108 protein-coding genes, 1 tRNA gene and 2 pseudogenes (1 of these 111 running past the window's edge) are annotated in these 114,166 nt (G+C 65.2%); 48 read left to right on the top strand and 63 right to left on the bottom strand.

From position 1 onward, the window contains the following. Positions 1-64: 64 nt before the first annotated feature. Entirely contained in the window at positions 65-1,174 is a 1,110-nt protein-coding gene (locus BMX07_RS06245; RefSeq protein ID WP_139210831.1) for a hypothetical protein, read from the top strand. 3 nt (positions 1,175-1,177) lie between these two features. Here the strand turns inward: BMX07_RS06245 and BMX07_RS06250 are convergent, their stop codons facing one another. The 33 genes and pseudogenes from BMX07_RS06250 to BMX07_RS06415 form a co-directional block, all read right to left on the bottom strand. Further along, positions 1,178-4,930: a glycine-rich protein gene (locus BMX07_RS06250; RefSeq protein WP_090615453.1), complete on the bottom strand. Its 3,753-nt coding sequence runs from the start codon at positions 4,928-4,930 to the stop codon at positions 1,178-1,180. Between the two features lie 130 nt (positions 4,931-5,060). Then, the gene (locus BMX07_RS06255) at positions 5,061-6,221 is read right to left on the bottom strand and encodes a hypothetical protein (RefSeq protein ID WP_090615455.1); all 1,161 of its coding nucleotides are present in this window, start codon (positions 6,219-6,221) and stop codon (positions 5,061-5,063) included. Positions 6,222-6,224: 3 nt separating this feature from the next. Then, complete coding sequence (locus tag BMX07_RS06260; protein WP_090615458.1) at positions 6,225-6,881, bottom strand: hypothetical protein; 657 nt, start codon at positions 6,879-6,881, stop codon at positions 6,225-6,227. A 258-nt stretch (positions 6,882-7,139) separates the two neighbouring features. Beyond that, positions 7,140-8,375: a hypothetical protein gene (locus BMX07_RS06265; RefSeq protein ID WP_090615460.1), complete on the bottom strand. Its 1,236-nt coding sequence runs from the start codon at positions 8,373-8,375 to the stop codon at positions 7,140-7,142. Positions 8,376-8,451: 76 nt separating this feature from the next. Then, positions 8,452-8,997 carry a hypothetical protein gene (locus BMX07_RS06270; protein WP_090615462.1) on the bottom strand — a complete coding sequence of 182 codons (546 nt, stop codon included), beginning with the start codon at positions 8,995-8,997 and terminating at the stop codon, positions 8,452-8,454. A gap of 7 nt (positions 8,998-9,004) precedes the next feature. Then, the gene (locus BMX07_RS06275; protein WP_090615464.1) at positions 9,005-9,910 is read right to left on the bottom strand and encodes a phage tail tube protein; all 906 of its coding nucleotides are present in this window, start codon (positions 9,908-9,910) and stop codon (positions 9,005-9,007) included. After that, a complete protein-coding gene (locus tag BMX07_RS06280) occupies positions 9,907-10,266 on the bottom strand; it encodes a hypothetical protein (RefSeq protein ID WP_090615467.1) in 360 nt (119 codons plus the stop codon). The genes BMX07_RS06275 and BMX07_RS06280 overlap by 4 nt, the downstream gene beginning before the upstream one ends. Beyond that, positions 10,263-10,784: a hypothetical protein gene (locus tag BMX07_RS06285; RefSeq protein ID WP_090615470.1), complete on the bottom strand. Its 522-nt coding sequence runs from the start codon at positions 10,782-10,784 to the stop codon at positions 10,263-10,265. Before BMX07_RS06285 ends, BMX07_RS06280 begins: the two co-directional genes overlap by 4 nt. Next, on the bottom strand, positions 10,785-11,204 hold the full coding sequence (locus BMX07_RS06290; RefSeq protein ID WP_090615473.1) for a hypothetical protein: 420 nt from the start codon (positions 11,202-11,204) through the stop codon (positions 10,785-10,787). Then, positions 11,204-11,389, bottom strand: a complete 186-nt coding sequence (locus BMX07_RS06295) for a hypothetical protein (protein ID WP_090615475.1) — start codon at positions 11,387-11,389, stop codon at positions 11,204-11,206. The genes BMX07_RS06290 and BMX07_RS06295 overlap by 1 nt, the downstream gene beginning before the upstream one ends. Beyond that, positions 11,389-12,135, bottom strand: a complete 747-nt coding sequence (locus BMX07_RS06300) for a hypothetical protein (protein ID WP_090615478.1) — start codon at positions 12,133-12,135, stop codon at positions 11,389-11,391. The genes BMX07_RS06295 and BMX07_RS06300 overlap by 1 nt, the downstream gene beginning before the upstream one ends. A gap of 3 nt (positions 12,136-12,138) precedes the next feature. Next, a complete protein-coding gene (locus tag BMX07_RS06305; protein ID WP_090615481.1) occupies positions 12,139-12,351 on the bottom strand; it encodes a hypothetical protein in 213 nt (70 codons plus the stop codon). A 99-nt stretch (positions 12,352-12,450) separates the two neighbouring features. Next, positions 12,451-12,849, bottom strand: coding sequence for a hypothetical protein (locus tag BMX07_RS24275; RefSeq protein WP_090615484.1), 399 nt, complete (start codon positions 12,847-12,849; stop codon positions 12,451-12,453). A gap of 11 nt (positions 12,850-12,860) precedes the next feature. Beyond that, the gene (locus BMX07_RS06315; RefSeq protein ID WP_090615488.1) at positions 12,861-13,046 is read right to left on the bottom strand and encodes a hypothetical protein; all 186 of its coding nucleotides are present in this window, start codon (positions 13,044-13,046) and stop codon (positions 12,861-12,863) included. Between the two features lie 12 nt (positions 13,047-13,058). Then, complete coding sequence (locus tag BMX07_RS06320; RefSeq protein WP_090615490.1) at positions 13,059-14,006, bottom strand: phage major capsid protein; 948 nt, start codon at positions 14,004-14,006, stop codon at positions 13,059-13,061. Positions 14,007-14,012: 6 nt separating this feature from the next. Beyond that, positions 14,013-15,431, bottom strand: a complete 1,419-nt coding sequence (locus BMX07_RS06325) for an XkdF-like putative serine protease domain-containing protein (RefSeq protein ID WP_090615492.1) — start codon at positions 15,429-15,431, stop codon at positions 14,013-14,015. Positions 15,432-15,629: 198 nt separating this feature from the next. After that, positions 15,630-17,549, bottom strand: a complete 1,920-nt coding sequence (locus tag BMX07_RS06330) for a phage portal protein (protein WP_090615494.1) — start codon at positions 17,547-17,549, stop codon at positions 15,630-15,632. A 16-nt stretch (positions 17,550-17,565) separates the two neighbouring features. Beyond that, positions 17,566-19,200, bottom strand: a complete 1,635-nt coding sequence (locus tag BMX07_RS06335; RefSeq protein ID WP_090615498.1) for a phage terminase large subunit family protein — start codon at positions 19,198-19,200, stop codon at positions 17,566-17,568. After that, entirely contained in the window at positions 19,193-19,750 is a 558-nt protein-coding gene (locus BMX07_RS06340; RefSeq protein ID WP_090615501.1) for a helix-hairpin-helix domain-containing protein, read from the bottom strand. The genes BMX07_RS06335 and BMX07_RS06340 overlap by 8 nt, the downstream gene beginning before the upstream one ends. Before the next feature lie 3 nt (positions 19,751-19,753). Continuing rightward, on the bottom strand, positions 19,754-20,026 hold the full coding sequence (locus BMX07_RS06345; RefSeq protein ID WP_090615505.1) for a hypothetical protein: 273 nt from the start codon (positions 20,024-20,026) through the stop codon (positions 19,754-19,756). Positions 20,027-20,034: 8 nt separating this feature from the next. Then, on the bottom strand, positions 20,035-20,634 hold the full coding sequence (locus BMX07_RS06350) for a hypothetical protein (RefSeq protein WP_090615508.1): 600 nt from the start codon (positions 20,632-20,634) through the stop codon (positions 20,035-20,037). 547 nt (positions 20,635-21,181) lie between these two features. Further along, positions 21,182-21,718: a hypothetical protein gene (locus BMX07_RS06360; protein ID WP_090615515.1), complete on the bottom strand. Its 537-nt coding sequence runs from the start codon at positions 21,716-21,718 to the stop codon at positions 21,182-21,184. 431 nt (positions 21,719-22,149) lie between these two features. After that, positions 22,150-22,467: pseudogene (locus BMX07_RS06365) on the bottom strand (hypothetical protein); the annotation flags it as partial. Between the two features lie 589 nt (positions 22,468-23,056). Continuing rightward, positions 23,057-23,269 carry a hypothetical protein gene (locus tag BMX07_RS06375; protein WP_245742064.1) on the bottom strand — a complete coding sequence of 71 codons (213 nt, stop codon included), beginning with the start codon at positions 23,267-23,269 and terminating at the stop codon, positions 23,057-23,059. Between the two features lie 14 nt (positions 23,270-23,283). Continuing rightward, on the bottom strand, positions 23,284-23,679 hold the full coding sequence (locus tag BMX07_RS06380) for a hypothetical protein (RefSeq protein ID WP_090615526.1): 396 nt from the start codon (positions 23,677-23,679) through the stop codon (positions 23,284-23,286). After that, positions 23,680-25,782, bottom strand: a complete 2,103-nt coding sequence (locus tag BMX07_RS06385; protein ID WP_090615528.1) for a minichromosome maintenance protein MCM — start codon at positions 25,780-25,782, stop codon at positions 23,680-23,682. It abuts the gene before it with no gap. A gap of 256 nt (positions 25,783-26,038) precedes the next feature. Further along, positions 26,039-26,635 carry a hypothetical protein gene (locus tag BMX07_RS06390; protein ID WP_090615531.1) on the bottom strand — a complete coding sequence of 199 codons (597 nt, stop codon included), beginning with the start codon at positions 26,633-26,635 and terminating at the stop codon, positions 26,039-26,041. Next, positions 26,632-26,976 carry a hypothetical protein gene (locus tag BMX07_RS06395; RefSeq protein WP_090615534.1) on the bottom strand — a complete coding sequence of 115 codons (345 nt, stop codon included), beginning with the start codon at positions 26,974-26,976 and terminating at the stop codon, positions 26,632-26,634. Before BMX07_RS06395 ends, BMX07_RS06390 begins: the two co-directional genes overlap by 4 nt. Beyond that, positions 26,969-27,121 carry a hypothetical protein gene (locus BMX07_RS24280; protein WP_175480068.1) on the bottom strand — a complete coding sequence of 51 codons (153 nt, stop codon included), beginning with the start codon at positions 27,119-27,121 and terminating at the stop codon, positions 26,969-26,971. Before BMX07_RS24280 ends, BMX07_RS06395 begins: the two co-directional genes overlap by 8 nt. Positions 27,122-27,235: 114 nt before the next feature. Then, positions 27,236-28,111, bottom strand: a pseudogene (locus tag BMX07_RS06400) (tripartite tricarboxylate transporter permease); the annotation flags it as partial. A 165-nt stretch (positions 28,112-28,276) separates the two neighbouring features. After that, the gene (gene rpl12p / locus BMX07_RS06405; RefSeq protein ID WP_090615536.1) at positions 28,277-28,621 is read right to left on the bottom strand and encodes a 50S ribosomal protein P1; all 345 of its coding nucleotides are present in this window, start codon (positions 28,619-28,621) and stop codon (positions 28,277-28,279) included. A gap of 27 nt (positions 28,622-28,648) precedes the next feature. After that, positions 28,649-29,686, bottom strand: a complete 1,038-nt coding sequence (locus BMX07_RS06410; protein ID WP_090615539.1) for a 50S ribosomal protein L10 — start codon at positions 29,684-29,686, stop codon at positions 28,649-28,651. A gap of 1 nt (position 29,687) precedes the next feature. Then, positions 29,688-30,320 carry a 50S ribosomal protein L1 gene (locus BMX07_RS06415; RefSeq protein ID WP_090615542.1) on the bottom strand — a complete coding sequence of 211 codons (633 nt, stop codon included), beginning with the start codon at positions 30,318-30,320 and terminating at the stop codon, positions 29,688-29,690. Positions 30,321-30,674: 354 nt separating this feature from the next. Here BMX07_RS06415 and BMX07_RS06420 point away from each other — a divergent pair, with 354 nt between their 5' ends. Beyond that, entirely contained in the window at positions 30,675-31,259 is a 585-nt protein-coding gene (locus BMX07_RS06420; protein ID WP_090615546.1) for a hypothetical protein, read from the top strand. Positions 31,260-31,613: 354 nt separating this feature from the next. On the opposite strand, the gene BMX07_RS06425 is transcribed toward BMX07_RS06420, so the two are convergent. The 4 genes from BMX07_RS06425 to BMX07_RS06440 all read right to left on the bottom strand — a co-directional run bounded on the left by BMX07_RS06425 (position 31,614) and on the right by BMX07_RS06440 (position 34,399). Next, positions 31,614-32,093 (bottom strand): 50S ribosomal protein L11, encoded by a 480-nt coding sequence (locus BMX07_RS06425; RefSeq protein WP_090615549.1) that lies wholly within the window; start codon positions 32,091-32,093, stop codon positions 31,614-31,616. A 98-nt stretch (positions 32,094-32,191) separates the two neighbouring features. After that, positions 32,192-32,494 (bottom strand): divalent-cation tolerance protein CutA, encoded by a 303-nt coding sequence (gene cutA / locus BMX07_RS06430; RefSeq protein WP_090615553.1) that lies wholly within the window; start codon positions 32,492-32,494, stop codon positions 32,192-32,194. A 99-nt stretch (positions 32,495-32,593) separates the two neighbouring features. Beyond that, positions 32,594-32,785 (bottom strand): HEWD family protein, encoded by a 192-nt coding sequence (locus tag BMX07_RS06435; RefSeq protein ID WP_090615556.1) that lies wholly within the window; start codon positions 32,783-32,785, stop codon positions 32,594-32,596. A gap of 105 nt (positions 32,786-32,890) precedes the next feature. Next, positions 32,891-34,399: a phosphoenolpyruvate carboxykinase (ATP) gene (locus tag BMX07_RS06440; RefSeq protein WP_090615559.1), complete on the bottom strand. Its 1,509-nt coding sequence runs from the start codon at positions 34,397-34,399 to the stop codon at positions 32,891-32,893. Positions 34,400-34,844: 445 nt separating this feature from the next. Between BMX07_RS06440 and BMX07_RS06445 the strand changes: the two genes are divergently transcribed. After that, on the top strand, positions 34,845-38,267 hold the full coding sequence (locus BMX07_RS06445; protein WP_090615561.1) for a disk-shape morphogenesis protein volactin: 3,423 nt from the start codon (positions 34,845-34,847) through the stop codon (positions 38,265-38,267). 83 nt (positions 38,268-38,350) lie between these two features. Here BMX07_RS06445 and BMX07_RS23660 read toward each other — a convergent pair whose 3' ends face one another. Beyond that, positions 38,351-38,482, bottom strand: a complete 132-nt coding sequence (locus BMX07_RS23660; protein ID WP_139210833.1) for a rubrerythrin-like domain-containing protein — start codon at positions 38,480-38,482, stop codon at positions 38,351-38,353. 173 nt (positions 38,483-38,655) lie between these two features. Here BMX07_RS23660 and BMX07_RS06450 point away from each other — a divergent pair, with 173 nt between their 5' ends. Continuing rightward, positions 38,656-38,838, top strand: a complete 183-nt coding sequence (locus tag BMX07_RS06450; protein ID WP_090615564.1) for a DUF7501 family protein — start codon at positions 38,656-38,658, stop codon at positions 38,836-38,838. Between the two features lie 63 nt (positions 38,839-38,901). On the opposite strand, the gene BMX07_RS06455 is transcribed toward BMX07_RS06450, so the two are convergent. Both BMX07_RS06455 and BMX07_RS06460 read right to left on the bottom strand, forming a co-directional pair. Next, positions 38,902-39,372 (bottom strand): DUF7992 family protein, encoded by a 471-nt coding sequence (locus BMX07_RS06455; RefSeq protein WP_090615567.1) that lies wholly within the window; start codon positions 39,370-39,372, stop codon positions 38,902-38,904. Positions 39,373-39,432: 60 nt separating this feature from the next. Further along, on the bottom strand, positions 39,433-39,882 hold the full coding sequence (locus tag BMX07_RS06460; protein ID WP_090615570.1) for a DUF7992 family protein: 450 nt from the start codon (positions 39,880-39,882) through the stop codon (positions 39,433-39,435). 149 nt (positions 39,883-40,031) lie between these two features. Between BMX07_RS06460 and BMX07_RS06465 the strand changes: the two genes are divergently transcribed. From BMX07_RS06465 to BMX07_RS06480, 4 genes are all read left to right on the top strand, one after another. Continuing rightward, the gene (locus BMX07_RS06465; RefSeq protein WP_090615572.1) at positions 40,032-40,436 is read left to right on the top strand and encodes an SHOCT domain-containing protein; all 405 of its coding nucleotides are present in this window, start codon (positions 40,032-40,034) and stop codon (positions 40,434-40,436) included. Positions 40,437-40,536: 100 nt separating this feature from the next. Then, entirely contained in the window at positions 40,537-41,316 is a 780-nt protein-coding gene (locus tag BMX07_RS06470; protein ID WP_090615575.1) for an HAD-IIA family hydrolase, read from the top strand. A gap of 90 nt (positions 41,317-41,406) precedes the next feature. Further along, positions 41,407-41,643, top strand: coding sequence for a hypothetical protein (locus BMX07_RS06475; RefSeq protein WP_090615578.1), 237 nt, complete (start codon positions 41,407-41,409; stop codon positions 41,641-41,643). A 165-nt stretch (positions 41,644-41,808) separates the two neighbouring features. After that, positions 41,809-42,861 carry a S66 family peptidase gene (locus BMX07_RS06480; RefSeq protein ID WP_090615580.1) on the top strand — a complete coding sequence of 351 codons (1,053 nt, stop codon included), beginning with the start codon at positions 41,809-41,811 and terminating at the stop codon, positions 42,859-42,861. Positions 42,862-42,886: 25 nt separating this feature from the next. Here BMX07_RS06480 and BMX07_RS06485 read toward each other — a convergent pair whose 3' ends face one another. Further along, entirely contained in the window at positions 42,887-43,333 is a 447-nt protein-coding gene (locus tag BMX07_RS06485) for an acyl-CoA thioesterase (RefSeq protein ID WP_090615583.1), read from the bottom strand. 167 nt (positions 43,334-43,500) lie between these two features. On the opposite strand from BMX07_RS06485, the gene BMX07_RS06490 reads away from it, so the two are divergent. The 3 genes from BMX07_RS06490 to purM all read left to right on the top strand — a co-directional run bounded on the left by BMX07_RS06490 (position 43,501) and on the right by purM (position 47,018). Further along, a complete protein-coding gene (locus tag BMX07_RS06490) occupies positions 43,501-45,270 on the top strand; it encodes a TraB/GumN family protein (protein WP_090615586.1) in 1,770 nt (589 codons plus the stop codon). After that, positions 45,270-45,902: a zinc metalloprotease gene (locus tag BMX07_RS06495; protein WP_090615588.1), complete on the top strand. Its 633-nt coding sequence runs from the start codon at positions 45,270-45,272 to the stop codon at positions 45,900-45,902. Before BMX07_RS06490 ends, BMX07_RS06495 begins: the two co-directional genes overlap by 1 nt. A gap of 123 nt (positions 45,903-46,025) precedes the next feature. Beyond that, a complete protein-coding gene (gene purM / locus BMX07_RS06500) occupies positions 46,026-47,018 on the top strand; it encodes a phosphoribosylformylglycinamidine cyclo-ligase (RefSeq protein ID WP_090615591.1) in 993 nt (330 codons plus the stop codon). Between the two features lie 94 nt (positions 47,019-47,112). On the opposite strand, the gene BMX07_RS06505 is transcribed toward purM, so the two are convergent. Beyond that, positions 47,113-47,652: a macro domain-containing protein gene (locus BMX07_RS06505; RefSeq protein ID WP_090615594.1), complete on the bottom strand. Its 540-nt coding sequence runs from the start codon at positions 47,650-47,652 to the stop codon at positions 47,113-47,115. 67 nt (positions 47,653-47,719) lie between these two features. Next, positions 47,720-48,043 (bottom strand): hypothetical protein, encoded by a 324-nt coding sequence (locus BMX07_RS06510; RefSeq protein WP_090615598.1) that lies wholly within the window; start codon positions 48,041-48,043, stop codon positions 47,720-47,722. A gap of 256 nt (positions 48,044-48,299) precedes the next feature. Between BMX07_RS06510 and BMX07_RS24285 the strand changes: the two genes are divergently transcribed. Continuing rightward, on the top strand, positions 48,300-48,467 hold the full coding sequence (locus BMX07_RS24285) for a hypothetical protein (RefSeq protein ID WP_175480069.1): 168 nt from the start codon (positions 48,300-48,302) through the stop codon (positions 48,465-48,467). Positions 48,468-48,600: 133 nt separating this feature from the next. Here the strand turns inward: BMX07_RS24285 and dpsA are convergent, their stop codons facing one another. Next, positions 48,601-49,146 carry a DNA starvation/stationary phase protection protein DpsA gene (dpsA, locus tag BMX07_RS06515; RefSeq protein WP_090615601.1) on the bottom strand — a complete coding sequence of 182 codons (546 nt, stop codon included), beginning with the start codon at positions 49,144-49,146 and terminating at the stop codon, positions 48,601-48,603. A 206-nt stretch (positions 49,147-49,352) separates the two neighbouring features. Between dpsA and BMX07_RS06520 the strand changes: the two genes are divergently transcribed. From BMX07_RS06520 to BMX07_RS06575, 12 genes are all read left to right on the top strand, one after another. Then, the gene (locus BMX07_RS06520; RefSeq protein ID WP_090615603.1) at positions 49,353-50,822 is read left to right on the top strand and encodes an aldehyde dehydrogenase family protein; all 1,470 of its coding nucleotides are present in this window, start codon (positions 49,353-49,355) and stop codon (positions 50,820-50,822) included. A gap of 208 nt (positions 50,823-51,030) precedes the next feature. Beyond that, the gene (locus BMX07_RS06525) at positions 51,031-51,987 is read left to right on the top strand and encodes a carbohydrate kinase family protein (RefSeq protein ID WP_090615607.1); all 957 of its coding nucleotides are present in this window, start codon (positions 51,031-51,033) and stop codon (positions 51,985-51,987) included. 103 nt (positions 51,988-52,090) lie between these two features. After that, positions 52,091-53,260: a YhjD/YihY/BrkB family envelope integrity protein gene (locus BMX07_RS06530; protein ID WP_090615609.1), complete on the top strand. Its 1,170-nt coding sequence runs from the start codon at positions 52,091-52,093 to the stop codon at positions 53,258-53,260. Positions 53,261-53,356: 96 nt separating this feature from the next. Continuing rightward, positions 53,357-53,779, top strand: coding sequence for a DUF7988 family protein (locus BMX07_RS06535; RefSeq protein ID WP_090615613.1), 423 nt, complete (start codon positions 53,357-53,359; stop codon positions 53,777-53,779). Between the two features lie 181 nt (positions 53,780-53,960). After that, positions 53,961-54,986: a metal ABC transporter substrate-binding protein gene (locus tag BMX07_RS06540; RefSeq protein ID WP_090615616.1), complete on the top strand. Its 1,026-nt coding sequence runs from the start codon at positions 53,961-53,963 to the stop codon at positions 54,984-54,986. Continuing rightward, positions 54,983-55,720 carry a metal ABC transporter ATP-binding protein gene (locus BMX07_RS06545; protein ID WP_090615620.1) on the top strand — a complete coding sequence of 246 codons (738 nt, stop codon included), beginning with the start codon at positions 54,983-54,985 and terminating at the stop codon, positions 55,718-55,720. Before BMX07_RS06540 ends, BMX07_RS06545 begins: the two co-directional genes overlap by 4 nt. Further along, the gene (locus tag BMX07_RS06550; RefSeq protein WP_090615623.1) at positions 55,720-56,739 is read left to right on the top strand and encodes a metal ABC transporter permease; all 1,020 of its coding nucleotides are present in this window, start codon (positions 55,720-55,722) and stop codon (positions 56,737-56,739) included. Before BMX07_RS06545 ends, BMX07_RS06550 begins: the two co-directional genes overlap by 1 nt. Positions 56,740-56,796: 57 nt before the next feature. After that, positions 56,797-57,192, top strand: a complete 396-nt coding sequence (locus BMX07_RS06555) for a hypothetical protein (protein WP_175480070.1) — start codon at positions 56,797-56,799, stop codon at positions 57,190-57,192. 74 nt (positions 57,193-57,266) lie between these two features. Beyond that, positions 57,267-59,378, top strand: a complete 2,112-nt coding sequence (locus BMX07_RS06560; protein WP_090615626.1) for an acetate--CoA ligase family protein — start codon at positions 57,267-57,269, stop codon at positions 59,376-59,378. Beyond that, on the top strand, positions 59,375-60,526 hold the full coding sequence (locus BMX07_RS06565; protein WP_090615629.1) for a phosphotransacetylase family protein: 1,152 nt from the start codon (positions 59,375-59,377) through the stop codon (positions 60,524-60,526). Before BMX07_RS06560 ends, BMX07_RS06565 begins: the two co-directional genes overlap by 4 nt. Positions 60,527-60,604: 78 nt before the next feature. Beyond that, positions 60,605-61,375, top strand: coding sequence for an enoyl-CoA hydratase/isomerase family protein (locus tag BMX07_RS06570; RefSeq protein WP_090615633.1), 771 nt, complete (start codon positions 60,605-60,607; stop codon positions 61,373-61,375). Positions 61,376-61,600: 225 nt separating this feature from the next. Next, entirely contained in the window at positions 61,601-61,894 is a 294-nt protein-coding gene (locus BMX07_RS06575; RefSeq protein WP_090615635.1) for a PRC-barrel domain-containing protein, read from the top strand. Between the two features lie 17 nt (positions 61,895-61,911). Here BMX07_RS06575 and BMX07_RS06580 read toward each other — a convergent pair whose 3' ends face one another. Further along, complete coding sequence (locus tag BMX07_RS06580; protein WP_090615638.1) at positions 61,912-63,363, bottom strand: DHH family phosphoesterase; 1,452 nt, start codon at positions 63,361-63,363, stop codon at positions 61,912-61,914. A 165-nt stretch (positions 63,364-63,528) separates the two neighbouring features. Here BMX07_RS06580 and BMX07_RS06585 point away from each other — a divergent pair. Continuing rightward, positions 63,529-63,602 (top strand) — tRNA-Lys (locus tag BMX07_RS06585). A gap of 70 nt (positions 63,603-63,672) precedes the next feature. Here BMX07_RS06585 and BMX07_RS06590 read toward each other — a convergent pair. Next, positions 63,673-66,177 (bottom strand): pentapeptide repeat-containing protein, encoded by a 2,505-nt coding sequence (locus BMX07_RS06590; protein ID WP_090615641.1) that lies wholly within the window; start codon positions 66,175-66,177, stop codon positions 63,673-63,675. 389 nt (positions 66,178-66,566) lie between these two features. On the opposite strand from BMX07_RS06590, the gene BMX07_RS06595 reads away from it, so the two are divergent. Beyond that, positions 66,567-67,241, top strand: coding sequence for an MBL fold metallo-hydrolase (locus tag BMX07_RS06595; RefSeq protein ID WP_090615644.1), 675 nt, complete (start codon positions 66,567-66,569; stop codon positions 67,239-67,241). A 28-nt stretch (positions 67,242-67,269) separates the two neighbouring features. Here the strand turns inward: BMX07_RS06595 and BMX07_RS06600 are convergent, their stop codons facing one another. Next, the gene (locus BMX07_RS06600; protein WP_090615646.1) at positions 67,270-67,746 is read right to left on the bottom strand and encodes an SRPBCC family protein; all 477 of its coding nucleotides are present in this window, start codon (positions 67,744-67,746) and stop codon (positions 67,270-67,272) included. 199 nt (positions 67,747-67,945) lie between these two features. On the opposite strand from BMX07_RS06600, the gene BMX07_RS06605 reads away from it, so the two are divergent. The 10 genes from BMX07_RS06605 to BMX07_RS06650 all read left to right on the top strand — a co-directional run bounded on the left by BMX07_RS06605 (position 67,946) and on the right by BMX07_RS06650 (position 79,934). Next, positions 67,946-69,247, top strand: a complete 1,302-nt coding sequence (locus BMX07_RS06605) for a P-loop NTPase (RefSeq protein WP_090615649.1) — start codon at positions 67,946-67,948, stop codon at positions 69,245-69,247. A 273-nt stretch (positions 69,248-69,520) separates the two neighbouring features. Further along, complete coding sequence (locus BMX07_RS06610; RefSeq protein ID WP_090615652.1) at positions 69,521-73,084, top strand: molybdopterin-dependent oxidoreductase; 3,564 nt, start codon at positions 69,521-69,523, stop codon at positions 73,082-73,084. Positions 73,085-73,095: 11 nt separating this feature from the next. Beyond that, a complete protein-coding gene (locus BMX07_RS06615) occupies positions 73,096-74,289 on the top strand; it encodes a 4Fe-4S dicluster domain-containing protein (RefSeq protein ID WP_090615654.1) in 1,194 nt (397 codons plus the stop codon). A 16-nt stretch (positions 74,290-74,305) separates the two neighbouring features. Further along, positions 74,306-75,121 (top strand): TorD/DmsD family molecular chaperone, encoded by an 816-nt coding sequence (locus tag BMX07_RS06620; RefSeq protein ID WP_090615657.1) that lies wholly within the window; start codon positions 74,306-74,308, stop codon positions 75,119-75,121. A 45-nt stretch (positions 75,122-75,166) separates the two neighbouring features. After that, positions 75,167-75,706: a molybdopterin-guanine dinucleotide biosynthesis protein B gene (mobB, locus tag BMX07_RS06625; RefSeq protein WP_090615661.1), complete on the top strand. Its 540-nt coding sequence runs from the start codon at positions 75,167-75,169 to the stop codon at positions 75,704-75,706. 142 nt (positions 75,707-75,848) lie between these two features. After that, on the top strand, positions 75,849-76,802 hold the full coding sequence (locus BMX07_RS06630) for an extracellular solute-binding protein (protein WP_090615665.1): 954 nt from the start codon (positions 75,849-75,851) through the stop codon (positions 76,800-76,802). Next, a complete protein-coding gene (locus BMX07_RS06635) occupies positions 76,799-77,656 on the top strand; it encodes an ABC transporter permease (RefSeq protein WP_090615667.1) in 858 nt (285 codons plus the stop codon). Before BMX07_RS06630 ends, BMX07_RS06635 begins: the two co-directional genes overlap by 4 nt. A gap of 132 nt (positions 77,657-77,788) precedes the next feature. Then, positions 77,789-78,457, top strand: a complete 669-nt coding sequence (locus BMX07_RS06640; RefSeq protein ID WP_090615670.1) for a helix-turn-helix domain-containing protein — start codon at positions 77,789-77,791, stop codon at positions 78,455-78,457. 149 nt (positions 78,458-78,606) lie between these two features. Continuing rightward, the gene (locus BMX07_RS06645) at positions 78,607-79,371 is read left to right on the top strand and encodes an enoyl-CoA hydratase/isomerase family protein (RefSeq protein ID WP_090615674.1); all 765 of its coding nucleotides are present in this window, start codon (positions 78,607-78,609) and stop codon (positions 79,369-79,371) included. Positions 79,372-79,475: 104 nt separating this feature from the next. Continuing rightward, a complete protein-coding gene (locus tag BMX07_RS06650) occupies positions 79,476-79,934 on the top strand; it encodes a hypothetical protein (protein ID WP_090615678.1) in 459 nt (152 codons plus the stop codon). Positions 79,935-80,098: 164 nt separating this feature from the next. Here the strand turns inward: BMX07_RS06650 and BMX07_RS06655 are convergent, their stop codons facing one another. From BMX07_RS06655 to pyrB, 4 genes are all read right to left on the bottom strand, one after another. Continuing rightward, the gene (locus tag BMX07_RS06655; protein WP_090615680.1) at positions 80,099-81,355 is read right to left on the bottom strand and encodes a hypothetical protein; all 1,257 of its coding nucleotides are present in this window, start codon (positions 81,353-81,355) and stop codon (positions 80,099-80,101) included. Positions 81,356-81,621: 266 nt separating this feature from the next. Next, the gene (locus BMX07_RS06660) at positions 81,622-82,467 is read right to left on the bottom strand and encodes a hypothetical protein (RefSeq protein ID WP_090615683.1); all 846 of its coding nucleotides are present in this window, start codon (positions 82,465-82,467) and stop codon (positions 81,622-81,624) included. Between the two features lie 242 nt (positions 82,468-82,709). Further along, positions 82,710-83,198, bottom strand: coding sequence for an aspartate carbamoyltransferase regulatory subunit (gene pyrI, locus BMX07_RS06665; protein ID WP_090615686.1), 489 nt, complete (start codon positions 83,196-83,198; stop codon positions 82,710-82,712). Continuing rightward, positions 83,191-84,135, bottom strand: a complete 945-nt coding sequence (gene pyrB / locus BMX07_RS06670; protein WP_090615688.1) for an aspartate carbamoyltransferase — start codon at positions 84,133-84,135, stop codon at positions 83,191-83,193. The genes pyrI and pyrB overlap by 8 nt, the downstream gene beginning before the upstream one ends. Before the next feature lie 164 nt (positions 84,136-84,299). Between pyrB and BMX07_RS06675 the strand changes: the two genes are divergently transcribed. Beyond that, on the top strand, positions 84,300-84,926 hold the full coding sequence (locus BMX07_RS06675; protein WP_090615691.1) for an RAD55 family ATPase: 627 nt from the start codon (positions 84,300-84,302) through the stop codon (positions 84,924-84,926). 321 nt (positions 84,927-85,247) lie between these two features. Here BMX07_RS06675 and BMX07_RS06680 read toward each other — a convergent pair whose 3' ends face one another. Then, positions 85,248-86,216 carry an FKBP-type peptidyl-prolyl cis-trans isomerase gene (locus BMX07_RS06680; RefSeq protein WP_090615694.1) on the bottom strand — a complete coding sequence of 323 codons (969 nt, stop codon included), beginning with the start codon at positions 86,214-86,216 and terminating at the stop codon, positions 85,248-85,250. Positions 86,217-86,304: 88 nt separating this feature from the next. Between BMX07_RS06680 and cyaB the strand changes: the two genes are divergently transcribed. From cyaB to BMX07_RS06705, 5 genes are all read left to right on the top strand, one after another. Beyond that, positions 86,305-86,847: a class IV adenylate cyclase gene (cyaB, locus tag BMX07_RS06685; RefSeq protein ID WP_090615696.1), complete on the top strand. Its 543-nt coding sequence runs from the start codon at positions 86,305-86,307 to the stop codon at positions 86,845-86,847. A gap of 105 nt (positions 86,848-86,952) precedes the next feature. Next, on the top strand, positions 86,953-88,158 hold the full coding sequence (locus tag BMX07_RS06690; protein ID WP_090615699.1) for a methionine adenosyltransferase: 1,206 nt from the start codon (positions 86,953-86,955) through the stop codon (positions 88,156-88,158). Between the two features lie 236 nt (positions 88,159-88,394). Next, positions 88,395-89,654, top strand: a complete 1,260-nt coding sequence (locus BMX07_RS06695) for an MFS transporter (RefSeq protein WP_090617185.1) — start codon at positions 88,395-88,397, stop codon at positions 89,652-89,654. Between the two features lie 129 nt (positions 89,655-89,783). Further along, entirely contained in the window at positions 89,784-90,962 is a 1,179-nt protein-coding gene (locus BMX07_RS06700) for a tRNA sulfurtransferase (protein WP_090615703.1), read from the top strand. A gap of 145 nt (positions 90,963-91,107) precedes the next feature. Then, positions 91,108-91,728, top strand: coding sequence for a DUF5804 family protein (locus BMX07_RS06705; protein ID WP_090615706.1), 621 nt, complete (start codon positions 91,108-91,110; stop codon positions 91,726-91,728). A gap of 6 nt (positions 91,729-91,734) precedes the next feature. On the opposite strand, the gene BMX07_RS06710 is transcribed toward BMX07_RS06705, so the two are convergent. Further along, a complete protein-coding gene (locus BMX07_RS06710) occupies positions 91,735-92,457 on the bottom strand; it encodes a hypothetical protein (RefSeq protein WP_090615710.1) in 723 nt (240 codons plus the stop codon). Between the two features lie 84 nt (positions 92,458-92,541). Next, positions 92,542-93,525 carry a PLP-dependent cysteine synthase family protein gene (locus BMX07_RS06715; protein ID WP_090615713.1) on the bottom strand — a complete coding sequence of 328 codons (984 nt, stop codon included), beginning with the start codon at positions 93,523-93,525 and terminating at the stop codon, positions 92,542-92,544. 219 nt (positions 93,526-93,744) lie between these two features. Between BMX07_RS06715 and BMX07_RS06720 the strand changes: the two genes are divergently transcribed. Next, the gene (locus BMX07_RS06720) at positions 93,745-94,116 is read left to right on the top strand and encodes a TlpA family protein disulfide reductase (RefSeq protein WP_090615715.1); all 372 of its coding nucleotides are present in this window, start codon (positions 93,745-93,747) and stop codon (positions 94,114-94,116) included. Here BMX07_RS06720 and BMX07_RS06725 read toward each other — a convergent pair. The 4 genes from BMX07_RS06725 to BMX07_RS06740 all read right to left on the bottom strand — a co-directional run bounded on the left by BMX07_RS06725 (position 94,113) and on the right by BMX07_RS06740 (position 98,007). Continuing rightward, positions 94,113-96,353 (bottom strand): thioredoxin domain-containing protein, encoded by a 2,241-nt coding sequence (locus tag BMX07_RS06725; RefSeq protein WP_090615718.1) that lies wholly within the window; start codon positions 96,351-96,353, stop codon positions 94,113-94,115. The genes BMX07_RS06720 and BMX07_RS06725 overlap by 4 nt on opposite strands. A gap of 95 nt (positions 96,354-96,448) precedes the next feature. Next, a complete protein-coding gene (locus tag BMX07_RS06730; protein ID WP_090615720.1) occupies positions 96,449-97,129 on the bottom strand; it encodes a hypothetical protein in 681 nt (226 codons plus the stop codon). Positions 97,130-97,162: 33 nt separating this feature from the next. After that, a complete protein-coding gene (locus BMX07_RS06735) occupies positions 97,163-97,489 on the bottom strand; it encodes a hypothetical protein (RefSeq protein WP_090615724.1) in 327 nt (108 codons plus the stop codon). A gap of 2 nt (positions 97,490-97,491) precedes the next feature. Continuing rightward, positions 97,492-98,007, bottom strand: a complete 516-nt coding sequence (locus BMX07_RS06740; protein WP_245742065.1) for a calcium-binding protein — start codon at positions 98,005-98,007, stop codon at positions 97,492-97,494. 1,020 nt (positions 98,008-99,027) lie between these two features. On the opposite strand from BMX07_RS06740, the gene BMX07_RS06745 reads away from it, so the two are divergent. After that, complete coding sequence (locus BMX07_RS06745; protein WP_245742066.1) at positions 99,028-100,809, top strand: hypothetical protein; 1,782 nt, start codon at positions 99,028-99,030, stop codon at positions 100,807-100,809. 11 nt (positions 100,810-100,820) lie between these two features. Here the strand turns inward: BMX07_RS06745 and acnA are convergent, their stop codons facing one another. The 4 genes from acnA to BMX07_RS23665 all read right to left on the bottom strand — a co-directional run bounded on the left by acnA (position 100,821) and on the right by BMX07_RS23665 (position 105,872). Beyond that, a complete protein-coding gene (gene acnA / locus BMX07_RS06750; protein ID WP_090615733.1) occupies positions 100,821-103,553 on the bottom strand; it encodes an aconitate hydratase AcnA in 2,733 nt (910 codons plus the stop codon). 292 nt (positions 103,554-103,845) lie between these two features. Beyond that, a complete protein-coding gene (locus BMX07_RS06755; protein WP_090615736.1) occupies positions 103,846-104,418 on the bottom strand; it encodes a dihydrofolate reductase in 573 nt (190 codons plus the stop codon). Next, positions 104,415-105,431 (bottom strand): thymidylate synthase, encoded by a 1,017-nt coding sequence (gene thyA, locus BMX07_RS06760; protein ID WP_090615739.1) that lies wholly within the window; start codon positions 105,429-105,431, stop codon positions 104,415-104,417. Before thyA ends, BMX07_RS06755 begins: the two co-directional genes overlap by 4 nt. Positions 105,432-105,605: 174 nt before the next feature. Beyond that, entirely contained in the window at positions 105,606-105,872 is a 267-nt protein-coding gene (locus tag BMX07_RS23665) for a hypothetical protein (RefSeq protein WP_139210835.1), read from the bottom strand. 767 nt (positions 105,873-106,639) lie between these two features. Here BMX07_RS23665 and BMX07_RS06770 point away from each other — a divergent pair. The 3 genes from BMX07_RS06770 to BMX07_RS06780 are packed head-to-tail and all read left to right on the top strand — an operon-like array spanning position 106,640 to position 111,295. Beyond that, a complete protein-coding gene (locus BMX07_RS06770; protein ID WP_090615746.1) occupies positions 106,640-108,307 on the top strand; it encodes a ribonuclease H-like domain-containing protein in 1,668 nt (555 codons plus the stop codon). Positions 108,308-108,310: 3 nt separating this feature from the next. Continuing rightward, complete coding sequence (locus tag BMX07_RS06775) at positions 108,311-111,040, top strand: DEAD/DEAH box helicase (protein WP_090615748.1); 2,730 nt, start codon at positions 108,311-108,313, stop codon at positions 111,038-111,040. Positions 111,041-111,085: 45 nt separating this feature from the next. Then, positions 111,086-111,295, top strand: coding sequence for a hypothetical protein (locus BMX07_RS06780; protein ID WP_090615751.1), 210 nt, complete (start codon positions 111,086-111,088; stop codon positions 111,293-111,295). A gap of 259 nt (positions 111,296-111,554) precedes the next feature. On the opposite strand, the gene BMX07_RS06785 is transcribed toward BMX07_RS06780, so the two are convergent. Next, positions 111,555-112,979, bottom strand: a complete 1,425-nt coding sequence (locus BMX07_RS06785; RefSeq protein ID WP_090615754.1) for a DUF6498-containing protein — start codon at positions 112,977-112,979, stop codon at positions 111,555-111,557. A gap of 416 nt (positions 112,980-113,395) precedes the next feature. Here BMX07_RS06785 and purD point away from each other — a divergent pair, with 416 nt between their 5' ends. Next, positions 113,396-114,166, top strand: the 5' portion of a protein-coding gene (purD, locus tag BMX07_RS06790) for a phosphoribosylamine--glycine ligase (protein ID WP_090615757.1). The gene runs 555 nt beyond the window's last position; 771 of the gene's 1,326 nt are visible here — the first part of the coding sequence; its start codon is at positions 113,396-113,398; the stop codon falls past the right edge of the window.

Raw genomic sequence — 114,166 nt, forward strand, 5'->3', positions numbered from 1 at the left:
CGTGCTCGAGATTGAATTCTATTAATGGCCGAAATCTTATCAGTATAAGAGATGATTAGTGGCTATGAGACGTAGGGAGTTGCTCGCCACCGGTGCGGTCATCGCAATCGCCGGCTGCTCGAGCGAGGAGGCCAGTGACGACCCCGATCCCGAAGACGAAGACGAGACGAAAGACCTCGAGACGTCGAACGAATCCGAGAACGAATCGGACGGCCCCGAGCCCGACACCAGGAACGAGACCGATACCGACAACCCCGTCGACGAACAGACCGACGACGAAGAAAAAGAGCCGGAGGACGATCCTGGGCCCACTGACGAAGAACTCGCCCAGGAGCACATCGACGCCGCGCAGGATGCGTTCGCCTCGGCGATCGACCAGGTCAACGACCAGGGCGACGGCGGCCTCGAAGCCCTCGACACGACCTATCCGTCGCTGGGAACCTCCCAGGCAGAAGGGGCACTCGAGGACGCCCACGCCGAGCTCGAGGCCACGGTCGAGTATGATGTCTCAAAGGAGCAGGACACGGTGATCGCGGACCTGCAGATGGCGATCGACACGTTGGAGCTGGTCTTCGGCTACCAGCCTCGGGTCTACGATGCCTACAGCGCCGCCACGGACCTTCTCGACAACGTCGAAAACAGGAATCTCGATGCGGTAGAAGAGAACGCGCCGGGCGTCGCGAGCACCGCAACAGACCTGCGCGAGAATCTCAAATCGAATGCCAACGTCCGCCCAACGCCGACCGTCGACGCGATCGGCGGAAGCGCGCTCATCTCGGTGATCGAGACCTACGTCATGGACCTCTCGGCGATAGAGTCGATCGGCACCGGGGCCCAGCCGCTAGTCGAAGCGGAGCGAGACTTCTGGATCGCGCTGGAATTGTACGAAAATGGCGAGAACCGACGTGATGAGTTCCAATCCGCCGAAGAGAGTTACAACGCGGTCGTCTCGGCGCTCGAGCGGGTTGAGGACACCGCCCACCTTGCCGACCGGTCTGAGACGGTTGTTTCCTATTCCGCCTCCTTGGCTGAGGCAGCAGACGCCTTCGACGCTGCGACCGCAAGTCGCATGATCGGCGATACCGATGACGCGGCCGAGTACGAAAAAGAGGGGAACGACGCGATCGACGAGGCCGACAGTGCCGGACTTTACGATACCGACAGCCTGCGGTAGCTCTCACGACCGCCGGGCGACCGCCTCGATTCGCGAACGGATCTCATTGACGGCGTCGTCAACGGACTGGCCATCGCCCAACAGCGCTCGCCCCTGGCCGTCGCTAAAGTCGATCTCGCGCACCTCGAGCAGGTCACCGCCGGGGAGTTCGTCGAGTTTGATCGCCGAGACGAGCGACTGGTCGGGGTCGAGATCGGCGAACTGAACGTCGACCTCGGTCAACCCACCACCGGTCTCCTGGATGATCCGCAGGGCGGCCTGTTGGCAGCCTCGCCGCGACGTCAGTCCAGGGATCTCCTCGCGACGTTCGAGCGTCGCATCGCCGTCCCACTCGTCGGCCTCGTGACGGCCGCGGGGCTTGAAGTCGTAGTCGATCGCGTAGGTGTCGCCGTCGGCCATCGACCCCGTGTTGGTGATTTTGATCGATCCGTCTCGGTTGTCGATCTCGTAGTCTTGTCCGCGCTCGAAGCCCTCGCTCGTGGCCGGGTCGAAGACGTACTCAGTACCAGCGATGATATCGGTGTCGCCGAGGTCAACGAACGACGACGCGTCGGCCGTAAATCGCCTCCCAGAGACCGACTGTCGGCCACCGACGACTTCGCAAGCGAGAGTTTTGCTCTCGATCGTCCGGGTGTCCTCGTAGCTGCTCACATCGAGGTCGGTGGCCGCTTGCCGCTGGCCGGCACGGGTCCATTCGATCGAGTAGCCGCTGCCGTCGCGACGAACCTCCCAGATGGAGTTGCCCTGCTTGGCGATCTCGGAGAGAACGTTCCCGAGGTCGCCCTCGAACGTCTGATTGACAAGGATTGGCGTATCCTCGAGGTCTGCGCGGACTTCGACGCTGTCGACTGTCTGTGGATCGAAACCGAACCGTGGCGAGGCGTTGTTGCGCGACCCGGTGCCACCCAGAGTGAACCGTGCTCGAAGTGCCCCACCGTCCTCACTGAACGACTGATCGAGTGTCTCCGTGTTTGTGGCCTCGAGCCACGTCAGCCCCTGGTCGTTCGAGACCGCAACCGCCTGTGAACCGGAGGTGTCGTTGAGCGCCGAAGTCACGCTCGCGGCGACGACGCTGTAAGGCGTCTCGGCGTCGGTGGTCCGGACTTGCGCACCGTCCGGCGGGTACGTTGGCGGTCCGTCGAGGTGGCCGCCATCCTCGTGGACGGCGTCCCAGCCTTCGTCCGCCCAATCGCCGACCGGCGGATAGTATTTTGTATCGTACACGCAGATCGAGTCGATGACGTAGCCCGCACTGCCAGTAATATCGACTTTGAGCGTCTGCGTCTCGCCAGCGGATATCTGGCTGAGAGTGTGGTCGACAGTGATGAAACTATCACGCAGATCAATCCAAGCAAGCGAGGGGCCACTCGTCGAAAGGGTGGCCACCGTCTGCCCGTTAAACGACCACTCTGCATCAGTCGATCCAGGGATCTCGTGCCGCACGGCAAGGCCGATTCGATCGGCGGGGATTTCGTGGTTGAAGGAGAGTGGCCACTCTGCGAAATCCCCTGACGACGTCAGGTACAAGGCCTTACCATCGATATACGCAACGTCGTTGCGGAGCGTCCCAGAGTAGTCCGACGTGTTTTTTGTGCCGCGTGTGAAGTAAGACGTCTCGAGGACCACCAGCGTATCGTTGGTGACCTCGAAGGGATCGGTATCCCCGAAGACGGCCAGATCCTGCCACTCGGCCGTCGTGTCAGCCTCCAGGAGGAGTTCGTCAGCGATTGAGACGCCGTTCGATGGCGCGTCGACGTTCGCCGTGTAATCAGTGTGCTGCTGGATCAACTCCTCGGCGGCCAGGTGGGCAGCCTTCGACGAGTACTCCGCCTCGATCGCTCGCTGGAGTTGGAGCCCGCCGCGCCCCTCGAGGACCGTCTGACCTGCCTCGGTTGTCACTGTCTCGAGCTCGTCGATCGGCAAGCGGCGCCCGTTGTACCAGACCCGGAGTGGCTGGCCTTCGATGGCCTCCGAGCGCCACGTCTCGTCGCGTGGCACCGGGAGCCGGACGCGCGGGAGACCGTTGAGTTGGGGCTGCCACTGCGCGCCGTCGGCGACCGTCAGCTGACGAGTGGAGCCGGAGGGGTGCTCGACCTCGGCGAACCAGCCTCGAGGCGGCGCGGCGTGTTGGGCGAGGCCGGCGCTCGGCGAGGTCTCCGTTGCTGACCCGTCCGCGTGGACGTACTGCGTGACCGCGCGAACGGTCACCGTGTAGTCCCGGTCGGGATGTATCATCGGCAGGTCGGAGAACGACGACGTCGTCGAACTGACGGTCCCAAGAAGCTCGCCCTTGGGATCATCGTACTCGTAGTCTCCACGCTGCCACCAGACCTCCTGCGCCCCCTCGAAGTCCGACTCGACCGTCCACGAGACGCTGTCGATCGACGTCGCGGTCAGGTTGTCGAACGTGATCCCGGAGGCGGCAACCAGCTTCGTCACCTCCGAGGCCGTGTGCCACGAGCCAGTGACGTCGGTGGTCTCGGTCCGGATCCCGATGTCGTACTTCTCCCCGTCGAGAAGTCCAGCGATCACGTATTCGAGCGGGTCTATATTGTAGGCGATCGTCGCCTCGTCGGCGCCGTCGTAGCTGCTGGCGTCACTCTCCTTCCACCGGATGCGATACTGGCCGGTGTTGAGGCCGGCGTCGAAGTTCTGAGCCGTCAGTTCGTCCTGGACGCTGGCGTCGAGTTCGAACCCGGTGACATCCGGCAGGACTGTCGTCCCGGTGGCCTCGGCGGAGAGTGCCGTGTAGTCTGTGCCGTCGTAGGTGATGTAGGTCTCGACGGCGTAGTAGAACTGCGTGCCGTTATCGAGGACGGTGTCGGTGTGGCTCTGGATCGACGACCCGAGATCGACGATCTCGGTCGCGGTGCTGGGGTCGACGCCGCTCGAAGTGTCGCGATAGACGCGCTGGCCGTCCACGTCGGGGTCGTTGACGGTCCAGGATGTGTCGATCTTCGTCTCGCGCTCGGCGTTAACTGTGAGGTTCGTCGCCGCCACCGGGTCAAGGTCGAACGTGATCGTGACCGACCCGTCGTTTCCGTTGGCCCCCGCTCCAGTCCCGCCGGCCGCGCCGCCGCCGGTCGTCGTAGTGGCGTTTTGCAAGTCATCGATGTACGAAGACCCACCACCGCCAGCACCACCGCCAGCTGTCGTGCTGCCACCGCCGCCACCACCGTACCAACCGGCACCGCCACCGCCACCGGGGTAATCGCTGCCAGACGCGCCGTCTCCGCCGGTCCCGAACGACCCGTCACTCTCGTCACCGGTGCCGCCAGCCGTCTGTGTTCCTCCCTCGCCGTCGCTTGAGAGGGGCGTATCGCCATCCGCGCCTTCGAGACCGCCGCCGGCCCCACCAGACACCGGTTCGCCGTCATCGTCGTCTGTTGCACCACCTCCACCGGCTGCGACTGCCGCACGGTCGTCGAGAGTGGTCCCACCGATGCGGATGTCCGACGCGCCCCCACCGCCACCCGACGAGCGGGCGAAATTTGCCGCATGCCCGCTCCCACCGCCATTGAACCCGCCGCTCGAGTCGCCGATCGTGCCGCCACCACCGACATAAATCTGCAGCGTCTCGCCGGCGGCCTGGGGGAAATCGCCTTCGACGCGACCTCCATCACCGCCGTAGGGATCGCCGCCCTCTGCAGCAGCCCCGCCACCGCCCTCAAGGACGACGTGGATATTCTCGGCGGCTTCGGGGATGTCGATCGAGTACTGGCCGGCGGTGTCGTAGGTCTCTGTGATGGTAGCCATATCTGTGGTAGTGGCTTCTCGGAGTTCTGATGTACGGAAACAGGGATCTCTTTCAGCAGACTATACGCGAATTGACCAGAAACAAGGCCTGATCAGAAACCGCACCGGGTTCCACGCGTTCGTTGACGCACTATCTGCGGACATCGCTTCGCGACACCAGCGTCTTGCTGGCGTTCGCGTCGGCGATCGATGTCGATGCAACCGGACTGAGCCAATCCTCCAGCGACTGCGGTACGGGCCCCGTCTCGTTCTCTGGGACCGAGAACTGGATGTCGTTGTGCCCACGGTTGACGATCGCGTTCAGACTAAACAACTCGTCGTCGATGTCGAAGGTTAGCTGGGCGCGAGCGCGAACCATCGTGACATCCATCAGGTCGACATCGAACAGCGAGACCGTCGCCGGCTGGTCTGCCTCGAGGCCGACCGTCGTCCAGGAGTCGGTGCCCGAGTCCCACTCCTCGGCTTCGAGCGTCCCGTTGGGCTCGTCGAGACGGAGTCGGATGAGCGCGTTTGACATGACGATCTCTGTGCCGATATCGTGCTCCGTAGAATGGACGGTCTGCCACTGTCGGATCCCTTCGGTTGTGAACTTCGAGTCGTAGCCGCGAGTATCGTAGACACGGACACCACACGGGACTTCGTCGGGATAGTCGACTGCATAGATCAGCGTCGGTGGATTCTCGTCGTACGGTGGAGGATCGTACCACGATGCGTCGGTGAGATCATAGACGTCAACATCGGACGCCGCGCTCGAGCGTGTTTCGATCGGAGACGCAGGGGCTCGAGTCCCATCCCCACTGGCGTTGTACCACTGAACCTTGCTTGCGGCGCTCGGGACACCGACCAGCGCGTCTGTGTCGTTTCCGAATTCGTGATCAAGCTGGTACGGATTCGGTTCGAGGGCTCTGAAGAAGCTCCCCTTCTTTCCGACGGCCGTCAATGAGAGTGCGAACGCCCACACGCTGCGGTCGTTCGCGTGGAGTGGCTCAACGTCCGCGCTCGCGATTTCGTAGTAGCCGGCATTCGAGTAGCCACCGCCTCGCCGATACAGCGGCAGTGTCGGGAGACTCGAGTCGGCGAGCTCGTCCAACTCGGTCGCGAGCATCTCCGAGATCTCTGCACCCCAGCGGTACTGGCCTGAGAGTGAGAGGTCAGCTGCTTCCGAGGAGAGCGACTCGACGATCGCACCGTCTTCCTGGAGGATGCCTGCCTCAGCAAGTTGCTGGCCGAGCCGATCGCGCTCGCTGGTCTGTGCGGCCTCCGGGATCGGGCTGTTGTAGATGTACTTCATCGCTTAAAAGTCCTGCACGTATTCGGCGATCTCGTTGAGACCGTCCTCGAACGACCCTTCGATGTCGACGTCAGGGAAGACTGACGTCCACGTGAGCTCGACCGTCCCTTCGATCGTCGAGGGCTTGTCGGGATCCTTCGTGACGCTGCTCTCGTTGATTGCAACGGGCATCGCGTGGCCAAACGCGCCGGCGCTGCTCGAGAACGATCCGTCGGTCCACTCGCCGATGTGCAAGCGTGTCCCACCCGAGCTGTCGCTCTTACTCTGCGTGACGAACCATTCGAACACCTGTTTCATCGCGATTGGGTCGCAACCGGTCGCATCGGTCTTACTGACGTCGTCGGGGTCGTTCGAGTCGGTTGATCCGTCACCCCACCGATCGCCTTTACTGGCGGCGAATGATAGTGACTCGCGGTAGTGACCGGAGCCGCCGTCGACGTGGTACCCTTTCCGGTTCTCGAGGTCAGCATTCTGGACCTCGTCCTCAAGCAAATCCGTCCCAATATCGAACGCCTCGCGGATCATCTGCCCGCGGTTCGACATGAGGTACTGCTTTGCCACGTCGCCAGTATCAGTGAGATCCTCCTGGAGGTGGAACTCGCCGGTGGTGTCGCCGCCGTTGATTCCGATCTCGAGGATGGCCTTGTCTCTAAGTGGCATGAATTATGGAAAAACGTTGCCGCAGTGACCGTGCGGCGGCGGTCTTCGTCTCGCTATTCCGTACCGATCGGCTCACGATCTGGCCGGGAGCGTAACCCTAATCGCTTGAGTATTTCTGCCGATCCGAGTAGATAGAGAACTACCGTTCAGATGCCGAGGCAATAGACGAGGGCATCAATCGGACTGTCGTAAAGATACGCACCAGAGCTGATGGTGACGCGCGAACAGGACAAGCCATGTACATGCCAGTTCTGCTACTCATCTCCCTTGGATTTCTCGCTCCAAGCGATCAATGCGATCGTTTAGCTCGTCGCGTGCATCTTCAACCATATCCTCGGTCTCGCGAACTACTTCGTCAACGAAACGGTCCAGATCATCGACGTCGACGTTGATGTCGCCGAAATTCGCGTTTATCTCAGCTGGGCCTGATTCGCCAGACCCGCCGCCAGTAGTCGCGGCCGCGCGTGTATTGACAGTCGTCTCAGTTGTTTGCGTGCTGGGGGATTGCTTGGTGCCCGACGATGTATCACCAGAGGACTTCTTATCAGGGCTGTCCCAGGGATTCAACCGTTTTGCGAACCGTTGCGCACCGTCAGCAGTATCGCCGGCCCAGTCGTTTGCACCGTCGGCCGTACGTGCTGACCATCCCCGCATCCCCCCTCTACCACCGCGACCAGACGACGAGGAGCCACTCTTGGTTGATCTACCCGAACTGTCAGTGATCGTCGTCTCAGTCATTACTCCGACATCGACTTCGACGCTTACAGGATCGACTTCTTCTACCTGGAGGGGTGGAACGTCCTCAACTCCCAGCTGGAAGTCTTCGATCTCCTCTGCAGTGATCGGGATCGCCAGCTCTTCGATCGTTTCCGTCTTGACGTCGATCGCCATGTTCTCGAGTTCTTCGGTCTCAACGCCGACATCGACCGACTCGAGTTGCTCTGTTTCGACACCGACTTCCACTGTGTCGAGTTCTTCGGTCTCGATACCGACGTCAACGCTTTCGAGTTCCTCGCTATCGATAGCGATCTCGAAGTTCTCCGTTTCGACGCCAAGCCCATCGCCGAGCTTGTCACTGAGCTGATCGCCGACCGCAGTCCCAACGGCCGATCCGACTCCTGTCGCTAAGATCGACGAGAGACCACCACCGAGACCACCAGCCGCTCCACCGACACCGCCGAGCAGGCCGCCAGTCAGCTCACCAAGCAACCCGCCGTCATCGCCACCGACCTTGTCCTCGATCTCGTTCAGCAGTTCGACGCTACTCTCGAGGTAGTCGGTACGCTCGCGGGCCCAGCGATATTCGCGACGACGTCGACGACGCTCCCGGCCGCCACCACCGGCACCACCGCCGGCGGCCTGAGCCGACATCGAACCCCCGTCGGTCATCCCGATCTCGGTCGTCCCGATGTTCGACTCGATCTGCTGCCGAGCGTTCCGGAGCTCCGACTCCGGGATCTCGATCGAGAGTTGGGCTTCAGTATCGAAACTCATAGTCGGGATCGTGTGGCCGCGTAGACGTCAAGGAGCCGCAGGTAGTCGAGCGGTACCTTGAGGATGTCGTCGTAGCTCATGCCGTGGGCGAGTCCGACGACGATGTAGTAGTCGACTCGGGCCCGTCCGTCGAGGTCGCCGACGCGTCGCTCTCTGTCGAGGACGTCGAGGACCTGTTTCCCGAATCACCCGGCACGCCGAGGTTGTTGGCCTTGGCTTCCGCCCACTCGACGAACGCCGGGTGGGCGTCGGAGAGTTCCGAAAACGTCTCTTTAAGAGTATCGTCTTTGCTGCCGAACGGTGCATCGACGGTCGAGGCCGCGACGAACCAGAGTCGCATCTCGTCACGGCCGGCGTCGTCGGGGGCTTCGCGATGCATCATCGCGTTCTCGCCGGCGGTCATCGCCCCGAGTTCGAACTCGGTGTCACCACCCCAGCCCTCCTCATCGCGCTGCCAACGGAGGCCGCGCTTGAGGTAGTTGACGCGATCGCGACGTGCCTTGATCGCATTGTAGTCGTCCGTGCCCTGCTCGAGGTCCTCGAGGGCCTCTTCGAGCGTGTCGGTACGGTCAGTCAACTCCTCGATCGAATCGGCGATCACGTAGGTTTCAGTTGTAAGCATGGGGTGGTTAGGCGGGAGTCGTCGTCGCCGACACGTCCGCAACGTGGTAGTCGATCGGTTCGCTCAGGTCGCTGTCCGGTGCAACGAGGTCGGCCCACGAGTACGACGTCGGCTGGCAGTCCTCAAGCGTGTACTCGATCGTGTCACCGACACCGTTCTCGAGCGCGAAGCTCGCCGGCACCTTGCCGACTGGGCCGTCTCGAGAGTCGTCGACCGCGAGCGCGAGCTGGTCGCGCTCGGTGAACGTCGCGTCGGTCGAGAACGACGGCTCAATCGCGTCGACGACCGCGTCGAACGGGTGTCGATCCTGACCGCGACGGAACCGTGCCAGTCCAGACAGTGAGAGCGTCGTCGACTGCATGAGTGGCTGGTTGAGGCCATCGACCTCGAACGTCGCACCGTGCCAGGTGTAGACGTCCTCGTCAGACGGCTTCTGGATCGAACCTGGTTCGGCGATGTCGTTGGGCTCGTCGCCGTAGAGCAGCGTCAGTTCGATGGTGATGTCGCTACCCTGCTCGTAGCTGACTGTCGCGTCCTGGACAATCGCGCCAGTCGGCGTCCGGGACTCGGTCGTCCCGTCAGGCATGTCAATCGCAGCATACCACGTCGACGACGGCGCTCGCATCGGCGAGTTCGGCAGTGCCGTCCCGCCGTCGGCGAAAACGAGGTCGTGGAAGTTGTTATCCGTGAGGCTGAAAGACACCGACATCGCGCCCTCGAAATTTCCCTCGCGAGAGCCTGCCGGGGTCGGATCGTCGGGATGACGGGAGCGCTCGAGCGCCTGCTCGACCGTGAGATCGCCGACTGTGAGGTCGATCCCAGGCTGGATCCACGTCGGATCCGTATCATCCGGACCGGCGCCGTAGTCGGACTCAACCGTATAGGCGACGGTCGCTGCTCCAGCCCCCGTCATTCGGGGTCACCTACTGCCGCTTCGTGGACGACATCCTCGGCCTCTTCCTTTGCCATCTCTCGGATTCCTCCCTCGATATCGTTAGAGCGATCCTTGGGAGCGGACGGAGTGATCTCGAGTGAGAGGACGGACGTCCAGACCTCGTCGGCACCAAGCCGGCGCTCGAGTTCGCGTTCGAGTGGTCCGATTTCGACTTCCACACTCAGTCGGTCACCGTACTTCTCGTCGATTCTTATCTCGGCGTCTTCGACTGTAACGCCGAACCCGAGCATGTCCTCGAGATGTGCTTTGAGGTCCTCCTGTAGATCCTCGATCGATGCTGCTGTCGTGTCGATTGTGTCTGTGAAGTCTGTCATGGTAGTGTTTCATAACCGACGAGCCTGACCGTCCAGGTCCAGAAGTACTCGTCCATATACTCGCGGCTGCGATCGGTCGGATCGTCAGCATAGGCCGTATGGTACGCGACGCGGCCGATATCCTCCGCATCGGGATCGACCGATGGGTAGGATCGTTCCTGCAAAATCGCGTTCTGTGCATACAATGCAAACTGCTTCGCCTTATTGGAGGACTCGATGTGTCCATGCTCTCCCCCTTGTGAAGTCAGCCCCTTGAGCCGGCAGTCGATCGTCGTCGTGACACGATGGTCGTATCCCTGACCGGCCGCCTCGGGCGTCCGCGACCCCAGCGAGGCACCGAGCGCCGACGCTCTCGTCATCTCGACCGACTTTTCCCGCTGGCCTGTCTCGAGGACCTCCGGCTCGTCTCGGTTGACGCGGTAGAGACGCTCGGTCCCACCGTCGTCCGCCGGCCAGTCGCCGGGCCAGTTCGTTTTGATGGTCTCGAGGACCCACATGACCTCGTCCTGGACGACCATCTACAGCTCCCCCTCCAGCCGGTCAAGCGAGTCACGGATCGCCCGCGACTCTGGAATACCGCCTGTCTCTGAGCCCCAGTTGACCTCGTCGGTCGTAATCCACTGGTCCTTCGCATCCCAGTAGAAGTAGAGCAGCGGATTTCCCTTGATCGTGTGAGGGTCAACACCCCATTCAAACAGGGCCGTGAGGCCCGGCCACTTGATCCGAACCGAGACACTGTCGCCGTCGCGGTCGACGAACGGGCCCTCGACGTCCTTCCAGATGTGATCGATATCGTAGTCGTGTCTCGAGGCGTACGCCTGCCAGTTCTCCCGGGCGATGTCGATCAGCCGCGGACCGATATCGTCACGGGCCTTCTGCTCGACGTCGTCTAGGACGGCCTCGCGGAGGTCGTCTTCGAAGCTCGAATCGAACTCCATCAGCGCCCCCACCTCGTTTCGTGAGGGCCGAACTCCTCGAGAGCGGAGCCACCCTGCGGATCCTCGTCAGGCGTCTCCGCGACCCGCGCCGGCCGCTTGCTGCCCTCGGATATCGCCAAGAGCGCTATGAAGGCCGCGAAGACGAACGTCGCCGAGAGGACGAAGAGTAGCGTACAGGGAGCCATCAGAGATACACCTCGAGGAGATCGTCGGCCTTCGTGCGCATCTCTTCGGCCTTGGTTTCGATGTTGTAGAGCGTCGCGTTTTCTGGGATCGAAATCACAGCCTCTTCAACGAGCTCGGCACCTGCACGCAACGCTACAGCACGCCGAACGTTTCGCGGGATGCCCTTGTGACCGTAGTCGAAGGACACGTAGACTGCGTTCGAAAACGAGTCGAGATAGTATTCATCGTCCTCGTCGGCGTCTTCCACGAGCAAGTTCGTCGTGTCCAGGTACAGATGCGACCACCCGCCGTTGTTCACTCGCAGGACATAATCTTGGCCGAGTGCTCCCGGCCACGGGCCACCGTCGTAGTCGTTGCTCGACACCCAATCGGTGTACCCACCGTCACTATCTCGAACGAGCAGTTCGGAGATCGACTCGGCGTCACGACGTTCGAGTTCGATCCGGGTGTAGTCACCCTGCCACATTTTCGGAGTGATGGGGTCACCGACGAGGTGAGCTCCGCCGGTCGGGATGTCCTCCTCGTCGTCGCGTGACTTCGGCTCGGTCGGGATGTCGATCTCGGTGGTCTCACTGATGCCGTCGGGCTCGTACCAGTGGCGTTTCAACGACTTCTCGAGCGGTTCGGTCTCCGCCACGATCGCGTCGACGGCGATCTCCTCGTCTTGAGAGATATCGCCGGGCAGTTGCGATTTTCGAAGCGTCCTCCTGACATCATCGAGCGTACAGTATCCAGTGTCGGGCATGGGTTACTCCGGATTCGCGCGGACTTCGATGCTATACGTGACGCCGTTGCTCGACGTCACCGAGACGGACTCACACTGCGGGATGTCAACCGTGTAGGACTGCGTCTCCGAGAGGGTCCGATTGTCGGCCTCGTAGGTTCCAGCAGTGCCCTCGAACTCGATCGTGATCGTGTCGTCGGCCGATCCCTCGAGGTCCTCGAGAGCAACACAAACCACAGGCGAGCGGAACTTCGAGACAATCGCCGAGACGGGGTCGTCAGCGGTTAGGCTCTCCGAGTCGGCCAGTACTTCGGTTGCATACCAAGGAGGCATGGGTCACCCCTCGATCTCGGCACGACGGACGCCGATCGCGTCGTAGACGCCGGAGCGATCCTTGCCCGCTTCCTCGTTCTCGCGAAGCATCTCGAGGTGGTCATCCCACTCGCCGGTCTCGAGCTCAGCCTCGATCTCCTCGATGGTGAACTCCTCGGGTGCGGTGACGACCGAATTCTTTGTCTCGAGACTGCCGTCCGCCACGTCACTCTCGCCTTCGTCGCTGCCGCCGTCCTTGTCTTCGGTGTCGCCGGCGTCACCGTCGACGTACTCGAAACCGCCGACATCGTCGACGAGGTGTTCAGCCAGACCTGGAGCAACCTCGCCCTCGTCGCCGGGTTCGAAGGTGACGCCGCCGGTTCGATACCGCCCTCCATCAGCTGTGTAGCGTACTGTTTCCATAACAGATCACCTCAGACCGCCGTCGTGCTGACCGAGACGATGCCTGTGCCTGCCTCGTAGCCTCGGTACTCGTCGGCAGTCGTGTTGTACCAGATCTCGCCACCCTCGAGGTTTGCCGTAGGCGGATCCGACGACAGCCGACGGACGATGCGATGCTCCTCGAATGCCTTCCGCGTTTTCTCGTTAGTAGTCGTCATCAGCGCCCCTCCTTAGGCCTCGATTCCCGTGGTGAGAACGGCCGCTTCCTCGTCCTCGATCGCGAAGTCGTCACGAACTCGCATGAAGTAGCGAGCGAAGAGGTCGTTCTCGGCGACCTTGTCCGTCTCGGTGAGGACATGGATCTCGACCTCGTCGTAGAGGCCGTAGACGAAGTTCTGCGGGTGCGTGAAGACGGCCGTGTCTTCGGGCCACGCGGCGACGCCGACGACGTCGTAGGAGAAGGGCGTGATGTCCTCGTCACCGAAGATGACTGCCGAGCCCAGCGGGTCCTCCCGCTCGGTCAGCGCCATCCGGTACTGCTGGACCTTGTTCTCGTTCATGTAGAACACGGGCTCGAACCGGTCCGACCGGAGGTACTTGTTCGGCATCGCCTGGATGGCCTCGTTGAAGAGCCCCGTGTCGACCGGCTGGGCGTTGCCGTTTCCGTCGGTGTGGTCGTAGGTCGCCGTGTCCGTCGAGTTCGAGAGGATCTTCAGCCAGCCGTCGTTCTGGTTGAGGAATGCGTCGCCGCTGGACTCGTCACCGTTGATCCCGAGGTCCTGGGTGTCGACCGCGAACTGGCGGGCCAGCATGTCCAGGACGATCTCGTCGACGTTGTCGAGCGTGTCGTCGACGGACTCTCGAGAGAGGTCGTACGCGAGGGTGCCCTTCTCGACGTCCAGGCTGACAGCGTCGGTGTTGACCTCTCCCTGACCGTCACCGCCCGAGTTCTCGTCGGATCCACGCCGCATGCGCTCGCCGACGCTGATTCGTGGGAGGTCCATCTGCGGCCGCGGGAGGTCCTCCGTGCGAGCTCCCTCGAGCATGGTCGCCGAGTCGACGACCTTCTGGTACCATTCTTCGAAGAGGTCTCGCGGCAGGACGCCGCCGGCCATGTCGGTGGTGTCGAGCTTTTCGACTGCCTTTTCGTTCTGCGTTCGGGTGGCGTGAATCGTCATCGTCAGTTACCTCTGAGCCTTCCGCGGGTCCAGCGTGAAGCCGCTGTCTTTCCCGTTCTCTTCGCTCTCGACCTTCCCGATCTGCTGCGTGTCGGTGCCAGTCTGCTTCGAGATCGCGTCGACACGCTCAGCCTGCTTGTCGACGTCCTCCTTGAGTTCCTTCGCCCACTCGGGGGCGTCGTCCCAGGCGTCTTTTTCTTCACCGTCGGCGTCGCCGAGCGCCTCGTCGATTCGCTTGCTCTGTTCGTCGAGTCGGTCCTGCAGGTCTTTGGCCCACTCCGGGGGCTCATTATCGGTAGTGTCGTCAGTCATGTCAGTGTCGTCGGCAGCTTCCGTGTCACTGTCGTCCGGCGTGTCGCCGCCGGCGGCGTTGTTGACGGGCGATACGTCCGTCTCATCGTCTTCGTCTTCGTCCGGCTCTGGCCACTTGCGGGCGCCGTGCTCGGAGAGGTCGAAGTTCGTGTCCTCGCGATCGGTGAACCGAGTCATGCCGTGGTCGACGCCGGCGTCCTCGAGGACGTCCAGCGAGGCGTCGATCGTCGCGAACAGTGAGTTGCGGTTCGCCGTCGAGAGTGTGCGCCCCTCCTTGTCGGCGGCATGATCGTGACCGCGGTCCGAGGTCTCGGAAGTCTTCGACGGAGTGTCGTCACCGGACCCGGAGAGCGCGTCCAGGAACGCCTTGCCAGCGCGGGCGAACATCGACTGCTTGCCCGGCTCGGCCGATCCCTCAGCCTCGGTGGCCGCGCTGAGGACGTCCCAGAGGCGCTCGGCTTCGCCCTCGGAGTGGCCGCGCTCGAGGGCTTCGGCGATGAAGCCGTCGCGATCCCCGAGGTAGTCACCGAGACGCTTCTCGGCGTCGGCCTTCGTCTCGAGGATCTGCGCATCGGGCACGGCCGGGATGTCGACTGCCGAGACCTCGCGGATGATCCCATCGGTCAGCTCCCAGACGAGTGCGTCCTCGCTGATCGCTTCGGGGACCGCGACGTCGTCGACCTCGCCCTGCTCGAACGGGCCGTTCCAGTCGACCTGGATTGCGCCGATCGAGTAGCCGGCGAGGATTTTGTCATCGATCAGGGTCCAGAGATCGTCGTTGCGGATTTCCCACTCCTGGATCCACGCGCCGGCGTCGACGGTCTTCCCGCCGATCTCCTCGGCCTCGTCGAGAACCTCGTTGCGCTCGAGGTCCATCCAGCCATTCGGGAAGACGGCGTGCATGACGCCGCCGCCGGCCTCGCCAGCCTCGACGAATGTCTCGAACTGGTCGGCGAACCCGCGGATGGTCTCCTCGCGAGCGAAGTCGTTCTGGAGGTCGACTTTCGATGGAACCATCACGATGCCGGCCGCGATCTGCTCGTCGTCGTCCTTCGTGACGAACTCGACGTCCTTGCGGAAGGCCGATCCTCCGGCTTTACTTACGGGCGGCATGTGTCAGTCCTCGTAATCGTCGGCGGCGTCCGCGTCGGCGTCCTCGAGTTTCCGGGCCTGACCGGTAGAGAGGACGCCACGCTTCTCGCCGCGCTCTTTGTCGCTGTTGGTCATCATCAGAATGTCCCGGTCAAGCCTTCTCGTCCAGGGGAGTCGGGAGCTCCCTAGGTCATCGGCATCGGCAGTTCGCATCAGCTGCTACAGCGGGATGTCGTCGGGGACGTCATCCGAGTCTGGACTCGGTCCCTCTGGCAGCCTGTCGTGATGGTTGGTTATCTCGACGTAGCCGTACTCGAGGCGGACGTTCTCGTAGTGGTAGCTGCCAGCCGAGCCGGCGCTGTTAAGCGCCTCCCAGACGGCTGCCGGGACATCGACGTAGGCGTAGAGGCTGTTCTGGCCTTCACCTCTCTTGAAAGATATGTAGCACTCTCGAGTTTCGAAGTCGTAGAGGCCTTCGGCCAGATTCGAGCTGCTGAACTGCGTTTGCTCGATCGGATCCTTCGTTGCGACGCCGCCGACGACGTCCAGATCCGTCTCGACTTCCGACCAGTCGCGCTCGCCGATCTTGTTCTCGTCGGGCGGGAGTTGTTCCTCGACAGTTGGCTCGTCGGCCCCTGGAGGCCCCTGACGTCCGCCTAGTTCCGCGAGCAGCGTGCTGCCGTCGACGGGATGGTCGTCGGGCAGCGGATCCCAGCCAGCGGCCTCTCGAGCCTCGTCGATCGTGACAGCCCGGCCCGCAGCGTCGACGCGGTTACGGGCGACTCGAGCGTTCTTCTCGGGTCGATCAGCGCCACGAAGTTCAAATTCGATTGTCCAGTTGTCGACGCCGAGTGCGGTCTGGTGGAGGATCTTGTAGAGGCGAGCCTCGAACTTTTTCTGCTCGGGTGCGATGACATCCTCGGCGAACTCCCGGACCTGCTCCTTCGAATTAGATCGATTCGACGTGTCGGTGACGTTGATGAGGATTGGTGGTACGGCGTGCACCTTCGCGATCTCGTGCTCGTTGCGCTCGCGGAACTGCTGAAACTCCATGTCGAGGTCCTCGCGAGAGCCGACCGGGACCAGTTCGATCTCGATGTCGTTGCCGTCCTCGCCAGTAAGGTCTGTCTCCTGCTGGAACTCTTCGACCTCGAGGATCGCCGTCCGATACCGAGTCCCCTTGAGGTTGTCCATCAGGTCCCGAAGCTCGTCCTTCGAGTCCTCCGTGAGCGTCCCGCCCGTGACCTTGACGACATAGTAGGGGATGCCGTGATGGTCGAAGAGGTCGTGGTTCCACTCCTTTGCTGCCTGATCGGCCCCCATCGTCTGCATGGCAGCGACCCAGTCGGGGATCCCGTAGTACAGCGAGAGCGGGCTGGGGTTCGGTATGAAGATGAGTTCGTTCGCCGGCTCGTTCTTGAGCTCGTCGGCGCTCGAGGCAGTCTTCCCCGTCTCCTTGTCGACGAAGATAGGCTCGCGGTCGTCGTCTTCACCCTGGCCTCGGTAGCGATCGCCGGCCTCGGCAAAGTAGCGACGGCGGCCCTGCCGGACTTGGAGATAGCCGTGGCCGCTCTGGATGACCTCCTTCTCTTCCCCGTCCTCGGTCTCGATCTTCTTCGTCGTCTTCCGGACGCGGACTGTCGTCGCCGGGACGTGAGCCAGCCCGGTCGGCGTACCGTCGCCCTCGACGAGGATCTCGAGTGCGGCCCAGCCGATCCCGTGGTAGTCCTGCCGAGCGAGTTCAAGTACCTCTTCGGGCGTGGAAGCGGCCGTCCCCTGGGGCCCGATCTGCCAGCTCGAGGTGGCGCCGTGCCAGAAGGTCTCGACGGCATCGTGATCATCGCCATCCGGGTCGGGGTCGTCGGCCTGGGGATGGGGAACGATCTCGAAGCCATAGCCGACTTCGTACCGCGCCTTCTTCCGAACGCAGGCTTGGTGGGTCTCGTTGATCTCCTGAAAGGCAGCCAGGGTCTCGGGGTCATACGGCGGCTTGATCCCGAGGCCGGCGTCGATCGAGATCCGACGCTCATCGAGTTGCGTCGTCTCGCGAGCCTTGTCCATCGTCTCCCCGTTGCCGAGGGTCGATACCGAAAGTGAGACTTCAGACGCCTGGTCGTCGGTGGTGTCGTCGCTACTCATAGTGTTGTCTGGAAAGTTAGAGGTAACTCACGCCACTGCTGCCATCTCCGCCCTCGTTTTCGTCGCCGTCGTCGCGATCGTCGACGTCGTCGAGTGCTCCCATCGACTCGAGCCGGCGGAATCCCTTCTCGGCCATGTACCACGATGCAATAAGGTCGGGCGTGTGGCCGTGGAGCTTCCCGTCGCGACGCTCGAGGCTTTGCATCGCCGTGATGAAGTCCTCGGTTGGGCGATGGCCACGGTGAAAGAGGATGTAGCCGTTCTCGACGAGCGTCCGGATCCGCGGGATGCCGTTCTCCCAGCTGTGTTTCTGGCCGGACGTCGTCAGCCCGGTTACCTTCGCAGCCAGCTGGGCATCGAACTCAATAGCATCCTCGGCGACGTAGGACTGCATCCCGTTGTCCTCGATCACGACCAGCGCGGGGTCGTACCGTCGGTCGAACTCGAGGAGTTGGTTTTTGACCTGACTCGGTTGCATTCCCGCTTCGGCGTGGGCGTCCAAGAGACGACGTCGACCATCGCGTTGCAGGAGCCAGACCGAGAAGGCAGCATCGTCACCAGTCGGCGAGTTCGCCGGGTCGTGACCCAGGATGATCGCCTCGCCCGGACCGGCACGGTACTTCGGCGGCGGGTCGCGATCGTCGATCGAGCAGCCGCCTTCCGCGGCCGGCTTCCGGACATCGGTTGCCTCGATCAGGTTGCCGCTCGAGCCCATGATGACGAGACAGTATTCTCGCCAGAACCGATGGTCAGCCATCTGGGAGCGCTTGTTCGCGAGCCACTGGGGACCTCGAGCTTCCGGCCACAGCACCTGGAGTGTCTCGCCCTCGTTCCACGGATCCTCGACTTTGGTGTAGAGTTCCTCGTCGGGCCGACGATCCTGCCAGTCGTCGTCGGCGCCGAACTGCTGATCCCAGAAGTCGAGGATTGCAGGATACTCGTCGAACTCGTACCCCTCGAGGTTGCGGTAGTCGTTGTAGATATCGTCCGGACGCTTCCGGGTCCCGATCATCACCGTACGGCCGCCCTCTTTGACCATCGGGACGGAGACGGCCTGGATCCAGTCGAGGACATCTTCGGTGTCCCCGTCGCCTTTCTCCTTGATGATGTCGTCCAGGACGAGCAGATGTGCGCGGTCGCCCTCGATCCCGCCGAAGAGCCAGCCGGCGTTGAGCATCGAGCCGTGGGCCCACTCCTTGGCCTCGATCGTGTCCTTCTTCCGCGGCCCATTCAGGTTTGTGAGCCACGGGTTACGCTCGACGAACTTCCAGAACTCGGTGTCCGCTTTCTTCTTGACCGAGCCCTGGTTGTTCATCGCCCAGACCGCTCGGAAGCCGTCTTTGTACTCGAGCGAGGCGATGAGGTAGGCCAGCGTGATCGTCGTCTTCAGTCCGTCGCGATGGCACAGCAGGACGCGATCGCCGCCGTCGAAGCCCTCGAGCCAGTGCTCGTGATGATCGCCCAGGAGGTGGTACTGGTCTTCGGCCATCTCCTCGGCCATGTAGTTCCGCGTGAGCTCGTTCGCGTACGTGATCCAGTCGCCCGTCTCGAACGGGTTCAAGAGGTCGCGTTTGGTCTCGGGATCGGAGACGAGCTCAAGGAGTTGCTCGGCGCTGGCATCGACGTCGTCGGACTCGAGTAGACTACTCATTGAGATCTCCCGAATCCTGCTGCTGCTTCATCTGGATCAACTGTCGTGCGATCTCTTTCTCATCTTCGCCGAGTTCCTGGGTGGTTGTTTGGTCGATGTCGGCGTCCATGTCGACCTCGCGCTTCTCGGTCTTAACGTAGCCGTAGGAGCGCTCGAGGACAAACTCAGCGTCAACGTCCTGGATCAATTCACGCTCGGCTTCGCTTCGCGCGCGTTCGAGCGATTCCGAGAAATCCTCGTGAGCCTCCCGCCAGTCGTGAAGCGTGGAGACGCCGACACCTGCAACACGGGCGATCCCCTCGTAGGTGAGACCCTGTCGTGCAGCCTCAAAGATGTCGTCCTCGTACTTCTCAAGTTTCGAAGGGCGGCCTTTGCCGCCGTCCTCATCTTCGAGGATCGAAGCTGCCGAGGATTCACCGAGCATATGGATGGCGGCGAGTTCGTCGACGCTCGCAGTGAGGACGTCGTCGACGGTCTCGAAGCCAGCCTCCTCGAGCGCTTCGGCTATCGCTGGGCCGACGCCGTCAATCTCGGTGAGGTCCTCGGTCATGGGTTAGTCCTCCTGGTCGCTACGAGGGTGTCCCTCGTTCGCGATCGTGTACTCGAGGATCTCCGGGCCGACGAGGATCGCGCCGATGATCGTCAGTGCAGTCATCGGATCAGCGCCTTGCTGGATTGCATAGACGCCACCGGCGACGCCGAGTAGTTGCGTCGTCGCCTTGATCGTCTTGTAAACGGCGAGTGTCACGTGGAACCGCCTCGATACGGCTTCGTTGCACTTCCGGATCGATTCGCGGGTCGTTGGGTGGTGTTGTCTCGTTGCCATGGCATCTATCAGACCTCGATCGGGTCGGCGAGCTCCTCGAGGAGGTGATCCAGCTCGAGATCGAACGCGACCATCACCACACCGGTCTCGACGTCCATCGTCTCGCCGCGGTAGTGATCGCGCCACTGGTCCGGACGCCACGGCGTCGCCTCCTCGTGGGCGGTGATCATGGTCCCTTCATCGGTCTCGAACAGCCGGACATGGACCTGCCGCGGTCGGAGGAAGTGCGGTGCGCCGTGGAACGGTGCTGGTCCCTCGTAGCGTGCCCAGCTGGCTACCTCCGGTCGACCGAGCCAGTCACGGGCGAAGCTCGCCAGCGGCTGGGGTTCGTATCCGGCGTTGGCGAGGTCCTCGAGGACGGTCTCCGGTGGATCGTCGACGATGTCGACGACCTGGTTGGTGCCGATCTCGGTCTCGGCGTAGAGGTCCTCGTCGTGGCGTTGGAACAGTCGATGAAGGATCGGGATAGCGTATCGCCGTAGCGGGCCCCAGAAACGGGCCCGGTCGTTGAAGTAGTGCTCGCCGACGTAGAGCCGACCGAGCACTAGGAGCGACACGGTCGCGACGCCGGCGTAGTAGACGACGTCATCTGGGAGTGTTTCGATCATGGTGTCGTGTATGAAAACGGGTGCGCCGGGTCGCATCTGCGAGGCTTGTGCCGAATCCCGGCGCGGGTCGGGGCGGCCCGTTGGTGCCTGATAGTCGCGGGATGGTGTCCGCCCCGATGCGTGGTGTCAGCGGAAACGATGACAGGAGGCCCTCAGTCTGACGGGGTGGGGTCGACGTCGGACATCATCGGGGATCGCGTCAACCGTGTCGCATTGCCATGAACTGCTGGAAGTGCTGATCGCAGAGCCGATCGCCCTTGTAGGAGTTTGTCGGGTCTCTGGTGCAGTTGCCCCGGTCGCAGGTACCGCGGCCATCGTTCCTCAGTTCGAGCGCGAGTGTGTCTGCGGTGTCCATAGATGCTATCGAGGTTGTACGCTTGCTCGTCCGGTCGTGATCGTGGTGCCGTTAGCGTCGACGACGATCTCCGAGCGTGGCTCGCCCCACGTTGGCGTCCATCGGACTTCGTCGACGACGCCCTCGAGGCGACGCCCGGCGAAGCGGACCTCGACCGGAAGACCCTCAGCGATCGGTTGAACTGTCATCGAATCACCGGCGAGCGCGTTCCACGCAGACCGCCGTCGCGGCTTCGAAGACCTCGGTGTCCAGGCTGGCAAAGTCCTCGAGAGATTTGAGATGGCCGACGGCGTGCTTGAGCTTGTCCACGGCCACCGGCTCGCCGAGCTCGTGAAGACGATCGGCGAGTGTCTCCGCCCGCCGGAGTGCGTCGCGTCGCGAGAGGGGATCAGTGTCTGCCCGGCCGGCGATCGCACCGCAGTCGTTGCAGACGGTCCGGACGGGATACTTCGCGATCGCCGTGTTGTCGACCTGCCGAATACCTCGGAGTGGGCCTTCCGGCCCGATCTCGCCCAGGTTGGTCTTGTGCAGTCGGACTGACTCGGCCCGGGTGGCCTTGGGTTCGAGGTCCTGACCTTCTCCGCCCCAGGCGACGCGTCGGTGGTCGCTCTTGAGACGTCTAAAGCAGCAAGAGCACGTCTCGGGGTTGTTGAATACGTAGCGTCGGAAGACGCGATCGGGTTCATCGCGACCCTGTACCTCGCCAACGGTGTAGGCTGTGGTGGACATGGTAGGAGAAGCCGCTGGCTGTCGGCCACCCCCCGACGTCGTCGTTGCCTCGATCGGGGAGCGATAGGAGACAGCCGTTACTATCATCCATAGTGATAGCTGAACTTAAGCGAATAGATAGGACGCTGTTTTTCGGGAATTATCGGTGGACAGTACAGATGGAGTCGGTACTGGAGCAGCCATCTACCTATTTGATAGCTGCCAGAAATGGTGTGCTGAACATAGAGGTTGCATCTCTCATGCTGCCCTCATTTATTTCCGGTTCGTCAACGCTGAACCGACTGTGAGGCCGCACGTGCGAGCGGAACAAATCAGGATGAAGACATACCTGCTGTACATCAACGGTCAGTGACGAAAATTTACAACCGGTAGAACCGCACACAAATAACCATCAAGATACATTACCAGATAGTGTGGTCATATGGGGCCGCGTCGCAAACATTGCCATACCCATCCCCATCATAGTCTAACTGACTGGGGTCATAGTCATCCGGACAGTTATCGTTGTAATTTGGGACTCCATCACCATCGATGTCATTTGGGTCAACAGGCTCGCTGTCCCCTCGGTTATCGCGGGCTTTGTCAGTGTTCGTGTCGTAGTTATCGTTCGCCTGGTTTGGGGCGTTTCCCTTTGCAGGGAGGTCATCTGGTGGCCCGTTCGAATCGGCGGCAACGGTGCCCACTCCCATGCCAGCGACTGTGAGGCCGATGAGCACGAGGACGACCACGAGGATCAGTAGTATTCGCATAGTGGCTCATCCGATACTAGGCGCCGGACAGGGATAACCATCGCGTCCGTCCTGCCTCCATCGGCTCGTACACCGATGCCTGAACGACGCGTCCTTCCCACACGAATCCATCCCGACGGTCTCCCCTGATAGATATGCGCCCTGTATTCAGCATGATTTGCCAGACATCACCCGAAACAGGCAGAAACCTCCGCAGTCAGTTCGCACACGTACTTACCGGATCGGCCACCTAAATTCAGACCTTGTAATTGGTATGGGTACCGAATTACCAACTACTTCTATGGCGTCTATACTGCCCTTTTCTCGCGTCACGAGGGTGCGTCTTGATTTCGAGGACACCCTTATTCTCGAGCAGCCGGCCAGAGTCTCGGATCGACTTTTTCGAAAGGCCAGTGCAGTCGACAATCTCCTCGACGGTCATGGGTCCATCCTCGAGGGCGAGGTAGACGAGTCGGGCAGCTGGCGGTTCGTCGGCGACTTTTTCGGGGAGTTGTTCAGGCATGGTGTTCGGTGTCTTCGAAGTCGATCGCGACGACGCCGTCAGGCTCGAGAGCGTTCTGCCAGAGTTCGCAGGTGTCCTCGAAGACGGTCATCCCTTGAACTCACCTCGGACTGCACTGCGGACTTTTCGCGAGTCAGCCTTCGAACAGTCGAAGCAGAGCGTGTTATGTGGGTGGTCGTGATCGCGATCGACTGCGTAGAGTTCGCGTTCGACGGTCGTGGGATCGAACGTTTCACCGCAGTACGTGACGCCGACGAGGCTCTCGACGCAGAAGCCACCGTGACCGTTGTCGAGATTCACCACGTAGCCGGTCGTCACGAGTCGTCACCCCGAAGGTACTGGATTCGCCGGTTCGCGGTCCCGATCACATCTTCACGGCGTCGCGACTCCTCGACCCGCGAGAAGTACGTTTGGTTCTTCTCGACGAGTTTTTTGGCGTCGTCGATCCCGAGTCGTGTCCGATCTTCGTCGTCGGTGGCCTGGAACAGGTCGCCGTTGCGTCGAGCGGCCGTGATCGCTTTATGCAGTTCATTGAGCCCGAAGTGACCGTAACCTGCCCCGTGGAGCGTCTGGATGACTGACGATTGCTTCGCGAGTGGCGGCTGCTTGTTGCCGCTGTTGTGGTCGACGGCGCTGATGACGGCCTCGTATACCTCCTTGGTACGCTTGCGGTGTTCTGCTTCCGTCTGGGTAGTAGATGATCGGGCCATCTACGTCACCCGCACCTCTTTGTTCGTCTTCGGCTCGTAGGCGTCACCTTTCTGTTTCAATTTCTCGATCTCGTGTTTCGCTTTCTCTTGCGAGATCCCTTGCTCCTCCAGTCTCTCGTAGACGTCTTCGTAGGGGACGCCACCAGCTTTGCCGGCCTGCATTTCTCGGATGACCGCTTTGACGTTCTTGACACGGTCCTGTTGAGGCTTCGAGGCGTTCACCTCGACAATGTCGGCGTCGAACTCGCCGTCTTCGTTCATCCCGTAGTCCTGGAGGGACTCGCCGACCAGCCGCTTGGCGCGTTGGATGTCCTCCTCTTGGATCCACTGTGAGAGCCGTGCTCGAGCGCTCGCTTCGGCCAACCGGTGCATATCCTGGAGTTTCCGCAGCGTGATTGGGACCGGAGCGTCCTCGTCGTAGCCGTTGACGGCACGCATTCGGACGTACGCATCGCGGAGCTTATTCCGCTCCTCTTCAGTACGGAATCGCGGGTCTGGGAGTTGTCGCGCGTAGGCAACGTACTTCCGGAGGAGATCGTGATCGATGATACGATCGTCGTCATCGGTGTAACTCTCTTCACCGGCCCGCTTCGCTTTCGCCGCCTCTTTCGTCTCGAGGACGTGTTCTGCCTTCTCTCGGTCCGTCTCTTCATCCGGGATGTCCTGCAGTTTGAAGATAAGCGCGAACCGTGAGAGGAGCGTCTCGCTCAGGTCGATCTGTTCGCTGTCGGCGACGTAGTCGTCCCACCGGGAGTGTTTGGGGTTGCCGCCGGCGAATACCGACGTCTCCGCGGGGAGTGTCGTGTTGATCCCCGCCTTATTGACATCGACTTTCATGTCGGCCATCGCACCGTGCATCGAGTCCTGGACGTCTTCGCGAACCTTGTCGATCTCATCGATAGATGCGAGGCCGTTGTTCGCCTGGACGAGCGCGCCGGCGTCGAGCGTCCACTCGCCGTCCGCCCAGTCGTCCTGTTTCGCCGTCGCGGTCATCCCCGCCTCTGTTGCACCTTTGCCGTTCGCGAAGACCGATCGCGGTGCGATCAGGTTGGCCTCCCGGAGGAGTGTCGACTTCCCCGTGGAGGCGTCGCCGATCAGCAGCATGTGGAAGACGCCCCGGACCTCCCGACCGTTGTCGAGTTCGACAGTCGCGCCACCGATCAACATCAGGAAGAGCCCCTCCTTGATGAGGTCGTACTTCTCGCCGGTCAGGTCGGGTGCGATACTGCCGAGGATGGCCTCGAACAGCGGGCCGTACTCGCCGTTGACGATCGCTTCGATCTGCTGTTTGTCCTCCTCGGTGATCTCGAGGTCCTCGAAGTCCGTATCGGAGATCTCGATGTGGTGGCCCTTGAGGTAGGGCTTAAACCGGTTGCTCTTCTTGTTGTTCGAGCCGTCCTGCTTGAGGCGGAGGCGACCGGTGACGTCGACGCGATCACCAGGCTCGGCCTGATCGGTGAGATCGTCCTCGAGGGCGACGTCGATCTTCGTCCCCTCGCCACCGGCAACGACCTCCGGCGGCTCGGCCAGTCGAAGCAGCTGGGCGTCGACGAACTCTGACTGATCGAAGTTGATTTGGAACGGACCCTGCCGTTCACAGCCCTGGCATTCGTGAGGCTCTTGGAAGTCGTCGGCCGTACCAGACTGCGGGACTCGGTTGAGCGAGCCACAGAGCTGGCATTCGAAGGCCGCATCCTCGATCTTCGGATCGACGTCGGTCGCCTTCTCGACCTGGCCCTCGATCGTGAGGAACGGTTCCTTGTTGTGACGCTTCGTCGGAGAGAACCAACCCGGGTAGTACGAGTCGGTCTCGTTCAGATTGTACACGCGGACGTGAGCGTTCCCGAGTGAGACGTCGATCGGGAGGTCGTACAATCGGAGTGCCTCTTCGGCATAGCGCTGGAACTGCTCAGGCTTGGCGAGGTAGTCATCTGCGAGGTCGGGATCGAACCGGAAGAGATCCTCCCAGTCGACCTCGAGGGACCGCTGCTCGTTCGGGTAGTGCTGGGCGAGCGTGCGGATCTCCTCGCCATAGTAGCCGCGGAAGAACTCCTGGAAGGCTTCCACGAGTTCCGCGTTTGCAGCGTCTTTCGCGGCCGACATTACGCGATCCACCTCCGTTGGACCGGTGTTGTGGAGGTGTGTAGACTACACAACACCGATCGAGAGGTGTTGCGTCGTTCGAATGCGAGCGATGCGAGCGATGTGCGAGCGTACCGATGACTAACCGACATTTGCTTTCTTGAATTACTTCAGGGGATTTTCTCCCAGTACAACCGTCCTTGTACTTAGGACGGTCCTGGGGGCGGCGGCCCCCCCATGAGGTGTTGTGTAACCGCAACACCTCCGCAACAGGTGTTCACCCGGACAACACCCCCTCGTGGATCCGGACACCGGCGACCGTCTCTGGGAGCTCGGTCGGCGACTTCACGATCAGCCTCGTGTTCCTCGAGCTCGAGCGTGGCTCTTTCTCGAACCGGCAGACGTTCTTGTCGTCAACTAACTCCTCGGCCTTCTTCATGACGTCGTAGGTGTTCGTCCGGTGAATCTCCACGTCGGCAGCCTCGAGGACGTCCTGAATGCGGTTGCCGTCATACTCCTCGCGACCAGTTGTTCCGCTGGTGACTCTCGCTGCATGTTTGAGGACGATTGCGGCCTGTCGATCTCGCTTCGCCGCGGTCTTCCGGGCAACGTCCTGGTAGAACTCTGCTGCTCGGTTCATCTTGTCAACCTGATCGCGGAGTTCGACCACGCGCTGTCGAAGCTGTTCATTCTCCTCCTCGAGGGCGTCGACGCGATCGACAGCTCGCTGGGCGGCCTCGACGGGACCGCACTCGGTCGGGTCAATCTCGTCGCCGGCAAGCCCATAGATGAGCTTCCGGAACGCCATCTGGTTCGTGCCATCCTCGTCGAGCGCTTCGTCGGCACGGCGGGCTTCGGCGTACTCGTCGCTCATGCGCGATCACCGTCTGGGTCGTAGCAGATCTCTCCGACGCCGGCGATATCGAAATCGGGGCCGGCGACCAGACCCTGAACGCGCTTTTTCAGCGTGCTATCGGACCCGATGTCGGTGTGGCGTCGGTACAGTCGGCGAAGCTCGACGATCTTGACCGGTTCTCCCGGCTCAAGGTGCTCGATGACAGCTCTGTCGCGGTCGTCGTACTCGGCGGCCTCGTCGGTGGAGTCTTCGCCAGCCTCGAGCTCGGCGACGCGTCCCTTGAGGTCCTGAACTTCGGCCAGCGCTTGCTGGGCGACCTCAAGGGCGTCCTCCGGGCGGGCGTCCGGTCCCTCAGACACGGCGGACCACCATGTATCCCGTCGCGCAGCAATCGCAGACCGTCAGCTCACCATGCTTGGGGTGATCGATCACGACGTCGGCGTCGTCGGTGCAGCCGAGGGACCCGCAGAACGGGCCGAACTCGTCGTCAGTCGCGGAGCTCACGCCACGACACCTCCTGGCGAAGTTGATATACCAGTAGATGGTATACTAACTGACGGGAGTCGATTCTCCGAAATTTTGCGCTTACGAGCGTTAGCTTCGCCGTTTACCCGTGAAAGCGAAGACCGTGTTCGCCGTGTCGACGCCGCTGGTTGCGACGATGTAGCCCCGGTCACTCGCTCCATTCGGCAGGACAGCCAACACTGCGACGGCCGCGATCGCGGCCGAGATCCCCGGAATGTAGCCCACGATGGCACCCGCGAGCGCGCCGGCGACCGCCGTCGCGGCGACAGCCCGCCGGGACGTCCTGATCGCATCGCCGTCCTGTGTCGGAACCCCGCCGCCGCACATCGCGTCGATCAACACCGGTGCACCGAACAGACCGGCGAAAAGGGGCGCGAGAACCCCACCCGCCTCGAGCGGGGCGTCGACCGAGAGATCGAGTGTGAGCGCGCCGAGTCCGGCGGCGAGTGCGAACGAGAGCAGGCCGCCGACTCGCCCGCGCCACGTGTGTTCCGACGCGACCAGCGCGACCACCACCATCGCGAGGACGATCGAGAGATGCGCCCGGATCGTCGGATACGCAGCCGTCACGACCCAGGTCACGGGGACGGCAAGCGGCACCGCCGCGAGCACGGCGAGGAGACTCCCGAGCGCGGAGAGTCGAATCGCCTCGTATCCACGGCCCTCGAGAATCATACGATGGCCGGGAAGGGCAGTAACGGCCATCTCCGCGTCGGGCACGCCGAGCGCCATCGCGGGCACGGCGTTGAGGAACGTGTGGACGACGCCGGCCGCGAGCATCGCACAGCCGACGAACAACGGCGGCCCGGGGACCGACGGCGCGACTCCCGCCAACAGGAACGCGAAATTGTTCGCGTGCAGCCCCGGCACGAGTCCGCTGCAACTCCCGAGAAGCGACCCGGCGAGCACCCACGCGAGAAACTGGAGCACCAGTGCCGGCTCGGTGACGATCTCGACTGGGGCGACCATCGACGGCTCTGGCCGCGTACTCGGGTATAAACCCTCGAATCGCACGGCACTGCTCGAGACGGTGGCTGCTCGGTTCTCCGCGCGGCAGTGTCGTCACTCGCAGTCACGCGTCGAAAGAAAAATCGGGATTGCAACTCGTCGAAACCGGATCGACGCGAGCGAGACTTACCCGAAGAGTTCGCCGAGACCCTCGCCGTCGGCCTCGTCGTCTTCGTCGTCGTCGTCCGTCGTGTCCGGCACGTCGCTGGTCTCTTCGACCTCTTCGTCCTCGTCCTCGTCGGCAGCGGCCTCGCCACCCGCGGCACCGCCTGCGGCGGCTCCGCCAGCGGGGACGGCGGCGGCCTCGGAGACTGCCTCGTCGATGTCGACGTCCTCGAGCGCGGCGACGAGCGCCTTGACGCGGGACTCTTCGACGTCGACGCCGGCAGCGTCGAGCACGTTCGTCAGGTTGTCTTCGTTGATCTCTTCGTCCGATTCGTTCAGGATGAGTGCAGCGTATACGTATTCCATTGTTGGATCCTCCGTTGGTAGTTGTGGTTAGCCGAACATCTCGCCGAGACCGGCCGCGCCGTCGCCGTCGTCTTCGTCGTCGTCATCGTCGTCCTCGGCGTCTTCGGTCTCGGTCTCGTCTTCGGTCTGCTCGTCTGCCGATTCGTCCTCGGCCGCCGCCGGTTCGGCGGCCGCCTCGACGTCCTGAAGCTCCTCAGGCAGGGCCTCCTCGTCGTCGATCTGGGCCGCGAGCGCACGCAGCTGTGCGTCGGCCTTGGTCACGAGGTCGGGCATCAGGTCTTCGTCCTCGATCGCTGCCTGCAGGCCGAGGCTCTTTGCCTCGCCCGTGGCCTTGGCGATGAGGGTCGGGGCCGTCGACGCGGTCGGGAAGCTCGCGTTGAGCGAGAGGTTCCGAGCGCGGGCGGCGGCCGTCGACACGTCGCTCCGGTAGGCGTCGACGTCGATGTCGAGGTCCTCCGGGTCGAAGAGCACGCCGTCAGCGATGACGGCGCGGAGGTCGAGACCGACCTCCTTGGGCTCGATACCGAGTTCGTTGAGGACGTTCGACAGATCGGCGGAGACCTCCTCGCCGGCCTCGAGGACCGTCGAGTCCTCCATGACCTGGATCGAACCCTCTTCGATGCGCGCGTTCGCGCCGATGCTCTGTAGCTCGCCGACGAACGGCCCCGGGTCGACACCGGTGTCCCCTTCGGGGATGACGATGTCGTTCGGGGCGACCTCGCCCTCGTTGATCGGAGCGGGCGTCTTCGACGCCTCGAGCTCCTTGTACAGCGAGAACGGGTTCTCGTCGGTCGCGATGATCCCGACCTGCCCCTCGATGTGGTCGACGAGGTCGCCGAATCCGGCGTCCTCGAGGGCACGAGTCTGCAGGGTGTTGCGGCTGACGCGCAACACGGCGGTCCCGTACAGGTCGCGGCGCATGTCCTGAAGCTGCTTCGAGGGAATGCCGGCGATGCCGACGACGCCGACGCTCTCGTACTCGTCGATAATTTGTTCGAGTTCGTCGACTTCCTCTTTCTTCCACTGGGGAAGGTTCTCGGTTTTGCGTTCAGCCTGTGCGCTCATTCTAGGCCACCTCCACGGACGGCCCCATCGTCGTCTTCACGTAGACGGCGTCGATGTTCTGGGGGCCCTTCTCGAGGTCAGCGTGCAGGCGACGCAGGATGACGTCGATGTTGTCGGAGATGTCTTCGGCATCCATGTCTTCGGCGCCGACGAGAGTGTGGAACGTTCGTCGGTCGCCGGAGCGAAGCTGCACGGTGTTTTTGAGCCGGTTGACGGTTTCGACGACGTCGTCGTCGGGCGAGAGCGGGTCCGGCATTTTTCCTCGGGGACCGAGAATGGTACCCAGATGCCGGGCGATGTCTTGCATCATCGCCTCTTCGGCGATGAAGAAGTCCGTCTCGTCGGCCATGTCCTTGGCGTCGTCGTCGTCCAGATCGGCCACGTCGTCCACCGAAAGGACCTCGTCCGCCGCCTCTTCGGCGCGGACTGCGGTCTCTCCTTCGGCGATGACGACGATACGGGTCTCCTGGCCGGTTCCGGACGGCAGGACGATAGACTCGTCAACGCGGTTCGACGGTTCGTTCAGGTCTAAGTCGCGCAGATTGATCGCGAGGTCGACCGTCTCGGTAAAGTTCCGATCGGGCGAATCCTCGAGTGCGCGCGCTACTGCTGTTTCAATATCCGAATCTGCCATCGTTCACCTCCGTAGTACGCAGGGTCTGCTCCTACGGGTCAGTGAAACAGGCGATGCCTGTCTCCCTTGAACCAAGAGCCATGCCGGACTTAAACCCGTCGAACTGCCCGCACGGTCGTCTGACGGTCGTGTTCGGTCCCGTTACCGAGACGCGGCCGCGTGGACCGCGCCTCGCTCGTCGTCAGCGCCCGTTCTCGTTCGAGACCATGCCACAGCGCCGAATTGGCCTGCGGCGGCGGCTTTATTCCTCGACACAACACGATACTTTCCGGGCGAATCCGTTCATAATAATCGAAAGTTCTATAATCCGTGCCAATGTACCATGGATGTATGGGGCCATTAGAGTTATATACTATGGATGGGGGAACAGCGCTCGGTTCGGTCGTCGCGCTGGCGGGCTACAGCAGTTATCTCGAGGCGTACCGGTCGCTCGGGCCGCTCGTTCGGGCGGGAGTCCAATTTGCCGGAACCCTGCTCGCTGCGATGGTCGTGCTCGGGTTAGTCCAGAGTTACGGCACGCGAGCGGTGGCGAAGTCACGCCGCAGTCCCGTCATCTCGATGTGCATCGGGATACCGAGCCTGCTCGTGGTCGGTGGACTCGCGAGCACGGGACTCGTCATCTCCGACTCGAGCATTGGGGTATTCTTCGGGATTCCGCTGGTCGTTCTCGGCGCGACGACGCTCCCCGCGGCGACGGCGATCGGCGTCGTCGCGATCGGGCGTACCGTTGCGTCCCGGCTCGGTGACGATCGACTCGTCGTCGGACTCCTCGTCGGCGTTGTCTGCAGCGGGCTCGCCGGACTGTCGGTTCCAGCGACCGTCGCCTTCGCCGGCCTCGCCGCGACGCTCGGGCTCGGCGGGAGCGTCCGGATTCTGTTCGCCGGTGCCGGAACGGCGCGTCCCGACGAACGGACCGTTCCACCCGCGAACAAGATCTGACGGTTCCGAACCTCCGGCGCGCTCGTTTTCCGTTCGCTGCGTTCGTGTTCCGCTCGGTTCTGAACCCTCGGCTTCGTCCAGTCGTCGCGGTCCGCCGTGACTGCCGAACGTCGCCGTCACGTGCGGGAGAACGAGCCGACCAGTTCCGCTTGCGTTCGGCTGTGGCTCGACCGGTGACGCGTCTTCGTCGGGAGAATCCGAGGAAACGAGTACTGCGCCCGTTCGGCAGGTGCTGGCCTCGATGAGCACACCGAAACGCTCGCTACCGCTCGCGTTTCGAGCGGTTGGGGAGGGCGTTTCGTGCCCAACGAGAAAAACGAAGAACGAAGCGCGTCGCGCTTCGAGCTGGCCTCGTTATGCTTCGGCCAGCACGTCGTCGTACTCGCCGTCGTCGACTCGCTCCTTGAACTCGCGAGCGTCGTTGCCCTCGATGGTGACGCCCATCGAAGCGCAGGTGCCGACGACTTCCTTCGCGGCGTTGATCGTGTCGTAGGCGAGCAGGTCGGGGTGTTTCTGCTCGGCGATCTTCTTGACCTGATCGACGGAGAGGTCGGCGACGAAGTCCTTCTGCGGCTCGCCGCTCCCGGTCTCGAAGCCGGCTTCGTCTTTGACCAGCGCCGCCGTCGGCGGGACACCGACGTCGATCTCGAAGGAGCCGTCGTCTTCGTAGTCGACGGTGACGGGGACTTCGGTCCCGTCGAACGCTTCGGTCTGATCGTTGATCTCCTGTACGACGGCCTGCACGTCGACGGGGGTCGGTCCGAGCTCGGGACCGAGCGGTGGGCCAGGGTTGGCCTGGCCACCCGGAACGAGCACTTCGATGGTTCCAGCCATACCCGTCACAACCCGTGCGCGAGTTTTAAGGGTTGCTAATTCGGGTAGTTATCGCCTGTCACCGACTGACGCACGTTCCCGGAACCGGTCTCGAGCCGTTACTCGACGTGCTCCGTCCGCCACGTCGCGAACGACTCGAGGACGTCGCTCTCGTCGAACCGCTCGATGCAGGGGACGTCGTAGGGATGCAGTTCCTGGACGCGTTCGACGAGCCCTGCGTAGGCGTCGTCGGTCGTCTTCGCGAGCAAGACCGTTTCCTCGTCGCGGTGAACCTCGCCCTCCCAGCGGTAGACCGACGTCGTCGGGAACCGATTGACGCACGCTGCGAGGCGTTCGTCGACCAGCGTTTCCGCGAGTTCGTCGGCCGCGTCCGGCGGGGCCGTAACGTAGACGGTTGGCATCGGTCGGACTACGCTCGAGCCGGGGAAAAGAACACCGTCCCGGCGCGGAAGCGGGTCGTCGAGTTCGCCGTGACGCCGATGACCTGCGGGGGCCGTCGATCAGCTATCGGCCGCGTCGACCGGTTTGAAGGTGCCCGTGATGTCCCACTCGTGAATGCAGTGTGGATTGCCGACCTGTTTGCGGTCGCCGTCGCGGGCGATCTGCCAGGCCTCGAGGTCGTCGTCCCACTGTTCGCCGCGACCGCACGCTTCGCAGATTCTCGCGGTCGGTTTTCGTACCTGTGCGCTCATTACCGAACCGTGGGAACTCGACACATATAACGGTGTGCGTGTGCGGCAAGTGCTGTCACTGTTTGGATATCGAACCGGTGTCCAAAACGGCGGCGGGCGAGCGCCTCAGTAGACGGCGTCGACGATCTCCGTTCGGAGTTCGTCGAACTGCGCCAGGTACGCCCGGCGATCGGCGCGCAGGTCGGCGAGCGCGTCCTCGTAGTCGTCGACGTGGTCCGGAACGTAGTAGTCGTCCACGTCGATCCCCGGGATCGAGTCCGGGATGGTCAACCCGATCCGTTCGTCGCGGGTCCACTCGACGGTGCCGCGGGCGACTTCGGTGAGGATCGTCACGGACTCGGTGACGCCGATGTCTTTCGACTGGTCGCCGAGGTACCCCGTGTTGATGACGTAACAGTCGACGTCGAGGATGTCGATGAGTTCGTGGAAGATGTTCCCCTCCTCGCCCTCGGCGCCGACGATGAAGGGATTCGTCCCGACGACGCGGATCGACTCGCCGGCACGGGACGGGTCGCCCGCGCTGGTCTCGATCGATTCGCCGAGCATGAAGGCGACGGCCGCCTGCGCCTCGTCGAGTTTGGCGACCGGCGGCATCAGCGGGTTTCGAGTGATGAAAAAGACCTGATCCATCCGATCGATGTCGATCTCCTCGGCCGCGCTCTCGAGTTCGTCGCGCTGGACGATCGCCCGCGAGTTCGCCGTATAGCGGTCCTCGTCGAAGTGGACGGTCCCGTCGTCGTCGACGGCGACGTTCTCGAGGATCGCCGACTCGGCGGTCGCAGCCTCGTAGAGTTCCGGCTGCTCGTCGTCGAGACCGATCGTCTTGATGTACAACCCCTCGCCCTCGCTGCCGGCGACGGTGCCGTCCGAGAGGAGACCGCAGACGTCGTCCTGTACCATGGCGGCCCCTTCGGGGCCCTCGAGCCAGCAGCCGTGAGAGGTCAGCGTGGACTTCCCGGTCGCGGAGAGGCCCATGAACACCTGCCCGACGGTCCGGAGGTCGCCGTTCGCATCGCGCACGCGCACACGTTTGCTTCCCGCATGGAGCCCGAGGCCGCCCTGCTGTTTGATCCGGTACATGAATAGCCGGAGGAAGGATTTCTTGGCCTCACCGGTGTAATCGCTGCCCAGCACGGCGGTGAAACCGGTGTCGGGCTGAACGCGGATCGCAGTCTCGTCGTAGTCGGGGAGCTGGACGGTGTAGAGATCCGGGTCTCTGCCGTCGGTCGGCTCGAAGAGGTTCGCCCACGCCAGGGCGATTCGAGCGTGCTCGACGGGGACGAAGAGGCGACAACAGAAGGTCGCGTCCGGATGGCGCCCCATCAACCGGTCGACGCAGAGCAGTTCGACGTCGTCGGTGCGATCGATCGCGTCGGCGACGAGTTCGTGGTCGCGGTCGGTGAACTCGTGGTCGACGGCGTTTTTCGTCCGATCGGCGCTCCGCGAGCGGAACTCGCTGACGTAGGACGGCGAACCGAACTCGGTCGTCGTCTCGTCGGCCGCGGCGAGCTCGCGCAGTTCCTCGAGCGACGGGTTGTACCGGACGTTCGACGCTGTGGTTGGATCCGGAAGCTGTCGGACCAGCGGACGGGACTCCGTCCCGGTTTCGGACATACACGTAATTCACCACCTTCCTGATGCATAAACATGAAGGATTTTGACCTTCGTATGTCACGACCTACCCATACCCACAGTGACGTACGGTATTTACCGCCCCCTATTTTGCTGCACGTAACTATCTCATTATCGTTCGTAGAAACATATATAACTTGGTACTTTAGAATATATACTCGAGTAAGAAGTAATTCTAATCGGGGGTCGACGGCGGGGTACCGAATCGAACTCCCGCAGTCGGCAGTCGGCGTCGCGGATTCGGCGGCCGGTCGCGGCCGTGCTCCGAACGAGGACGGCCGGCGGTCTAGTGATCGGATACGGACCCGTACGATCCGGTTTCGCGGGCGGTAGCAACCCGGTTCCGACGCCGCCGGCCGCCGTCCCGATTTTCACATCTGGTACTGCGGGGCGAACAGCCAATAGGGTGGTTCGAATTGCCACGGACATGGATTACGGTCTCGATATTGGGCCGGACGCGATCCGGGTAGCCACGGACGATGGCGACGGTCCGGCGATCGAATCGGCCCTGCCGGTCGCGGTACCGGTCGACGACGAGGCGCTCGGGTCGGTCGAACTGTCGGCCGACGCGTGCACCATCAGCGCCGACGGAACGACCTACGCGGTCGGCGGGGATGCTCGAGCGGCCGCCGACGCGGTCGAGGAGGAACCCGAGTCCCTGTTCGCGAACGGCGTGCTCACAGCGGACGTGACGGGGTATGCAACGCCAGCGCTCGGCGCACTCGTCGACGGCATACTGGGTGACCCGTCGGACGGACGGCTCTGTTATACGACGCCAGGGCCGCTCGCCGACGCGGCGGCATCGATCGATGCGCACCGTGAGGCCGTCGACTCGGTGCTGACGGACTGCGGGCTCGATGCAACGCCGATCAGCAAGGGCTTCGCGGTCGTCTACGACCAGCTCGCGGGCGACAACTACACGGGACTCGGGGTCTGCATCGAGGCCCAGACGACGACCGTCACGTTAGCGTACTACGGGGTTCCGGCGCTGGCGGTCTCGATCGCCGCGGGTCGCGAGTGGATCGTCGAACGCGCGGCCGCCGAAACCGGCCACGCGCGGTCGCAGGTCGCCGGCGTGCTCGAGGAGTTCGCGCTCGATCCCGACACAGCGGCGAGCGGAGTCGAGAGCGCGCTGGCGCAGGCGTACGACGTCCTGATAGCCGACCTGATCGAGGCGATCCGAGACGAGGCCGACGAGAGCGACGTCCAACAGGGGCTGTCCGTTCCGATCGCGATCGCCGGCGAGGGCGCGGTCGAGGGCGTCGAGTTCCTCCTGGGTGGCCGGTTCGACGCGGCGACCCTCCCGTTCTCGGTTCGAGGCGTCCGGCTCGCGGACGACCCATCCGCGAGCGCCGCACGAGGCGCACTCGCGGCGGCTCGAGACGACGTCGAGGCCGACGAGACGGTCGTCCGGTCACCGCCCGCCGACGAGGAAGCGACCGCCGGAACGCCGGATGCCGCCGGGGCGGCGGTCGAGAGCGGACAGACCGAACTCACGTTCGACGACGCGTCTGCCTCCGGCGGAGCGACCGACCCGACGGACGATGCTATCGACCAGCTATTCGATCGGCTCGCCAACCGCGACGACGAGATCGAATCCGTCCGCGAAGACCTCGAGTTGTTGTTCGAGGACCTCGAGTACGTCGAGGAGCGGACGGCCGCGGTCGAAACGGTCGACGAACTCGACGACCGACTCGAGTCGTTCGCCGACGAACTGGCCGATCTCGAGGCCGAGAGCGAGACCCACGCGAGCGACGCCGATCTCGCCGATCTCGACCGGGAGGTCGAGCGTCTCGACGGCAATCTCGAGGCGTTGTCGGACACGCTCGCGTCGCTGGAAGCCGACGTCGGCGACGTCGACGCGGCGCTCGAGGACGTCGAGGCGGCCGCAGCGGACGGCCGATCCGCACTCGACGACCGGCTCACCGAACTGGCGGCCGATCTCGATGACGTCGCCGAGAGCGCGGACGCGCTCGACGAGACCCTCGACGCGGTTCGAACGGATCTCGAGGACCTCGACGCGACGGCCGCCACCGAGACGGCGCTCGAGGACGTCGAGGAACGCGTCGCGGCGCTGGCCGACGATAGCGAGGCGCTCGAGTCGGCCCTCGACGGCGTCGAAACGCGGATCGACGGGTTCGTCGGCCGACTCGAGGAGCTGGACGTGCGAATCGACGGCGTCGACGAGCGGCTCGAGGCGGCGTCCGACCGGACCGAAGCGCGGTTCGATGCGGTCGAGTCGACGATTGACGATTCGATCGACGCCCTCGACGACGAAATAGAGGACCTCGACGGCGAGATCGAGGGCCTCGACGACGAGCTGAAAGTCGCCCGCGAGACGCTGGACGAGCGCATCGCTGCGCTCGACGCCGATCTCGAAACCGTCCGAGACGCGATCGACGACCTCGAGGCGACGGCCGCGGCGGACGAACGGGTCGACGCCGTCGCGGACGAGCTGGCGACGCTCGAGACGGCGACCGCGACCCTCGACGAGACGGTGTCCACGGTCTCGGATCGACTGGACGAGCTTGCGGAGCGCGCGGCCGAGACGGAGACGGTCGACGGCCTCGCGGGAGACCTCGAGGCTATCGACGAGGACCTGCGGGCCGTCGAGTCCGATCTGCGATCGCTGGAAGACGCCCTCGAGCGTCGGATCGACGAGACGGTCGCCGACCTCCAGACCCGACTCACCGAGACGACGGACGCGATCGACGACGAGCTCGCGGGGCTCGAGGAGAGCGTCGACCGGATCGACGCCGAGGCGGTCACCGACGACGACCTCGCAGCCCTGCGCGAATCGGTCGACGAGACGAGCGACGAGGTCGAGACGGTGCGCACGGCTGTCGACGAAACCGCGGCGGCCCTCGAGTCCGTCGGCGACCGCGTCGACGAACTCGACGCCGACCTCGAGGCGCAGGGCGACGATATTCGCTCGACGATCGATGACCGCCTGAGCGACGTTCGAACGTCGCTCGACGACGCGCTGGAAACGCTTCAGGACGATCTCGAACGCGAAACCGAGTCGCTCGCCGAGACGGTCGCGGCAACCGACGACCGGCTCGAGGAGACCGAGGACCGGGTCGCCGCTCACGACAGTCGGCTCGAGGAGACCGAGGACCGGGTCGCCGCTCACGACAGTCGGCTCGAGGAGACCGAGGACCAAGTCGCCGCTCACGACAGTCGGCTCGAGGAGACCGAGGACCAAGTCGCCGCTCACGACGGCCGGATCGGCGAGATTGCGTCCGCGCTGGACGCGGTCGAAACCGATATCGACGACGTCACCGACGACCTCGAGACGATCTCGGATCGGGTCGACGACGTCGAGGATGCGGCGAGCGAGGACGATCTCGCGGCAATCGAAGACGACGTCTCGACTGTCTCGGAGCGACTCGAGTCGCTCCGCGCGGATCTCGACGAGTTCGCTCGAGCCCTCGAGTCGGTGCCCGAGGGATCGGCGGTCGACGCGCTCGAAGACGACCTCCAAACCCTCGACGACGAGGTACGGACGCTCGACGACGAGTTCGGTTCGATGGGACAGCAGGTGACGACGGTCTCCGAGCAGCTATCGGCCCTCGAGCGACGGATCGAGACGATCGATACGCGGGTCGAAGAAATCGGAAACCGGAGCGACGAGACCGAGGAGATCGACGCGCTCCGGACGGAGCTAGAAGCGGTTCGCTCCGACGTGACTGCAGCGCCGGCGCTCTTGCCGTCGATCGCCGCCGGCGGTGGGAGTGCGGGAATCGTCGCCGGAAGCGTCACCGCGCTCGCCGGTGACGCCGCAGTCGGCGCCGCGGCGGCCGTCGTCGGACTCGTGCTGGTCGGGGTCGCGGTCCTGGTCGCTCGCTGACCGCCTTCTCCGAGCGCGTTCGGGTCCGGACACGATCGGCACCGCTCGCGGCGGTGCGGCCGCAACGGCGGACGCCGTGGCGACTAGTCGCGGATCAACTCCACGTTTCGCATCTCGCCCCCGCACTGCGGACAGGTGCTGAGGAGGGCGTCACCGGCCGTCTCCCGCCGACCGCACTGGACGCACACGTACTCGCGTTGCTCCTCGAGTGTCATATGTTGCCGTACGGATCGGTGTATGTTAACTCTTGCCACAATAGCTGACCGTGCCGCCCGAGCGGAGTCGGTCGAGAATCGGATCGTATATCATGGCCATTATATACCATATTATTATAATAGTTCTTAACGGGAGGGACTTATATGATAGTTTCTGGTGGCTGCTAGTACCAATGGCCGCAAACACCACGACGGAGTGGATCGACCCGATCACCTGTCCGTTCTGCGGAGACGAGCTCGCATCGCCGGGTGCCGGATTCGTCGATCACATCCACGAGAACGCCGACTGCGAGGACGGGTTCGATCACTGGCGCGAGAACATCGCCGGCGACCTCGCCGGCGAATGGTCCGGATAGCGTTCCGACGCCCCACTCGAGTTGCCGCTCCGCGTTTGTCGCTCGAAGCCGCCACCCCAGTGCTCAGTCGAAGTCCGGCAGGTCCTCCGGCGGTTCGTACTCGGCCTCCCAGTCGACGTACTCCTCTTTGAGGGTGACCGAAACGATCTGGCCGAACTCGGTGAGCTCGGCGTTGATCGAGGAGACCGTCCCCCACGTGTCGAGCTCGGGGTGGTACTCTCGAGCCTGCCAGTCCTCCGGAATGCCGGGTGCGTGATACCCGACCCGGTCGGCGAAGTCGTCCCAGAAAAAGTCGAAGCCGGCGAAGAGATCGAGATCCCGGGCGATCCCGTACTCGCGCTCGCCGAGGTCCGTGTCCGCGCGCCACTCGTCGAACGATTCGACCCAGGCCCCCTCCTCGAGAAACGCCTGCAGTTCCTCGCGGCGGTAGTCGACCTCCTCGGCGCCGTCGGCGCTGACGGTCGCGTCCTCGTACTCGTTGGGATCGACGAACTCCAGTTCCGGCGGCTCGGGGGGTTCGACCTCGAGTGTCATAGCCGGTCGTAGGTCGGGTTCCCGGATAAGAATTCCCACCGCGGGGTCGACGGCCGTCCGTCACTCCCACGTGTAGCCGAACTCCTCCCCGGTCCGGTGGATGTAATCGGTCTCGAGTACCTCGCTCACCGTCCGACCGAGCGAGTCGAGCGCCTCCTCGATGTCGTCGACGTCGCCCTCGTCGAGTTCGTCGTGTGCGGCCACCGAGTCGGCCGGAACCGTCGGTGCGCGGTAGCCGACGTCCGCTGCGGCCTCGTTCCAGTAAAAATCGAACCTGTCGATCAACCCGAGCTCGAGCACGGCCCGGAACTCCCCGTCGGTCAGGTAGGTGTCTCCGGCCCACTCGTCGAAGGCGTCGTCCCAGGCACCCGTCTCGAGGAAGTCGGCCAGCGCCTCGCGACGGGCGTTGTCTCCCGCCCGTTCCTCGGGTTCGTCGACCGCGTCGAAGTTACCAACGCTCTGTGAGCCGTGGAGGGTCGGCGGATCGGGGATCTCGACATCGAGTGTCATAGCGTATCCTACGGTCGGCAACGGTATGGGGGTTTCCCGGCGAGAACGGGCCGAGCCCGAGTTGGACGATTGCGTCGATCCGCGACAGCGGACCGGAGTCGGCAGTGTCGATCCCTACAGTTATTTCAGCGGAGACACAACTGGCACACATGGCCAGCGGAACCTCCGGTGGACGGGAGTACTCTCTCGTCGAACTGTTCGCCATCAAGTTCGTCCTGGCCGACGTACTGATCATCGCATTACTGCTGTTGGCCGGTCCGGTGTACGCGCTCCTCGCGACCGCGCTGATCGTGCTGGGCGGGCTTCTCCTGTGGCATTTCGCCACCGGTGATCGCGACGAGTCCCGCGGCGTCGAGCCGGAACGCGCGTCCGAAGCGGTCGAATCGGCGGCCGCCAACGCCGACCCCGTGACGACGCTCCAGGAGCGATACGCCGCCGGCGAACTGTCCGAGGCCGAGTTCGAGGCGCGGCTGGATCGACTGATCGAGTCCAACGAACGGGCCAATTCGGCGAGCGTCGACACCGACGACCTCTCGCTCGAGCGCCGGCGCTGACCGGATCGGTTCCGCGGGCGTCGGCCCAGTCACCGAGACGCACTCGAACGCGAGAACGGCATCCAAACACTCAATCGCCGGGCGGCCGTACCGCCGAGCGATGACAGGGTACGAGGCGGTGATCCTCGACGTCGACGGGACGATCGTCCGTGGCGAGGAGTTGGTGCCCGGCGCGACCGACGGCCTGCGCGCGCTCGAGGCGGCGGGCTGTTCGCGGTTGCTCTTCTCGAACAACCCGACGCGCGGCGCCGACCACTACGGCGAGACGCTCGCCCCGCACGGGATCGACGTCGACCCCGACACCGTCCTCACGTCCGCGACCGTTTCGGCGGAGTACCTCGCGGCGACCCACGCCGGCGAACGGGTCTACCTCGTCGGCGCGGAGCGCCTCGAGGCGATCCTCGACGCGGCGGCCGTCGAGTTGACGACCGACCCCGACGCGGCCGAGGTCGTGCTTGGCTCGTTCGACACGGCGTTCTCGTTCGGCACGCTCTGGGAGTCCCTGCGCGCGCTCGAGGGCAACGTGCCGTTCTATGGCACCGACCCGGACGCGACGATCCCAATCGACGAGGGGGAGATTCCGGGGTCGGGCGCGATTCTCGCCGCGATGGAGGCCGTCGCCGGCCGCGAGCCGGACGCGATCCTCGGCAAACCGTCCTCGATCGCGGCCGCGGCGGCCATGGATCGACTGGACGCCGACCCGACCGACACCCTGGTCGTCGGCGATCGACTCGACACCGACATCGCGCTCGGTAACCGCGCCGGCATGGAGACGGCACTCGTTCTCACCGGCGTCACCGACCGCGCGGACCTGGCGGACGCCGAGATCGAACCGGATCACGTCCTCGAGTCCCTGGCAGCGGTCGACACGCTCCTCTGAGTCGATCCCCCTCCGTACGGCTCGCAGTCGAATCCCCAGCGCCTGCACTCGAGAGACATATTTATCCGTGACAGTCACCAAGTACGATACATGAGAGAACGTATTACAGCAGTGCTGTTGCGCGCTCGGTACGCGGCGATCGGAGCGGCCGTCGGCGCGGCGGTCGGCGGACTGTTCAGCCGCAACGCCGCGAGTACCGGCGGTGCGATCGGCGGACTCGTCGGTGCGACCGTCGCCGACACCCGGGGGACCGTCGACGCCCTGCTCGAGGACGTCAAGACGACGGATCTCAGTCCGCGATCTAACGAGGATCAGGACCGAAACTGAGTCTCGGTTCGAACGCCATCGTAGCTATTGAAACGGTTCACGTACGAACCGCGACGCAGACGCGCGAGTAAGTGGGAATTGACTTTCGGTGGCTACTATACGCGCCTCGATCTCGGGTTCCGGCTCGACACGGTTTTTATTTACTAGGAATGTGAGGTGATATACATGTCCGCTTTCGTCACGCCGCCACCGCTCGAGCGCGGCGACGAGGTCGCGATCATCGCACCGTCTTCGAACGCTGCACCGGAGTTTCCACACGTGTACGAACTCGGACTCGAGCGCCTTCGGGAGGTGTTCGATCTGGAACCCGTCGAATACCCGACTGCATCGAAGGACGACGAGTACCTCTCCGCACACCCCGAAGCACGGGCTCGAGACGTGATGGACGCGTTCGAGAATCCCGACGTCGGTGGCGTCATCGCCGTCATCGGTGGTAACGATCAGATTCGCGTTCTCGACCATCTCGATCCGGACGTGCTCCGAGCGAACCCGACGCGATTCTACGGCTACAGCGACAATACCAACCTCGCGATGTACCTGTGGAATCTGGGGATCGGTTCCTACTACGGGCCGTGCATTCTCACAGAACTCGCGATGGACGGGCACCTGTTCGATCACACCGTCGAGTACGCCGAACGCGCGTTCTTCGCGGAGTCGTTCGGCGAGATCGAACCGGCCGCGGAGTTCACGGACGAGCCGGGCGACTGGGCTGATCCCGACTCGCTCGAGGAACCCCGTCAGACCGAACCCAATCCGGGATGGCGGTGGGCCGGCGGCGACGACCCCGTGGCGGGACGCGTCTGGGGCGGCTGCCTCGAGATTCTCGAGCAGCAGTTTCTCGCGGATCAGTTTCTCCCCGCGCAGAGCGATCTCGAGGGGACGATCCTCGCACTGGAAACGTCGGAGGAAGTTCCCGAGCCGACCTGGGTTGCCCGCGTTCTCGAGGGGCTTGGCAACCGTGGGGTGCTCGAGCGATTCGACGGCGTCCTCGTCGGACGGCCGGCGGCACGGTCACACCACGAGGAGCGGTCGCCGGAAGCGCGTGAGACGTACCGGGACCGCCAGCGCGATGCGATCTCGACCGCGTTCGAGCGATACAACCCGGAGGCACCGCTCGTTTTCGACGTCGATTTCGGACACACGTGGCCGACGACGCCGATCCCGATCGGTGGCCACGCCGAAATAGATCCGCGTACCGAGACCATCCAGTTCCAGTGATCCGGCGGACGTCTCCCGTGCCGGCTTACCTGCCGCCGTTTTCTTCCTCGAGCGCCGCCGCTCGAAGCTGCTCGCCCTCCTCGGTGCCGACGGTCAGTTCGGGCACCGACGTCGGGGTGTTCTCCTCGTCGATCGCGACGTAGACGAAGTACGACTCGGTGGTCCGTTCGCGCTCACGGGTACGGAGATCCTCCCGCTCGGTGACCAGGCGGACCTTCACGCTCGAGGTCCCGGCGTCGTAGACGTAGGCGGTGATGTAGGCCGTGTCGCCGACGGGGATCGGCCGCTCGAAGTTCATCTGATTGACCCGTGCGGTGACGCACATCTCGCCCGAGAAGCGCATCGCGCTCATCGCCCCGACCTCGTCCATCCACTTCATGACGTTCCCGCCGTGGGCGACGTCGAGGGTGTTGGCGTGGTTCGGCTGGACCATCTCTCGATTCTCGACGACCGTGTCCATGAGGTCCGTCATCGGCCGTCGTTTCGCCACGACGGCAATCAGTCTTGCTTTCACTGCGTCGGTCCGGCGCTCGAGCGGGCGACGTATCAGCGAGTTGCTTATAAGGTAACAACCAGTGGATATTTTCTCCGCCTTCGCGGTCCGATACTGGTAAAAGTCGCCGCCGAGTTGAGCCAGTAATGAGCGATGCAGGCGAGGCCGACGTGCCGGAGCCACCAGCCCCTCCCGATCGCGAGCGTGGCTCCGTCGAGGTCCTCGGGACGGCACACGTCTCGCAAGCGAGTGTCGACGAAGTTCGCGAAACGATCGAACGAGAGGAGCCCGATGTCGTCGCCGTCGAACTCGACGAAGGGCGCTACCGCCAGATGCAAGGCGGGACGCCGGACGACATCGAAGCGGAGGACCTCCTCTCGGGTAACACCGTCTTCCAGTTCCTGGCTTACTGGATGCTCTCGTACGTCCAGTCGCGGCTGGGCGATCAGTTCGACATCGAGCCCGGTGCCGACATGCGGGCCGCGATCGAGGCCGCCGAAGCGAACGGCAGCGGCGTCGCCCTGGTCGACCGCGACATCCAGGTGACGATCCAGCGGTTCTGGAGCCGACTCTCGCTTACCGAGAAGCTGAAGATGATCGGCGGACTCGCGCTCGGGATCACCGATCCCCGAACGCTCGGGCTCGCCTTCGGTGCCGTCGGCGGCGCGTTTTTCGGCCTCATCGTCGCCACGTTTCTCGCCCCCCTGCTCGGATTTAGCGACCTCTTCACGGTCGGCATCACCGACCCCGCAGTTCTCCAGTACGCCGGCGGCAGTGCGATCGGCGCGATCGGCGGTGCGTTCGTCGGACTCCTCTTCCTTCCGTCGCTCGAGTCCGCCAGCCGGTACACGGGCGGCTATCTCTCCGGATTCTCCCTCCGCGTGCTCGCCGGGATCGGCCTCGGGATCGCCGGCTGCCTCGCGCTGGTCGCGACAGGGACGTTCGTCGGTCCGTTCTCGGCGTCGGGCATCGAGAACACCGGCGTCTACGCGATCCGCGGGACGACCGGGGTCCTGGCCGGCCTCGGGATCGGCGTCAGTATCGGGGCCATCCTTGGGCTCGTCCTCGATACGGTCGGCAGTGACGTCGACGAGATCGACGAGATCGACATCGAGCAGATGACCGATGGCGACGTCGTCGCCGCGATGATGGAGGAGTTCCGCCAGTTCAGTCCCAGCGGTGCGAACGCGCTGATCGACGAACGCGACGCCTACATCGCGTCGAACCTCCACGAACTCCGCGAACAGGGGTACGACGTCCTCGCCGTCGTCGGCGCCGGACACAAAGCCGGGATCGAACGTCACCTGCTGAATCCCCATGAGATACCCACGATCGAGTCGTTGTCCGGGACCGCCTCGAGCCGTCGGTTCTCGCCGCTGAAGATCCTCGGCTACCTGATCACGGTTGGCTTTCTGGCCTTCTTCTTCCTGCTCGTTATGGCGGGTGTCAGGAACGTGTTCCTCCTGAAACTGTTCGGCGCCTGGTTCCTCTTCAACGGGATCTTCGCGTTCACGCTGGCGCGGCTGGCAGGCGCGCACTGGTCCAGCGCGGGGATCGGTGGCGCGGTCGCCTGGCTGACGAGCATCAATCCGCTGCTCGCACCGGGCTGGTTCGCCGGCTACGTCGAGCTGAAACACCGCCCGGTCAACGTGCGGGACATTCAGACCCTCAACGAGATCGTCGACGACACCGAGCGACCGATCGGCGAGGCCGTCGAAGCGATGTTCGACGTGCCGCTGTTCCGACTCATCATGATCGTCGCGCTGACGAACATCGGCAGTATGATCGCCACGGGGCTGTTCCCGTTCGTCGTGTTACAGTGGTTGGCACCCGAAATCGGCGGCATCGACGCGCTCATGGGCCAGCTGCTACAGGGTGCTCAGAACAGCCTCGAGTTGCTCCGGGGGCTGCTCTGATGAGCCACCGAACCCGACGGAACACCGAGCCCGAACTGCGGTTCAGCGACACGGAGCTTCGCGACCTCGCCGTGGCGTGGACTGCGCTGAGCGTCGCGTTCGCGTTGCTGCTCGCACCGATTCACCGGGGCGGCGTCGGCGTCGGCTACTTCGCGACGATGGTCGGCCTGAGTTTCGTGACCGTCGGCGTCGCGTTCCTCCTGCACGAGCTCGCACACAAAGTCGTCGCGATCGAACACGGCCAGATCGCCGAGTTTCGAGCCGACTACCAGATGCTCTTCCTGGCGATCATGGGCGCGCTGGTCGGCTTCCTCTTTGCCGCGCCCGGTGCCGTCTACCACCGCGGTCGGGTGACAAAGCGGGAAAACGGACTCATCGCGCTCGCCGGACCAGTCACGAACCTCCTGCTCGCCCTGCTCTTTCTCCCGTTGATGATCCTCCCCGGGATCTTCGGAACGATCGGTCAGATGGGCATCTGGATCAACCTCTTCCTGGCCGCGTTCAACATGATTCCCTTCGGCCCGCTGGACGGGAAATCCGTCCTCGAGTGGAACAAGCGGGTCTTCGCGCTCGTCTTCGTTCCGACCGTCCTGCTCGCCGCGTTCGTTATCTTCCGGGTCGGAATGTTCTGACCGCCCGCTCATCCGACCAGACAGATGGGGCTGGTCCGTCGCCGGCGGCGAACCGTCGCACGGCTCACTGACTCCCTCGAGCGGACCGGTGACCTTTTGCTCGCGCCGAGAGGTCGTTCGAGTATGACCGACACGGACGACGAAGGCGAGCGGGACGGACTTACCTACGCCGACACCGGCGTCGACATCGAGGCCAGCGAGGACGCGACCGCGGCGCTGCTCGAGGCCTTCGGCAGCGATCTGCGAACCGAGTACGCCGGGCTACTCGACATCGGCGACCGGTATCTGGCGCTGGCGACCGACGGGGTCGGCACCAAGCTGTTGGTCGCCGAGGCGATCGAGGACTTCTCGACGATCGGCATCGACTGCATCGCGATGAACGTCAACGACCTCGTCGCGGCCGGGGTCGAGCCGGTCGCGTTCGTGGACTACCTCGCGATCGACGAGCCCGACGAGGGCCTCACGAACGAGATCGGCGAGGGACTGGCGGTCGGCCTCGAGCGGGCGGATCTGACGATGCTCGGCGGCGAGACGGCGGTCATGCCCGAGGTTGTGCGGGGCTTCGACCTCGCGGGCACCTGCGTGGGTCTCGCGGGGAAAGACGAGATCTTCGAGGGCGAGGCGGCGGTCGGCGACGCGCTCGTCGGGTTCCCGTCGAACGGGATCCACTCGAACGGACTGACCCTCGCTCGGGAGGCCGCCACGCGCGAGCACGAGTACGCGGACGAGTTTCCGCCGAACCCCGAACGAACGATCGGCGAGGAACTCCTGCGACCGACCCGGATCTACACGGCCCTGCTCGAGCCGATGCGCGCCCACGGGGTCCGCGCGGCGGCCCACGTCACGGGCGGTGGCTGGACGAACCTGCTTCGGATGGGCGAGCGCAAGTACGTTATCGAGGACCCGCTGCCGGCTCAGCCGGTCTTCGAGTTCGTTCAGCGGGAAGGAAACGTGACGGACGAGGAGATGCACCGGACGTTCAACATGGGGACCGGCTTCGTCGTCGCGCTTCCGACAGACGCGGCCGAAGCGCTCGTCGCGGAAACCGACGGGCGAGTTATCGGACACGTCGAGGACGGCGACACCGTCGAGATTCGCGGGCTCTCACTGGCCTAGGAACGTCTCCGATGGCCGTCATCGGAGCGGGAGTGGCGAATCGAAACGGGCGGCGGACTCGAGCGGACGTCTCACCGACCGGTATCGCCGCGGCTCACCGATCCGGCTCGCGTTCGTCGCTCGTCTCCGACCGCTCGGCCGTACCGATCGCCGCCCGAATCGTGTCGTACTCCTCGTCGCTGTAGGCGATGAAGACCACGTCCTCGAGCGCGTCGGATTCGTAGCTCGTGATCTCCTCGTCGATGATCGTGGCCCCGTCGGCGAGGTCGAATCCGGCGACGCCACAGCCGAGCGCCGGCATCACGAGCGAGCGACAGCCGAGTTCGTCGGCTTTCTCGAGCGCGTTGCGGGTAGCGTTTCGAACGCTTTCGGCGGTCGCCCGTCCGTCGCCGTCGTGGGGCATCGCCGCGGCGTGGATGACGTACTCGGCGTCCAGGTCGTAGGCGTCGGTGACCGCGACGGCACCGAGGTCGACCGGTCCCATCTCCATGGCTGCCTCGTTGATCGCCTCGCCCGCGCCGCGGCGGAGCGCGCCGGCGACGCCGGATCCCATTCGGAGGCTGGTCCCCGCCGCGTTGACGAGCACATCGGCGGACTGGGCGGCGATATCGCCTTGGATGACGTCGTACTCCATGTGCGACGGTTCCGGAGCGAACCTATTGAACGTGATCGTGGCGATCCGGCGGGCCTCGGCGAACGGCTCAGACCGCCCGCGTCCAGTCGTCGCGTTCCGGTCGCGTCACGAGGTCGGCCTTCGCGACCCCGTAAAACTTCTCGCGGCCGACCGGCGTTCGGAGCCGCAGGACGCAGGTCTCGTCGGTCACGTCGAAGGCGGTCACCGAACGGGCGGACCGCCGATGGACGAACCGGAATCGCTGATTCGCGTCCGCTTCGACGGTAATGCGGTTACCGAGCGACCAGCTCAGGGATTCGACGCGTCCGGTATCGACGCCGACCAGGTGCGCGACCAGCGCTCGACCGCGCCGACCCAGTGAACCCTGTGACCAGTTCTCGTGAGAACTCATATGATGATTGTTTCACTGCGTCCCGAAAAATGATACTATCTATCCGTGCCGTTCAGCATGCCACGACAGCGTCGCCGTCCGTGCGATCGGGGCGAACGGCGTCGTCGCAGCGCCGGACGGTTCGAGTCGCCGCGGGCGACGGATTCGACGGGGAACGCGACAGTCGGCCGGCTCGACGACCGCACACCGGCCGCCGTTCCCGCGGTCTTAGGCCGACCAAAACCTTTTTAGAATTAGGCTCACCTAACTCTACTCGATGGACGTACCCGCGCGAAGGGAGGATCCCGAACTCGACGAGGAACTCGAGGAGCCGGCAGCGGTCGTGACGAGTCACGAAACCCGCCCCGGAAAGATCGTCTTTACCGAACGAGACAACAACGACGGCTGGATCGCGACGGATCTGGCTGTCGATCTCGAACCCTGAACTCGTCGCCACTCGAGCATCCAGGCCCGTCGCCAGTATCGACTGCGGACGGCGTCCCGTCGTTCTACTCGGCACAAAAATTGGTTTTGCGGTCCGATCGTCGCCGACGCGCTCGGTCGCGCTGTTCGAACGTTCAGTGCGTCGCTTCCTCGAGCACCAGCGTGTCGTCCTCGAGGTAGTGTTCGAAGTGGTGGCCGTCTTCCTCGAGGTCGACGAGGATCTCGCGCAGGATTTCGGCGGTGGCGTGGTCGCCCAGGTTCTCGGCGAGTTCGATGCTGTCGCGCATCGACTCGATGATGTCGCCGTACATCTCGAGGTCGTTTTCGAACATGGTGCGCACGTCGTAGACGTCCTCGCCCTCGAACTCGACGGTCGCGCGCTCCTCCTGGTTCGACGGGCCCGAGACGGGAACGCCGCCCAGCGCCTGCGCGCGCTCGGCGATGACGTCCGCGCCCTCCTCGACGTGTTCGTAGGCCTCCTCGAGGAACTCGTGGAGCGGCAGGAACTCGGCACCCTCGACGACCCAGTGGTGCTTCTTCAGCTGGTGGTAGAGGACGTACGAGTTGGCCAGCTCCGTGTTCAACGCGTCGACGATCTGCTCGGCTTTGTCTTGCTCGAGGCGAAGCGCGTTCTCCTCGACGCTGTCTGCCGATTGACGGACGGTCTTTTGGGTACTCATCCTGTTCCAGGATACGACCGCATCCCACTTAAAGCTTCCCCATGAGTAAACATTTCTTTGGGATACCTAAAAATTGCTTTCGTCATCCGCGTGTTCTGTTTGGATCGAAACCGGGATGAACCTATTGCCGAACGACACCGTCACTGTGTCCGTTGTTTTTTCGAGGCTGAGTAAACATTTTCAGTGAGGGGGTCTAAGGGACAATTATGGCAACGAGAGTCGCACAACGACGGGAGCGGATATACGTCGACGGCGAGTGGCTCGAGACCGAGGACGTACTGACGGTCTCGGATCTCGCCGAGGGCGGGACCTTCGCACAGGTCGCAGCCGCGAGCCCGGAGGAGGCCAGAACCGCACTGCGCGCCGCCCACGAGATCAAGCCGGCGCTCCGCGAGACGACGGTCGTCGAGCGCGCGCAGTGGTGTGAAACCATCGCGGCGGAACTCCGCGAGCGCGAGGAGGAACTCGCGGAAGTCATCGTCCGCGAGGCCGGGAAGCCGATCTCCTCGGCTCGCGGCGAGGTCGGACAGGCGGCCGAGCGCTTCGACCGGGCGGCCGAGGAAGCGCGCAACATCGTCAGCAAAGGCGAGTACCGGGAAGGCTCGACCGAGGGCCACGAGGGTTGGCAAGCGATCGTCAAGCACGAACCGATCGGTGCCGTCCTCTGTATCACGCCGTACAACTACCCCCTGGCGACGACGGCCCTGCAGGTTGCACCCGCGATCGCCGCCGGCAACAGCGTGCTGCTCAAGCCCGCGAGCAAGACGCCCGTTTCCGCAGCGATCCTCGCCGACGTCATCGCCGACGTCGACGGGATTCCGGACGGTGCGTTCAACTTCGTCCCCGGTGACGCCAGCAAGATCGGCGACCTCCTCTCCGGCGACGACAGGATCAACGCGATCGCCATGACCGGCTCCTCGGGGGCGGGGAAACACGTCGCCCGCGAGAGCGGCATGGTCAACCTCCACATGGAACTGGGCGGAAACGCACCCGCGATCGTCTTCGACGACGCGGACCTCACCGACGTCGCGGGCAACTGCGCGAAGGGCTCGTTCAAGTACGCCGGCCAGCGCTGTTCGGCCATTTCGCGCGTGCTCGCCCACGAGTCGGTCCACGACGAGCTCGTCGACACGATCGACGGCCAGATGGACGCCTGGCAGGCCGGCGACCTCTTCGACGAGAACACCGCGTTCGGGCCGCTCATCAGCGAAGCCCAGGCCGACTGGGTCGAGGAACTCGTCGACGATGCCGTCGAGAAGGGCGCTGAGATCGTCCGCGGGGGCGAGCGACGGGCACCCGAGGGCGTCCCGGACGAACTCGCCGACCAGTTCTTCGAACCGACGCTGCTCGCGAACGTGCCCCACGACGCTCGCATCGTCGACGAAGAGCAGTTCGGGCCGATCGCGGCCGTCACCACCTTCGAGGACGAGGCGGAGGCCCTCGAGATCGCGAACGGCTCCGACCTCGCGCTCGACGCGGCGGTCTTCACGAGCGACTACAAGCGCGCGATGCGGATGGCCGAGCGCATCGACGCCGGTGCGGTCCGGATCAACGGCGCGCCGAGTCACGGCCTCGGCGACGTTCCGTTCGGCGGCAACAAGGACTCGGGGATCGGCCGCGAGGGTCTCGACGCCTCGATCCACGAGATGATGCGCAAGAAGAGCATCATCCTCTGAACGGCGCGACTGCCTCGAGCGCCGACGGTTTTTGGCCGTCGAACCGTGTCGGCACTCACCCCTGCTCGCAGTTTCGACGACCGGCTTCCACACCCGCGAGCAGTCGGTTTCGCAAACGAGGGGGCCGCCCGTCCGGGGACCGAATACGGCGGCCGTACTCGACCGCGCTGTCGATAGACCTACCGTCGTCGGCGTTCGATCTTCGAACATGTCCCACGACGTGCTCGTCGCCGGCGAAACGCTGATCGACTGCATTCCCGAGCGGCCGGGTCCGCTCGAGGACGTGGCTGGCTTCGAACGCCGGCCTGGCGGTGCGCCGGCGAACGTCGCCGTCGCGCTCGCCCGCCTCGAGCGGCCGCCGCTGTTCTGGACCCGCGTCGGGGCGGACCCGTTCGGACGGTTCCTCGAGCGCACGCTCGCGGACCACGGCCTCTCCGGTCGATTCGTCGAACGCGACGGCGATGCGAAGACCTCGCTCGCGTTCGTCACCCACGACGAGACCGGCGACCGCGAGTTCACCTTCTACCGCGACGGGACCGCCGACACGCGCCTCGAGCCCGGTCGGATCGACGACGAAACGCTGGCCGATCGCGAGTGGGTCCACGCCGGGGGCGTGACGCTGGCCGGTGGCTCGTCGCGGGCGGCGACACTGGATCTACTCGAGCGGGCTGCGGCCGCGGAGTGTACGGTCTCGTTCGATCCGAACTTCCGGCCGGAGCTGTGGCCGGACACCGAGACGTTCGCGAGCGTGGGCCGAGACGCGCTCGCAGACGTCGACGTCTGTATCGCGACGGTCGAAGAGCTCGAGTTGCTCGGATTCGCGGGCGAGACGCCGACGGCGATCGCTCGAGCGGCCGTCGACGGGAGTTCGGTTCACACCGTCTTCGTCACGCTGGGTAGCGAGGGGGCCGTCGCCGTCGCGGGCGACGACGCACCGCGGGCCGGCGACGCGGTCGAGCATCCCGGGTTCGCGGTCGAGACCGTCGATACGACGGGTGCCGGCGACGCGTTCGTCGCCGGAACGATCGCCGCGCTGGGCGACGGGCGAGAACTCGCGGACGCCGTCGCGTTCGCGAACGCGGTCGCGGCGACGGCGACCACGGCACCCGGAGCGATGACGGCGCTGCCGACTCGCGACGAGGTCGCCCCGCTGCTCGACGCGTAGCGGTCGGGAGACGAGCGGCGACCCTGTGGACCGAGAACGCGGCGACACGCGCCACGTGGTTGCAAGCCGGGCCGCTATCCGGGTTTGTGACGGACGGTACGGTATGAGTCGCACCGTTCGCGGCGCGGTCCCCTTCGCGAAGGCGGTCGTGACGGGGATTCAGGAGAAGAACGTGACGTTCATGGCGGCCAGTATCGCGTATCAGGCGTTCATCTCGTTGATCCCGCTGCTCGTGCTCGTCTTCTTCCTCGTCTCGTTCGTCGGGAACGAGGGGCTCGCCACGCAGGTGTCGTCGGCGACCGAAGGGTTTCTCCCCGACAGCGGGCAGCTCATCCTCGAGGACGGGATCGAAGGCTCGACCGGGAGCGCGGGAACGTCGATCATCGGGCTCCTCGTCCTCCTGTGGGGGTCCTTGAAGATATTCCGAGGGCTGGACACCGCGTTCTCGGAGATCTACACGTCGACCGAGGACAACTCGCTGGTCGACCAGTTGCGAGACGGGATCGTCGTCTTCGGGACGATCGGGGTCGCGCTCGTGGCAGCGGGGGCGACCAGCATCGTCTTCGCGTTCTTCCCGAACAGCCTCTTCATCGGGCTGTTGAACCCGATACTGCTCGTCGTCGGGCTGACGGTCGCCTTCCTGCCGATGTACTACTTCTTCCCCGACACCGACGTCTCCGTCCGCGAGGTCGTGCCCGGCGTCGTCGTCGCTGCGGTCGGGTGGGCGGTCCTCCAGTCGCTCTTCCAGGTCTACGTCGCCCTCTCGAGCAGTTCGGACGCCGCCGGCCCGGTCGGCGCTATCCTTCTTCTGTTGACCTGGCTGTACTTCGGCGGGCTGATACTGCTCGTCGGTGCGGTCGTCAACGCCACGCACTCGGGGCACATCGATCTCAAACCCGAACCGACGGCCGAGGAGGAGTCGTCCGAGGGGCGTCCACGGGATTCGGAACGGGACTCCGTCGTCGATTCGGGCCAGCGCGAACGCGATCGCCTGGCGGCGCGACTCACGGAACTGCAGCGAGAACGGGACCAGTTGCGAAACGATCGGGCGGCTCAGCGGACCCGCCGATATCGGCTCGAGGATCGGGTCGACGACCTGGAAGCGCGAGTAGCGGATCTCGAAGCGGAAAACGACGAACTCGGGGACGAAAACGAGCGGCTCCGTCGCGAGCTCGCGGCCCGGCAGGGATCGTCGTGGCGACGGCGGCTCCGCGGCGTCTCGGCGCGAATTCGAACGCTGAACGTCGGCGTCGTCGAGAACCGAAACGACTAGGTCGATCGGTCTCGCCGTCGCCCGGTGGTCGTGTCTCGCCGACAGCCTCCGATCCGAGTCGGGACTTCTTTGTGAGTTCCCGTTCGACCGGAAACCGTGTCCCATCCAGTCCGGGCCGCTCGGCGTCGAATTCAGCAGGAACATCTGTCGGTCGTCGAAGGGATCGACGCCTGCGCCGACGCGATCGCCGACCCCTGGGATACCTCGCGAACCACCGATCGTGAGGCGGTCGTGAACGGCCTTCGCGGGACGCTCACGGAAAGCGGGATTCTGGAGGCGCTCCCCGGCGTACTCGCCGACGCCGTCGACGCGACAGGCTGTGAGTTGCCAGCCCGTCCCGTCGCGGAACCACCCTACGTCGTCGTGACGAGCCGCGGTCCCGTTCTCCGGGCGACGATCGAGCCGGGGCGACTCGTGATCCGGTTCGACGCGTTCGAGATCGTCCGCGATCCCGATCCCGGTCGACCGCCGACCTACCGCCGACTCGACGGAATCGGGCTCGAGGTATCCCTCGAGTGAGCGCGACCGATCGCGCGCCCGCTGTCGGGCTCGACTCGCCGCCGGCTTCGACGACGCCGCTAATAACTCGGCTCGCTATATCGCCAGTTGTTACTAACATTCCGGGCCTCGAAACTCGATAGTTAATAAAAATGGTTGTGCCGATAATAACACTTATGCTCCGAAGGGACTAGTTCCAGCTATGAACCTGACACGACGCGCGCTGGTGAAAGCGGGTGCCGGCGCGGTCGCGACCGGAACCGTGGCCGGCTGCCTCGACGACGTCCGCAGCGCGAACGCGGACCTCGATACCGGCTACGCCGCTTTCTTCACCCTCTGGGACTGGGCCGACCGGGTGAGCGGCGACGCGATCGCGTTCGAGAACCCGGTTGGGGCCGGAGAAGCGGGTCACGGCTGGTCGCCGAGCGGCGACCTGACCCGAGAGATCGCGGACGCCGGTGCGTTCGTCTACTTCGACACCCCCGAGTTCTCGTGGGCACAGGACATCGCAGCGACGCTCGAGGCCGACTACGACACGGTGACCGTGATCGACGGGCTCGAGGGACTGGACGACCACCTGCTCGACTGGGATCACGAGGTCGAGAGCAGCGGCCACGACGGCGGGAGCGACGGTGGTTCTCACGACCAGGAGGACGGCCACGACCACGACAGCGAATCGATCGATCCGCACGTCTGGCTCGATCCCGTTCTCGCACAGGACATCGTCGACACCATCGCGACCGGCCTCGCGGACGCCGACCCGGACAACGCGGCGACCTACGAGAACAACGCCGCCGAATACGTCTCCGAACTCGAGTCCCTCGACGAGACGTTCGAGTCCCTGATCGATGCGGCCGACCGACGAACCGCCGTCCTCGCGGGCCACGACTCGTTCACGTACCTGCAGGACCGATACGGGTTCGAGATCCACACGCCCGTCGGCGTCTCGCCGCAGGAGAACCCATCCCCCGAGGCCATCTCCGAGACGATCTCCCTCATCGACGAGGCGGGGATCGACACGATTCTCTACGACCCCTTCGAGGCGCCCGAAGGCGAGCATCCACAGCTCGTCGACACGATACTCGAGGGCAGCGACGCCACCGACGCGATGGCGCTAACCCACCTCTCGGGCACCCTCGCGAAGTGGGACGATCGGGGCTGGGGGTACCGCAAGCAAATGGAAGAGATAAACGTCCCCGCGTTTAGAGAGGCACTAGGCGCACAGTGACCGTCGTCCATCTCGAACACGTGACGTTTGCATACGGCGAACAGCCGGCCGTCCGAGACGTCTCGCTGACGGTCGAGGACGGTGACTTCCTGGGACTGATCGGGCCGAACGGATCGGGGAAGACCACCCTCTTGCACCTCATGCTCGGCCTTCACAGTCCCGACAGCGGTTCGATCGAACTGTTCGGCCAACCGGTTGCCGCGTTCGACGAGGGCGAACGGATCGGCTACGTCTCCCAGCAGGCGACCAGCGGCGGGGGCTCGATGCCCGTTACCGTCCGCGAGGCCGTTACGATGGGCCGATTCGCCCGTGCGGGGCACGGACGGCTAACCGACGAGGACCGCGCGATCGTCGACGACGCCCTCGAGACCGTCGGTATCGACGAGTTGGCGGGCCGGCAGGTCAACCAGCTCTCGGGCGGGCAACGCCAGCGCGCCTACATCGCCCGCGCGCTGGCCTCCGAGGCCGACCTGCTGGCGCTCGACGAGCCGACGGTCGGCGTCGACGCCGAGTCTCGCGACGCGTTCTACCAGCTGCTCGAGTCGCTCAACGAGTCGGGAATCACGATCATCCTGATCGAGCACGACATCGGCGTCGTCACGAACCGGGCGAACCGAATCGCCTGTATCAACACCGAACTCTACCACCACGGGGACACCGAATCGTTCGTCGAAAGCGACGCGCTGACCGAGGCCTACGGCGCGACGGGCCAGGTCGTCCACCACCACCACTGATGAGCGAAACCGGAACCCTTCGGCGGCGGTTCGAACTGATCGGGGTCGGACTGACCGCGGCCTTGGCGATCGCGATGATCGGCCTGCTGGCCGTCGACGCGCTGCGGGCGTATCCCGTCGCTGGCGGGCTGTACGAGCAGGCACGGATCGCGGGCTGGTGGCTCGACCACGCACTCGGGACGAACGTCTTTTACCACCCGTTCATGTGGCGGTCGATCGCGACGGGGATCCTGATCGGGGTCGTCGCGCCGCTGGTCGGCACCTATCTCGTCCACCGCGAGATGGCTCTGATCGGCGAAACGCTGGCGCACACGGCCTTCGCGGGGGTCGCGGTCGGCCTTCTGGTGAGCTCGACGACCGGCTGGAACGGCTCACTGATGCTCGTCGCGCTGGTCGTCGGCATCCTCGGCGCGCTGAGCGTTCAGTGGCTCGCCGAGCGGACCGACACCTACGGCGACGTCCCGATCGCGATCATGCTGACCGGCAGCTTCGCCGTCGGGACGCTCGTCATCAGCTACGGGCGGGGGATGTCCGGCATCAACATCGAGGGTTACATCTTCGGCGACATCACCGTCGTCACCCCGTCGGGTGCCCAGCTGATGGCCGTCATCAGCGTCCTCGTCGTCGCAGTCGTCGTCGTGACGTACAAGCAACTGCTCTTCATCACCTTCGACGAGCAGGCCGCCCGCGTCGCACGGCTCAACGTGACGTGGTACAACACCCTGTTGATCGTCATGACGGCCGTCGTCGTCGTCGGCGCGATGCAGATCCTCGGCGTGATTCTCGTCGCCGCGATGCTCGTCGTGCCCGTCGCGGCGGCCACGCAGATCGCCCACAGCTTCCGAGAGACGCTGCTGCTCTCGATCCTGTTCGGGCAGGTCTCGGTCGTCGGCGGCTTCGCGTTCTCGATCTCGCAGGAGCTCCCCACCGGCGGCTCGATCGTCGTCGTCGCCATCGCCTGCTACCTGCTCGCGATCCTCGTCTCGAGCCGCTCGACGGCCGCTATTTCGACGCACTGACGGTCGGAGCCGGTCCGCGACCGTCGGACTTGTGTGTCTGCCCGACGACACTTCCGTATGAGCTGGCAACCGATCGACGTCGCCGCGAGCGCGGTCCTCGCGTTCGTCGCCGGAGTCGCGCTCTGGCCGCCGCGGCACGTCTACTGGGTGCGCGTCTCGAGCGTGCTCGGCGAATCGCTGACTCTCGGCGCGGTCGGGGTTCTCGCCGTGATCGTCGGCGTCGTTGCCGTCGCCCTCCTCGAGCTCCGACTCTCGGCGTTCGTGGGCGGCGTGTTGCTCGCCTACGCCGTTGGCATGGCGCTCATCGCGGTCGTCCTCGAACCGATCAGCCCGGTACACCTGGTGCTGTACGGCGGACTGATCGCCTGTTTCGTCCTCGGGGCGGTGATCACGACTCGCCGACGGGACGCCGGAAACTCGGCCGCCGACTCGAGCCGTCGAACCGCCGAGTGAATCGTCCGCCGTCGGTACCGGACGGCGGGAACACGCCGCACGTTTAACACCCTCGTCGGCGAATCACCCGAGCGATGGGACGGTTATCCGCACTCTTCGATCCCGAGACCGTCGCCGTGGTCGGCGCGACCGACCGCGAGGGCGCGGTCGGCCGGGCGATCCTCGAGAACCTGCGGGACGGGTTCGCCGGTGAGGTCGTGCCGATCAACCCCTCGCGCGACGAGGTACTCGGGCTCGAGTGTTACGCAGACGCGTCGAGCGCGCCGCCGATCGATCTGGCGGTCGTCGTCGTACCGCCCGATATCGTCATCGAATCGATCCGCGAGCTCGCGGATGCGGGCACCGAGAACGTCGTCGTCATCACGGCCGGGTTCTCGGAGACGGGCGGCGAGGGTGCCGCCCGCGAACGGCAGCTCCGCGAAGTCGCCGCCGAGAACGACCTCAACGTCGTCGGCCCCAACAGCCTGGGGATCATGTCCACGCCGAAGGGCATGAACGCCACCTTCGGTCCCGAAGACGCGCTCGCGGGCTCGATCTCCTTTATGAGCCAGTCGGGCGCGTTCATCACCGCCGTGCTCGACTGGGCCAACGAGCAGGGGATCGGGTTCCGGGACGTCGTCTCGCTGGGCAACAAGACGGTTCTCGACGAGACCGACTTCGTCCGCGAGTGGGGCGACGATCCCGAGACGGACGTTATCATCGGCTACCTCGAGGATATCGACGACGGACAGGGGTTCGTCGAGGCCGCACGCGAGGTCACCGAAGACACTCCAATCGTGCTCGTCAAATCGGGCCGGACGGACGCCGGCGCGCAGGCCGCGTCCTCTCACACCGGTGCGATCGCCGGCAGCGAGCGGGCCTACGAGGCGGGCCTCGACCAGGCCGGCGTCCTCCGCGCCCGTTCGGTACAGGAGCTGTTCGACTACGCGCGAGCGCTCGCGGGGCTTCCCGAGCCAGAATCCGACGGGGTCGCCGTCGTCACCAACGCGGGCGGCCCCGGCGTGCTCACGACCGACGCAGTCGGGGATTCGTCGCTCGAGATGGCCGATTTCACCGACGACACCGTCGCGGCCCTGACCGAAGCGATGCCCGACGAGGCCAACGTCTACAATCCGATCGACGCGATCGGCGACGCCGACGTCGAGCGCTTCGGCGCGGCGATCGAGCTCGCGCTGGAGGACCCGAACGTCGGCAGCGCGGTCGTCGTCGCCGCGCCGACCGCGGTCCTCTCGTACGACGACCTCGCCGAGACCGTGATCGAGAAGCTCGACGCGTACGACACGCCGGTCGTCACCTGCCTGATGGGCGGCAAGCGAGCCCGCGACGCCGAGGCGACGCTGCGCGAGTCGGGGATTCCGAACTACTTCGACCCCTCGCGGGCGGTGTCGGGACTCGACGCGCTCGCTCGCTTCCGTGAGATCCGCGAGAAGCGGGTCGACGAACCCGAGACGTTCGACGTCGACCGCGAGCGCGCCCAGGACATTCTGGCGCGGGCCGCCCGTCGCGACGACAACCGGCTCGGCGTCGAGTCGATGGACCTGCTCGAGGCCTACGGCATCCCCACCCCGCAGGGGGAGATCGTCGACGATCCCGAGCGCGCTCGTGAGGTCGCCGCGTCGATCGAGGGCGACGTCGTCATGAAGATCGTCAGCCCGGACATCTCCCACAAGTCGGACATCGGCGGCGTCAAGGTCGGCGTCGCCGACGAGGACGTCTACGACGCCTACGAGGACGTGGTCGCTCGAGCACGTAACTACCAGCCCGACGCGACGATCATCGGCGTGCAGATCCAGGAACTGCTCGACCTCGAGGCCGCGACCGAGACCATCGTCGGAATGAACCGCGATCCACAGTTCGGCCCGCTGTTGCTGTTCGGACTCGGGGGTATCTTCGTCGAGATCCTCGAGGATACGTCGGTCCGCGTGGCCCCGATCGGCGAGAGCGAGGCCCGCGAGATGGTCGACGACATTCGAGCCGCACCGCTGTTACGCGGCGCTCGCGGGCGGGAACCGGCGGACGTCGCGGGCGTCGTCGAGACGATCCAGCGACTCTCCCAGCTGGTGACGGAGTTCCCATCGATCCTCGAACTCGACGTCAACCCGCTCGTGGCGGGACCGGACGGCGTACAGGCGATCGATCTGCGACTCACCGTCGACGCGGACGAACTCGATACGGAGGAACAATGACCGACACCGATTCACCACCCGAACCGACGACCACCGAGACCGACACCAGCACCGACAGCGATACCGACACCGCCACCGACGCGAGCGGTGACGTCGACACGCTCCTCGTCAGCTCCCTCGAGGAGAGCACCGGCAAAACGGCAATCACGCTCGCGCTCGCACGACTCGCGGCGGCCGACGGGGACGACGTCGGCTACATGAAACCGAAGGGGACCCGGCTGCAGAGCAACGTCGGGAAGACCGTCGACGAGGACCCGATGCTCGCCCGCGAACTGCTCGACCTCGAGGCGGAGATGCACGACCTGGAGCCGGTCGTCTACTCGCCGACCTTCGTCGAGCAGGCGATCCGCGGCCGCGAGACGCCGGCGGAACTCCGGGAGCGCGTGCGAGAAGCGTTCGAGACTCTCGCGGGCGACCGGGACCGGATGTTCGTCGAGGGCGGCGGCCGATACGACGTCGGCGGAATCGTCGAACTCACCGACGCCGACATCGCGGACGTACTCGACGCGCGGGTCCTGCTGGTCGCTCCCTACGAGATTCCCGCGGACGTCGACGACGTGCTCGCCGCCGCCGCGACGTTCGGCGACCGACTCGCCGGCGTCGTCTTCAACGACGTCGCCGACGCGGTCTACGACCGACTCGAGACGGACGTCGTTCCGTTCCTCGAGGGACGGGGAATCCCGGTCCACGGCGTGCTCCCGAGCGAACGGGAGCTGTCGGGCGTGACCGTCGCCGAACTCGCGGACGAGCTCGGTGCTACGATGCTCGTCGAGGAGGGCCGGGACGGCTACGTCGAACGCTTTACCGTCGGCGCGATGGGTCCCGACAGCGCCCTGCGACACTTCCGACGGACGAAAGACGCCGCCGTCATCACCGGCGGCGACCGAGCCGAAATCCACACCGCTGCGCTCGAGGCCCCCGGCGTCCGCTGTCTCATCCTCACCGGCGGCCACCGGCCCTCGGGAGCGGTCGTGGGGCAAGCGAGCGAGAAGGGCGTCCCGATTCTCTCGGTGCAGACGGACACGCTCACGACCATCGAGCGCGCGGAGGATATCGTTCGCAGCGGTCGGACCCGAGACGCCGAGACCGTGGATCGAATGGAACGGCTGCTGTCCGATCACGCCACCGTCGACGCCATCCTGGGATAGGGGCCGATCCGCCCGTCGATTCGGGCGATCGGACGGACGCATACAGTTTTATCGCTGGCCGAAGTGGGCTCGGATCGCATGACCGACGTTACCGTTTCTCACGAGCCGGCGGACCGGTACGCGACCGTGACGATCGATCGACCGGATGCGGGGAACGCGATGTCGCCGACCGTCATCGGCGACCTGCGGGACCGCATCGACGCGGTCGCGGCGGACGAGTCCGTCCGCTCGATCGTCGTCACGGGTGCCGGTCGAACGTTTTCGGCGGGCGCGGACGTCGACGAATTCGCGGCTCGAGCGGACGATCCCGATGCGGTCCTCGCGTATCTCGAATCGTTTTCGGAGCTGTATACCGACATCGAGGCCGTTCCGGTTCCAGTCATCGGACGCGTGAACGGCCCCGCCTACGGCGGCGGCTACGAACTCGCCATGGCCTGCGATATCAGGATCGCCTCGACCGACGCGGAACTGTGTCCGGCCGAGATCCGTATGGGTATCGTCCCGCCCTTCGAGCGGCTGGTCCTGGAACTCGGCGAGGGAATCGCGAGGGAACTGTGTTTCACCGGCGGCGTCCTCGAGGCCGACGCGGTCGCGGAGACGGACCTCTTCAGTCGCGTCGTCGCACCCGACCGACTCGACGAGGCGGTTCGAGCGGTCGCCGATCGAATCGCCGCCCGAAGCCCGAACGCCGTCGCACAAACGAAGCGAGCGATGGTCAGGCACCGGGCCGACGGGATCGCCCGAGCCGCGGCGCATCGTCGCGCGCTCGACGAGCGGTGTGTACGCCACCCGGACTTCGCCGAGTCCGTCGCCGCGTTTCGAGAGGGACGGGACCCGGCGTACGAGTGACCGCAACGCCGAGTCAGAGACGAACGGCTACTCGCGTCCGCGTCGACAACGGACGACGTCTCGAACCTCGCGAGGCCACCGAACGGTGGCGTTCTACGGGACCGATGGACGATGCCACCTCGCCGGACCGGCTGTCCGTGGCGTCCCGTCGAGCAGCGTCTCGTTCGTTCCCGACACTGTCACGTCTGACTAAGAATTAAGAGTCCGCCACGCATGAACTCAGTTATGGACGACATTCCGCAAGAGATCACGTCCCTCGTCGGCCGCGAGGTGTACTCGAACAACGGCGTCTTCGTGGGCGAAGTCGAGGACCTCCGATTGAACATCGACGGCGAAGCCGTCACCGGACTGGCGCTGGCGAACCTGAACAGCGAACTGTTCGCGGACGAAGCTCGCAGCGGACAGGGCATCATCGTCCCCTACCGCTGGGTCCGCGCCGTCGGCGACGTCATCCTCATCAACGACGTCGTCGAACGCGTCCGCGAACCGGACGAGGAAGCGGACGAACTGCTCGCCTGACTTCCCTCTCGCGTTCGCTAGCTCCCGTTCGAGCCTTCGTTCCCTCCTTCGACGCCCATCGCGTCGAACAGCGTCCGCTTGACCGCTTCCTCGGTCAACTCGAGTAACGTGTCCCGCGTGTCCTCCGAGATTTCGATCCCGGTGAAGATTCCCAGGGGGATCTCGGCGCTGGCCTGCGTCGAGTGACCCGCCGTCTCGCCGATCTCGCCGTAGGCGTCGTCGAGCACCTTGCCGATGTTGATACGGATGTCCTTCGAGCGGCCCGCGAGGAAGATCGTCTCGTCGGCGATACCGAACACCGCGGTCGTGGTGACGCCCTCGAGGTTCAGGAGGTGACTGGCCGCCTGCGTCAACGCTTCGCGATCGCGGACGAAGCCGGCGTTGGAGACGAGGTGGCTGCCCTGTACGTCGCGGTTGGTGATGGCCTCCGCGAGCACGTCCAGCGTCTCGGGGGACATCGACGGCGACTCGACCTGCTCTAACGTGTCGTGGTTCGCGAACGGGTAGAGATAGGCGGCGGCGGTCAGATCGGCGGGGGTCGTGTCGCGTTTGAAATCCAGCGTCTCCGCGCGGATGCCGTAGAGCAGGGCCGTCGCGACCTCCTCGGAGACGTTCATATCGAACTCCTGGATGTACTTCGTCATGATCGTCGACGTCGAGGACATGTTCGGCCGGATGTCGACGAACTCGGGTTCGTACTCCGACTCGGTCTCGTTGTGATCGATGACGATGTCGACCGGGAGGTCCATCTCGGTCGAGGTCGCGTGATCGACCAGCGCGACGGTGTCGTAGGTCGAGTGGTCCTCGATCTCGTCCCACTGAACGAGGTCGATCCCGAGCAGGTTGACGAACGCGCGATTCTCCTGATGGCCGACGTCGCCCAGGTAGATGATGTCGGATTCGACGCCGAGATGATCGGCGATCGCCTGTAACGCCGCCGCGCTGGCGATCGAGTCCGGATCGGGGCTGTCCTGCGTGATGATCGCCAGCCGCGTCGACGTCTCCTCGACCAGCTCGGCGAGCTTTCCGGCGTTGTACTCGAGTTCGCCGGACTCGAGCGCACGGAGGGCGGACTCGGCGATGACGGAGGACGGGTTGATGACGATGTCGGCTCCGAGTTCGGAGAGTTCGTCGCCGGAGACGGGATCGCTCGCGCGGGCGACGATGAACTGGTTGCCGCCGCCGTCGCGGATGTGCTCGACGGCTCGCTTGTTCGATTCGACGTCCGAGGCGAGAATGAGGACGACGTCGCGATCACCCACCAGTTCGCCGACCGCGGGTTCGCGGATGTCGGCCGTCCGCGCGTCCAGATCCTGGTCCCGGAGCGATTCGACGCGACTCTCGTCCTGATCGACGATGAAGACGTCCTTTCCCTGTTCGACGAGTTCCTCGGCGACCGCATAGCCCACGCTCCCACAGCCCAAGATAGCGTAGTCAGAAATCGACGAGATCGTAACCCCCGTGCTCATATGCCCGAGTGGTCGGACCCGTCGCACTTAACGCTCCCGAAGAGTACTACGCTGTGAAACTCCGAACCGGCCGACTCGAGGTCGACATCGGTCGCGCGTGGATCACTGCCACAGAGCCGACCAAGGGAAACGTATTTTAACGACCGAGGGAAAGTCGGAGGTACAGGGCCGGTAGCTCAGTCCGGCAGAGCGTCTGACTCTTAATCAGACGGTCGCGTGTTCAAATCGCGCCCGGCCCGCTTTCCTATCGCACGCAGCCAAACGAGCGCGTCCGACCGCGCGTTCAAATTACTTTCGGGGTATCGCCGGTCACTTGCCCAGTAACCACGACAGTAGTCCGCTCCCTAACCCCTCCTCGTTCTCCCCGGAGCCGAGATACAACTGCAAGCGCTGGACGACGAGCAGGCCAAACGGAACGATCAACAGTGCTCCCAGAACGCGTTCGGCCCATGCAACCCATACGCCGAACCCGACCGGCTCGACCCCCGAAATTTGTGTTATCGTGATATCGGGCGCGGCGAAGCTATCAAATGGGAGGAGTATGTCGAGCGTTTCTTTTAAACTTAGATACGTTCCTTTCAAGAAGGTGAGGAGACTGAATACGAACAACTGCCCGGCAGTCGAGACGGGTTCCGGGAGCGGAGCAACGCCCCAAACGGGGGCCGTTATCCGAACGGAGTCTGAAAATAGGTAGAACAGAATCGCGAACGCGGCTGCTACGAGGAGAATACCCTTTCCGACGTATACCGGGGATTCGCTCATCCGAACCAAAACGAGCGTCCCTTTCCGATTCAGGACTCCCGCAAATGATCGAAAGACGCTCGCATCACCCTTCCGTCTCGTATACGAGTTCCGGAACTCTAATCGGGCTTTCTGGAGACGAGCGGTTCCCTCTTTCAAATAGTGTTTCTCTTGTATGGCGTGTCTGATCCGGCCGCTGCTTATCAACTGCCGATGAATCATTTGATGAGACCACGCTCGTCGCTCGAGCCACTCCGATAGGTCTATCTGGTTTCTCCAGGGCCGTCTTTCCAGTACGGGACCTCCTCGAAACTGCTCCAACATCCGGCGGTCGGCTTCCTGTTCTGGGTTCTCCGATCGATTCGGGAGTATCGGTTTGACTTTTAGAAGTGCTCGCCGACGAACAGCTCGTAACGCCTGTTCTTCTGCTCGGACCGGGGGATAAGTAAATACGTCGGAGACTTTTGTCGAGAGATTCATTTCAGTATCCGCTATCGTTGCGTGATATATATTCGCGTTATCTAGGTTCGCGGACCGGAGATCACACTCGATGAGCGACGCCTCCTCGAGATTTGCGTGCTCGAATTGCGCTTGTCGGCAGTCCGTCTCGTCGAAAACGGCCTCTCTCAAATCCGCTCTATTGAAGCGGGTTTTGTACAGATCCGCTCCGCTGAAGTCGGCTTGCACGAATTTTGTACCCGAAAAGTCATGGTTACGCAAATTCACCCCTCTGAAATCGACGAAGTTGAATTTCGCACCGTCGGTACAGGATGTCGGGGACAGAACGGGTGGATCGTCGTTATCGAACGAGACGAACGAGAAATCCGCTTCGGTGAGGGTACTGTCTTCGAGGTTTGCTTCGGTGAGTTTCCCACGTTTTAGATTCGCATTCGTGAGATTCGCACGTTTCAGATTCGCGTTCGAGAAGTCGACATTCTCGAGGTCCGCGTTCGTGAGGTCTGTACGGCGGAGGTGTGCGTCCGATATGTCGGCATTCCTCAGGTACGTCCCGGTGAGGTCCGCTCCGTCGAGATGCGCCCCTGTGAGATCAGCGTTCCCGACGTACGCGCCCGAGAGGTCGGCATTCTCGAGGGAGGCGCCCGAGAGATCGACCCCGTCGAGAACTGCTCCCGAGAGGTCGACGCGCGAGAGAGTCGCGTCCGAGAGGGTGGCATTTCTGAGGTCGGCACTCTCGAGATTCGCACCCGATAGGTTTGCAGCTTCCATCTCTGCACGGTGGAGGTCTGCACTCGGAAGGTCGGCACGGGCGAGGTTCGCCCTCGAAAGATCGGCCTCCTCGAGTTCCGCGTTCGAGAGGTCGGTACGTGAAAGGTTCGACTTGAAGAACGTGGCATTCCGGAGGTCCGCACCCGAGAGATCAGCATTGCTGAGAGTTGCGTACGAAAAGTTACCAGCAGTCAGGTGTGCCGCCGAGAGTATGGCCTCTTCGAGGGCCGCACCCGAGAGATCGGCATTATAGAGGTTCGCTTCCGACAGGTCTGTGCCACTGAGGTCGGCCTGCGAAAGGCGAGAAAATACCAATTTAGCGTTCGCGAAGATAGCCCCTTCCAGATTCGCATTTGAGAGATCAGCGCGCAAGAGATCGGCAGCTGTGAGATCCGCGTTCAGGAGGTTCGTACTCCTGAGGGACGCGTCCCTGAAGTGGGCACGCTCGAGGTCGGCGTTCGAGAAGTCCGAATAATCGAGCGTCGCCCTCGAGAAGTCGGCACCGGAGAGGTCTGCATCCGAAAGCGCCGCGCAAAGTAACGTACAACCTTCGAATGAAATACGGTTTTTCAGCGCCAATCCCGTTAGATAAGCGCCATCGAGAGACTCTGGCCTAGCGATACGATTGGCGAGTAGATCGGCGATCGGTTTATTCGCAGTCTCAGCGTGCCAGAGGCAGCGTCCTGTCTCCTGCCAAACCTCGCGGAAGCAACAGCTTGTGTGGGAAAAAGACCACCACCGTTCGTGTCCCGATTTTACACACTTCGCGTCCGGATCTATTGTTCCCCTTTCGATAGCGAGTTGCGGACTGAGGACAAATCCGCACCGGTCAGGTCGAACGGTCATTCCCACATATAATACTCCGGTCTGAACGCTCAAAAAGCCACGTCACCCGCGATACCGCGTTACCGGCAGACTCCGAATTCGTGTGGGTGGTAAGAGCGCGGTATCGGCTTAGCCGTCGCCTATGATGGGACCCGTCTCGCCGAAGACGGTCGCCGTTCGGTCAGCTATGTCGTCGGTACTGCCGTCGCCGGACGACCCGCCACGTCACTGCAGGGGCCCGCATTCCCGACTGCGATACCGCGCTGAAAATAACGTGGACGGTTGATCGGATAGCTATCGCGGCGACAGCTTCGCTCTCGCAAACGAGAGCGGAGGAAGCCGATCAGTCCCCTCGCCGGAGGCCGAACGGTCGACCTATAAGTCGACTCGCGGCGTACGCTCGGGCGACGATGTCCGCCGACACCGTCGACTACGAGGGGATCGCGTTCGAGCGACTCGGCCACGCGAGCGTCCGTCTCGAGACCGACGACGGAACGGTCGTCTACGTCGACCCGTGGGGCGAGGTACTCGAGGGGGCACCGAACGACGGCGACGTCGTGTTCGTCACGCACGACGACATGGACCACTACGACGCCGACGCGATCGAGGCCGTCGCGGGGCCGGACGCCACCGTCGCCGTCTACGAGGCCGTCGATACCGGTGACCTCGCGTTCGACGTCGTCGACCTGCCCCACGAGGGCGAGACGACCGTTGCGGGAATCGACGTGCGGTCGGTCCCGGCCTCCAACGACCCGGCCGGCGACCATCTCGACGAGGATGGGGAGCCGTTCCACGCCGAGGGCGAGGTGATCGGCCTGCTGTTCGCGATCGACGGGACGACCGTGTTCTTCCCGTCGGATACGGACTTCCTCCCCCACCACGAGTCGATCGCGGCGGACGTGTTCGTCCCACCGATCGGCGGCCACTTCACGATGGATCGTCGCGAGGCCGCGGCCTTCGCCCGAAGCGTCGATCCCGATCTGGTACTGCCCGAGCACTACGACACGTTCGAGCCCATCGAGACCGACGCCGAGGCGTTCGCCGACGACCTCGAGAGCGACGGGATTCGCGTCGAACTGTTCTGATCGGCCCGGCGCGGACGGTACACCGGCGTCACTCGGCGAGTAACGCGCGCGTTCGACGGTGTCGGTACCACAGCATCGCCGCGAGAAACGGCGTCGCCAGCGGTACCTCGCCGGGGCCGGGGACTCGGTAGTCGACCCGATCGTAGAGCAGCGTCTCGCGACCGAGGTCGACGAACCGGTGGTCGTGTCGCCACGTCTCGAAGGGACCGCGATCGCCGACCTGTTCGTCGACGAAAGACGCGCGCTCCTCGCTCACGTCGCGCTCGACGATCTCGACGACCCACTCGGTCGCCGTGAACAGATCGAACGGGCGTGTCTCGAGGTGGATCTCCGTGCCGACGAAATAGCCGTCCGGGTCCCGCTCGCCGTCCGGACCGATCGCTCGAGGGATGCAAAGTCCCATCCAGTCCGGCGTCAGTAGCTCGAGTTCGTCGACGGTATCGAAAAACTCCCAGACGGTTTCGAAGGCGGCGTCGATCACCGTGCTCCGTTGGAACGTGGGCATACCGAACCGTCCGCCGCTCGAGACAAATTCGGGGCTTCGATTCCAGCGGACTGGGAACGGAGCCCGGCGGTCGCCGGGATGCCGAAATCACCGCGCTCCCGGTCTCGATGGGCGTCCGCGCCGGCCGATTCCGCGTTCGCTTCCCACGCCGCGGGAACTCTCGACGGGTGAAATACCGGTCCGGAGCGAACGGGCGGATATGACGGACGAGTCACCGCGAACGGACGAGGAGATACAGCGCGCGGTCGTCGACCGCGTCCGGGAGGTCCAGATCCTCGGCAGTGACCCGGTCAGCGAGCAGTTGATCGAGGATATCGACGTCGCCGAGGGGATCGTCACGTTCACCGTCGACTTCGAGCCGGTCGATCGCGTCCTCGCCGATCGGCTCACCGACCAGCTCCGCGGGGCGGGGTTGGCGACCGACGGCGTCGCTCACGTCCGCGTCGAGGCGGCCGGCGCGGACGCGCCCGAGACCGGACTCCCGGTCTCCGGCGTCGACTCGATCATCGCCGTCGGGAGCGCGAAAGGCGGCGTCGGCAAGACGACGATCACCGCGTCGCTCGCGCGAGCGCTCGCCGAGGACGGTCTCGATGTCGGCGTCTTCGACGCGAACGTGTACGCGCCCGACGCGCCGGACCTGCTCGAGGCCGCGGGGCCGGTCCAGACCTCGCCGACGGGGCGGCCGATGCCCGTCGAGGCGGACGGCATTCAGGTGGTGAGTATCGAACTGATCGCCGAGGACGGGCCGGTCGCCTGGCGCGGGGCGATGGTCCACGACGTCGTGAAAGACCTGCTCGGCAACGCCGCCTGGGACGACCGGGACGTGCTGCTCGTCGACCTCCCGCCGGGGATCGGCGACGCGGTCTACACGATCGTCCAGCAGGCGCCGCTGGACGGCGGCCTGCTGGTGAGCACGCCGACCGACGAGGGCGTCCGAGCCACCCAGCGGACCGCGGCGCTGTACGCGGCCAACGACGTGTCGACGATCGGCGTCGTTCCCAACATGGTCGGGTCGGCCGACGAGACGACGGCGGGACCGTTCGACGGGACCGACCCGTCCGTCGCGACGGACGTGGCGGAATCGGCCTACGACGAGATCGACCCGATACCGTTCGATCCGGCGCTGCGGGAACCGACGGCGCGTTCGTTCGACGAGCCCGCGACTGACGGCGAAGCCGCGATCGACGCGCTCCGGGAGACCGTCGAGTCGTTCCTCGCGTCGGACGCGGGGCCCCAGGTTCCCGACGACGCCGTCGACCTGCGCGGGCTGCCCCCGGAGACCTGCCAGCGACAGGTCGTTACCGAACTCGGCGCGTCTACCGACGGCCCGGTCTCGATCCTGATGCGAGGCGAGCCCGCCGACCTCGTCGACGTCGTCGACGAGAGCCTCGCGCGCGACGATCGCTCGCTCGAGCGGACGACCGTCGACGACCTCGGGTACGAGGGCTGGCTGGTCGAGCTCGAGCCGACGGCCGCGCCGGCGTCCGAACCGGCGACCTGAGCGGCGTCGGTCGCCGTCCCGCTTCCGTCCGGTACCGTTCGTCGTTCGGGATTTATCCTCGTATTTCGGCCCGTTATAAAGTCCCCCTGTTTGGTGGATTTCGGCCGCAGCGTCCCCAGCGCGTGGGAACGGCCGGGTTCGGTTAATGAGTGGCGGGCGCACTCCCGGACGTGATGGCATACGGACGACCCACGTTCGAACGGCGCTGTCCGAACCGGAGGGCGAGGGATTCACCCGCCGACCATCCGTCCACCGACCGTTCGGGGTGGTACGATGAGTGACGACGAGCAGGACGGGCTGGAACTGACCCGGCGCGAACTCGGTGCCGCCGCGGCCGGCGTCGCCGCCGCGTCCGGACTCGGGTTCCTCGGATTCCGTCGACTGACCACCGAGGAGACCGACGACGACGAAGAGGACCCGATGAACCCGCTCGAGGAGTATCCCAACGAGGACTGGGATCGGAAGTACCGCGAGATCTGGGAGCCCGACGACTCCTACATGCTCACGTGTACGCCCAACGACACCCACAACTGCTACCTCGAGGCGACGCTCAAGAACGGGCAGATCACGCGGCTCGGTCCCTCGATGAACTACGGCGAGGCGACCGACCTCGACGGAAACCAGGCCACCCAGCGGTGGGACCCCCGCGTCTGTAACAAGGGCCTGGCGATGGTCGATCGGTTCTACAACGAGCGCCGCGTCAAGGCGCCGATGATCCGGGAGGGGTTCAAACAGTGGGTCGACGACGGCTTTCCGCGCGACTCGGACGGCTCGATGCCCGAGGAGTACGCCCGGCGCGGCGAGGAAGACTTCGTCGAAGTCTCGCAGGACGTGGCCCACGAGTACGCGGCGCGGACTTTCCTCGAGCTCGCCGACCAGTACAGCGGCGAGGACGGACTGCAGTCGCTGCTCGAGCAGGGGTACGACGAGCGCGTCGTCGAGGAGACGCAGGGTGCGGGCGTCCGGACGATGAAGTTTCGCGGCGGGATGCCGCTCCTGGGCGTCATCAAGCTGTTCGGACAGTACCGCAACGCCAACTCGATGGCGCTGCTCGACAACTACGTACGGGATGTCGGCGAGGACGAGGCCCTGGGCGCGATGGGACTGGACAACTACTCGTTCCACACGGACCTGCCGCCGGGGCACACGATGGTCACCGGCCAGCAGACCGTCGACTTCGACCTGGCGAGCATCGAGCACGCGGACCACATCGTCCTCGACGGCATCAACTACCTGACCTCGAAGATGGCCGACTGTCACTGGTTGACGGAGGCCAAACTGAAGGGGTCGAAGCTCACCGGGATCTTCACCGACTACAACGCGACGGCCTCGAAGTGCGACGAACTCATCACGGTCCGGCCGGCGTCGGACACGGCACTGTTCCTCGGCGCGGCCCGGGTCCTCATCGAGGAGGAGCTGTACGACGAGGCGTACGTCCGCAAGCACACGGACCTGCCGCTGCTGGTCCGGATGGACAGCAACGAACTACTTCGGGCCAGCGACGTCTTCGACGGCTACGAGCCCGAGGACCTGGAGAAGACCGACGCCGTCGGCGACGACGCGGACCGTCCCGGCGTCGACGTGACGGACATCGACGAGCAGATCATCACCGAAGAACTCCGCCGGGAGTGGGGCGACTTCGTCGTCCACAACGCGGAGACCGGCGAGTTCGAGCCGGTCACGCGCGACGACATCGGCGACGACTTCGACGTTCCCGCGACGATCGAGGGCGAGTTCGAGGTCGAACTCGCCGACAGCGCGAGCTCGGAGGACGCGCGAGCAGCCGGCGACACCGTCACGGTTCGGACGGTGTTCGACCTGATCAAAGAACACCTGACCGAGACGTGGGGCCTCGAGTCGACCGCCGCGGTCACGGGGACGGACCCGCAGGCGATCGAAAACCTGGCACACGACTTCGCGGACAACCAGCAGAGCACGATGCTGCTGACCGGGATGGGGCCGAACCATTATGCGAACGCCGACCAGCACGGCCGTGCCGCGTTCCTGCTGGCGTCGCTGACGCGCAACGTCGGCTACCAGACCGGTAACGTCGGCTCCTACTCCGGGAACTACCGGATGGCGTACTTCAACGGCGTCGGCCAGTACGCCAACGAGGACCCGTTCGACCCCGAACTCGATCCCGGCGAACCGGCCCGAACCGACAAGCGCTGGGACGCTCACTCGGCGCACTTCTACACGAACCTCGACAAGCCGCTGAAGGTCGACGGCGAGTACTTCCAGGGCGATTCGCACATGCACACGCCCACGAAGTCGATCTGGGTGTCGGGATCGAACTCCATCCTCGGTAACGCGAAGGGTGCCTACAAGATCATCGAGAAGGCCCTGCGGACCGGGAAGATCGAGGCGTTTTTCACCAACGAGTGGTGGTGGTCGATGACCTGCGAGTACTCCGACATCGTCTTCCCGGCGGACTCGTGGGCCGAACACCACGTCCACGACATCACCGCCTCCGTGACGAACCCGTTCATCACGACGATGCCGGAGACGAAGATCGACCGGATCTACGACACGCTGAACGACACCCAACACTACAAGGGCGTCGCCGAGAAGCTCGCCGAGCTGACCGGCGACGACCGTTTCGAGGACTACTGGACGTTCATCGACGAGGAGGAATACCAGGCCAAGCCGTACCTCCAGCGCATCCTCGACCACTCCAACGCGGTCACGGGGTACGACGTCGAGGACCTGCTGGACGACGCCCGCGAGGGGACGCCGGCGATCATCATGACCCGGACCTATCCCAAGCACGTCGGCAACGAGCAGACCCAGGACTCCCGGCCCTGGTACACGAAGACCGGTCGGCTCGAGTTCTTCCGCGAGGAAGCGGAGTTCGCCGAAGCCGGCGAGCACATCCCGCTACACCGCGAGCCGATGGACGCGACCCCCTACGAGCCGAACGTCATCGTCGACGACAGCGACAGTCCGGTGGTCGCTCCCGAGACGCCCGGCGACCGCGGCTGGGACAGCGCGGAGAAGGCCCGCGACACCAACGACCGGCAGGTCCGCAACGAGGTCCGCTCGCCGTCGGAACTGGTCGACACCAGTCACCCGCTGACCGACCTCGACGAGGGCTACGACTACGTCTACATGACGCCGAAGTACCGCCACGGGACCCACACCTTCGGTGCCGACCTCGAGGAGATGGCAGTCTGGTGGAGCAACTTCGGCGATCAGGGTCGCAAGACGGGTCGCGACTCCTTCGACAAGCGCAAGCCGTACATCGGTGAGGGGTACGTCGAGATGAACCCCGAGGACGCCCGCGAGGAGGAACTGCAGGACGGCGACTACGTGTGGGTCGACGCCGACCCCTCGGACCGGCCGTTCCCGGGCTACGATCCCAACGACGAGGAGACCGAGTATACGCGTGCGCTCATGCGGGTCCGCTACCAGCCGAGCCTTCCGCGCGGCGTCACGCGCAGCTGGATGAACGTCAGCCAGACCTCGCACAAGACCTACGAGGCTCAGCAGCAGCGCGAGGACGGAAAGGCCCAGTCCGAGGACACCAACTACGTGTCGATGTACCGCAGCGGCGGCCACCAGTCGATGACGTCAACGTGGCTGCGCCGGACCTGGTTGACCGACTCGCTGCCCCGCAAGGGCATGTTCGGACAGAACATGGACGTCGGGTTCGAGCCGGACGTCCACGCCGCGAACGGCGCGCCCAAGGAGTCGTTCGTCAAGATCGAGAAGGCCGAAGACGGCGGACTCGAGGGCGAGGGCAACTGGCGGCCAGTCGACGAGGGCGTCCGGCCGACCCAGGAGGACGACCGGATGAAACAGTACCTGGAGGGCGGTTTCACGAGCGAATCAGACTGAGGTGACCACCAATGGCAGAAGTCTACAACTGGCAGATCGGCCGCGAGATGGAGTACCCGTACCCGGAAGCACGTCCGGAGAGACAGTGGGGCGCCGTGTTCGACCTGAACAAGTGTATCGCGTGCCAGACGTGTTCGCTGTCGTGTAAGACGACCTGGACCAACAACGAGGGACAGGAGCACATGTTCTGGAACAACGTCGAGACCAAGCCCTACGGCTCCTACCCGCTCGGGTGGGACGTCGAGATCCTCGACCGGCTCGGGGTCCAGGAGTGGGGCTCCGACGGCGTCTACGAGGGCGACACGATCTTCGAGGCCCGCGACTTCGACTGGGAGTCGATGGCGATCGACGACGATCCCGAGACCCTGCACAGCGAGGGGATCGAGGGCTTCCGTCCCGACGACGAGGACTGGGCCCAGCCCAACCTCGGCGAGGACGAACCCGCCGGCCACGGGGTCGAGTCCGACACTCACATCGAGGAGGACCACCACCCGACGTGGTTCTTCTACCTCCCGCGGGTGTGCAACCACTGCACGTTCGCCGCCTGCGCCGGCGGCTGTCCCGTCCAGGCCATCTACAAGCGCCAGGAGGACGGCATCGTCCTCCTCGACGAGGACAGCTGTCAGTCCTTCCAGGAGTGCGTCCGGGCCTGCCCCTACGGGAAGTCCATCTACAACCCCGTCGCGATGAACTCCCAGAAGTGCGTCGGCTGCTACCCCAAGGTCGAGCAGGGGAAAGTCCCCCAGTGCTTCGAGAACTGTCTGGGCAAGATCCGGATGCACGGCTGGGTCAACCAGCCGGAGCAGGCCGATTCCTCCGCCCCCGTCGACTACATGGTCCACGAGGCCGAGGTCGCGCTCCCGCTGTACCCACAGCTCGGCCTCGAGCCCAACGTCTACTACATTCCGCCGATCAACGTCCCGACGGACTACTTAGAGCAGATGTTCGGCCCGCGGGTCGAGCAGGCACAGGAGACCTACCGGAAGGCCCGACGCGGCGACGAGGAGTACCGCGAGCTGCGCGGACTGCTCCACCTGATGGGGTCGACCGAGTGGCGCATCGAGGAGTTCGACGTCACCGAGGAAGAGGCGATCGGCTACGATCAGGACGGACGAACCGTGGCCCGCGTCCCGATGAAGGAACCCCAGTACGAGCGGGACCGCTTCGACGACCAGCACAACGCCTACCGACTGGATATCACGTAATCGCGACCGATCACCAATGTCACGACCACAGCAACACGTTCACCGTTCGCGGCTGTACAAGCTCGCGTCGATGGCGTTCGACAGGCCGACGGACGATCTCCGGGACGCGCTGGTCTCCGACGCGTTCGACGACCAGCTGGTCGAGTCCGCCGCGGTACTCGGCGACGAGCGGCTTCGCGAGCACGCCGAGACGGTCGCCACGGAGAGTCCCGACGACCGGGACGCCGCCGACGAGTGCTACTCGACGTACGCCTCGCTCTTCGGCTTCGAACAGGGCGGCAAGATCCCGCAGTACGAGATCGACACCGGACCGGGGACGATCGTGACGAGTACGGACACGCTCGCCGACGTCGCCGGCTTCTACGGCGCGTTCGATCTCGACCTCGAGGAGGGCAATCGCGAGCGAGTCGACCACCTCTGTGTCGAACTCGAGTTCGTCTCCCACCTGGCCCTGCAGACGGCCTACCTCCAACAGAGCGGGGACGAAACCGGAGTCGACGTCGTCAGGAACGCTCAGGCGGACTTCCTTGAGGACCACCTCGGGCGCTGGGTCCCGCGGTTCCGCGACAGGGTTCGGGACGAGTCCGACGCCCCGTTTTATCAGGCGCTCGCGGAGCTGGTGGTCGCGCTCGTGTCGGCCGACGTCGACCGCTTCGGGATCGACCCCGACGAGTTCACCGAGACGCCGCCGTCGCCGGTCGAAGACATCGCTGCCGGCGAGGACGGGCGCGACTTCCGGTGTGGGACCTGCGGCGGTGGCTCGTCGGGCCCGTCGGCCCCCACCCCGGGAAGCGACCGGATGCCGATGGGTGATCGTGACGGCCCGCCGTGATCGCCCGTCGAACGCGTCTTGTGGCCGCGACCCGAATCCCGGCGCATGACCCAGACCCATGACTCGAGGCTGCGGGTCGTCTGTCTGGCGGGGCCGAGCGATGCGGGCAAGACGTCACTCGTCGAGGCACTCGTGTCACGACTGGCCGCGGACGGGCGCGTCGCGACCGTCAAGTCGATCCACCACGACATCGAGATCGACACGCCGGGAACCGACACCCACCGGCACCGGACTGCGGGGGCCGAGACCGTGGTCGGCGTCACGCCGGCGCTCACCTTCGATATCACGACCCGCGGGAAGCGAGACCCGCCCGCGTCCGACGCCCCGCTCCTCGAGGCCGACGATCCCGAGAGTCAGGCGCTCGCGAGCGTCCTCGAGCGACTCGCGCGCCGCGGGTACGACACCGTGCTCGTCGAAGGCTTCGCCGGAGCACCCCTGCCGACGATCCTCGTCGGTGACCGGGAGCCGTCCGCCGTTGGCGGTCCCGTCGTCGGCCGCGGCGGCGAGCCGATCGACGATCTCGTCGATACGATCCGCTCGCTCGAAGGGATCGAGTACGCACCCGGCGACGAATCGGGAGCCTGACCCGATCCGGCCGCCGGGAATCGCGGCGGTCGGTCGGTGCTCCCGAACGGAACCACCCGTCGAATGTAACTACATTCGGTTGCTTTCTCACAAAATAGGAACCAAAACCAGTTGTATTTACGCCGGCGATCGAACGAGACGTATGGACGGTCACGACGGCCGCAGCGGGACGATCCGACGGAGCCGTCGGTCGGTACTCGTCACAGCGGGCGGGCTGACGGCGGGAGTGGTCGGGACGGCGGGCTGTCTCGGCGGCACCGGCGGCGTCCGCGTCATCGCTGCGGGCAGTCTGGCGGTCGCCCTCGAGAACGGCGTCGGGCCGGCCTTCGAGTCGGCGACCGGCCTGGCGTACGAGGGCGAGTACTACGGGAGCAACGCCGCGCTGCGGCTGGTCGAGGACGGGACGAAGTATCCCGACGTGGTGATCAGTGCCGACGTCGACCTGCTGCGGGAGCGACTCTACCCCGACCACGCCGACTGGGACGCCGAATTCGCGGCCAACGAGGTCGTGGTCGCCTACGCGCCGGGAACGGATCCGGGAGCGCGACTCGAGGCCGGCGAGCCGTGGTACGAAGTGTTCGCCGACGCGGACGACGGGGCGATCGCGATCGGCGACCCGGATCTGGACCCGCTCGGCTATCGGGCGCTCCACCTCTTCGAACTCGCCGAGCGCGAGCACGGACTCGAGGGCTTCCGCGACGAGCTGGCCGAGACCGCCGCTCGCGTCCCCGACGAGCCGCAGTTACTCGCCGGCCTCGAGAACGGAGATCGGGCCTGTGCGGTCGTCTATCGCAACATGGCGGCCGAGCGCGACGTGGCCGTCCGCCGCCTGTCCGACACCTATAATTTCGGCAACCCCGCGTTCGCCGACCGATACGCGCGGGCAAGCTACACCACCGACGATGGCCACACCGTCGAGGGGACGCCGGTCAGGTACAACGCGACGGTCCGAACCGACGCCGACGATCCGGACGCGGGGCGATCGTTGGTCGCGTTTCTCCTCGAGAACGGCGACCTGCTCGCCGAGCACGGCCTGCGCGTCGACGACTCCCTGCCGCGGTTCCACGGCGATCCGCCGGAGGCGATCGAGCCGTGAGTCGCGTCGATCGGAATCCGGACGGCGAGCCCTCGGCGGCGACCGCGGACGCGTCCCGGTTGGACGTGGGCCTCGAGTGGCTCCCGCGCGGGCTCGCCGTCCCGGCGCTGCTCGGCGCGGTGTTGCTCGCGTACTTCGTCGTGCCGTTCGCGGTCTTTCTGTCCCGAACGCGGGAGGTAGACGTCGTCGCCGGCCTCGCGGACCCGACGGTCCGGGACGCGATCGCCACCTCGCTGGTGACGGCACCGGTTTCGACGGCCGTCGCGACCGTCTTCGGCGTCCCGCTCGCGTACGTCCTCTCGCGGGCCTCCTTTCGCGGCAAGCGACTAGTCGAGGCACTCGTTTTGCTCCCGCTCGTCGTCCCGCCGATCGTGGGTGGCGTCATGCTGTTGACCGTCGTCGGTCGGTACACGCCGATCGGGGCCGCGGCCGCCGCGCTCGGCGTCCCGCTGACGGACAGCCGCGCCGGCGTCGTGCTCGCCCAGACGTTCGTCGCCGCCCCGTTCCTCGTCGTCACCGCACGCGCGGGGTTCGACGGCGTCGATCCGCGCCTCGAGGAGGCCGCACGGACGATGGGGTACGGACGACTCCGGACGGTGCGACTGGTCTCGCTGCCGCTCGCGCGCAACGCCATCGCCGCCGGGATCGTGCTCACGTTCGTCAGGGCGATCGGCGAGTTCGGCGCGACGATGATGGTCGCGTACGCGCCCCGGACCATGCCGACGCAGATCCGCGTCTCGTTTATCGCTCGCGGGATCGACGCGATCGTCCCGATCGCACTGGCCCTGCTCGCCGTCGCCGTGATCGTCGTCGTCGTCGTCCAACTGCTGGTCGGGACTCCCCGGCGACACTGATTCGCCGCCACTGGGACGCGCTCTCGACTTCCCGTCCGAACCCATCAGAACGCGTGTAATTCGCTCAAACCGCTTCTAAGTGGTTTGGAAGTGGGGTTATGGACATCGTCGTTCTACCGGAGAGTGAGACTCATGACATCCATCGCAGACATCGAGATCCCGGCCGACGGAACCGGAACTGGCGAGCTGTTCGCGGCCGTCCCCTCGCTCACGTGCGAGATGGAGCGGGTAATCGCCTCGAGCGGCCACGGCCTCTGGCTGTCGGGACCCTCGCAGTCGGAGATCGAGGCGGCCCTCGACGAGGCCGCGGCGATCGGCGCGTATACCCAGATCAGCAGCGACGAGGACCGCTGGCTGTACGACATCGAGTTCGAACCCGACACCGTCGACCCGTTCGAGATCGTCCTCGAGGAGGGCGGCACGGTCCTGAGCGCCTCGGCGTCGAACGGCACCTGGCTGCTCAGCGTCCGCGTCGTCGACCGCGAGAGCGTGAGTTCGCTGTACGACCGCCTCGACGATAACGACGCCACGCCGACGATCGTCCGGCTGTTCGACCTGGCCGAGGAGTCCCACTCCCAGTGCGGCCTGACGGCCCGCCAGTACGAGACGCTGGTCGCGGCCATCGATCACGGCTACTTCGAGATTCCCCGCGAGGTTTCCATGCAGGAGCTCTCCGAAGAGCTGGATATCTCCCATCAGGCGCTCTCCGAGCGGCTGCGCCGAGCCTACCGTGCGCTCGTCACGTCCGAACTCAACGTGACCGAGGAGGACACCGCCGCACCGCCGATTCCGTCGAACTGAACCCCTGAGTCCGCTCGATCAGCCGGGGCCCAGCCCGAGAGCCCGACTCGATGCTTTTGGCCGATCGCACGATCATCCGTCAGCGACGAGGCCAGCCGCGGACGGCGGTACCTGCAACTGTTAATACCCGGCCGTCCGACAGGTGCGGCATGCAGAGAGATACCGACGACGGCGTGCTTCGACTGACGTTCGACCGACCCGACTCGCTCAACGCGCTCACGATGGAGACGGCCACCGAGCTGGCCGACGCGATCGAAGCCGCCAGCCCCGAGGAGTACGACGCGATCGTCATCACCGGTGCTGGCGACGCCTTCAGCGCCGGCGGCGACCTCGAGTCGATGGCCGAGACGCCCGACTCGTCGCAGGCGGCCTACGAACGGGTCACCGAGACGTTCGGTCGCGTCGTCGAAGCGATGCTCGAGTGTCCGGTGCCGATCGTCGCGAAGGTCAACGGCGACGCCATCGGTGCCGGCCTCTCGATCGTCGCGCTCGCGGATCTCGCGTTCGCCGCCGACGACGCGACCTTCTCGTGTGCGTTTGTCAGGGTCGGGCTGATCCCCGACACCGGCGGTACCGTCATCCTCCCCCACATCGTCGGCCTGCGGGCCGCGAAGCAGCTCGCGTTCACCGGCGAGTTCTTCGACGCGGCGCGGGCGGCCGACCTCGACCTGATCAACGAGGCGGTTCCCGCCGACGAACTCGACGACCGGGTCGCCGACACCGTCGCGGGGCTCGCGAACGGACCGACGGCCACGATCGGTATGATGAAACGGGCCATGCACGAGAACATGAGCCGGCCGTGGGGCGAGGCGCTGGACTACGAGAACCTGCTCCAGGCGCAGGCCCGCACGTCGGACGCCCACGTGGAGGGCGTCACCGCCTTCCTCGAGGATCGAGAGCCGGAGTTCGAGTAATCGACCGCTTGCGCACGGTTTCCGATCCATCATTCGGTTGACCACACTCGCAAGCACCCGCAAGCACCACGACCTTGCGCGAATCGACCGTTAGTAAAAACGCAATGTCCCCACAGTTTACCGACGACGACGTCGGCAAGCGCGTCGTCAACGCCGACGGTGACGAGGTCGGAATGGTCGCCGACGTCGAACACGGCACGGCCCACGTCGAACCGGATCCCGGAATCACGGACTCGATCAAAGCGACGCTCGGCTGGAGCGATAGCGGCGAGAGCACCTACCCGCTCCAGGAAGAGGCGGTCAGTCGCGTGACCGACGACGAGATCCACCTCGAGCGCGACCTCCACGGTGCAGGCGGGACAGGTGCGACCGATACCGGATCGACGGGTACCGGGACGGACACCGGGGCAGGAACCACCGGCACCGAAAACCGCGGTATCGATCGGGATGAAGACGATATCAGCGGTCACGACGACGAAGGCGTGATCCGCGACGATGACGACGACAGCCTGATGGGCGACGATGACGACGACGATGCCATCGGCGACGACAAAACGCGGTAATACCGTCCGCGACGGACGCCGGATCGACGACCACGGTCGTAGCCCGAATTCCGTCTTTGTTTCGGCGGCACGCCTCGAGTTCGACGCGACGTGACGCTGCCAGAAGATCCCCTCGAGCGGCGGGTATGGGATCGTCGGTGTAGTGGGGTGTAGAGGGGTGTGGATTACCGTCGATCCGAGTCCCGCTCTTCGTTGGCGCGACTCTCCTCGGTCGGCTGCTGTGGTTGCTCGGACGTGATGTCCACGTCCTCCATCGCACGCCGCTCGGGCGTTCGCTCCGTTTCGGCACGATCCTGGTTTCGGGCGGTGTCCGCTTTGGACTCACGACCTCGTCGGTCAGCTTCCGACTCGCGGCCCTGTCGGCCGCGTGTGGACGCCTGTCCACTGCGTCGTTGCCCCTGTTCGATCGAGCGGTCCCTCCCCTCGCCGTGACCGGTATCGGTCCGCTGTGAGGGCTCCGAGTACTGATCCCGCAAGCGGCCCTGTTCGGTCCGTCCCGGCTGGTGCTGGTGTTGCTGTGTCGGTTGCTCGTACTCCCGACCGCCCTGACTCTGGGCACCGCTCCGGGACGAGCCACCGTACTGGGACTGCTCCTGCTGTCCGTACTGAGTTCGCCCCTGCTGTGGGCGCTGTGACCAGCCGGAGCCGCCCTGTCGGGACTGGTCCCCGAACTGCTGGGACTCGGACTGCCGCGAGCGGCTGGGCGACGCCGTCATCGGTTGTTGCTGGTAGCCGGACGCGTGGGCCGATTCGCCGCCGTACTCTCCCGCCGAAACCCACTCTCCGGTCTCCGGGGGCTGCTGCGCCTGTTGGAACTGCCGGGGTTGCTGAGACTGCTGGGGCTGCTGCGGCTGCGATTGGCCGCTCGATTCCGCCGAGCTTCCCATCCCCGTCCGTGTCTGCGTCTGTAGCTGCGGCTGTTCCCCCGCAGTTTGCTGCCCGGTCGTCCGTTGTCGGTCGTGCACCGAGCGGCCCATCTGCTGCCCGCCGGCCTGCTGGCCGCCCGCTTGCTGGTCGCCCATCTGTTGGGTCCGTATCTGCTGTCGTCCCTGGCCGCCTATCCGATCTCCCATCTCCCGCATCTGACTCCCCATCTGCTCCATCTGGGCCATCTGGGGCTGTGCAGCGGCCTGCATCCCCTCTTCCATCATCTGTTCCATCTCCGGCATGATGGCCTCCATTCCCTGCAGATAGCTCTGCATCATCGACTCGGTGAACTGCGGTCCCGGTGCGCTCTCGAGCATCGATTTCGTCATCTCGAGGCCCTGTTGCTGGGCCGATTCCTGCCACTTGAGCGCGCTCAGCGTCATGCGGGCCAGGTCCCGCTGGAGGTCGACCAGCTGTTCGAAGGTCTGTTGACCCTGGTTCATCGTCGACTCCGCCGTCTGCTCCGTGGACTGCTGGTTCTGTTGCTCTCTCATGATACGTACCTGAGGACCTGCGGTCGCCGTCGGTCCTCGGTCACGACTGAGGGCAACCGAGACGCCAATAAAGGGCGTCGTCGGTTCCAGTGAGTAGTCCGGCTCAATCCCTCGTGAACGGCCGTCGTTCGAGCACGTTTGGAGGCCACCGATACCGCTCCGCCATCTCGAAGATACTCACCGATAAGAGCAGGATACGGCGGCGTAATATCTTCTTGGGATCGGGACATCGACCGTCGAAACGAACGGGCGGTCGGTCGCGGCCGTCAGGAGTCCGACTCGGCGCCGGGTTCGCCGTGCGTCACGCCGTCGCGTTCGTCGGCTCGCATCCGGCGCAGTGCCGCGCGTCCGTTGCTCGCCTCGTAGCCGAAGAAGACGCCGTTCGCGTACTCCCGTGCGACCTCGGTCGCGTGGATTAGGTTGTCAATATCTACGTTTACCGCGTACAATTCGACGTTAAACGGCGTCTCGAGCGCGCTCTGGAACCCCTTCGCGATCGTCTCGAGCCAGTAGGTCGTTCCGTAGGCCGTGTCGTACAGCGGGACGACGAACTCGTCGACGTACTCCTCGACGGCCGCCAGCTCGATGCCGGCGCGCTCGTAGAGGTGGCCGGGGTACGGGTCGGGATAGAGCGTCATGTAGACCGTGCCCGGAATGCGCTCGACGGCTTCTCCGACGAATTCGGTGATGACGCTGGCCCGCCACTTCACGCGGTCGTCGTACGTGCTCGCCTCGAACTCCTGCTCGCAGACCCCACACCGGCAGTACTCCGCGCGCGGGAACCCGATATCGTCGAGCCGGACGTCCTCGTTCTCGGCGACGCAGTCGTCGATGATCTCGAACAGGCCCTGCCGGTAGTCGTCTCGGGAGGGGCAGATATAGGCCCAATCGAAGTAGGACCGTTCTCTGTCGGCCGGCCGACCCATGTCATCGACGGGGACCAGCGACGGGTCGGCGTCGGCGGCGGCGTTGTCGCCGAAACAGGAGACCATGTTTACCCCGTCGGCAATCGGTTCGGCGGACCGGCCGGTAACGTCTTTGACCTCGTAGAAGCCGCGGTCGAACTCCGGCCACCGTACTTCTTCGGCGTTCCGAGTGACGACGCCGTACATACTGCCGTGTACGACGCCGTCCCCGTAAGCCGTTCGGATTCGGGACTACTCTTCTGTCGGTTCGAAGTCGACTTCGACGTCCGACGAGCCGCTAAACGCGACCTTGTAGAGGACGGCGATGACGAACAGGGCGAGTACGAACTTGACGGTACGTGACATATACAAGAAGAGAATCGGTCGGCAAACACTTAGCTATTCTGGATAGTCTTCTCGACGTGATAGCGGTGCGGCGAGTGTCGCCGTCAGGTATCGATCAGCCCCGCGATCTCGTCGCGAACGATCGTCTCGCAGTACGAGCAGCGAACGCCGTCCTCGAGCACCGAAAAACGCGAGGTGACCGGCTCGTCGCCGGTGGTGATACAGCCGGTGTTGGGACAGGAGAGCACGCCCTCGACGACGTCCGGGCGTTCGACGCGATGTTTCTCGATCACGTCGTACTCCCGGACGATGTTGATCGTCGCGTCCGGTGCGATCAGCGAGAGGACGTCGACCTCGTCCTGGCTCAGTTCGCGACCCTCGACCTTGACGATGTCCTTGCGCGCGAGGCGATCCGAGGGGACGTTCATCCCGACCGAGACCTCCTCGCCCTCGCTGCCGTCGATCCCCAGGATCGCGAGGACGTTCAGCGCCTGCCCGCCGTGGACGTGATCGATGACGGTCCCGTCACGGATCTTGCTGACGCGCAGTTCGTGATCGTCGTCGCCGTCGTGGTGGTCGTGGTCGTCACTCATCGGTATCACCGGTGATCGCGGGCTCGTCGCTCAACAGCAGATCCAGCAGCGCCATCCGGACCGGAACGCCGTTGTGCGCCTGTTCGAAGTACGCCGCGTAGTCGGTCTCGTCGATTTCGGGCGCGATTTCGTCGACCCGGGGAAGCGGATGCATCACCGTCAGATCGTCGCTCGCGGCCTCGAGCGTTTCGGCGTCGATCTGGTACTCGCCGGCGACCTTCTGGTACTCGTTCTCGTCGGGGAACCGCTCGCGCTGGATCCGCGTGACGTAGAGGACGTCCAGCGAGGGGAGGACCTCCTCGAGGGACTCGTGTTCCCGAATTCCCGTGCCGTTCTGGCGCTGGTGGAGGTCGTAGACGACCTCGCGGGGCAGTTGGAGGCTCTCCGGGCTGATGAAGTGCTGGCGGGTGTCGAAGTTCGTTAGCGCGTGGGCCAGCGAGTGCACGGTCCGGCCGTACTTCAGATCGCCCATGATGCCGATCGTCAGGTCGTCGAGTCCGGCGTTCTCCCGAATCGTGTAGAGGTCGAGCATCGTCTGCGTCGGGTGGTGGCCCGCGCCGTCCCCCGCGTTCAACAGCGGGACGTCGACGAACTCGCTGGCCATCGTCGCCGCACCCTGCTTTGGATGGCGCAGGACGAGCGCGTCGGCGTACCCCTCGATGACTCGAACCGTGTCGGCGAGCGTCTCCCCCTTCTTGACGCTCGAGGATTCGACCGATCCCATATCGACGACGTCGCCGCCGAGCCGTTTCATTGCGGTCTCGAAGCTCATCTTCGTCCGCGTGCTCGGCTCGAAAAAGAGCAGTCCGAGCAGCGTCCCGGCGTGGCGGTCGGCGACGGCCGACGGGTCGGCGTCGAGCTCGGCCGCGTAGTCGAGGATGGTCTCGATGTTCCCCCGGGAGAGTTGTTTGCTCGTGATGAGGTGATCGTGGCGCATTCGTTCGTGTACGCTGTGGCGTGCCCCTTGAATCTCTCCATTTCTCCATTCGACGCCCCGATCGGTCCCGACGGACGAAACGCAGTGCGCTGCCTCTCGATGGCGCGGTTCGTGAATCCAAGGCAAAGAGTTATACAGATACTACAGTAAATGATCACAATCGTATGGTCGGGCGGCTAGATACCGGAATCGACGTGCTGGATCGGAAGCTCGACGGCGGACTCCCGCCGGGGTGTATCGTCGCGTACACCGCCGAGCCGGCCAGCCAGTCCGAGCTCCTCCTCTACGAACTCACGGCCGCACGCGGAACGCTCTACCTCTCGAGCGAGCGCTCCGACGACGCCGTCCGCCACGCCATCGAGAGCTCGCCGTCGTCGGTCGGCAGCCCGACGGTCAGACACGTCACCAGCGACACGCCGCTCGAGGAGGCCACGCGGCTGATCGGCGCCTTACCCGACGGCGCGAATCTCATCATCGACACGATGGACGTCTTAGAGCGGACCGACACCGACGAGTACGTCTCCTTTCTCAACGACCTCAAAGAGCGAATGCTCGAGACCGGGAGCATCGCCGTCCTCCACTGTCTGAAAAGCGACGACGAACCCGCGAACCGAGCGCGGACCTACCACGCCGCCGACGCCGTCTTCGATCTCCGGACCGCGATCGCCGGCACCGAACTCGAGAATCACCTGACGATCCCCAAGTTCCGCGGCGGCAGCCAGCCGACCGAGGCGATCAAACTCGAGCTCACGGAGGAAGTGGCGATCGACACGAGCCGCGACATCGCGTGAGGCCGCTGCGGTCGGTCGTTGCCGTCACACCTCCCGTTCGGGCGTCGATCTCGCCACGGGCGTCGGGCGGCAGCGTACCGACGGTCGTCCCGCCGAGCCGGCGGAACCCGGACGGTTCCGCGGGTGCGATCCGGTCGCCGTCCAGCAGGAGCCACTGTTTGAGCGCCGTGGATACGGCGTCCGCTCCGGTCCCGGGCCGCCGCTCGTCGAGCCGACCATCGAGTCTTCGTCGGTCGTCTTATCCCGTCCGCGAAAAAGCAGCCGCACGCAGGTTCGTGGTTCGGGGTCCGGCTCGCGGAACGGCCGGCACCGACGGGGACGTTATTCCTCGGCGCCTTCGAGCTCTTCGACGATCTCGTCGGCGTCGACATCGGCGTCCTCGAGGGCCTCCTCGATGTCGCCGCCGCCCATACCGCCCATGCCGCCCATCATTCCGCCCATGCCCATGCCACCCATTCCGTCGATGACCTCCTGGACGATGACGCGGTCGACGCCGACCTTGTCGATGACGTCCTGACCGATCTGCTGTTTGCCCATCATCCACTGCTGGTTCATCGTCATCTGGGGCGTGGCCTCGAGGTAGAGCGTCTCCTTCTCGACGGTCTCGGTCTCGAACTCGGGCTCGGCGTCCTCGTCGGCGTCCTCGTCGGGCTCGACCGGAACCTCTTCTTCGACCTCGTCCGTCTCGATCCAGAGGTCGGGCTCCATGCCGAGGTACATCTCGAAGAGACCGGTGGCCTGCTGTTCGCGGTCGTCGACCTCGTCGGCGACCGTGTACTCGTACTCGACGTCCTCGCCGGCCAGCGGGTGGTTGAAGTCGACGCGGGCGCGGCCGCCGATGATCGTGCTGATGTAGCCCTGCTGGCCCTCGATCTGTACGTTCGCACCGGGGTAGCGGTCGTCTTCGTCGATCTTCTCGGCGCTGACGGTCTGGACGTCGTCCGGGTCGTACTCGCCGAACGCGTCTTCGGCAGGGACGGTCACGGTGCCGGAGTCGCCGGGTTCGGAGCCGATAATCGCCTGCTCGACGGCCTCGAAGATGTGGCCCTCGCCCAGCACGATCGTTCGCGGTTTGAACTCTTGCCCCTGGTCGTCGACGCCCTCCTCCTCGGCGACCTCGGGATCGGTCGTGTCGACCAGCTGGTCGTCCTCGGCGGTGTACGCGGTGTACTCGAGCTCGACGAAGTCGCCTTCCTGCAGCCCCTCGGCTTCGTCGGCGGCTTCCTCGGCTACGTCCTCTTCGACGTCATCGGCCTGCTCGTCTAGCTCGGCCTCTTGTTCCTCGGTCATACGTTGTACGTCCGGCCGTCTACATTTAAGTACGACGTTTTCGAGCGAGAGCGACCGATACTTACGACCGCTGTGCGTTCTCTCGGGCATGTACGAGGTCGAAGTGAAGGTTCCCGCCGATCTCGCGGCCGTCCGCGACCGACTCGCGGCCCTCGAGGCGACGCCCCGCGGTGCCGTCGTGCAGATCGACACCTACTACGACGCGCCCCACCGCGAGTTCGCGGAGACGGACGAGGCGCTGCGGATTCGCTCGGAGCGTTCCGAAGCCGGCTCCGACGAGACCCGCGTCACCTACAAAGGGCCGCTGGTCGACGACGAGTCCAAGACCCGCGAGGAGGTCGAGACCGCCGTCGGCGACCGCGGGGCGATGGATTCGATCCTGACGAACCTCGGCTTCGAACCTGCCGCGACCGTTCGCAAGGACCGCGAGCGGTTCGCCCTCGAGGGCTACGCCGTCACGCTCGATTCGGTCGAGGACGTCGGCGAGTACGTCGAAGTCGAAACCGAAGTCGCGGCGGAACCGGCGCTCGAGTCGGCCCGCGAGGGTGCCTACGAGGTCCTCGAGCAGTTGGGGCTCGACCCGGACGACCAGCTCAGGACCTCGTATCTCGGCCTGTTGCTCGAGTCCTGAGCGACCGCCCAGCGATCGTCCGCCGCCGGGGGATAACCCGCGAGCATTTTCTGGCCCGTGTCTGTTTCCGCAAGTTATACGAACTCGCTCCGTCAACTCCCGGCAATGAGCGAGCGGAACATCCGGATCGAGTCTATCGACCGGCAAGCGGTCGAAGACCAGGAGGTCGAAATCGTCGAACGAAAGGGAATCGGACACCCCGACTCTATCTGTGACGGGATCGCCGAGAGCGTCGCCGGGGCGCTCGCGCGCGAATACCTCGACCGCGTCGGCGAAGTGCTCCACTTCAACACCGACGAGACGCAACTCGTCGCGGGCGAGGCCGCGCCCGCCTTCGGCGGCGGCGAGGTCGTCGATCCCATCTACCTGCTGATCGTCGGTCGCGCGACCAAACACTACGACGGACGGACCATCCCCGCCGAGACCATCGCCCTGCGAGCGGCGCGGGAGTACCTCGAGTCCGAGATCCCCCAGCTGACCGTCGGTGAGGACATCGTGGTCGACGTCAAGCTCGGCGAGGGCAGTGGCGACCTGCAGGAAGTCTTCGGGGAAGACGAAGTCAGCGTCCCGATGGCCAACGACACGAGCTTCGGCGTCGGCCACGCGCCGCTGACCGAGACCGAGCAGATCGTCCTCGAGGCGGAACGCCGACTGAACGGGGAGTACGCGGACGAGAACCCCGAGCTCGGCCCGGACGTGAAGATCATGGGAAAGCGCGAGGGCGACGAGATCGACGTCACCGTCGCGGCGGCGATGGTCGACGAGTACGTCGCGGATCTCGACGCGTACATCGAGGCGGTCGAGTCCGTCCGCGAATTCGTCGACGGCGTCGCGCGCGAACACACCGACCGCGCGGTCGACGTCCACGTCAACACGGCCGACGACTACGACGAGGGGTCGATCTACCTCACCGTCACCGGAACCTCCGCCGAGCAGGGCGACGACGGCTCCGTCGGACGAGGGAACCGCGCGAACGGGCTCATCACCCCCAACCGCTCGATGTCGATGGAAGCGACGAGCGGCAAGAACCCGGTCAACCATATCGGGAAGATCTACAACCTGCTGTCGACGGAGATCGCCGAGGAGGTCGTGAGCGAGGTCGACGGCATCCGCGACCTGCGCGTGCGCCTCCTCTCCCAGATCGGCCGGCCGATCGACCAACCGCACGTCGCCGACGTCCAGGTCGTCACCGACGACGGCGTCGCGGTGTCGGACGTCGAGGGCGACGCCGCCGCGATCGTCGACCGAGAACTCGCCGACGTTACCGGAATCACGCGCAGCGTGATCGACGGCGAACTCTCGACGTTCTGACCGCGCGCGCCGTCGTTCCTCCGAGCCTGCAGTCGCCGCTCGAGCGCGCCGTCGTTCCCCCGAGCCTGCAGTCGCCGCTCGAGCGCGCCGTCGTTCCCCCGAGCCTGCAGTCGCCGCTCGAGCGCGCCGTCGTTCCCCCGAGCCAGCGGTGGAACCGGCAGCACGCGTCTGCTGTCGGAATAGTCAAGAACCGGTCCCGTGTACAGCGTTACGAATCGAAACACAGAGTGACCACCGTGTCCGAGACCACCGCCGACTCGACCGCCAGACCCGTCATCTACGCCGTCGTCGCGAGCACCTTCTTCGTCGGCTTCGGCGGCGGTGTCGTCTTCCCGATCCTGCCGAATCTCGGCGAAGTGCTCGGGATCTCGGCGTTCATGGTCGGCGTCATCCTCTCGGCGAATCGCTGGACGCGACTGGTAGCCAACGGGCCGGCTGGCGTGCTCGTCGACCGGATCGGCACCCGGAAGCCGTTCGTCGTCGGGCTCGCGGTCGAGGGACTCGCGACCGTCGGCTACGTGATCGCCATCCGGTCTTCGATGCCCGAGCTCTGGTTCGTTCTCGCGCGCGTCACCTGGGGCGTGGGGAGTGCACTCGTGTTCGCGACGGCGTACACGATCACCGCCGACGTCAGCGAGGCCAGCTCGCGCGGGACGAGCATGGGCATCGTCCGAGCCGGAATCACGTTCGGATTCCCCGCCGGCATGGTGCTGGGTGGGATCGTCAGCGAAGTCTACAGCAACGCCACGGCGTTCGTCCTCGCGGCGTCGTTCGCCGGCCTCGCGAGCGTCATCGCCTTCTTCATCGTCCCCGAAACCCACGTCGAGTCGGCCGACTCGTCGGTCGAGACGTGGGACTTCGAGACGACGCTGCCCGCGCTCACCGTCGGACTGGTCAACTTCGGGCTCTACTTCGCGTACATCGGCGTCCTCTTCTCGACGCTCGTGTTGTACCTCGAGGTCGAGTCGCTGACCCTCTCGCTGGAACTCGCGGGCTACGGGATCGACTACGGCGAACAGGGAACGTCCGGACTGCTGATGGCGGTCTCAGCGTCTTCCGGCGCGGTCTTTACGATCTCCGGCGGGAAGATCAGCGACGCCGTCGGCGCTCGCATGCCCGTCCTGCTGGTCTTCCTCGCGACTAGCTGTGCGGGGTTCGCGGTGCTCACGGTCGCGCCCTCGCTCGGTGCCGTCGTGCTCGCGTGTGTCCTGATCGGTGCCGGGCAGGGCGGCGTCGGCGGGCCGTTGACCGCGCTGCTCGCGGATCTCACGCCCGAGGAGCGGATGGGACGGGCGATGGGGACGAACAACATCTTCGGCGACGTCGGCGGCGGTCTCGGGCCGCTGCTCTCGCTGCCGTTCGCCGACGCGGTCGGGTTCGACGTTCTGTACGCGCTCAGCGCGATCGTTCCGCTGCTGGCCGGAGCCGTTCTCGTCGCCGGAATCTACTCCTATACGGGCAGCCTGAGCCCGACGGTCGAAGACTCGGTCGTGTGAGACGGAACCGAGCGATCGTCCGGGATGGTCCCGAGACGGAGGAACGATCGTTCGTGACAGTCTCCGGTTCCCTCGCGCCCGATATTGTCCTCGTAACCCCCTTATAGCTGTAACCGTCTATCACAGTCCATGCACCCCCCGGGAGCCGATACCGTCCTCGTCCGTCACGGGGACGTCAACACCAAGAGCAACACTGTCAAGCGGTACATGGAAGGGCTCCTCGCGGAGAACCTCGAGGCGCTCCTGGCCGCCCGCTCGATTCCCGGCGAAGTCGAGCGCCGGTGGAACCGGCCGCTGATCCACACGAGCGAGGATGCCGTCGAAGCGGCGACCGCGGCCGCGGCGGATACGTTCGGTGTCGTCTCCGCGAGCCCCGCCGTAACCGTGAGTACCGAGAAGGCGCGGATCCTCGAGGTACTCGAACGGACCGCGCGCGAACGTTACGACGGCGGGACGTTCGCGGTCGACGCGCGCCGCTCGGACAAGACCCTTCCCTACGACAGCGAGGAACTGGCCCGTGAGGCCGGAACGATCATCTGGGACACCGTCGAGGACGAGTTCGAACCCGAAGTCGACCTCGACGATCCGGACCTCACGTTCGGCGTCGAAGTTCGCGAGGATATCGCGTTCGTCTATCTCGAGACGGTCGACGGACCGGGCGGACTCCCGCTTGGCTCACAGGAGGCGGTGGTCGCGCTGGTCAGCGGCGGGATCGACTCCCCCGTCGCGGCCTACGAGATGATGAAACGCGGCAGCCCGATCGTCCCGGCGTACGTCGACCTCGGCGACTACGGCGGGATCGATCACGAGGCACGCGCGATGGAGACGGTTCGGCTCCTCTCGACGTACGCACCCAACTTCGACATGCAGGTCTACCGGGTTCCGGGCGGCGAGACGGTCGACCTCCTGGTCCGGGAAATGGAACAGGGACGAATGCTCTCCCTGCGGCGGTTCTTCTATCGCGCCGCCGAGACGCTCGCCGAACGCGTCAACGCGGACGGCATCGTCACCGGCGAAGCCGCCGGCCAGAAGTCCAGCCAAACGATCCGGAACCTCGGCGTCACCAGCCGCGCAGCCACGCTGCCGATCCACCGGCCGCTGCTGAGCCGGGACAAACAGTACATCGTCGCCCAGGCGCGCGAGATCGGCACCTACACCGACTCGACGATCGACGCCGGCTGCAACCGCGTCACCCCCGATCAGGTCGAGACCAACGCCCGCCTCGAGCCGCTGCTCGCGGCCGAGCCGGACGACCTGCTCGAGCGCGCCGAGGAGGCCGCGAGGAACGCGGTACTGGTCGAGCCCTGACTGCCGCTCGGTCGGTCGCGTTCGTTTTCCGCCGCCCGTCGCTGCCGCGGTCGGAGTGCCGCAGATACCGCACGGACGGGCTCGTCGCCTCCGAGCCGTCCAGAAGCCGAAACCGACATTACACCGCCGTTCCCACCACAGAGTAGTGACCCGCGTCTGTCTCATCGGCGAGCCCGGGACCACCCTCCAGTACGAGCTGCTCTCCCGCGAAACGGCCCGCGAAGCGCTCTCGACCTACGACCTGACGCGGCCGTTCGAGAACTCGCTCGCCGTCCGGACGGTCAGCGTCGGCGCTGCCGTCTCGCTGCTGAACGATCTCAACTGGTATCTCACCCGATTCGTCGACGAAGCGCTCGTCCAGGAGCCGAGCATCAGCGACGTGGAGTGGCTCTCCCGGTCGCTGGCCGAACGGCTCCGCAACGGCGACGTCGAGCCAGCCGACACCGCCGAATTCTGCAAGATCTACGGCCTCGAGCGGATCGACACCGATCCCGAGCCGACTGCCGCCGACGGCGAGCCGACCGACTCGAGGCCCGAGGGGGGCTCCAGCCCGGCGGCCGAGACGGACGCTGCGAGTGCGGATGCGAGCGCGGCCCGGACCGACGACACAGCGGCCGCCGACCGGACGGGCGTCGCCGAGCCGACCTATCGGCTCGTCGAACCGCTGTACGTTCGTCGGACCGATGGCGACCTGCCGGCGTACGACCTCCGGGACGTCGAGGAGACCCTCGTCGTCCGACTGACAGAAGCCGAATACTCGCCCTGAATCCCGTCAGGAACCGCCGGACTCCGTCTCGCTACCGTCCGACGCGGTGTCGTCGCCCGCGCTCGCGGACGAACTGTCGCTCCCGACCCCGATGCCCTGCTCGTCGCCGTTTCGATCGGTGATGTTCACGGAGAGGTTCGTCAGGGGCTCCGACTCGAACGTCGCTCGAACGAGCCGGCCGACGGTCGTCTCCCGCGCCACGCAGGCCTCGTCCTCCGCAGCCGTCTCCTCGACCGCTGTCTCGAGCACGAGCGTGTCGTTGCCACCCTCGTCGTCCGCGCTCGTCTCGATATCGATCGACTCGAGGGCCAGTTCGTGACACGGGTCGGGCGCGCCGGCCTGAATCGGAACCAGAACCGACGTCTCGAAGTCCGTTTCGTCGACGAACTCGGAGAGCGACTCGGGCGTGTCGCTCCGCTCCGCGAGCCAGCTCTCGGCCGGTTCGGGCTCCTGCACCAGCTCGGCGTCCGGCGACGTCGACTGCTCCGGAGACTGGTACGCGTGAGTGTCGTATCCGGCCAGTCCGTCCGGCAGCTCCATCGATTCGTCGTCGGCGGTCTCGGCGGTCTCGTTGGGTGCATCCTCGTCGTCACCGTTGCCGTTGCCGTCGCCGTTACCGTTGCCGTTGCCGCTCGAGCCGGTTCCGCTATCGTCGCTGAGACACCCGGCCGAGAGCGCGATCAGGGACGCAGCTCCGCCGAGCACCGTTCGTCTGGAGGGGGATGTCATCGTACCGATCGCTACGAGCGGGTAACTAAAGGGAATTCGGGTAGGTAAAATCGCTCTTTTTGTTACACCGATCACCGCGACCGGTCAGTCGAAGAGCCCGGTCGAGAGATACCGCTCGCCGCTGTCCCAGAAGACGGTGACGACCAGCGGGCAGTCGTCGGCCGCCCGTCCGCCGTCGGTTTCGGGCGACGCCGGTTGTGTCCCCTCGTCGAACGCGGTCGGCACCTCCGGACACTCGAGTTCCGGTTCGGCAATCTCGCGTGCGACCCGCTGGGCGACGAGACTCGTCGCGCCGCTGGACTGGCCCACGAGAATTCCCTCGTCGCGTGCGAGGCGGCGACACTCGTCCTCGGCGTGCTCGAGTTTCACGGTCTCGACGCGGTCGAGGAGATCGAGATCGAGGTTGTCGCTGACGAAGCCGGGGCCCATTCCCTGGAACTCGTCTTTGCCGGACTCGCCCGTCGAGAGGACGGCGTTTCTGGCCGGTTCGACGGCGACGATGTCGACGTCGGGGAACGCCTCGCGGAGTCGGCGGCCGATCCCGGAAATCGTGCCGCCGGTGCCGACGCCGGCGACGAAGGCGTCGACCTCGCGGTCGCCGACCTGCTCGAGGATCTCCGGACCGGTCGTCTGATAGTGTGCCTCGGGATTCGCGGGGTTCTCGAACTGGCCGAGCTGGATCGCGCCCTCCGCCTCGAGTTCTTCCGCGCGGGCGCGGGCGGCCTCCATGTCGCCGTCGACCAACTCGAGATCGGCCCCGTAGGCGGCCATGATCTGCCGGCGTTCCTCGGACTTGTCAGACGGCATGACGATCGTCAGGTCGTAATCGCGGGCGGCCGCGACGAGCGCGAGGCCGATGCCGGTGTTGCCGCTGGTCGGTTCGACGAGCCAGTCACCGGGTTCGATCAGGCCGTCGCGTTCGGCGGCTCGAATCATCTCGCGGGCCGGCCGGTCCTTGGCCGATCCGCCGGGGTTGAACGATTCGATCTTGGCGGCGACCGTCGCGCCCTCCGGCGAGTCGACCTGGACGAGCGGCGAGCCGATAGTGTCCAGGATACTCCCTTTCATTGGCCAGCCATAGGGATTCGAGACGTAAACCGATACTGGACCTCGGCAGGACGTGCCGACTGTTTGAGCCGTCGCTCGAAACGGGACGTTGCGAACCGCATCGATCCGGAACGTCCCCACACGGATGACCGGTCGACGACGGGACGCGCCGGACCACACCCCGGCGAAGACCCTGCCAGAAACACCGCGGTTAAGCCCGCGGAGACGCAACCCGTGCGTATGAGTCTCGAGACCATGCGGCCGAACCCCACGTGGGACGCGGCGTCCTACGAGGACGCGGTCGACACGCTCGCAGCGCACGGCGACGAACTGGTGTACAAGATCTGGGGCGGTGACTGGTGCAAGGACTGTCGCGCCCTGCTGCCCGATTTCGGCGCGGCGCTCGAGGCCGCCGACGTCCCCGACGAACGGATCGAGGAATTCGCGCTCGACCGGGACAAACAGGGCCCGGGCGTCGAGGAGTACGGTATCGACCGCATTCCGACGATCGTGGTCGAGACCGACGACGGCGAGGAGGTCACGCGCTTCGTCGAGGAGGAGGCCGTGCCGCCGGCGATCTGGCTCGCCGACGAACTCGAGAGCGACGACTAGAACGGACTTCCGGACTCGTCCAGCGTCTCGCTCGAGCCGACGGACTCGTCGTTCTCGCCGAGCCACTCGAGCGCGTCGGCGACGTCGTGGGTCGGCGGCGAACACGTCCGATCGCGACAGACGTACAGCGTCGGCTCGTCGTCCCGCGCCTCGCGTCCCGCCCAGATCGCGGGGGCGTCGGCGAGCCCCAGCCGATCGAGCCACGCCTCGAGTCCGTCCGCGGTCGGCGGCCGAAGCGCGAACAGGCGGTCCGGCAGATACCGCGAGGCGAACCGGTCGCGCCACTCCTCGGGGAGGTCGTCGGCGGCGACGGTCACCTCGAGCGCGCCGGCCTCGAGTCGGTCGGCGGCGAGACAGAGCGTCGCGTGCTCGATCGCGTTGGCCTCGATCGTGTTCGCGTGGGTCTCGAGGACGGTCGCGGCGATTTCTTCGAACTCCTCGTCGACGGCTTCGCCGTCTCCCCGAGGGATCTCCGATCCCTCGCTGTCGGCGAACGTATCGAGCGCGAGCAGGGTCTCGACCGCCACGCCGGTCGCAGAGGGGGTCGACTGGTCGCCGAGCTCCTGGGGCCGGGTGACGAGCGACTCGCCGCTTTCGGGCGTGAAGTACAGCGTCCCCCGGTCGGCGTCCCAGAACTCGGCCTCGATGACGCGGGCCAGCTCGAGTGCGAACGCGAGGTGGTCGACCTCACCCGTGGCCTGATAGCAGTCCAGCGCACCGCGTGCGAGGAAGGCGTAATCCTCGAGGTAGCCGTCGACCTTGACGTCGCCATCTTTGTACCGCCGCGAGAGCCGACGCTCGTCGTCGTCCCAGAGCCGATCGCGGACGAACGCGAGGGCCTCGACGGCGGTCTCGGCGTAGTCGCCCTCGCCGAGTACCAGCGCCGCCTCGGCGTAGGTCGAGATCATCAGTCCGTTCCAGCCGGCGAGTACCTTCTCGTCGCGATCGGGCCGGGGACGCTCCTCGCGGGCCTCGAACAGCCGTTGGCGGGCCGCGTCGAGTCGCTTCAGGATCTCGCTCTCCGTGAGATCGAACTGGGCGGCGAGTTCCGACACACTGGCCACGCGGTTGGGCTGGTTTCGCCCCTCGAAATTACCCGATTCGGAAATGTCGTAGCGCGCACAGAAGAGGGCGGCGTCAGTCTCGGTATCGAGAACCGCCCGGACGTCGTCGGGCGTCCAGACGTAGAACGCGCCCTCCTCGCGCTCGCCGGTCTCGGGCGACTCGCTCTGTGCGTCGAGGGTGCTGAAGAAGCCACCCCCGTCGTGTGTCAGTTCGCGGTCGACGAACTCGAGGGTCTCCGCGACGACCGTGGCGTAGCGATCCGCGCCCGTCAGCTGGTAGCCCGAGAGGAACGCCCGCGGGATCTCGGCGTTGTCGTACAGCATCTTCTCGAAGTGGGGGACGGTCCAGTCCCGGTCGACACAGTAGCGGTGGAAGCCGCCGCCGACGTGGTCGTAGAGCCCGCCCGCGGCCATCGCATCGAGCGTCTCCTCGAACACCTCCAGGTACTCCTCCCCGTCGGTACGATCGGCCGCTCGTGCGAGAACGCGGAGCCGCGAGGGCTGCGGGAACTTCGGCCCGCCCGACCCGAAGCCGCCGGCACGGCGGTCGGCGCTGCGGAGGATCGCGTCGGCGGCCGTCTCGAGCACGTCGCTCGAGGGCGGTTCCGGGCTCCCACCGGCTGCCGCTCCGCCGGCGTCCGGGGTCTCCTCGAGTTGATCTCTCGCGGCGTCGGTCCACTGCTCGGCGCGGGTCTCCATCTCGGGGCGGTCCGCCTCGCTCTCCCAGGAGTCGCTGATGCGTTCACAGAGGTCGAGAAACCCGGGCTGGCCCTGCGTGCCCTCCCGGGGGAAGTAGGTCCCGACGAAGAAGGGTTTACCCTCGGGGGTGAGCCACGCCGAGAGCGGCCACCCGCCCCGCCCGCTCACGAGCTGGCAGACGGTCATGTAGATGCTGTCGACGTCGGGGCGCTCTTCGCGGTCGACCTTGATCGGGACGAAGTTCTCGTTGAGCACCTCGGCGACCGCTTCGTCCTCGAAGCTCTCGTCTTCCATGACGTGACACCAGTGACACGCCGAGTAGCCGATCGAGAGGAAGATCGGCACGTCCCGCTCGCGGGCGGCCTCGAACGCCCGTTCGTCCCACGGCTGCCAGTTGACGGGGTTGTCCGCGTGCTGGCGCAGGTAGGGGCTCTCCTCCTCGTCGAGCCGGTTGCGCTGGGTGGGGGAATCCATGTCGGACCCTATGTCCGCGGTTGCTAAAAGACACGGGCTCGGGGAACGCGACGATCGGATCGACCTCGAGTCGGTCGATCGATCGCCGTCGGTCGCTACTCGTCGTTTCCATCGGGTGCCGAATCGGCCGAACCGATGCGACGGGCCGTCGTTCGCAGGAGGGACAACTGCGTGCTGAACATTCGTGCGCCGGCTTCGAACGCGTAGCACGCGCCGCTCTCCAGCGATTCGCGCGTGAATACGATCATCGTCGACCGGACCTGTGCCCCACCGAGTTCGGACCGGACGACGTAGCCGACGTACTCGTCGGGCTGTGTCAGGACGGGAACCGTTTCGCCGTTCGGAAGCACGAGGAGTTCGACGACGGTCGGTGCCGGTATCCGATCGACGACTCGGACGGTCATCCCCGGCCGATACTCGTTCATCGGGACCAGCACGGATCGCTCCGCCTCGTCTCCCCCGTCCGACCGGCAGCCGTCGGACGAGCGTGCTTCGGCGGCGTCCCGTGAACGGATCGATTCGGGCGACTGCTCGCCGGCTGCGCCGGGAGTGTCCGGTCGCCGGTTCGTCGCAGTCGTCGCTGGATCGGTCCCCGAAACGTCCGCCCCGTTCGCGCCGCTATACTTTCTTTCAGTTGTCATATTTCGGTGGTGTATCAGGTTCGAGCGCGCTTCGCCGACTCTCGTCTCGATGGTCGCGACGCCTGCGCCGCTCGTCTCGTTCGTCAGCTGCCACCGCTCCGGCGGCCGATCCGTCGGTAGCCACGGTGGAGTCATCGTCGGACCTCGATAAAAAGAGAGGGTGAGACGCTACTCCAGCGACGTCGAGAGGAGGTTCAGTTGGGAGCTGAAGATCTGAGCGTCTTCGCCGAGCGTCCCGCTGTCACCGCTATCGTAACTCTCATCGCGGGTGAACAGGAGAATCGTGGGACCCTGCGGTCCGTTCTCGGCCTGGAGCCGGACGACGTGGCCGGTGTACTCGTCCGGCTGAGAGATTTCCGAGACGGTCTCTCCGTCGGCGGTCTGGAGGATCCGTACCGTCGTCCCCGTCTCGAGCTGTGAGACGACCTCGAAATCCTCGCCGGATTCGTAATCGTACGTGAACAATAGCACTTGTCCATCGTCATCTTGCACCATCGTTATTCACCTCCGTTTCCGCTGGCGGTCTCGTTCTCGCTGGCAGTCTCGTTTCCACCGTTGCCGCCGTCGCCGCCGTCGCCGCCGTCGCCGCCGCCAACCGACGTGGTCATGAGGTTCAGATCGGAACTCAGCACCGACGCGTCCTCGCCGAGCATTCCGCTGTCGCCGGCGCTCAGGCCCGCACCTCGCACGAACAGGAACGTCGTGATTCCGGATTCCTGTCCGATGTCGTACCGGATGATGTGCCCGGTCCACTCGTCCGGCTGGGAGATCTCCGGCACGGTTTCACCGTCCAGCTGTAAGATCTCGACCGTCGTGCTCTCCTGGAGCTGGGCGATGACGTCGAAATCCGCACCGGGATAGAGATCTGTCGCGAAGACCGCTATTCGGTCTTCCTGTGCACCGACCGTGGCCGTCCCGAACGCGCCCGTTCCGAGCGTCAGTGCGCCCGTCGCGAGGGCGCCCTTCGCCATGAACGACCGCCTCGAGTCGCCTGTCGTATTTTGTTCGCTCATTTTTCTCTCACACCCCGTAGCGGGGTGGACGGACCTTGACCGAGTTATCGAATAAACGCCGCCGACCGTTTCTTTCCGTATCAATTAATTTAACTAGCCTGGGAGTATCCTCGAGTGTTCGCGTTCGAAAGACGTTCGCTACGCCCGATCCCCCGTTTGCAGGGAGACACGTTCGCTGACAGTTCCCTGCTCGAGAAAACAGACCCGTGGACATCTGTCGCAGTTTCGAGAGTATCAGAAACGAGAACGCTTTCGGTTCGGGAGCGGAAAACAAGGATTACGTTGATCGTGGGACGGCAGAATAGTTGCGGTGGCCGACCGGCGTATATCGGCGAGTGGCGGGCCGGTACGGCCGTCGGAACTGACGGAGACGACGAACGCGCGCACGGTGTCAGTTCGTAATCACTGCTAGTCGTGAACGATCGGTCGGCGCGATCTAGTTCAGTTTCCTCGCTCGTGTCGGTCGGCGAACTAACTGCAGTGGCGCGAGGTGATCGGTCCGGACAATTGCCACATTCCGGGCGAACGGAGCGAACGTAACAGCGTCGGGACGAATCGCGACCGGAACGCGCGTTCCCGCGACAGTCAGGCGGTATGAGAGACGGGTCTCGGCGGCGAACGCTCGCCCGTCGTACCGACTTCGTGCGGTGGCGAGCTTCCCCCGAACGACACCCTCACCGTCGGGCTCGAGCCGAGCCGTCCCTGGATCGTCGTGGTTCGCGTTGCCGGCCGTTCGAGCGCCGATCCTGACGAGTTCGAGACGCGACGGCTCCGACGGCAGAACTCGACGGGGCGACCGACGTCCGAGGAAACTCTCCCTTTGGGACGGTAACCGTCGTCATATCGAGCGGTGTCCGGAAACAACACCGAGATACGTCACAAACGGTAGTGGACTTTATCGGTTCCCGCCGTCGACCAGTCTCGACCATGGTAGCTGATAACAATGGAGGGGTATCGCGCGACCGTGCGATCCGTCGTCGACAGTTCGTCCGCACGGCGGTGGCCGGAGTCGGGCTGGGAGTGATCGGCGGACGCTCGTCGGCGCAACGAGGGACGGACGATACCGACGCGACGGGCACCCCTGTCGCCCGAGGCGCGGCAGTCCGACGGGCCGACGACGAGGCAGCGGTCCTGTACACGTACCGGAAGCGGCGTGCGCTCGAGGTGCTCCTGTCCGATCCCGAGGTCCACGCCGCCGCCGAAGACATGATCTCGAGTTACGAGGCGTACGAACCGCTCTCGGATCGCCTCGACACGGTCAGCGTGCAGGGGTGTCCGGACGTCGAAATCGAGGGCGGCATCGAAGAAGGCCGGTTCGACGTCACGGCCGTCCAGCGACAAGTCGCCTACGGACACGTCGATCGGGGGACGGACGACCTCGTCGCGTTGACGATCACCGAACCGCAGGACGTCTCCTGGCGAGCGTGGGAGGCAACCGAACCGGAGACGGAACAGCTAGAGCGGGTGCTCGACGATTCCCGCGTTCGAGCGCTCGTCGACGACACCGACTGGTTTCCGCTGTTTACGATCTCCGAGTCGATCACGTCCGCCAGGGGGATCGAACACGGCGGCGTGAATCCGGTCGTTTTGTTCGTCGCGGATGCCGACTCGACGAGGGCGGTAGTCGCCTACGTGGATATCCGAGACGACGCCGTCGGCGACGTGGTCGACGTGAGTCCGGTGGACCGGTTCGTCGAGTATCCACCGCACGAACTGGCCGCCACCCTCGAGCCCGCGGACGAGACCGTCGTCGACGCCGTCCCTGACGTCCCGTTCGAGCGGCGACCGTGGTACACCGCGGACGACGGCGTCCACCGGACCGACGCGCCACCGGCGTCGTTCGACCGATCCGGATGGACCATCGACTGGGAGCCACCGGGACACCACGGCGTCGAGATTACCGCCTCGTATCGGGGAACGCCGGTCTTCGCGAGCCTCGAGTCGCCGGTGACCTTCACCGGATACGGCGTGCCGGAACGCGACGGCGAGACGACCCTGGACTGGTTCTTCCCGGATGGGGACCCCGTCTTCGCCGGGGAACTGCTCCGCTGGGACGTCCACAGCATCGAGTTCGGCGGGCCGGGACCGCTCGGCGTCGTCGAACACGCCGACGCGGATGACCGACCGTCGGGGTTCCGGTTCAGATCACACTACGAGACGGGGGCACAAGCGCCCGATGGGCAGGACCACCACTCCGGCTACCGGTTCGGCCAATCCAGCCACGAACTCGCCTACGACTTCTGGGCTGACGGCGTGGTCACGCCGGTCTGGCGACGACAGGGGCCGGGATTCGTTACCGAGTACGTGACTGCCGGTGCCGACGATGAGGACGACGCCACCGACGACGGTGCGGAATCGGAATCCGCCGTCGCCCACTACGCCATCTCGACGGTCACGATGGACCCCGTTCCGGGGACCACGGACGGTGTCGAGGTGGGCGTCGTCGACGAAACGGGGCGGTCGACACCCGAGACCGAGTTCTATCTCGCCGGCGAACCGGGCACAGTCGTCCAGTTTACGAACCCCGAGGGAACGGAGACGATCGAACTGCCGCTCGACGACGGCACGGAAGTCGTCGTCGTCCGTCGCGGTGCCGGCGAGATCCCCGGGCAACAGCGGCTCGAAAACCCGTCGGTGGAGTCCGCGTTCTATCATCCGGCGCAGTACATCGGAGACGAACCGATTCAGGGAGAACGCGTCGTCGCCTGGCTCCTGCGAGAGGCCGCGACGGCGGCGCTCCCCCATCCGACCGGAAGCACGTCGTTCGTCGCCCGGAACGTGATCTCTCTGTCCGGGTACTGACCCGCCTGTGGCTACTCTGTGAGCAGCCGGCGGAGTACGAGGTGGAGCACGCCGCCGTTCTCGACGTACTCGACGGCGGCGGGGGTGCCGACCTGCGCGGTCACGTCGAACTCCGTCGTCTCGCCGTCGTCTGCTTCCGCGACGACGGTGAGCTCGGCCATCGGCTCGAGGCCGTCCTCGAGGCCCTCGATGGCGAAGTGTTCGGAGCCGTCGAGGCCGAGTTCCTCCCAGCCCTCGCCGTCCTCGAACTGCAGGGGCAAGACGCCCATGCCGATGAGGTTGTCCCGGTAGATGCGCTCGTAGCTCTTGCCGATCGTCGCGCGGATGCCCAGCAGGTCGGTCCCCTTGGCCGCCCAGTCGCGACTCGAGCCGGTGCCGAGTTCCTCGCCGGCCATGACGATGAGCGGGGTGTCGTCCTCGCGGTAGCGCTTTGAGGCCTCGAAGACGGTGGTCTCCTCGCCCGTCGGGTGGTGGATGGTGTAGCCGCCTTCCTTGCCGTCTAACAGCTGGTTCTCGATGCGGACGTTCGCGAAGGTGCCCCGCATCATGACCTCGTGGTTGCCCCGTCGCGAGCCGTAGGTGTTGAACTCGTAGGGTTCGACGCCGCGCTCTTTCAGCCACTGGCCGGCGGGCAGGTCCTCGCTGAACGGTCCGGCGGGACTGATGTGGTCGGTCGTGACCGTGTCACCGAGCGTGAGCAGACAGCGGGCGTCCGCGATGTTCTCGACGCCGGGCTCCTCGAGCGGGAAGTCCGTGAAGAACGGCGGCTCGCGGATGTAGGTCGACTCGGAGTCCCAGTCGTAGACCTCGCCGGTGGGCGCGTCGAGGGCGTCCCAGCGCTCGTCGCCCTCGTAGACGTGCGAGTACTTCTCCTTGAACAGGTCCGAGGAGACGCTGTCGTGAATCGTTTCTTTGACCTCCTGTGGGTCCGGCCAGATGTCGTCGAGATAGACCTCCTCGCCGTCGTCGTTCGTCCCGATCGGCTCCGTCTCGAGGTCGATATCCATCTTGCCCGCGAGGCCGTAGGCGACGACCAGCGGCGGGCTGGCGAGGTAGTTCGCGCGGATCTTCGGGTGGATGCGGGCCTCGAAGTTACGGTTGCCCGAGAGGACGCTCGTGGTCCAGAGGTCGTGCTCGTCGATGGCGGCCTCGATCGGCTCTGCCAGCGGGCCGGCGTTCCCGATGCAGGTCGTACAGCCGTAGCCGACGACGTTGTAGCCCAGGCCCTCGAGGTCGTCGAGCAGGTCGGCCTGTTTCAGGTACTCCGTGACGACCCGACTCCCGGGCGCGAGGCTGGTCTTGACGTAGTCGGGCACGTCGAGCCCCTGCTCTAACGCGTTGCGTGCGAGCAGTCCGGCGGCGACCATCACCGACGGATTCGAGGTGTTCGTACAGCTCGTGATCGCGCTGACGAGGACGGAGCCGTGGCCGATCTCGACCTCGGTACCGTCCTCGAGCGTCACGGGGACCGTCTCGTCGAGACCGGGCTGGTCTTTCGCGACGAGCCCGCCGTCGCCTTCCGCGGCGCCCGAGTCAATTACACCTTCCTCCGCGAGCAGCGTGGGGAAGTGTTCGTCCAGATCGCCCATCGGGATCCGGGCGTGGGGCTTCTTGTGGCCCGCGAGGCTGGGCTCGACGTCGCCGAGGTCGAACTCGACCTCCTCGGTGAACTCGGGGTCGTGCTCGCCGAACAGACCCTGTGCCTCGAGGTACTCGCGGACGAGTTCGATGTGATCCTCGTCGCGGCCGGTGAGCTCGAGGTAGTCGAGCGTCGCGTCGTCGACCGGGAACATGCTGATGGTCGATCCCTGCTCGGGGGCCATGTTGGCGATCGTCGCGCGGTCGGCGACGGAGAGCTGGGAGACGCCGGGGCCGTAGAACTCGACGAACTTGTCGACGACGCCGACCTGGCGGAGCTTCTCCGTGATGTGGAGCACGAGGTCGGTCGCGGTCGCGCCCTCGGGCAGTTCGCCGGTGAGCTTGACGCCGACGACCTCGGGTAGCGTCATCGTGATGGGCTGGCCGAGCAGCGCGGCCTCGGCCTCGATCCCGCCGACGCCCCAGCCGACGACGCCGATGCCGCCGATCATGGGAGTGTGGCTGTCGGTGCCGACGAGCGTGTCGGGCAGGAGCCACTGGTCGCCCTCGTCCTCACGGGCGTGGACGACCCGTCCGAGGTGTTCCAGGTTGACCTGGTGGACGATCCCCGTTCCCGGGGGGACGACGTTGAACTCGTCGAACGCTTGCTGGGCCCACTTGATCGCGCGGTAGCGCTCCTCGTTGCGTTCGTACTCGAGTTCGACGTTCTGTTCGTACGCGTCCTCGCTGCCGAAGTAGTCGACCTGCACGCTGTGGTCGATCACGAGGTCGCAGGGGACCTCGGGTTCGACGATCGCGGGGTCCTTGCCGGCCCGGTCCGCGGCCGACCGCAGCGCGGCGAGGTCGACGACAGCAGGAACGCCGGTCAGGTCCTGTAACACGACGCGCGAGGGCTGGAACGGAACCTCGGCGTCGGGAACGTCGGGCTGCCACCCGGCCGCCGCTCGCACGTCGTCCGCGTCGACGGAGCCGCCGTCGGTCGCGGCGTTTCGCAGTACCGATTCGAGCAGCACGCGAACACTCACGGGCAGTTTTTCGAGGTCACAGAGGCCCCGCTCCTCGAGCACCGTGAGGTCGGCCATCTTGTAGGTCTCGCCGTCGTGGTCGAACTCCCGGATCGCGTCCGAGAACGTATCACTTCCCATATATGGGTTTGGAGGGGAGGGCATTTCAATCCCTCGAGAATCCCCAGCAAGGTCCCCCTATACCCCATATTTGACGGATGAGGTATGCCATTATATAATACCAGTTGTATGAAGGTGTTCGCTGTGCGATCGGTTCGGCTCGCGGGGACGACGTGGACTCGGCGCCGGCCGGACAGGCTCAGCACTGGGCGTCGCGACTGTTCCAGCGGCCGGACTGCCGTTCGAGCGGCCGGCGGGGAGCGCCCGGAGACCGGACGGTCGCGAAAGAGACGGCGGTCGGAGCGAGTCCCCGCTACTCGACCGTCGATTCCGCGCGGACGTACTCGCAGAACGCGAAGCCGTCGCGCTCGTCTCGAGCGACTTCCGTCCACGCGTCGCGGTTCCAGTCGGGGAAGACGGTGTCGCCGTCGGGTTCGTCGTGGACCTCGGTGACGACCAGTCGGTCGACCGCGGGCAGAAATTGGTCGTAGACGCTCGCGCCGCCGGCGACGAAAATCCGGTCCACGTCGTCGTGACGGTCTCGTGCAGCCGCCTCGGCCGTCTCGACGGCCTCCTCGAGTCCGTGGGCCGCCACGGCACCGTCCGGCGTCTCGAGGTCCCGGCTCGTCAGGACGACCGTCGTTCGGCCGGGCAACGGCTCGCCCAGCGTCTCGAGGATGCCCTCGTAGGTCACTCGCCCCATGATGACGGGGTGGTCCATGGTCGTCTCTTTGAAGTGCGTCATGTCGTCGGGAATGTGCCAAGGCATGTCGCCGTCCTTGCCGATGACGCCGTTGTCGGCGACGGCGACGATGGCGACGAGTTCGCGGTCGGTCTCGAGCGCCGGCGTCGCGTTCGCGCTCTCGGATGTCCCGTCCGCGGTCATTCGGCCACCGAGAACTCGATCCCGTCGTGGGACTCGTACCCCCGTAGTTCGACGTCCTCGTACGCCAGGTCGTCGATCGACGTGTCCGCCACCTCGAGCGTCGGGCGCTCGAGCGGTTCTCGAGACAGCTGCTCGAGCAGGCCCGGCACGTGATCGAGTCGGTCGTCGCCCTCGGCCTCGGCGGGAGCCTCGGACTCGAGCCACGCCTTGATAGCCAGATACTCCGCGCGCTCGTCGGCGTCGGCCAGTCTGGACTGGAGTGCCTCGAGGTTGTCGGCGTACCACTCACCGCGGTCGCCGCGACCGCAGTAGACGTGCGTGTCGACGACGGTGTGGGCGAACGTGCCCGGTTCGAATCCGGTCTGTTGTGCGATGACTTTGGTCAGGAGCGCGTACGCCGCGATGTTGAACGGAATTCCCAGCGCGGTATCGCCCGAGCGCTGGGTCAGGTGGCAGTTCAGACGGTCGCCCTGCACGTTGAAGACGAACGAGTAGTGGCAAGGAGGGAGCGTCGAGACGGCCGCGTTGGCGGGATGCCACGCGTTGACCACCAGCCGCCGCGAGTTCGGTGAATCCGACAGGGTGTCGATCACGTACTGCAGTTGGTCGAAGGTACGCCGACCGTCCGTCTCCTCGGACACCCACCGGTGGCTCTCGTCCGGCCAGGACTCGCCCTCGAGTTGCGCATCCTCGTCCGGGACCGGGAACCGTCGCCAGAAGCGGCCGTAGGCGGTGTCCAGTCGGCCTTCCTCGTCGGCCCACGCGTCCCAGATCTTGGTCTCCTCGCGGAGGTCCCGAATGTGCTCCTCGCCGGAGAGATACCAGCAGACCTCGTGGAGCATCGAGTTCCAGCGGTAGCCGTCCATCTCCTTGGTCGTGAGGAGCGGATACCCCTCCTGGAGGTCGACCTCGTAGTGCTCGCTGAACGACGAAATCGTGTCGACGCCGGTCCGGTTGGGCTTGTAGGTGCCCTCGGAGAGGACCGTGTCGACGAGATCGAGGTACTGTCGCATTGCCCGTACCGTAGCGACCGAACGACCATAATAACGCACCATCCGGAAGCCATCAGGCCGGAAACAGGATCGACGACGGTATCGTCGTTCTCAGACGCTTCAAACCCGTCGAAGGGAGCGGAAGCAACCAGTAGCGGATTTCCAGATACGGTCCATACTCGTTCCAGGGGAAAATCACCGTTCCGACACGGAGAGGCGGAGATCGTGTCGCTCGACATCGATCCAGAGACTATTCGTGTCCGAGTTCAGATGTGTAGTCGATTTCGTCATCCCGTTGGCCCGGACGGTGGCGTCGTACTCGTTCCCGGCCGCGAAGACGTCCCGGAAGGCCACGAGGTCGTCCGGTGGGAGAGTGACGATATCGTAGACAGTAGCGCTGTCTGCGGGATCGTCGATCGTCACTCGAACGTCGACGCGCTCGTCGCCATCGTTCGAGATCACGATATCGGACGTCGGTCTGTATCCTTTCCGGAAGCGGATTCCGTCCGACGAAATCGTGTACGCAAAGTCATCGTGCGGCGATTTGCTCGGCCGCAGTGTCCGTTCCGTCGCCGTTTCGTCGGTCGACACCGACACAATGTAGGGTTCCGGCCCTGCCGTGAACAAGCCCCTAACCGACGTCTCGTCGCCTGGTTCGGCCGAGACGGTCTCTTCCGCCGTCGTCCCGTTGGCAGCAGTCACAGCTACCGCCGCATCGACTGATTCGGTCAGTTTGTTCCGGATCGAAACGACGTATTCGCCCGCGATTTCCGTGAAGTGTACGCGGTCTGCCTCACGTTGCGTGTTGGCAGGTTGGAACCTGCCGACACAGCCGGAAACTGCACCGAGTACGAACGGGCCGCCGCCAGCGAGGAGGTTGCGCCGTCTCATACGGAATAATCGCATGCGCTTGTATTTATCTCGTGTTCAAATAATCACATTTCTGTCACTGGAACGGTATTCTACCCAGATCGGCCAGACCGATAGTCGCGAACCGCGATCGATACTGTCGGAGTGGTTACTGAACATCGAAATCGTGTCGACGCCGGTTCGGTTGGGCTTGTGTGCGCCCTCGCGGCGAACCGCGTCGACGAGATCGAGGACTGTTGCAGTAGCGTCCCGTTCGAGCCGATCGGGGCAACCCGGTTTCCGTTTCGGTCGGTTCGGGTCGTTTCACTTTCACTTCGGTATCCAAACCGTCTTTATCGGTGCGGCCGTTCCGACGAGCGATGACCGCTCGAGACGGCGTCTGCCTGCTCGCCCTCCCGCCGTCCGCGATTACCGACCACCCCGCCGCGACGCTCGCCGATCTCGAGGCGACCCTCGAGCCCGACGCCGTCTGGGTGCTCGGTCCGGAGCACGAGCCGCGAGCCTTCGCCAGGGCCAGACGGGCGTTCGACGCGCCGGCGTTTCACCCGCCCCTCGAGACCGGCAACGGACCGGCCCCGCATCGAGAACGGATCAGAGCCGCCGGCGGTTCCGACGGCGTCGAGATCTCCGTCACACAGGGGCTCGGATCGCTTCGGGCATCGTCGGAGACCCGCTCGAGCGACGGGCCGATCGCCGCCTCCCGCGTCGCCGCGGTCGTTTGCGACGAGGTCACGACGACCGTTCGACCGACGGCCCTCGAGACGCACCTCGAGGGCGCGGCGACGCTCGCGAGCGCGCTCCCGGCGGGAGCAGCCACGACCGTGCTGACGGGGTCCGAGCCGGCGGCGTACGACGAGCTCTGGCACCTCGAGCGCGATACCGGCGCCGTTCGCGGCGTCGACCACGAACGCCGCACCGGCGTCGAACCACGCGACGAGGACTGCGTCTCCGTCCGCGTTCGGGGTGCCGGTCCCGTCGAGGGGTACGGCCGCTCCCGATCGATCACGATGCTGACGCTCACCCCCGACGGCGTCGAGCGTGTCACGACGCACGACGTGACCGACTTCGGCCTCGAGGCCGTCTCCGGCATCGGTCCGAAGACGACCGAACGGCTCGCCGAGCGCGGCGTAACGACCCGCGCGGAACTGCTCGAGACGTCGACCGAGACGCTCGCGGGGTTGCCGGGCGTCGGTCGCGCTCGAGCGCGAACGATGCACGAGCACGCGACGGTGCTCGAAACCGGCGAGCCCCGTCGGCTCACCGACGAGTCGCTGCCGGGCGCGGACTGGTCGACGCCGCCGTTGTGCGTGGACATCGAGACCGACGGCCTCTCGCCGACGATCATCTGGCAGATCGGCGTCTACGATCCCGTTGCGGACACCTACCGGGCGTTCGTCGAGACCGACGATCCGACGGACCCGGCGTCGGTGCTCGAGGCGTTCTGCGACTGGCTGCTGGGACTGCACCCGAACCGCGCGCTGCTCACGTGGAACGGCTGGCGGTTCGACTACCGCCACCTGGGTGCCTTTATCGCCAGACACGTCCCCTACTACGTCGACGAGTGGGAGTCGATCCCCAAGTTCGATCTCTACCTCTGGGCCGTGCGAAACGAGAACGCCTTGCTACCCGGTCGGACGAACCAACTCGAGGCCGTCGCCGACGCGCTCGGCTACGAGAACGCGGCGACGGGCCTCGACGGTGCGGCGACGGCGGCGGCCTACCAGCGGTTCATGCGGACGGGGGCGGAACTCGAGTGGGACCGCCACGAGGCCTACTGCGAGGACGACTGCCGGGCGCTCTGGCACGTCTACGAGCAGTTGCGTGACGCGCCGACGGCCTCGGCGTCGCCGGTCGAGGATATCTCGGCCTCGAGTCGTTCCGATTCGAGCGGCTCGGCTTCGTCTCCGCCCTCGAACGCGAGCGTACCGGGGTCCGAGGCGACCGACTCAGGCGCGACGGGACGAACGGCACGACGCGACGCGAGCGGCGATACCGACAGCGAGCAAACCGGACTGAGCGATTTCTAAGCCATGAGCAGCGATCACGAGGATTCAGCCGAACGGCACGACACCGACGGAGCGGACATCCCGGTCACCGGTGACGAGTTGGTCGATACCTTCCCCGGCTACCGCGACGGGGACGATATCACCGTCCTCGAACGCCCCGGCCGCGAGGCATCGACGGTACCCAACGAGCGCGTGCTCCGTCCCGAACTGGCCGATCCGCTCGAGTACGACCTCTACTCGCACCAGGCCACGGCCCTCGAGGCCCTCGCCGACGACGAGAACGTCTGCGTCGCGACGAGCACGTCCTCGGGGAAGACCCGGATCTACGCGCTCCAGATCGCGAGGAACTACCTCGAGGCCCGCGCCCGGGATGCGGATGCCACGGCGTACGTCCTCTACCCGACGAAGGCACTCTCGCGGGATCAGGAGCGGGAGTTGAACGACCTCTTCGAGCAGTTGGGCCTCGAGATCACGGTCCGGGTTTACGACGGCGACACCGAACGCGGGAGCAATCGCAAACGAATCCGCGAGGAGGCCGACGTCATCATCTCGAACTTCGCGGGCGTGAACACCTACCTTCACGACCACGACCGCTGGGCGCGGTTCCTCTCGACCTGCGACCTCGTGGTGATCGACGAGTCCCACACCTACACCGGCGTCCACGGAATGCACGTCGCCTGGATCGTCCGCCGGCTGAAGCGCGTCCTCGGCTACTACGACGCCGACCCGCAGTTCGTGCTCACGAGCGCGACGATCGGCAACCCCGGCGAGCACTCGTCGGCGCTGATCGACGAACCCGTTACCGTGATCGACGAAGACGGCTCGCCGACGGGACCGCGGGAGCTGGTGCTCTGGAACCCGCCGCCGCGGGCCCGCGAGGACGAGCGAAGCGAGTCCGCGGATACGCGACCGGGAGCGACGCGGGCCGAGCGTGGCGAGGGCCGCGAGGACGCCATCGTCGAGCGCGTCCCCGCCACCGTCGAGGCCCCGCGAATGCTCTCGCATCTGACCTACCACGACGCCCAGACGCTGTTGTTTAGCCCCTCGAGGAAACTCGCCGAACTCTCGGTCAAGCGGGCGTCGAAACACCGCCACGACAACCGCCGCTACTACACGAACCCCGACCGCGGGAGCGCGATCGAACCCTACCACGCGGGCCACTCGCGGAAGAAACGCCACGGGACCGAACACCAGCTCAAGACCGGCGTGCTCGACGGCGTCGCCTCGACGAACGCCTTGGAGCTGGGAATCAACATCGGCGAGATGGACGCGACGGTGCAACTGGGCTACCCGGGGCAACGCCAATCGTTCTGGCAACAGATCGGCCGTGCGGGTCGCGGAACCAAGCGCGCGCTCTCGGTGCTGGTCGCCGAGCACCGCACGCTCGACCAGTACGTCGTGACCAACCCCGACTACCTGCTCGAGTCCGACGTCGAGGACGCGGTCGTCGACGTGGACAACGACGCGGTGTTCGCCCAGCACCTGCGCTGTGCGGCCGACGAACTCGCGGTCGCCGGAGCCGACGCGGGGACGCTCGCCGACCGCGAGCGTCTCGAGCGGGCGGTCGAGATGTGGCGGCGCGCGGGCCAGCTTCGTGGCACGCTCGAGACCGGCGTCTCCTACGTGGGTCCGCCCCGTCCCCAGCAGTCGATCTCGCTGTACGCGACGACCGGCGAGGAGTACGAGGTCGACCTCGCCGACGGCGTCGACGAGCACTACGATCCGGGGATGGAGCCGCTGGCGAGGGAGCGCGTGCTGCGGGACTTCCACGAGGGCGCAGTCCGGCTGCATCAGGGGCAGCAATACGAGGTGGTGGACGTCGACCACGATTCGCCCCGACCCTCCGTGACCGTCCGGCCGACGGACGTCGACTACTACACGCGGACGCGGACCGACGTGACGGTCCTCGATGCGACCTCCGAGGAGTCCCGCAACGTCGGCGACTTCACGCTGCACTTCGGCCGCGGTCGAGTGCTGGTCTATCACGGCACCTACGACACGGTCGCCGTCCACGGCGGCAAGCGGAAAGAGCAGGGGATCCCGACCGAGAACCCGCCGCTCGAGATGGAGACCCAGCTCTGCTGGCTCGAGGTCCCCCAGCGCGTCGAGCGGGCGCTGATCGAGAAGTACCGGGACGTCGAGGTGCCCGACCTCGAGGACGGGCTGGCGGGGACTGCCCACCTCGGCTACGCGGGCGGACTTCACGCCGCCGAGCACGCGACGATCGGCGTCGCCCCGCTCGAGTTGATGGTCGACAAACGCGATCTGGGCGGGCTGGCGACGCTGACGATCGACTCGCACCTCGCTCAGGGGAAGGGTAGTACAGACGCGGACGTAGCGTACGGAACTGCAGGCAGCGCGAGTGGCGGCGGCGCGCCGCGAAACATCGCCGCGGCCGAGGCCACGGTGCGGGAGATCGCCGACGGCCTCGAGCGAACGCCCGCGAGCGGGTGGTTCATCTACGACGGGATCGAGGGCGGTCTGGGCTTCGCGCGGGCGATCTACGAGAACTACGAGGCCGTCGCGGAGCGCGCTCGAGCACTGATCGCGAACTGCGACTGCGGGAACGTCGACGGCTGTCCGGCCTGCGTGATGGACGAGCAGTGCGGCAACGACAACCAGCCGCTGCACCGCGACGCGGCCGTGGACGTGCTGGATCAGTTGCTGGACGACGCGGACGCGGGAGCGCTCGAGGCGTACCTCCCCGACGAGGAGTTCGGCGGGGACCGGCGGCCGCCGCTGTTCTATGCCTGAGATAAGATCAATAGAGTACCATCTTTCTGGGGCCGAGTACAGGATATGCCCGCACACGGAACCACGTCGCTCGAGCAGGTCGGTGCCTTCCTCGTCAGGGTGCTCGTGAGCGGCCTGGCCTGCTATCTCGCGATTCGCGTCGCTGACGGATTCTTCGCCCAATTAGCTGCGGCCGTCTTCTTCACCATCGTGCTCACCACCCCGTGGGAACTGGTGAATCGGCTCGGCGGACGCGAACCGAGCGATGGCGAGTGACGTCGCTGCGCTCGAGGGTGACGGGCCAACGATATCGGCGGATTCGTCCCCGAAGCCGCGTTCCTCGCCAGACTCGGAGCGGCCGTGATACTCACTGCGAGTCTCGACGGTCTGCGATGGCCGCCAGGGGCTCGACTGGCGAGTAATCGACGGCCGCTCGGGGCGCTCGAGACCCGTCAGTTCGCGTCGTCACCGGCTGTTGCCCCGCGGTCCTCGAGTCCGGTCGGCATCTCGAGCGTCGAGTGCACCGTTGGCCCGTTCAATCGGAGCTCGGATACGCCAGTCTCCAGAGTCCCAACGGAACGAACAGCGAGAACGGGAGTAAAAACGTGACCGGGACCAGCGCGATAACCGACGCCCACGGCCTGAAGGTGAGGATGAGGGCCCCGGCGAGCCCGACGCCGAGAACGACCGCGGCCCACGCGAGCCGTCGATCGATCGGGTCCAGTTCCATCGTCCGTACTGGGATCTCGAACGCGGAGACGAACGCGTCGGAATCCGACACGGGGCCGAGATCCCGCTCGAACTCGTCGTCACCCCACCCCATCGTGACGGCGAAGGTCCGCGTCCCGAGCAGGTGATCCGGGAGGTTATCGACGACGACCGTGGCATCCCGTACCTCGTCGGGGAGGACGGACCACTGCGGTTCGTCCACCAACGTATCGTACGCGACAAGTCGGTCCTCGTACCGGCGATACTCGAGCGGTCCGTACCTGAGAACGATCTTCACGAACTCCATCGCGGGTTGCAGGAGGAGCAGGAACGCGAACGCGACGCCAGTTCCGACCACGACCGCCAGGGGAGTGTCGTCACCGGTGAACACCGCGAGCGAGACGACCAACGAGATCAGAATCCAGGGTGCGAAAAATACGGCTCCGAAGAGCGTGTGGTGTGCGGCGGTGTACAGAACGGCGGTGTCGTCGGTCGAAATCCGCACGTCGGGGCCACCTTCGGGTACCATCGGTGGATCGACCGGCTTCGTCGGATCGTTTGGACCGGCGAGCCAGCCGAGGAGTCGTCCCGGCTCACCGTGGGCAGCGCGAAAGGTAGCCCAGTCGACGAGTAGCTTGCCGAAGACAAATCCGGCGAGGAGAGCCACCCCGCCGACGTCGTCCGGACTCACAACGACCATGAGGACGACCACCAGGAAGAACGTCTGGCCGACGTGCGTCTGGACGACCTCGTAGGCAGAGACCGTCTCGTAGCGGCCGCCGCGGAGATAGTCTCGCCACACGTCGGCCGAGGTGGCGGCCACGAGGGCGACGACGCTCATCACCACTTCCGATCGTAGGAGCACGTCCTCGACGGGAATCACCTCGCTGAGGACGCTTGCGCCGAAGACCGAAACCCACGCGAACCCGAGGAGGACGGTGCTGACGAACGGCACGTTCCGCGGATAGATCGGCGGGAGCCACGATACCAGTTCCACGCTGCCGCGTCGCTGCTTCAGTTCGTCCGAGACGTTTGGATCCTCGTCGTCCGTTTTCGGCGGCTGCTGGGCGAACAGCGCTTTCGCCGCCGTGAGCGGAAACGTCAGGAACATCTCGAGCACGTAGACCGTCACCAGTATCGCCGCGTCCCAGCCGAACGCGAGGACGCCGACGAGCGGAAGCAGGTTCGCGAAGAGGAGAGGGACGAATCCGATCCAGGGAACGGAGCGCTCGAGGGTGCGTGGGGAGACCATCGAATTCGGCGTTCGGGTTCGTCGCCGAGCTTTGTAATTCTGCTGAACTGTCGATCGAAATCGGCGTCGCTCGGGCGAACGCGCCTCGGTCGCGACGACGGAGACGGCTCGAATTCCGCGACCGCCCGGGACCGGAGCGGATCGGAGACGCGTGCGGAGTCCGACGGGATCGCTGGTCGCTGACGCGATTGGTCACCGCGGATACTGGACCGACCTGCAACAGCCGACCGGAACCGGTCGCGATGGTCCGGCGGAACGGCCGACACGGCACGTCCGTACATCGGGCCGTGTCACCGCAATAGGTGACGCTCCGCGACTCGGTCCGGCATCGTGTCGCCGGAAGTGACCACGACCGTGCATACTTTCAGCTCGAGGAAAGAGCAACGCTTACAGGTTCGTGCGTTCCGCTATCGACCATGCGAGAGAACGTGCTCCTGATCGGCGGCGGTGGCCGCGAACACGCCATCGCTCGCGCGCTCGAGGACAGCGAGGCCGACCTGTACGCCTGCGCCGGCAACCGCAACCCCGGAATCGCCCGCATCGCGTCCGGGTTCGAGACGCTCGAGACGACCGACCCCGAGGCTGTCGTCGACTACGCCGAGGACGTCGACGCGACCATCGCCGTCATCGGCCCCGAAGCGCCGCTCGATGCCGGCGTCGCGGACGAACTCGAGGCCGCGGGGGTCTATCCGTTCGGTCCGAAGAAGGCGGACGCCCGCATCGAGACGGACAAGGCCTTTCAGCGACGGTTCATGCAGGAAAACGACGTCCCGGGCTGTCCCGATTTCGAGACGTTCGACGACCCGGCGGCCGCCTGCGACTACATCGACGAGTACGACGGCGACCTCGCGATCAAGCCCGTCGGCCTCACCGGCGGCAAGGGCGTCAAAGTCATCGGCGATCAGGTCACCGCCGAGGAGGGCAAGGAGTACATCCGCGAGTCCGACTACGACCGGATCGTCCTGGAAGAGCGACTACTCGGCGAGGAGTTCACGATTCAGGCGTTCGTCGCCAACGGCGAGTTCCGCACGGCACCCGCAGTGCAGGACCACAAGCGCGCCTACGAGGGCGACGAAGGCCCCAACACCGGCGGCATGGGCAGCTACTCCGACGCGACGAACGAACTGCCCTTCATGACCGCGGACGATTACGACGACGCCGTCTCGATCATCGAGGCCACCGTCGAC

Origin of the sequence: Natrinema salaciae (genome assembly GCF_900110865.1) — an archaeon.
Classification (GTDB): domain Archaea; phylum Halobacteriota; class Halobacteria; order Halobacteriales; family Natrialbaceae; genus Natrinema; species Natrinema salaciae.

Excerpts from the sequence above, each read along its gene's own strand:
- BMX07_RS06245 (WP_139210831.1), top strand. The coding sequence starts at position 65 with ATGAGACGTAGGGAGTTGCTCGCCACCGGTGCGGTCATCGCAATCGCC.
- BMX07_RS06250 (WP_090615453.1), bottom strand. The coding sequence starts at position 4,930 with ATGGCTACCATCACAGAGACCTACGACACCGCCGGCCAGTACTCGATC.
- BMX07_RS06255 (WP_090615455.1), bottom strand. The coding sequence starts at position 6,221 with ATGAAGTACATCTACAACAGCCCGATCCCGGAGGCCGCACAGACCAGC.
- BMX07_RS06260 (WP_090615458.1), bottom strand. The coding sequence starts at position 6,881 with ATGCCACTTAGAGACAAGGCCATCCTCGAGATCGGAATCAACGGCGGC.
- BMX07_RS06265 (WP_090615460.1), bottom strand. The coding sequence starts at position 8,375 with ATGAGTTTCGATACTGAAGCCCAACTCTCGATCGAGATCCCGGAGTCG.
- BMX07_RS06270 (WP_090615462.1), bottom strand. The coding sequence starts at position 8,997 with ATGCTTACAACTGAAACCTACGTGATCGCCGATTCGATCGAGGAGTTG.
- BMX07_RS06275 (WP_090615464.1), bottom strand. The coding sequence starts at position 9,910 with ATGACGGGGGCTGGAGCAGCGACCGTCGCCTATACGGTTGAGTCCGAC.
- BMX07_RS06280 (WP_090615467.1), bottom strand. The coding sequence starts at position 10,266 with ATGACAGACTTCACAGACACAATCGACACGACAGCAGCATCGATCGAG.
- BMX07_RS06285 (WP_090615470.1), bottom strand. The coding sequence starts at position 10,784 with ATGGTCGTCCAGGACGAGGTCATGTGGGTCCTCGAGACCATCAAAACG.
- BMX07_RS06290 (WP_090615473.1), bottom strand. The coding sequence starts at position 11,204 with ATGGAGTTCGATTCGAGCTTCGAAGACGACCTCCGCGAGGCCGTCCTA.
- BMX07_RS06295 (WP_090615475.1), bottom strand. The coding sequence starts at position 11,389 with ATGGCTCCCTGTACGCTACTCTTCGTCCTCTCGGCGACGTTCGTCTTC.
- BMX07_RS06300 (WP_090615478.1), bottom strand. The coding sequence starts at position 12,135 with ATGCCCGACACTGGATACTGTACGCTCGATGATGTCAGGAGGACGCTT.
- BMX07_RS24275 (WP_090615484.1), bottom strand. The coding sequence starts at position 12,849 with ATGGAAACAGTACGCTACACAGCTGATGGAGGGCGGTATCGAACCGGC.
- BMX07_RS06315 (WP_090615488.1), bottom strand. The coding sequence starts at position 13,046 with ATGACGACTACTAACGAGAAAACGCGGAAGGCATTCGAGGAGCATCGC.
- BMX07_RS06320 (WP_090615490.1), bottom strand. The coding sequence starts at position 14,006 with ATGACGATTCACGCCACCCGAACGCAGAACGAAAAGGCAGTCGAAAAG.
- BMX07_RS06325 (WP_090615492.1), bottom strand. The coding sequence starts at position 15,431 with ATGCCGCCCGTAAGTAAAGCCGGAGGATCGGCCTTCCGCAAGGACGTC.
- BMX07_RS06330 (WP_090615494.1), bottom strand. The coding sequence starts at position 17,549 with ATGAGTAGCGACGACACCACCGACGACCAGGCGTCTGAAGTCTCACTT.
- BMX07_RS06335 (WP_090615498.1), bottom strand. The coding sequence starts at position 19,200 with ATGAGTAGTCTACTCGAGTCCGACGACGTCGATGCCAGCGCCGAGCAA.
- BMX07_RS06340 (WP_090615501.1), bottom strand. The coding sequence starts at position 19,750 with ATGACCGAGGACCTCACCGAGATTGACGGCGTCGGCCCAGCGATAGCC.
- BMX07_RS06345 (WP_090615505.1), bottom strand. The coding sequence starts at position 20,026 with ATGGCAACGAGACAACACCACCCAACGACCCGCGAATCGATCCGGAAG.
- BMX07_RS06350 (WP_090615508.1), bottom strand. The coding sequence starts at position 20,634 with ATGATCGAAACACTCCCAGATGACGTCGTCTACTACGCCGGCGTCGCG.
- BMX07_RS06360 (WP_090615515.1), bottom strand. The coding sequence starts at position 21,718 with ATGTCCACCACAGCCTACACCGTTGGCGAGGTACAGGGTCGCGATGAA.
- BMX07_RS06380 (WP_090615526.1), bottom strand. The coding sequence starts at position 23,679 with ATGGCCCGATCATCTACTACCCAGACGGAAGCAGAACACCGCAAGCGT.
- BMX07_RS06385 (WP_090615528.1), bottom strand. The coding sequence starts at position 25,782 with ATGTCGGCCGCGAAAGACGCTGCAAACGCGGAACTCGTGGAAGCCTTC.
- BMX07_RS06390 (WP_090615531.1), bottom strand. The coding sequence starts at position 26,635 with ATGAGCGACGAGTACGCCGAAGCCCGCCGTGCCGACGAAGCGCTCGAC.
- rpl12p (WP_090615536.1), bottom strand. The coding sequence starts at position 28,621 with ATGGAATACGTATACGCTGCACTCATCCTGAACGAATCGGACGAAGAG.
- BMX07_RS06410 (WP_090615539.1), bottom strand. The coding sequence starts at position 29,686 with ATGAGCGCACAGGCTGAACGCAAAACCGAGAACCTTCCCCAGTGGAAG.
- BMX07_RS06415 (WP_090615542.1), bottom strand. The coding sequence starts at position 30,320 with ATGGCAGATTCGGATATTGAAACAGCAGTAGCGCGCGCACTCGAGGAT.
- BMX07_RS06420 (WP_090615546.1), top strand. The coding sequence starts at position 30,675 with ATGGATGGGGGAACAGCGCTCGGTTCGGTCGTCGCGCTGGCGGGCTAC.
- BMX07_RS06425 (WP_090615549.1), bottom strand. The coding sequence starts at position 32,093 with ATGGCTGGAACCATCGAAGTGCTCGTTCCGGGTGGCCAGGCCAACCCT.
- cutA (WP_090615553.1), bottom strand. The coding sequence starts at position 32,494 with ATGCCAACCGTCTACGTTACGGCCCCGCCGGACGCGGCCGACGAACTC.
- BMX07_RS06435 (WP_090615556.1), bottom strand. The coding sequence starts at position 32,785 with ATGAGCGCACAGGTACGAAAACCGACCGCGAGAATCTGCGAAGCGTGC.
- BMX07_RS06440 (WP_090615559.1), bottom strand. The coding sequence starts at position 34,399 with ATGTCCGAAACCGGGACGGAGTCCCGTCCGCTGGTCCGACAGCTTCCG.
- BMX07_RS06445 (WP_090615561.1), top strand. The coding sequence starts at position 34,845 with ATGGATTACGGTCTCGATATTGGGCCGGACGCGATCCGGGTAGCCACG.
- BMX07_RS23660 (WP_139210833.1), bottom strand. The coding sequence starts at position 38,482 with ATGACACTCGAGGAGCAACGCGAGTACGTGTGCGTCCAGTGCGGTCGG.
- BMX07_RS06450 (WP_090615564.1), top strand. The coding sequence starts at position 38,656 with ATGGCCGCAAACACCACGACGGAGTGGATCGACCCGATCACCTGTCCG.
- BMX07_RS06455 (WP_090615567.1), bottom strand. The coding sequence starts at position 39,372 with ATGACACTCGAGGTCGAACCCCCCGAGCCGCCGGAACTGGAGTTCGTC.
- BMX07_RS06460 (WP_090615570.1), bottom strand. The coding sequence starts at position 39,882 with ATGACACTCGATGTCGAGATCCCCGATCCGCCGACCCTCCACGGCTCA.
- BMX07_RS06465 (WP_090615572.1), top strand. The coding sequence starts at position 40,032 with ATGGCCAGCGGAACCTCCGGTGGACGGGAGTACTCTCTCGTCGAACTG.
- BMX07_RS06470 (WP_090615575.1), top strand. The coding sequence starts at position 40,537 with ATGACAGGGTACGAGGCGGTGATCCTCGACGTCGACGGGACGATCGTC.
- BMX07_RS06475 (WP_090615578.1), top strand. The coding sequence starts at position 41,407 with ATGAGAGAACGTATTACAGCAGTGCTGTTGCGCGCTCGGTACGCGGCG.
- BMX07_RS06480 (WP_090615580.1), top strand. The coding sequence starts at position 41,809 with ATGTCCGCTTTCGTCACGCCGCCACCGCTCGAGCGCGGCGACGAGGTC.
- BMX07_RS06485 (WP_090615583.1), bottom strand. The coding sequence starts at position 43,333 with ATGACGGACCTCATGGACACGGTCGTCGAGAATCGAGAGATGGTCCAG.
- BMX07_RS06490 (WP_090615586.1), top strand. The coding sequence starts at position 43,501 with ATGAGCGATGCAGGCGAGGCCGACGTGCCGGAGCCACCAGCCCCTCCC.
- BMX07_RS06495 (WP_090615588.1), top strand. The coding sequence starts at position 45,270 with ATGAGCCACCGAACCCGACGGAACACCGAGCCCGAACTGCGGTTCAGC.
- purM (WP_090615591.1), top strand. The coding sequence starts at position 46,026 with ATGACCGACACGGACGACGAAGGCGAGCGGGACGGACTTACCTACGCC.
- BMX07_RS06505 (WP_090615594.1), bottom strand. The coding sequence starts at position 47,652 with ATGGAGTACGACGTCATCCAAGGCGATATCGCCGCCCAGTCCGCCGAT.
- BMX07_RS06510 (WP_090615598.1), bottom strand. The coding sequence starts at position 48,043 with ATGAGTTCTCACGAGAACTGGTCACAGGGTTCACTGGGTCGGCGCGGT.
- BMX07_RS24285 (WP_175480069.1), top strand. The coding sequence starts at position 48,300 with ATGGACGTACCCGCGCGAAGGGAGGATCCCGAACTCGACGAGGAACTC.
- dpsA (WP_090615601.1), bottom strand. The coding sequence starts at position 49,146 with ATGAGTACCCAAAAGACCGTCCGTCAATCGGCAGACAGCGTCGAGGAG.
- BMX07_RS06520 (WP_090615603.1), top strand. The coding sequence starts at position 49,353 with ATGGCAACGAGAGTCGCACAACGACGGGAGCGGATATACGTCGACGGC.
- BMX07_RS06525 (WP_090615607.1), top strand. The coding sequence starts at position 51,031 with ATGTCCCACGACGTGCTCGTCGCCGGCGAAACGCTGATCGACTGCATT.
- BMX07_RS06530 (WP_090615609.1), top strand. The coding sequence starts at position 52,091 with ATGAGTCGCACCGTTCGCGGCGCGGTCCCCTTCGCGAAGGCGGTCGTG.
- BMX07_RS06540 (WP_090615616.1), top strand. The coding sequence starts at position 53,961 with ATGAACCTGACACGACGCGCGCTGGTGAAAGCGGGTGCCGGCGCGGTC.
- BMX07_RS06550 (WP_090615623.1), top strand. The coding sequence starts at position 55,720 with ATGAGCGAAACCGGAACCCTTCGGCGGCGGTTCGAACTGATCGGGGTC.
- BMX07_RS06555 (WP_175480070.1), top strand. The coding sequence starts at position 56,797 with ATGAGCTGGCAACCGATCGACGTCGCCGCGAGCGCGGTCCTCGCGTTC.
- BMX07_RS06560 (WP_090615626.1), top strand. The coding sequence starts at position 57,267 with ATGGGACGGTTATCCGCACTCTTCGATCCCGAGACCGTCGCCGTGGTC.
- BMX07_RS06565 (WP_090615629.1), top strand. The coding sequence starts at position 59,375 with ATGACCGACACCGATTCACCACCCGAACCGACGACCACCGAGACCGAC.
- BMX07_RS06570 (WP_090615633.1), top strand. The coding sequence starts at position 60,605 with ATGACCGACGTTACCGTTTCTCACGAGCCGGCGGACCGGTACGCGACC.
- BMX07_RS06575 (WP_090615635.1), top strand. The coding sequence starts at position 61,601 with ATGGACGACATTCCGCAAGAGATCACGTCCCTCGTCGGCCGCGAGGTG.
- BMX07_RS06580 (WP_090615638.1), bottom strand. The coding sequence starts at position 63,363 with ATGAGCACGGGGGTTACGATCTCGTCGATTTCTGACTACGCTATCTTG.
- BMX07_RS06590 (WP_090615641.1), bottom strand. The coding sequence starts at position 66,177 with ATGACCGTTCGACCTGACCGGTGCGGATTTGTCCTCAGTCCGCAACTC.
- BMX07_RS06595 (WP_090615644.1), top strand. The coding sequence starts at position 66,567 with ATGTCCGCCGACACCGTCGACTACGAGGGGATCGCGTTCGAGCGACTC.
- BMX07_RS06600 (WP_090615646.1), bottom strand. The coding sequence starts at position 67,746 with ATGCCCACGTTCCAACGGAGCACGGTGATCGACGCCGCCTTCGAAACC.
- BMX07_RS06605 (WP_090615649.1), top strand. The coding sequence starts at position 67,946 with ATGACGGACGAGTCACCGCGAACGGACGAGGAGATACAGCGCGCGGTC.
- BMX07_RS06610 (WP_090615652.1), top strand. The coding sequence starts at position 69,521 with ATGAGTGACGACGAGCAGGACGGGCTGGAACTGACCCGGCGCGAACTC.
- BMX07_RS06615 (WP_090615654.1), top strand. The coding sequence starts at position 73,096 with ATGGCAGAAGTCTACAACTGGCAGATCGGCCGCGAGATGGAGTACCCG.
- BMX07_RS06620 (WP_090615657.1), top strand. The coding sequence starts at position 74,306 with ATGTCACGACCACAGCAACACGTTCACCGTTCGCGGCTGTACAAGCTC.
- mobB (WP_090615661.1), top strand. The coding sequence starts at position 75,167 with ATGACCCAGACCCATGACTCGAGGCTGCGGGTCGTCTGTCTGGCGGGG.
- BMX07_RS06630 (WP_090615665.1), top strand. The coding sequence starts at position 75,849 with ATGGACGGTCACGACGGCCGCAGCGGGACGATCCGACGGAGCCGTCGG.
- BMX07_RS06640 (WP_090615670.1), top strand. The coding sequence starts at position 77,789 with ATGACATCCATCGCAGACATCGAGATCCCGGCCGACGGAACCGGAACT.
- BMX07_RS06645 (WP_090615674.1), top strand. The coding sequence starts at position 78,607 with ATGCAGAGAGATACCGACGACGGCGTGCTTCGACTGACGTTCGACCGA.
- BMX07_RS06650 (WP_090615678.1), top strand. The coding sequence starts at position 79,476 with ATGTCCCCACAGTTTACCGACGACGACGTCGGCAAGCGCGTCGTCAAC.
- BMX07_RS06655 (WP_090615680.1), bottom strand. The coding sequence starts at position 81,355 with ATGAGAGAGCAACAGAACCAGCAGTCCACGGAGCAGACGGCGGAGTCG.
- BMX07_RS06660 (WP_090615683.1), bottom strand. The coding sequence starts at position 82,467 with ATGTACGGCGTCGTCACTCGGAACGCCGAAGAAGTACGGTGGCCGGAG.
- pyrI (WP_090615686.1), bottom strand. The coding sequence starts at position 83,198 with ATGAGTGACGACCACGACCACCACGACGGCGACGACGATCACGAACTG.
- pyrB (WP_090615688.1), bottom strand. The coding sequence starts at position 84,135 with ATGCGCCACGATCACCTCATCACGAGCAAACAACTCTCCCGGGGGAAC.
- BMX07_RS06675 (WP_090615691.1), top strand. The coding sequence starts at position 84,300 with ATGGTCGGGCGGCTAGATACCGGAATCGACGTGCTGGATCGGAAGCTC.
- BMX07_RS06680 (WP_090615694.1), bottom strand. The coding sequence starts at position 86,216 with ATGACCGAGGAACAAGAGGCCGAGCTAGACGAGCAGGCCGATGACGTC.
- cyaB (WP_090615696.1), top strand. The coding sequence starts at position 86,305 with ATGTACGAGGTCGAAGTGAAGGTTCCCGCCGATCTCGCGGCCGTCCGC.
- BMX07_RS06690 (WP_090615699.1), top strand. The coding sequence starts at position 86,953 with ATGAGCGAGCGGAACATCCGGATCGAGTCTATCGACCGGCAAGCGGTC.
- BMX07_RS06700 (WP_090615703.1), top strand. The coding sequence starts at position 89,784 with ATGCACCCCCCGGGAGCCGATACCGTCCTCGTCCGTCACGGGGACGTC.
- BMX07_RS06710 (WP_090615710.1), bottom strand. The coding sequence starts at position 92,457 with ATGACATCCCCCTCCAGACGAACGGTGCTCGGCGGAGCTGCGTCCCTG.
- BMX07_RS06715 (WP_090615713.1), bottom strand. The coding sequence starts at position 93,525 with ATGAAAGGGAGTATCCTGGACACTATCGGCTCGCCGCTCGTCCAGGTC.
- BMX07_RS06720 (WP_090615715.1), top strand. The coding sequence starts at position 93,745 with ATGAGTCTCGAGACCATGCGGCCGAACCCCACGTGGGACGCGGCGTCC.
- BMX07_RS06725 (WP_090615718.1), bottom strand. The coding sequence starts at position 96,353 with ATGGATTCCCCCACCCAGCGCAACCGGCTCGACGAGGAGGAGAGCCCC.
- BMX07_RS06730 (WP_090615720.1), bottom strand. The coding sequence starts at position 97,129 with ATGACTCCACCGTGGCTACCGACGGATCGGCCGCCGGAGCGGTGGCAG.
- BMX07_RS06735 (WP_090615724.1), bottom strand. The coding sequence starts at position 97,489 with ATGGTGCAAGATGACGATGGACAAGTGCTATTGTTCACGTACGATTAC.
- BMX07_RS06740 (WP_245742065.1), bottom strand. The coding sequence starts at position 98,007 with ATGAGCGAACAAAATACGACAGGCGACTCGAGGCGGTCGTTCATGGCG.
- acnA (WP_090615733.1), bottom strand. The coding sequence starts at position 103,553 with ATGGGAAGTGATACGTTCTCGGACGCGATCCGGGAGTTCGACCACGAC.
- BMX07_RS06755 (WP_090615736.1), bottom strand. The coding sequence starts at position 104,418 with ATGACCGCGGACGGGACATCCGAGAGCGCGAACGCGACGCCGGCGCTC.
- thyA (WP_090615739.1), bottom strand. The coding sequence starts at position 105,431 with ATGCGACAGTACCTCGATCTCGTCGACACGGTCCTCTCCGAGGGCACC.
- BMX07_RS06770 (WP_090615746.1), top strand. The coding sequence starts at position 106,640 with ATGACCGCTCGAGACGGCGTCTGCCTGCTCGCCCTCCCGCCGTCCGCG.
- BMX07_RS06775 (WP_090615748.1), top strand. The coding sequence starts at position 108,311 with ATGAGCAGCGATCACGAGGATTCAGCCGAACGGCACGACACCGACGGA.
- BMX07_RS06780 (WP_090615751.1), top strand. The coding sequence starts at position 111,086 with ATGCCCGCACACGGAACCACGTCGCTCGAGCAGGTCGGTGCCTTCCTC.
- BMX07_RS06785 (WP_090615754.1), bottom strand. The coding sequence starts at position 112,979 with ATGGTCTCCCCACGCACCCTCGAGCGCTCCGTTCCCTGGATCGGATTC.